Raw genomic sequence first — 108,576 nt, forward strand, 5'->3', positions numbered from 1 at the left:
CTCGGGTGGTCGCCACCCGGTTACCCCGTGGGGCAAGCCCACGAAGGGCAAGCGTACGCGCTCGAACAAGTCGACCGACAAGTTCATCATGCGCTCGCGGCACCAGAAGAAGAAGTAAGAGAGGAAGTCTCGAATGACTCGTTCAGTATGGAAAGGTCCGTTCGTTGACGGTTATCTTCTCAAGAAGGCTGAGAAGGTCCGCGAAGGCGGTCGTAACGAAGTGATCAAGATTTGGAGCCGCCGCTCCACGATCCTTCCGCAGTTTGTCGGCCTCACCTTCGGCGTCTACAACGGCAGCAAGCACGTTCCGGTCAGCGTCAATGAAGACATGGTCGGTCACAAGTTTGGCGAATTCTCTCCGACCCGGACCTACTACGGTCATGGCGCGGACAAGAAGGCAAAGAGGAAGTAACAATGGGCAAGGCAAAAGCCGAACGCCGGCTGAAGGATAATGAGGCGCAGGCAGTTGCGCGCACGATCCGCGTCAGCCCCCAGAAGCTCAACCTGGTTGCCGCGATGATCCGCGGCAAGAAGGTCGACCGCGCTCTGGCCGAACTGGAGTTCTCCCGCAAGCGCATCGCAGAAACGGTCAAGAAGACCCTTGAATCTGCCATCGCAAACGCAGAGAACAACCACGATCTCGACGTCGATTCGCTCGTCGTTGCAGAAGCTTACGTTGGCAAGTCGATCGTCATGAAGCGCTTCCACGCTCGTGGTCGCGGCCGTGCATCGCGTGTCGAAAAGCCGTTCTCTCACTTGACGATTGTCGTTCGTGAAGTGGAAGCCAAAGGGGAGGCCGCATAATGGGCCAGAAGATTAATCCAATCGGGTTCCGTCTTGGCATCAACCGGACCTGGGATAGCCGCTGGTTCGCGGACAACGCCGAATACGGCCAGCTTCTTCATGAAGACCTGAAGATCCGCGCCTACCTGATGGAAGAACTGAAGGCTGCCGGCATCGCCAAGGTGGTGATCGAGCGTCCGCACAAGAAGTGCCGCGTCACGATCCACTCGGCTCGTCCGGGCCTCATCATCGGCAAGAAGGGCGCCGACATCGAAAAGCTCCGCAAGAAGCTTTCCGAGATGACCAACTCCGAAACGCACCTCAACATCGTTGAAGTACGCAAGCCGGAAGTTGACGCAACGCTCGTTGCCCAGTCGATCGCCCAGCAGCTCGAGCGCCGCGTGGCTTTCCGCCGTGCGATGAAGCGCGCTGTTCAGTCGGCCATGCGTCTTGGCGCCGAAGGCATCAAGATCACCTGCGCCGGTCGTCTCGGTGGCGCCGAAATCGCTCGTACCGAATGGTACCGCGAAGGTCGCGTTCCGCTGCACACGTTGCGCGCGGACATTGACTACGGCACGGCTGAAGCGGAAACCGCCTTCGGTATCTGCGGCATCAAGGTCTGGATCTTCAAGGGCGAAATCCTTGAGCACGATCCGATGGCTTCTGAGCGTCGCGCGATCGAAAGTGACAACCAGGGCCCGTCCGGCCGTGATCGCGACCGCGATCGTGACCGCCGTCGTGAAAACGCGTAACATTCGCGTTTGGCAGCCAATATCGGAGAAGTAAAAAAATGTTGCAGCCAAAGCGTACGAAGTATCGCAAGCAGTTCAAGGGCCGCATCAAGGGCGTAGCCAAGGGCGGTTCTGATCTTGCCTTCGGTGAATTCGGCCTGAAGGCTCAAGAGCCGAACCGCGTCAATGCGCGCGAGATCGAAGCGGCCCGCCGCGCGATCACGCGTCACATGAAGCGCGCCGGCCGCGTCTGGATCCGTGTGTTCCCCGACGTTCCCGTAACCGCCAAGCCGACGGAAGTCCGCATGGGTAAGGGCAAGGGTTCGGTCGAATACTGGGCATGCAAGGTCAAGCCTGGCCGGATGATGTTTGAGATCGATGGTGTCAGCGAAGAACTTGCCCGTGAGGCACTTCGTCTTGGCGCTGCCAAGCTCTCTGTCAAGACGCGCTTCGTGCAGCGTATCGCAGAGTAAGGAGTGAACTCATGAAAGCCGTAGAAGTTCGCGCTCTGAGCGCCGATCAACTCAACGAAGAGCTTGCCAAGCTGAAGAAGGAGCAGTTCAACCTGCGCTTCCAGAAGGCAACCGGCCAGCTCGAGAAGTCTTCGCGTATCAACGAAGTCCGCAAGGACATCGCACGCGTCAAAACCATTGCCCGCCAGAAGGCGGCAGAAGCCAAGGCCTAAGGACCAGAAAATATGCCGAAACGCATTCTGCAGGGCACTGTTGTCAGCGACAAGAACGACAAGACTGTCGTCGTCCGGGTCGAGCGCCGTTTTGCGCACCCGATCCTCCAGAAGACCGTCCGTCGCTCGAAGAAGTACAAGGCGCACGACGAAAACAACCAGTACAAGGTTGGTGACGTTGTTTCCATTGAGGAATGCGCGCCGATCTCGAAGGATAAGCGCTGGACGGTCGTCGCCGCCCACGCTTGATTTCTGCAGGTTTTGACCTGAAGACCCTTGCGTCTTGGGCAAATACCTGTATGAAGCACGCAATTGAAGCAGGGGAACGCTCGATTCCGGGCGTTCTTTTGCTTTGAGATGAGCACTATAAGCCGGGCGAGGGGGTTTCGACCCAACCGGCCTGGTAACAACAAGAAGGCGACCTGACATGATTCAGATGCAAACAAACCTCGACGTGGCGGATAATTCCGGCGCACGTCGTGTCATGTGCATCAAGGTGCTGGGCGGCTCCAAGCGCAAGTATGCGTCGGTCGGCGACATCATTGTCGTTTCGATCAAGGAAGCCATTCCGCGCGGCCGCGTAAAGAAGGGTGATGTCATGAAGGCTGTTGTCGTTCGCACTGCGAAGGACATCCGCCGTCCGGATGGCTCGGTCATCCGCTTTGACACCAACGCAGCCGTTCTTATCGATAACAAGAAAGAGCCGATCGGCACCCGTATCTTCGGACCGGTTCCGCGCGAACTTCGCGCCAAGAACCACATGAAGATCATCTCGCTGGCTCCAGAAGTACTCTAAGGGAGCGTTGAGAGATGCAAAAGATTCGCAAAGGCGACAAAGTCGTCGTTCTCACCGGTAAGGACAAGGGCCGTACCGGCGAAGTCGTCCAGGTCATGCCGAAGGAAGACCGGGCTGTTGTGCGTGGCGTCAACATGGTGAAGCGTCACCAGCGCCAGACCCAGAGCCAGGAAGCCGGCATCATCAACAAGGAAGCCTCGATCCATCTTTCGAACATCGCGATTGCCGATCCGAAGGACGGCAAGCCGACCCGCGTCGGTTTCAAGATCGACGGTGACAAGAAGGTCCGCGTGGCCAAGCGTTCGGGAGTAGTGATCGATGGCTAAGTCCGCTTATGAGCCCCGGCTCAAGAAGGAATATGTCGAGCGTATTCGTGCGGCTATGCAGGAGAAGTTCTCCTACGCCAACGAAATGCAGATCCCGCGTCTCGACAAGATCGTCATCAACATGGGTGTTGGCGAATCGACGGGCGACAGCAAGAAGCCGTCCGTTGCCGCTGCCGACCTCGCTGCAATTGCTGGCCAGAAGCCGGTAATCACCCGCGCTCGCAACTCCATCGCAGGCTTCAAGCTTCGCGAAGGCATGCCGATTGGTGCCAAGGTTACCCTGCGCGGCGTTCGGATGTTTGAGTTCCTGGATCGCCTCGTGAACATTGCGCTTCCGCGCGTTCGCGACTTCCGTGGCCTCAATCCGAAGTCTTTTGACGGACGTGGCAACTTCGCCATGGGCGTCAAGGAACACATTGTGTTCCCTGAGATCAACTACGACAAGGTTGATCAGATGTGGGGCATGGACATCATCGTTTGCACGACGGCAACTAACGACGACGAAGCTCGCGCTCTGCTCACAGAGTTCAACTTCCCGTTCCGTCAGTAATCCGTAACGACAAGCGTAAAGAAGGATAACTGTAATGGCGAAAACGAGCGCAGTTGAAAAGAACAAGCGCCGCCGCAAACTGGTTGCCGGGCAAGCTTCGAAGCGTGCCGCGCTGAAGGCAATCATCATGAACCAGTCTCTGCCGATCGAAGAGCGGTTCAAGGCAACCATCAAGCTGGCAGCTCTGCCGCGTGATGGATCCAAGACCCGCATTCGCAACCGCTGCGAAGTCACCGGCCGTCCGCGCGCCTACTATCGTAAACTTCGTATGTCGCGTATTGCGCTTCGCGAACTGGGCAATCTCGGCAAGGTGCCGGGCATCGTCAAGTCGAGCTGGTAAGGAGACGGGCACATGGCAATGACTGATCCGCTGGGCGATATGCTCACCCGTATCCGTAACGGCGCGGCTCGCCGCAAGTCGAGCGTTTCCACGCCGGCTTCGAAGCTCCGCGCACGTGTTCTGGATGTCCTTCAGGCTGAAGGCTACATCCGTGGGTACTCTGAAGTCGTATTTGGCAACGGCAAGGCCGAGCTGAACATCGAACTGAAGTACTACGAAGGCGCTTCCGTAATCCGTGAGATCGGACGCGTTTCCAAGCCGGGCCGCCGAGTTTATGTCTCGGTTAAGTCCATTCCGCAGGTCGCGAACGGCCTCGGCATCACCATCCTTTCGACCCCGAAGGGCGTGATGGCCGATCATCAGGCACGCGAACAGAATGTTGGTGGCGAGATCCTTTGCTCCGTCTTCTAAGGAAGGTGTAGCAGAGTTCTCCATAGCGAACAGACAGGTATAAAAATGTCTCGTATCGGTAAGAAGCCCGTTCAGGTTCCGGCAGGCGTCACGGCAAGCGTTGATGGCCAGAAGGTAACGGCGAAGGGCCCGAAGGGCGAACTGTTCTTCGTTGCAAACGACGAAGTCTCGGTAAAGCTCGAAGAAAACGCGGTTGTCGTACAGCCGCTCAGCCAGAGCAAGGATGCTCGTTCGAAGTGGGGCATGTCCCGCACGATGATCGAGAACATCTTCAAGGGCGTCAAGGACGGTTACGAGCGCAAGCTCGAAATCAACGGCGTTGGTTATCGTGCGTCGATGCAGGGCAAGAACCTGCAGCTCGCGCTCGGTTTCAGCCACGACGTCGTCTACCAGACGCCGGAAGGCATCACGATTGCTGTTCCGAAGCCGACCGAAATCATCGTGTCCGGCATCAACAAGCAGCAGGTCGGCCAGGTTGCCGCGGAAATCCGCGAATACCGTGGCCCCGAGCCCTACAAGGGCAAGGGCGTCAAGTATGCCGAAGAGCGGATTGTCCGCAAAGAAGGCAAGAAGAAGTAAGGATCACGCGAAATGGCTAGCAGGAAAGATACTCTTGTGCGTCGCGCCAACCGCGTGCGCCGTCAAATCAAGGCGGTCGCCAATGGCCGCCCGCGCCTGTCGGTTCATCGCTCGTCGAAGAACATCTACGTACAGGTCATCGACGACGTGGCCGGCAAGACGCTTGCGTCTGCCTCCACGCTCGATACCGATCTGCGTTCGTCTTTGAAGACGGGCGCTGACACGGCAGCAGCTGCTGCCGTCGGCAAGCTCATCGCTGAGCGGGCCGTAAAGGCTGGCGTCAAGGACGTTGTCTTTGATCGTGGCGCCTTCATCTATCACGGCCGCATCAAGGCTTTGGCCGATGCCGCACGTGAAGGTGGTCTGAACTTCTGATCGGTTGCCAGGCGGGCTTTGTGCCCGCCCGGCACTCTCATAGGTTTCCGGTCGCATCCGATCCATCGGACGGGGGCGACTTTTGTCAATCTGCCGATTGCACCCGGAAAAGAAAAAGGAAAAGGACAATGGCACAGGAAAGAAAGGGTTCTCGCGAAGATCGCCAGAACCGCGAAGAGCGCGACAGCGAATTTGTCGACAAGCTCGTAGCAATCAACCGCGTCGCCAAGGTGGTGAAGGGCGGTCGTCGTTTCGGTTTCGCCGCTCTCGTCGTCGTTGGCGACCAGAAGGGCCGCGTTGGCTTCGGCCATGGCAAGGCACGCGAAGTGCCGGAAGCCATCCGCAAGGCCACGGAAGCTGCCAAGCGCGACCTGATCTTCGTCCCGCTGCGTGGTGGTCGCACCCTGCATCACGACGTTCATGGCCGTCACGGCGCCGGCAAGGTGCTGCTGCGTTCGGCCAAGCCCGGTACCGGTATCATCGCCGGTGGTCCGATGCGCGCCGTCTTCGAAACGCTCGGCGTTCATGACGTCGTTGCCAAGTCGACCGGTTCGTCGAACCCCTACAACATGGTTCGTGCAACCTTCGACGCCCTCAAGAACCAGATGCACCCGAAGGACATCGCAGCTCAGCGCGGCATCAAGTATGCAACGCTCCAGGCTCGTCGTGTTTCCTCCGGCGCTGCTTCCGAAGAATAAGGGAGCTGACAGATGGCTAAGAAAGAAGTTGCCAAGAAGACGGTTACCGTCGAACAGATCGGTAGCCCCATTCGCCGTCCGGCCGTACAGCGTCAGACGCTTATCGGCCTGGGTCTCAACAAGATGCACCGGGTTCGCACGCTGGAAGACACTCCGTCTGTTCGCGGCATGATCCGGACCGTCCAGCACCTCGTTCGCGTCGTCGACGAGAAGTGAGGGGGATACGCTCATGAAACTGAATGAAATCAAGGACAACGAAGGCTCGACCCACAGCCGCAAGCGTCTCGGCCGTGGTATCGGCTCGGGCTCCGGCAAGACCGCCGGCCGCGGTGTCAAGGGTCAGAAGGCTCGTTCGGGCGTTGCCATCAACGGCTTCGAAGGCGGCCAGATGCCGATCTACCGTCGTCTGCCGAAGCGCGGCTTCAACAACATCTTCGCTTCGGAGTTTGTTGTCGTGTCGCTCGGCCGTATCCAGACGGCAATCGACGCCAAGAAGCTCGACGCTTCCAAGACCGTCGATGCGGCTGCCCTCAAGGCTGCTGGCGTCATCCGTCGCGAAAAGGACGGCGTTCGCGTTCTCGCTGACGGCGAACTGAAGGCGAAGGTCTCGATCGAAGTTGCTGGCGCTTCCAAGTCGGCAATCGAAAAGATCGAAAAGGCCGGCGGTTCGGTCAAGCTGCTCGCAGCTGCTGCTGAATAATATTATTGATGAACCGCCCGGGGTGCTTCACTCCGGGCGGTTTTGCTCCCATATGTGAGCCTCACGTCCGCAGCCGGCGAATCGCTTGCCGCAAGCGGACATAGCGGAAACCACGGTGAGGCATCCGATTGCAGACACAATCGCCTCGCGTCCGGTTTTCAATACGAAAAGTTACTCCTTCCGGAACGGACCGGGTGTTCCCGCTGATTCCGAGATTTGGTACGCGGAGAATTGCATGGCTTCTGCAGCGGAACAGCTCGCCTCGAACCTGAATTTCTCGACTTTCGCCAAGGCGGAAGATCTGAAGAAACGTCTTTGGTTCACGCTTGGTGCGCTTCTGGTTTACCGTCTTGGCACCTATATTCCGCTGCCCGGTCTTAACCCGGACGCGTTTGCCCAGGCATTCCGCGGCCAGAGCGGCGGCATTCTTGGTCTCTTCAACATGTTTTCGGGCGGTGCAGTTGAGCGCATGGCGATCTTCGCGCTCGGCATCATGCCCTATATCTCTGCCTCGATCATCGTTCAGCTGATGACCTCGGTCGTTCCGGCGCTGGAACAGCTGAAGAAGGAAGGCGAGCAGGGCCGCAAGATCATCAACCAGTACACCCGTTACGGCACGGTGCTTCTGGGCACGGCGCAGGCTTATGCCATCGCCGTCGGCCTTGAGAGTGGCAACGGCCTCGTGAACGATCCGGGTTGGTTCTTCCGCATTTCGACCGTCATTTCGCTGCTCGGCGGCACCATGTTCCTGATGTGGCTCGGTGAGCAGATCACCTCGCGCGGTATCGGCAACGGCATTTCGCTGATCATCTTTGCAGGCATCGTCGCGCATCTGCCGACGGCTCTTGCCGGTACGCTTGAACTAGGCCGCACCGGCGCGCTTTCGACGCCTCTCATTCTCGCGATCATCGTTATGGTCGTCGGCGTCATCGCGCTTATCGTCTTCGTCGAGCGGGCGCAGCGCCGGCTTCTGATCCAGTATCCGAAGCGCCAGGTCGGCAACCGCATGTTCCAGGGCGACACCTCGCACCTGCCGCTGAAGCTCAACACTTCGGGCGTTATTCCGGCAATCTTCGCGTCCTCGCTGCTGCTGTTGCCGGCAACGCTCGCGGGCTTTGCCAACACGGCGACGCTGCCGGGCTGGGCGACCACCATCGTTGGCTCGCTTGGTCACGGCAAGCCGCTCTACATGGTCCTCTACGGTGCGATGATTGCGTTCTTCGCCTTCTTCTACACGGCAATCGTCTTCAATCCGAAGGATACGGCCGACAATCTCAAGAAGCACGGCGGCTTCATTCCGGGCATCCGTCCGGGCGAGCGCACCGCAGAGTACATCGATTACGTTCTGACGCGCATTACGGTCATCGGCGCGGCGTACCTGATATTCGTCTGCATTCTGCCGGAAGTTCTGATTTCGCAGACCGGTGTGCCGTTCTACCTTGGTGGTACGTCGCTTTTGATTGTTGTCAGCGTGACCCTTGATACGGTAGCACAGATCCAGGGCCACCTCATCGCACAGCAATATGAGGGGCTGATCAAGAAGTCGAAGCTGCGCGGAGGAAAGAGGGGACGATGAGACTGATTTTTTTGGGACCGCCGGGCGCTGGCAAGGGGACTCAGGCCAAGCTTCTGACGGAGAGATACGGCATTCCGCAGCTTTCCACAGGTGATATGCTGCGGGCCGCCGTTGCCCAGGCGACCGAGGTTGGCAAGCGTGCCAAGGCGGTCATGGATGCCGGTCAGCTGGTGTCCGACGAGATCGTCAATGAAATCGTGTCGGACCGCATCGACCAGGCGGACTGTGCGAAGGGTTTCATTCTCGATGGCTACCCGCGTACCGTTCCGCAGGCGATAGCACTCGGCAAGATGCTCGAGGGCAAGGGTCTGAAGCTCGATGCGGTCATCGAGCTGAAGGTCGACGAGGCAGCCCTTGTAAAGCGGATGGAGAATCGCGTAGCGGAAACCATCGCTGCGGGAGGCACGGTTCGTTCTGACGACAATCCGGAAGCCTTCAAGCGTCGACTGACGGAGTACCGGGAAAAGACGGCACCGCTCTCCGAGCACTACGCCGGTACCGGTCAGCTGAGAACGGTCGATGGTATGGCGGATGTGACCGCCGTCACCGCAGAGATCGAGAAGATTCTGGCTTAGACACTGGTCTTTGCCGAAAAGGAACTGCCGGGGAGTTGACTTTTCCGGCCGATTCCGCCAAAGACAGCGCCAACTCGCGACATGGGAGCGATCGGCGCGGTCTTCAAAGAAAATGAAGTCCGAGTACGGTCGTTTTTGACGTGTCTCGAACCTCAATCAACGTGCGGCTCTTCGAGGTCGCGTAACGAAGCACCTATTGCCGGATGGCAACTGGAACGCAAGGAGAATAGACGTGGCACGTATCGCTGGCGTCAACATCCCGACGGCAAAGCGCGTAGTTATTGCGCTGACCTACATTCACGGGATCGGCCCGAAATTCGCACAGGAAATCATCGAAAAGGTCGGTATCCCGGCTGATCGTCGCGTGCATCAGCTGACGGACGCTGAAGTCCTGCAGATCCGCGAAACGATCGACCGCGACTACCAGGTCGAAGGTGACCTGCGTCGTGAGACCTCGATGAACATCAAGCGCCTGATGGACCTCGGCTGCTACCGCGGCCTGCGTCACCGTCGTGGCCTGCCGGTTCGCGGTCAGCGCACCCACACCAACGCCCGTACCCGCAAGGGTCCGGCGAAGGCGATTGCCGGTAAGAAGAAGTAATTTCCCGAAAAGGGAGATTGGGAGGCTGGCGTCAAGCGCCGGCCTCCTTTTGCAGTTTGGAAGGGCGCTTGCCTGACCGCTGTCCGGTCCTTTGACCGGTGATAAGTCCGCGGAGTGGATTTCCGCTCGGCGGGGAAATGAAGATGCAGGGCAGGGGACGATAAATCCTTTTCCCGGTGGAGCCGCTGGAATTACGGCGGTGCAGAGATCTAAGAAAGGGATCCTATGGCCAAGGAAGCCACCCGCGTTCGCCGCCGCGAACGCAAGAACATCACGTCTGGCGTCGCGCACGTCAATTCGTCGTTCAACAACACCATGATCACCATCACCGACGCACAGGGCAACGCGATTGCCTGGTCGTCTGCCGGTGCCAAGGGTTTCAAGGGTTCGCGTAAGTCGACCCCGTTTGCCGCACAGATCGCCGCTGAAGATTGCGCCAAGAAGGCTCAGGAACACGGCATGAAGTCGCTTGAAGTCGAAGTTTGCGGTCCGGGTTCCGGCCGTGAATCCGCTCTTCGCGCGCTGCAGGCTGCGGGCTTCATGATCACCTCGATCCGCGATGTGACCCCGATACCGCACAACGGCTGCCGTCCGCGCAAGAAGCGCCGCGTCTGATCATATGCATTCAACATGCCGGTGAGGGCGTATCCGCGCTCTCCCGGTCTTCGGGGCTCGGTTGTCACGATTGAATGGTGGCAACGAACGGAAGGCAGAAAACATGATCCAGAAGAATTGGCAGGAACTGATCAAGCCGAACAAGGTGGAGTTCGTCTCCTCCGGCCGCACCAAGGCAACGCTGGTTGCGGAACCGCTTGAACGCGGCTTCGGTCTGACGCTCGGCAACGCGCTTCGCCGCGTGCTTTTGTCGTCGCTGCGCGGTGCTGCAGTCACCGCAGTGCAGATCGACGGCGTCCTGCACGAGTTCTCCTCTATCCCGGGCGTCCGGGAAGATGTGACGGACATCGTGCTCAACATCAAGGAAATCGCCATCAAGATGGATGGCGACGACGCAAAACGCATGGTCGTGCGCAAGCAGGGTCCGGGCGTTGTTACCGCCGGTGACATCCAGACGGTTGGCGATATCGAAATCCTCAACCCGAACCATGTGATCTGCACCCTCGACGAGGGCGCGGAAATCCGCATGGAGTTCACCGTCAACAACGGCAAGGGCTACGTACCGGCCGATCGCAACCGTTCGGAAGATGCTCCGATCGGCCTGATCCCGGTCGACAGCCTGTACTCGCCGGTCAAGAAAGTGTCCTACAAGGTGGAAAACACCCGCGAAGGCCAGGTTCTTGACTATGACAAGCTGACGATGTCCATCGAGACGGACGGTTCCGTCACCGGTGAAGATGCGATCGCTTTTGCGGCCCGCATCCTTCAGGACCAGCTGTCGGTCTTCGTCAACTTCGACGAGCCGCAGAAGGAAGCAGAGGAAGAGGCAGTCACCGAACTCGCCTTCAACCCGGCGCTTCTCAAGAAGGTCGACGAACTGGAACTTTCGGTCCGTTCGGCCAACTGCCTGAAGAACGACAACATCGTCTACATCGGCGACCTCATTCAGAAGACCGAAGCAGAAATGCTCCGCACACCGAATTTTGGTCGCAAGTCGCTGAACGAAATCAAGGAAGTTCTCGCTTCCATGGGCCTGCACCTCGGCATGGAAGTGCCGTCCTGGCCGCCAGAGAACATCGAAGATCTCGCCAAGCGTTACGAAGACCAATACTAACCATTGACTGCGGGCGAATGCCTGCAAGTGAAGGAGAATAGCCATGCGCCACGGTAAAGCCGGCCGCAAGCTGAATAGAACCGCCAGCCACCGCAAGGCGATGTTTGCCAACATGGCAGCTTCGCTGATCGAACACGAGCAGATCGTTACGACCCTGCCGAAGGCCAAGGAAATCCGCCCGATCGTCGAAAAGCTCGTCACGCTCGGCAAGCGCGGTGACCTGCACGCTCGCCGTCAGGCGATCTCGCAGATCCGCGACGCCGCTGTCGTTTCGAAGCTGTTCGACACGATCGCATCGCGCTACGCCACCCGCAACGGCGGCTACCTGCGCATCATGAAGGCTGGCTTCCGTCACGGCGACAATGCCGCGCTCGCCGTCATCGAATTCGTTGACCGCGACGTTTCGGCCAAGGGCGCGAAGGACCTCGCCCGCGTTGCCGCCGAAGCTGAAGCTGCTGAAGCAGCCTGAGCCGATCGAAGGCAGTGAAATCAAAGCGGCCGGGTGGCAATCACCCGGCCGCTTTTTTATGGGTTGCCCGCATCTTTGCATTGCTGAGTTTGGATATTGAACGGCCGAGCACGTTCTAAGCCGACGCATAAATATTTTGTTGGCAGCCCGAGCCGCGCATTCATCGCGCCTTTGAGCGCGAGTATGTTCACGTTGGCGAACATGTAGCGGCGCGATGAAGAAGCTCGGCGCCGGCCCTGTTCAGCATCCAATCCGGCAGCGCCTTGCAGAATAGGGCTTCGGCGGCACCGGCTTCCGTTCTGCATCGAAACAGAAGCGGCAAAGCACGCGCGAAGAGCCCGGCAAATTTCGCTTGGCGCTCTTCGTCTGAAAACAACTCGTTTTCTAGATTGAGAAGCTTCACGCACAACTCAGCTTCGCTGGGGGAAAGAACACTTTCAAGCCGGAAGCGGATGTCCCCGTGATACTCCTTAGGTCGTGCAACGGTCGATATCGATCGGAACACGACAGAGCAATTCAAATAGAACTGGTTCCCGAACTGAGACTTCTGGACGTTGACGATCAAAATGGTCTCGGGGCTCTCAAGGTACCAGCTCCTCGCGTTCTTCCGGAAGCCATGTGGCTTCAAAGAATCTGCGACTGCATCCACTATTGGGTTGTTGCTGGACATGTACGCCTCCAGATTGAATGAGCAGCGGAGGACATGGGTAACACAACCGGCTTCGTCCGCGACAGTCTGGCGAGTGTGCTCGCCAACATCGGCATCACGACGCAAAGCTGACGGGGCAATGCGGAGATGGGCTCGCCCCCAATCAGCCAGAGTGCCGTCCGTATCTTAGACCTTTCCCGGGATCGCTCTCGCCGGTGCGCCGGTCGTCTGGCGCTTGCGCCTGAGATAAGGCCTGCGCACCAGACGCCAGAGGAGCAGCACGGTGACCAGGCCCAGATAGAGCATCTGTTCGGGGCCCACGACCTTGACCGACATGGAAAAATGCAAAGCGCCGGCGGCAGCGATCACATAGGCAAGTCGGTGCAGCGTATTCCATCGTGGGCCGAGCCTGCGGATCGACCAGTTGTTGGAGGTCAGCGCCAGCGGGATCAGCATCACGAGGGCTGCCATGCCGATGGTGATGAACGGGCGGCGGGCGATGTCGGCGAGGATGCCCGAGAAATTTAGCCGCTGATCGAGCAGCATGTAAGCGAGGAAGTGCATCAGCACGTAGTAGAAGGCGAGTAGCCCGAGTGCCCGGCGGTAGCGCAGCCAATTGATTCCGAGAAGGTCGCGGATTGGTGTGATCGCCAGGGTCGCGACGAGGAAGCGAAGCGCCCAGATACCAAGCAGATGTTCGAACTCCTTGACCGGGTTGCCGGGCAGTTGACCCGTGGCGCCGAGGTAGAAGGCGTAGGCTGCCGGCAACAGGCCGAATCCGTAGAGCGCCCAGACCGAGGCCGAGTGAAAACGTTTCGGCAATGCGGGGAGGCGGACGCTCGTCAATAGTTCGCCCTCAGATCCATGCCGGCATAGAGGCCAGCGACCTCATCGGCGTAGCCGTTGAAGGGCAGGGTGTCTCGCCGGTTGGAGCCGAAGAAGCCCCCGCCGCCGATGCGGTTCTCCGTCGCCTGGCTCCAACGCGGATGGTCGACCGCCGGGTTGACGTTGGCGTAGAAGCCGTACTCGTTGGGGGCTGAGAGGTTCCAGGTCGAGGGTGGTTGCGTTTCCGTCAACGAAATGCGCACGATCGATTTGATCCCCTTGAAGCCATACTTCCAGGGCGTGACCAGCCGGATCGGCGCGCCGTTCTGATTGGGAAGCGTCTTGCCGTAAACGCCGACGGAAAGAAGCGTAAGTGGGTGGCGCGCCTCATCGAGTCGCAAGCCCTCCCGGTAGGGCCAGGGCAACGGCTGGAAGAAGCCGGACTGACCGGACATTTCGGCCGGTCGCACGACGGTCTCGAACGAGACATACTTGGCGCTGCCAAGAGGCTCCACCTTGTCGAGCAGGGTCGAAAGCTGAAAGCCGGTCCAGGGGATTACCATCGACCATGCCTCGACGCAGCGCATGCGATAGACGCGCTCCTCTATGGGGAACTTCAGCAGTTCCTCAAGCCCGAATTCCTTCGGCTTGCCGACGAGACCATCAACTTTCACGGTCCAGGGAGTCGGCTTGAAGCTGCTCGAGTTGGCGGCCGGATCGCCTTTGCCGGTCCCGAATTCATAGAAGTTGTTGTAGCCCGTGACGTCGGCCTCCGGTGTCAGATCCTCATCGACGACGTATTTGCTTTTCGGTGCGCTCAACGCCGCCGCCAACCCCGTGCCACTGCTTGCAAGAAGGGCGCCGCCGGCAGCCGCACCAAGGAAGGCGCGTCGATTGATGAAGATGCTTTCCGGCGTGATTTCGGAAGAAACGATTCGTGGCGGACGGTAGGATGGCATGGTCTTATCCGTGAGTGATTTATGAGCCCTGTCTTGTACGAACTCACCAGACTTTCGATCACCGTGAAAGGGGTGCGGAACCACGTTTTCGTGCGTAGCGCGTGAAGCCGGCAGCTTTGCGTATCCTGCGCCAACATTTGCCTTTTTTCCCGCGAAATCCTATCTGAACGTAGCCGTGACGAATAGGAGAATGCTTCACATGATCGTTGGTCAAAGAGCGCTTGTCGCGCTCGTCATTGCCGTTTCTCTTGCCTGTCCGGCATTGGCTGAGGAGGCCAAGACGGTTCCCCAGTCGCGCACCGAAATGCAGCTTTCCTTCGCGCCGCTCGTCAAGCAGACCGCAAATGCAGTCGTCAACGTCTACGCCGAACGTGTCGTCGAGCGCCGCTCGATTTTTTCCGGTGATCCCTTCTTCGAGGAGTTCTTTGGCCAGCGCATGCCGAACCGCTCGGAAAAGCAATCCTCGCTCGGCTCCGGCGTGATCGTCGGCAAGAACGGGATCGTCGTGACCAACAACCACGTCATCGAGGGCGCCGACGACATCAAGGTGGCGTTGGCGGACGGCCGCGAGTTTCCCTGCAAGATCGTGCTCAAGGATGACCGACTCGATCTGGCCGTGCTGAAGATCCAGTCGGAAGGTCCGTTCGAGATCGTCCCGCTCGGCGATTCCGATGCGGTCGAAGTCGGCGATCTTGTTCTGGCGATCGGCAATCCCTTCGGCGTCGGCCAGACGGTGACGAGCGGCATCGTCTCTGCGCTCGCGCGCAACCAGGTTTCATCAGGCGATTTCGGCTTCTTCATCCAGACGGATGCGGCGATCAATCCGGGTAATTCCGGTGGCGGCCTGATCGACATGGACGGCGAGCTCATCGGCATCAACACCGCCATCTTCTCCAAGGGCGGCGGCTCGAACGGCGTCGGTTTTGCCATCCCCGCCAATCTGGTGAAGGTCTTCGTTGCGTCGGCCGAAGGCGGCAACGGCGCCTTCGTGCGTCCCTTCATCGGCGCCAGCTTCGAGCCGGTGACCTCGGAAGTGGCCGAGGCCCTTGGCCTCAATCGCGCCCGTGGCGCGCTGGTGACCGCCGTCGTGGCGGGTGGCCCAGCCGAACAGGCCGGCATCAAGCCCGGCCAGGTGATCACCGCCGTCAACGGTATCGACGTCGAACATCCGGATGCGCTCGGCTACCGCCTGACGACGGTTGGCATCGGCCACGAAGCGCGTGTGACTGTGTCGGAAAACGGCAAGCCGCGTGATGTGACGCTCAAGCTCGATCGAGCGCCTGAGACCTCGCCACGTGACGAACGGCTGATCGAAGGCCGCAACCCCTTCGCCGGTGCGGTCGTTGCCAATCTGTCGCCACGTCTCGCTGACGAGTTGCGCATGTCGACTTCGCTCCAGGGCGTCGTCGTCATGCAGGTCAACCGCGGTTCGCCGGCCGCACGCATTGGCCTCGAGCCGAAGGACATCGTGCGTTCAGTCAACGGCACGTCGATCGACACGTCCAAGACCCTGGAGCATGTGATGGCCGACGATGCCTCCTTCTGGCGCGTCGAGATCGAGCGGGACGGCCAACTCATCCGTCAGTTCTTCCGATGAGCGATCTGTTTAGCGCACACGAACCACCTGAGATGGCATCCGCAAGGCCGCTTGCCGACCGGCTTCGTCCGCGGACGCTCGCAGAAGTCACCGGCCAGGAGCACCTGACCGGCGATGATGGCGTGCTGTCGCGCATGATCGCGTCAGGCTCCCTTGGCTCGATGATCTTCTGGGGGCCGCCCGGCACCGGTAAGACGACCGTCGCGCGTCTGCTTTCGGGGGAGGCGGGCCTCGCCTTCGAACAGATCTCGGCCATCTTTTCCGGTGTCGCCGATCTCAAGAAAGTGTTTGAGTCGGCGCGCGCCCGGCGCATGTCGGGCCGCCAGACCCTGCTTTTCGTCGACGAGATCCACCGCTTCAACCGTGCCCAGCAGGACAGCTTCCTGCCCGTGATGGAGGATGGCACCGTCATCCTCGTCGGCGCGACGACCGAGAACCCATCCTTCGAGCTCAACGCAGCTCTGTTGTCCCGCGCTCGCGTGCTGACGTTCAAGCCGCACGGTGAGGACAGTATCCAGGAGCTTCTCTCCCGTGCGGAGCAGGCGGAGGGCAAGCCGTTGCCGCTCGATGCCGACGCCCGCGCGAGTCTGATCCGCATGGCCGATGGCGACGGTCGGGCGGCGCTGACGCTGGCGGAAGAAGTCTGGCGCGCCGCGCGGCGCGATGAGATCTTCGACGTGGCAGCCCTCCAGAACATCGTCCAGCGCCGAGCGCCGGTCTACGACAAGGGCCAGGACGGTCACTACAACCTGATCTCGGCGCTGCACAAGTCGGTACGTGGTTCCGATCCGGATGCCGCGCTTTACTATCTCTGCCGCATGTTCGATGCAGGCGAGGACCCGCTTTATCTTGGGCGGCGGCTGGTGCGCATGGCGGTTGAAGATATTGGTCTTGCCGACCCTCAGGCACTGGTGATCTGCAATGCCGCCAAGGATGCCTACGACTATCTCGGCTCGCCGGAGGGTGAGTTGGCGCTCGCCGAAGCCTGCGTCTATCTGGCGACTGCACCGAAGTCGAATGGTGTCTACACCGCCTACAAGGCTGCGATGCGCTCTGCGAAGGAAAACGGCTCGCTGCTGCCGCCGAAGCATATCCTCAACGCACCGACCAAGCTGATGAAGGGCGAAGGCTACGGTGACGGATATCGCTACGATCACGACGAGCCGGACGCCTTTTCCGGCCAGGACTACTTTCCGGAAAAGATGGGGCGCCAGACGTACTATGATCCGCCGGAGCGTGGTTTCGAGCGAGAAATCCGCAAGCGCCTGGAATGGTGGGCGAAGCTTCGCCGGGAGCGCAGTGCTCCCTAGCGCAGATTCGGGAAAATGCGGGACGGCTGCGTTCGTATAATGTTTGGCCAAGAACACCCGGGTTTTCAGGGTTCAAGGATTGCCCCATTTGGTTTAGCTTTGCCGCCGGCGCAACGCTGATCTGCCGGTGGCTGCCTTGCTGTTGGTACTGGAGTGTGAGATAGAACCCGCATTGCAGACGGCTGCACGGATCGAACTTCGATACCGAACATCCGCGGGGACGGCCTCGCTCCAAATCTAGGAGTTTGACATGGCCTGGTTCCTTCTTCTGCTCGCCGGTATCCTCGAAATCGGCTGGGCAATCGGTCTCAAATATACGGATGGCTTCACGCGCGTCACGCCGACGATCCTCACTGTCGGATCGATGATTCTCAGCATCGCGTTGCTGGGGCTCGCGGTCCGCACTCTGCCGCTCGGCACGGCCTATGCGGTCTGGACGGGTATCGGCACGGTCGGTACCGTCATCCTCGGCATTTTCCTGTTTGCAGAGCCGGCGACAATTGTCCGCCTCGGCTGCATCGCGCTCATCGTCAGCGGCATTGCCGGTCTGAAGCTCGCCGCCTAACGCAGCGTAGCGCCCTGACGTAGCGTCAGGAGCTCAAAACGATAGTTGGAAAAAGAAGTGGGCTGCGCGTCTTCAAAAACGCGCAGCCCACGATCGCATTATAGCGATGTCGCGTTGTCTCTTAGCGCAGGGCGTCCAGAACCGCGGCTGTCGCCTGCATTTCCTGCCAGCGGTTTTCGCGCCGGCGGAAGGCTTCCTCGTCGGTTCCCCAGTGCTCAATCTGCCAGTCTTCGTCGACATGCGCGGCTGTCCAGGCCTCTTCGGCCGTCAGCCTGCCGGATGCGAAGGCAAGCGCCAGCAGGGCCGAGCCGGTCAGGCTCGTCACCGTGTGAATGCAGGTGAGACCGAGCGGCGTGGCGAAAGCGCGCAGGCCCTCGGCATAGGCCGAAAGGGCCTCCTCCGGCTGCTCCTGATGGATAACGCCTTCGGCCAGGATGAAGCGGGCACCCAGCGTCTGCTGTGCCCAGTCGAGCACCGGATTCCAGATCTCGTTCTGGCGTGCGACCAGGCCTTCCGGGCTGTCGGCGCGATAGCAGATCATGTCTGTCCCGGCAAAGCGCAGGATGTCGTCGAACACCGAGCGCTGGTCTTTCGCAACACCATCGAGCGCCGTGTTGACGATGCGGGTGATCGGCATCCGGGCGGGATCGATGACCTCGGCCTGTGCCTGCCATTCGGCGGCCAGCATATCGGCAAGCTTGCGCGTCGGTACGGCAAGCGGTTGCTTTGCCGGCGTGCGCACCGTGCGGCCGTCGAGCAGCACAGCGTGCGTGTCTCCCTCCGCCGCAGCGACGCTGACCTCCTTGTAGAAACGCTTCGGCAGAGGCTTCAGCATCTGGATCTGCGCGCGGCGGACTGGATCTTCGTGGCTCATCGCACCGCTGAGTTCGTCGCGAATATCAGGCATGATTGTGTTCCATCCATTCAATGATGTCGGCCGGTGTTCGGGCGACGAAATCGGCACCCGCCTCGATGAGATCGGGAACGGAGGCATAGCCCCAGGCAACGCCGATGGCGGCCGCTCCCGCGGCCTTGGCCATCTGCATGTCGTAGATCGCGTCGCCGATGACGACCGTATCCTTCGCATCGATGCCCGCTTCCGAACAGCACTCCGTCACCATCGCCGGGTGCGGCTTGGAAGGGCAGTCGTCGGCGGTGCGCGACACGAAGAAGATCCTGTCGAAACCGTGGGTTTCGGAGATGTGGGTGAGGCCGCGCCGCGATTTGCCGGTGACAGCCCCGATCAGCAGTTCGTTGCGCGACGAAAGCGTCTGCATCATGTTGGCGATGCCCGGAAACAAGAGCTCCTGGAAGCCGGCTTCGCTGCGCACGCCCGCAAAGATCGACTTGTAGTGCGCAGTCATCGCCAGTGCCACGTCGTCGACATGCTCTCGGCCAAGCAACCGGGCAATGGCGATATCGAGTGTCAGGCCGATGATGCCTTTAGTGGCAGAGATCTCCGGGCGCTCGCGATCGAACGCCTCGAAGGTGCGTGCCATCACCTCATGGATCAGGCCGCCGCTGTCGACCAGTGTACCGTCACAGTCGAAGAGCGCCAGTTTCATCAGTCTTCCTCGTTGGCGGTGTTTTCGTCGAAGCCGAGCAGGTTCCAGCTCTGCACCATATGCGGCGGCAGCGGTGCAGTGACCTGAAGACGACCGCCGTCGGGATGCGGAATGTCGATATGCCGAGCATGCAGGTGCAGACGGTTCTGCATGCCGCCGGGGAACGACCAGTTGATGTCCGCCTCGAAATACTTGGGATCACCGATGATCGGATGCCCGATATGGGCGGCATGCACACGCAGCTGATGGGTGCGGCCGGTATAGGGTTCCATCTCCAGCCAGGCAAGGTTCTGGCCGGCCTGTTCGACGACGCGATAGTAGGAGATCGCGTGGTCGGCGCCGTCGTCACCGTGTTTGCCAATGCGCATGCGGTCGCCGTCCGGCGTCTGCTCCTTGACGAGCCACGTGGAAATCCTGTCTTCGCGTTTGCGCGGCACGCCCTTTACCAATGCCCAATAGGTTTTCTTGGTGTCGCGCTCGCGGAAAGCGGCGGTCAGCTTCTGGGCGGCGCCGCGGGTACGGGCGATTACCAGCACGCCCGAGGTGTCACGGTCGAGCCGGTGCACCAGACGCGGCTTTTCGCCCTTCTGATTGGTCCAGGCTTCGAGCATCTTGTCGATATGCCTGTTGACGCCTGAGCCACCCTGCACAGCGAGACCGGCTGGCTTGTTGAGCACGATCACCTTGGCGTCTTCGTGCAACACCATGCGCGACAGCAACTCTCCGTCTGGCGAATTCCGAAGGTCGCGCCCGGCGATCGGGCCGGTCTTCGTTTCCTTGGAATCGACACCAAGCGGCGGAATGCGGATCGTCTGGCCCGGTTGAATGCGGGTATCGGACTTGGCGCGCGCGCCGTCGACCCGAATCTGCCCGGAGCGCAAGAGCTTCTGCAGCGGACCGAAACCGAGCCCCGGAAAATGTACCTTGAACCAGCGGTCGAGGCGCATGCCAGCCTCGTCACCGTCCACCTGTCTGTGTTCTATGCCTGCCATTGAACGAACCTGCTTCCTATTTTCGCAGCACCGCGCATTCGTCCGAAGCCCTCGCGCCGAACTGGACGCAAGGAAGACGCTTCAGGGGCGCAAAGGCTGCCGCAATCCTTGTCTGCTGCATGACAACGCCCTCGAAGCGAAAAACGGTTGAAGGCCAATGCAGCAATGCGCCGCGTTTCCTTCGGATACGCAGCGCCTGTAAGTGCAGCCTTTAGACTATTGCGCGCATCAGAGCCAGCCCGCTGAAGACCGCGAGGATCGAAAGCACGACGCTGGCGATGACATAGATCACCGAAAGCACGACATCGCCGCGCTGGGCAAGCGTGATAGCGTCCAGCGAAAAGGCGGAAAAGGTCGTATAGCCTCCCAGAACACCGGTGATCAGGAAGACGCGCATTTCAGGCGAGGCGCCGAACTTGCGCATGATGACCTCCGCCAACACGCCGATCAGGAACGAGCCGGTCACGTTGACCCAGAGTGTGCCCCACGGAAAACCGGCCCCGAGACGGCGGATCGCCCAAAGGCCGACCAGATAGCGTAGGATCGAGCCGACGGCGCCGCCCGCGCCGACGAGAAGGAGGTGGGTCATCACACGTTCCCGGTTGAGTATGGTTAGTCCAGCCGTTCGGCATGCCACTTCAGATGATCGTCCATGAAGGTGGAGATGAAGTAATAGGAGTGGTCGTAGCGCTCGTGCATGCGAAGCGTCAGATCGATCCCGGTGCCCTTGACCGCATCCTCGAATAGCCACGGGCGCAGGCCGTTTTCGAGAAAACTGTCCGCCTTGCCCTGGTCGATCAGGAATTCGGGGAAGCGCGCTCCGTCCTTGACGAGGGCGCAGGCATCGTATTGCCGCCAGGCGGCGCGGTCGGTTCCAAGGTACTTCTCAAAGGCGCCGATCGACCAATCGGCTGTCGAGGGCTCGACGATCGGGGCGAAGGCCGAGCAGCTCTTGAAGCGGTCCGGGTTCTTGAGCGCAATCGTCATCGCGCCGTGACCGCCCATCGAGTGACCGAAGATTCCCTGGCGGCTCATGTCCATGCGAAAGTGCTGGCTGACGAAGGCGGGCAGTTCCTCGCTGATGTAGCTGTACATCTGATAGTGCTCGGCCCAAGGCGTTTCGGTGGCGTCGACATAGAACCCGGCGCCTTTGCCCATCTGCCAGTTGGTCAGTTCGTCCGGGACGTCGGCGCCGCGCGGGCTCGTATCCGGGCAAACGATGATAAGCCCGAGCTCGGCGGCCATCCGCCGATACTCGCCTTTCTCCATGACGTTTGCATGCGTGCAGGTGAGGCCGGACAGGTACCAGAGCACCGGCCGTGGTTCCTTGATCGCCTGCGGCGGCACGAAGACGGCAAAGGTCATCTCGCCCTTGCAGGCCTCGGACTCGTGCGAAAAGACGCCCTGCATGCCGCCGAAAGCGGTGTTTTGCGAAAGGACTTTCATGGAATGCTCCCTGGATAGTGCTGCTCAGCCGGCAAGCTGTACGGCCGCATTGACGGCGGCGGCAACGAGCACGGTGTTGAAGAAGAACGAAACGATGGCGTGCATCAGGTTGATGCGCCGCATGGCCGTCGTGGTGATGGCGACATCGGAGGTCTGCGCGGTCATGCCGATGACGAAGGAAAAATAGAGGAAATCAAAGCCGCCGGGTTCAGGGGTCTCGGGAAAGTCCAGGCCGCGTGCCGGCTCCGGAGTCTGCGCATTCGCGGCCGGCACCCAGTATATGTGTGCATAGTGCATAGCCGCCATCATGTGGATCGTCGCCCAGCCGAGCACGACCGAGGCAAAGGCGAGGCCGAGCGCCAGCGCCGATCCCGTCTTCTCGCCGTTGAGGGCGAAGAACAAAGACACAAGCGAACTCGCAGCCGCCCCGAATGTCACAAGCAGGATGACGACCTCAGGCTCGTCGGTATTTCTGGCATGGGTCTTCAGGTGTCGGCCGGTCATCATCCGCAGTCGCCGCCAGCACATGACGAGGTAGACGCAGAAGAAGGTAATCGCAGCGCCTTCAAGTGCGAAGCGTCGCGCAATGAACCAGAGAACGGGCACGCTCGCGAGCGCGCAAAGAATGGCGGTGTAGAAGGGCCAGTGCCTGAGCTTCGTCGTCGTCGCTGTCATCCAGATGCCCCTGCGCTCCGCAGCGGAAGCGGCTGCCGCAACGTCACTTTTTCGCCTGCCGCGCGAGTCGGTCAAGCGTTTCGAGGAAGGCGGAGCGATCGCGCTGCGTGAAGGCGGCGTTGTAGCCCTTGCTTTCACCGGTTTCGCGCAGATGTTGGCCAAGGTCACGCATGGCAGAGGCCATGCCGATATTGCCCTTGTCGAAGATGCGTCCGGAAGGGCCGGTAACAAGCGCGCCGGCGGCAACGCAGCGCACAGCCAACGGCACATCGGCGGTGACGACGATATCGCCCTCATGCGCCCGCTCGGCGATCCAGTTGTCCGCCGCATCGAATCCCGCCGAGACGATGACGTTGTGCACCATCGGATCGCGCGAGGGGCGCAGGCCCGAATTGGCGACGAAGGTCACCTCGATCCGGTGGCGCTCGGCGACTTTCAGGATTTCCGCTTTCACCGGGCAGGCATCGGCGTCGACATAGATCATCTTGAATCAATTTCTCAACGGGGCTGAAAAGGCGCCGGAAATCAATCGACTCCGGCGCCGTTCTGAATCGAAATAAGAGCTCAGTAGAGTACGACCGAGCGAATGCTTTCGCCGGAGTGCATCAGTTCGAAGCCCCTGTTGATGTCCTCGAGCGGCATCGTGTGGGTGATCATCGGATCGATCTCGATCTTGCCCTCCATGTACCAGTCGACGATCTTCGGCACGTCGGTGCGGCCGCGGGCGCCGCCAAACGCCGTGCCCATCCAGCTGCGGCCGGTGACCAACTGGAACGGCCGGGTGGAGATCTCCTGGCCGGCGCCGGCAACGCCGATGACCACCGACTTGCCCCAGCCGCGGTGCGAGGCTTCAAGCGCCTGGCGCATCACCTTGGTGTTGCCGGTGCAGTCGAAGGTGTAGTCGGCGCCGCCGATCTGGTCGGCGCCGCGCTTGGTCATGTTGACGAGATAGGGCACGATATCGTCGCCGACTTCCTTCGGGTTGACGAAGTGGGTCATGCCGAAGCGCTCGCCCCAGGCCTTCTTGTCGTTGTTGAGGTCGACACCGATGATCATGTCGGCGCCGGCCAGACGCAGGCCCTGGATGACGTTGAGGCCGATGCCGCCGAGACCGAAGACGATCGCGGTTGCGCCCATCTCCACCTTGGCGGTGTTGATGACCGCGCCAATGCCGGTGGTGACGCCGCAGCCGATGTAGCAGATCTTGTCGAAGGGGGCGTCCGGGTTGACCTTGGCAACGGCGATTTCCGGCAGCACCGTGTAGTTGGCAAAGGTCGAGCAGCCCATGTAGTGGTGGATCTTGTCCTTGCCGATCGAGAAGCGCGAGGTGCCGTCCGGCATCAGGCCCTGACCTTGCGTCGAGCGGATGGCGGTGCAGAGATTCGTCTTGCGCGACAGGCACGACGGGCAGGAGCGGCATTCGGGCGTATAGAGCGGAATGACATGATCGCCCTTCTTCACCGAGGTGACGCCCGGACCGACGTCGACGACGATGCCGGCGCCTTCATGGCCGAGGATCGCCGGAAACAGGCCTTCCGGGTCGGCGCCCGACAGCGTGAAGTCGTCGGTGTGGCAGATGCCGGTGGCCCTGACCTCGATCAGCACTTCGCCGGCCCGCGGGCCTTCGAGCTGAACCGTCATGACTTCGAGCGGCTTGCCTGCCTGAACGGCAACGGCGGCGCGTACATCCATTTATTTTCTCCTTCGACTGAAATGAATTCGGGCCGCCAGGAGGGCGGCCCCAAGTGGAATCGCAATCGGTTATCGAATGTTCTGTTGAACGCGATTGAGTTCGATCTCAAGTGCGGCAATGGCCTTGCCGGTCTGTTCGTGCAGCTTCTTGACCAGTGCAAGCTGCTCGCGAAGGCCGTCGCTCTTGTCCTCGTCAGCATCGGCATCCGGCGCGCGACCGAGGCCGGCGATCAGCCAGGCCGGGGTAACGCCCAGCACACCGGCAAGCATGAAGAGCCGGTTGGTCCTCGGCTCGGCGCGATCACGTTCCCAGGCGGCGACCGTCTCTGTGCGAACGCCGAGCTGGTCTGCAAGATCCTTCGCGCTGAGATTGGCGGCGTCGCGGGCCCTCCAGATGCGTCCTCCCAGCGTGTCACCATCGCTGGTGTCGCGCAGGCGGGCAATCATCGTTTCGGTGGACAAGCGCATGGATATCTCCTTTGCCACGGTTACGTTCAAAGGTCCCGGGCCTCGGCGGCAGGACGCCGACTCTGAGGTCCGGGGCGGAAGATTGTCCTGAGCTTATAGGCATTTGGGCGGCGAGCGACCATCCCGAAGCGCCAAAAACACCGTCAATTGCGGCCAGGGCGCGGATAGTTCGCTCTCCGACGTATCCTCGGCGGTTGAAAATCATGGCTTAGGCTCTAATGTCCGGCGGCCAACCGGAGCTTGCCCCATGACCGACGCCCGAACCGCGGCTGCCGAACCAGCCGATACTGTGATGCAAGGCGTCGCCATCATGCTTTTTGCGATGGTCATCCTGCCCGGCATGGACGTAATCGCGAAATACATGGCTGTCCATGAGGGCATGTCGCCCGGCCAGGTGACCTTCTACCGATTCTTCTTCCAGTTGGTGGCGACGTTGCCAATGCTGCTTGGCGCCGGCGGCCTCAGGGCACTGAAGCCGAAGCGGCCGTGGGCCAATCTGCTGCGCGGCGTGCTCTTGGCGACCGCGGCCTTGTTCTTCTTCATTTCCGTGAAATACATGCCGCTGGCCGATACCTTCGCCATCTATTTCGTCGAGCCTTTCATCCTGACCTGCCTTTCCGCCGTGTTTCTCAAGGAGAGGGTTGGTTGGCGGCGCTGGCTCGCCATCGTTGTCGGCTTTGGCGGAGCGATGATCGTCATCCAGCCGAGCTTTGCAGCTTTTGGCCTGACAGCCCTGCTGCCGGTGGCCTGCGCCTTCGTCTTTGCCTGCTATCTGCTTCTCAATCGCGCGGTCGGCACCGGCGACTCGCCGCTGACGATGCAGACCATCGCCGGCATCGGCGGTACGTTGACGATGGCGCTGATAATATTGATCGGCAACGGCATGGGCAGTGCGGACTTCGTGCCGTCGCTGCCGAAGTCGCCGCTCGGCTGGGTGCTGGTGGTCATCCTCGGCGCACTTTCCGGCTACGGCCACCTGCTCGTCGTCAAGGCCTTCCGCGCGGCACCCGTCTCGTTGCTGGCGCCATTCCACTATTTCGAGATCGTCACCGCCACGGCGCTCGGCTATCTCATCTTCGGAGATTTTCCGTCACTCTCGAAATGGCTTGGCATCGCCATCATCGTCGGCTCGGGCCTGTTCATCATCTGGCGCGAACGGGTGGCCGGGCGGCGGGCGGCGAACTGAGCCGGCTCAGGCCGCGTCGGTCCGTGTCGGGCCGAACACCGTCTCGAAGGCTTCGCGCAGGCGAATATCGACATCCGGCATCATCACGGGCAGACCGAGATCGACGAGGCTGGTGACGCCATAGCCGCGAATGCCGCAGGGCACGATGCCGCCGAAATGGTCGAGGTCCGGATCGACGTTGAGGGCAAAGCCGTGGAAGCTCACCCATTTGCGCAGGCGGATGCCAATCGCGGCGATCTTGTCTTCCGACATCGAGCCGTCGGGCAGGACGGGCTTTTCCGGGCGCCGAACCCAGACGCCGACCCGATCTTCGCGACGCTCACCTCGCACGTTCATCGAATCGAGCGTGGAGATGACGACGCTTTCGAGTGCAGCGACGAAGGCACGCACATCCTGTTTCCGGCGCTTGAGATCGAGCATCACGTAAACGACGCGCTGGCCGGGGCCATGATAGGTGTATTCGCCACCGCGACCCGTCGCGAACACCGGAAAGCGATCCGGCATCACCAGGTCGGCAACATCGGCACTGGTGCCGGCCGTGTACAGCGGGGGATGTTCGACCAGCCAGACGAGTTCATCCGCGGCGCCGGCAGCGATCGCAGCCGCTTCCCGCTCCATCAATTCGACGGCCCGTGGATAATCCACCAGATCAGAAGCGATCCGCCAGCGAACCGGCGGTGATTCCGGGGGGGCGAACATGTCCTGGCTCAGATTTTCACGCTGCATTCGCTTGGCATTCCTGTTTTGTGAGAGCTTGTAAATGGGATGGCGCGCGACGAGAGTCCAGCGTTTCCAACGCTTCCCGAGGGAGCCGTTGAAATAGTTTCACTTCCCGTCAAATTTCTGTCGTCATCCCCTTGTGCCCCCAAAAGGCTTTTGCTACATGCAGCCCCGTCGACGCAGGTCGGCCCTACCACGATGCGGTCGTGGCGGAATTGGTAGACGCGCAGCGTTGAGGTCGCTGTGGGGCAACCCGTGGAAGTTCGAGTCTTCTCGACCGCACCAAAAAAACCCGGCTTCGGCCGGGTTTTTTGTTTTTAAATTCCATCGGAAAACAGCGCGCCTTCGCGGATTCCGCCTCGGACACATCCATTCGTCACCCAGGTCAAACTAATCGACAAACCGCGCAACGCGAAGGACATCATTCTGCTTGCGTGCCACGGGTCAGGGGGGGGCGCCATCTTGCCGTTGCGGAAGGCGACCTCGGCGCGCAGTTCGACACGGTTCATGGATCTGAGTCGCCAAACAACCTTCGAGCTCGGGCTCTCAAACGACAATATGTGCGCAACAAAACGTGCCATCGCTGCCGGGAAAGTCTGGCAACCGCTTCGAATCTGAGGGATTTCAGGTTTTCCACCGGCCTGTTCGAATTATCCGTTGCCGTGCTTGTGCACTGCGGGGGCTTTTGCTACATGCAGCCCCGCCGGCGCAAATCGGCCCTACCACGATGCGGTCGTGGCGGAATTGGTAGACGCGCAGCGTTGAGGTCGCTGTGGGGCAACCCGTGGAAGTTCGAGTCTTCTCGACCGCACCAAAAACCGGCTTCGGCCGGTTTTTTTGTTTTTTCACCTGCATTTAGCCTTGAGCCCACCGTGTGGCCCAGCTTTGGGCGATGCTGCGGCCCGCAAGCCTCAACGCATGTTCCGGCCGTAGGTCGGTTGCATAACGCGGCCCGCCACGGAAAATAGCAATGAGCGCTGCCACATTTCGCCTAGCAGGCGAAATGGCTTGGAATGTTGTTCGGTGCTAACATTTGACCGGTATTCCAGAACGAGGGGCGGGCTGGAGCCAATTTTCTGGGCGCGGCGGCGGTTGGGCGACCTGCACCAACCACGAAGCCGTGTTTGCTTGGGAGGTTCTCTTGGGTGGCGATCTCAAGGCTATTGCCGATGCAATCCTCAATAGCGCCGTCAGCGCCGCTGATGGCGTGCCCGGCGTCGTCGCGATTGCAACAGATAGACGTGGCGATATCTACACGGGCGCAGCCGGAAAGCGCATGTTGGGCGGCGATGCGGACATGACGGCCGACAGCGTCTTCGGGCTCTTCTCGATGACGAAAGCGATCACTTCCACTGCCTGCCTGCAACTGGTTGAAGAGGGCAGGCTCGATCTCGATGCACCAGCCAGACGATACGCTCCCGAGATTGGCAAGCTGCAGGTGATTGAGGGCTTTGATTCCTCCGGGAACCCGAAGCTCCGCCCACCCAAGCGGGATATCACGACGCGCATGCTGCTTTTGCATACGGCTGGCCTTGGATACGACTTCTTTAATGAGACCTACGCCAGGTTGGCCCGCCAACATGGGCAACCGAGCGTGATCACGAGCTCCTATGCATCCATCCAAACTCCATTGCTGTTCGACCCAGGCGACGACTGGGAATATGGAAGCAACCTGGATTGGGCCGGACAGGTGGTGGAGGGCATAGCCGGCAAGCGACTGGGCGAGGTGATGACGGAGCGAATCCTCCAACCGCTCGGCATGGGCGATACCGGTTTCGCATTGAACCCATCGATGGCCTCACGCGTGGTCACGCTGCATCAGAGAGGCGACGCAGGGCGTTTGCTGCCTTTGCCTGATTTCCGGTTCCCCCAGGAACCCGAGGTTCAAATGGGTGGGCATGGCCTCTACTCGACGGCTACCGATTACTCAAAATTCATTCGCATGTGGCTCAACGACGGGGTGGCACCCGGTGGCCGCGTGCTGAAAGCCGAAACCGTCGAAATGGCGGAAAAGAACGGCCTTGGGGAAAAGAAGATCAAAAAGCTTCCCGGGGTGATACCGAGCCTTTCGCACGACGCGGAATTTTTCCCCGGAATGCCGAAATCCTGGGGCCTTAGCTTCATGATCAACGATGAAGCCGCGCCAACAGGTCGACCGGCCGGCGCGCTGGCTTGGGCTGGGCTTGCAAACCTCTATTACTGGATAGACCGCCAAAATGGTCTCGGCGGCCTATGGGCGACGCAGATACTGCCCTTTGCCGACCCAGCCTCGATCGGAGGCTACCTTGATTTTGAGACGGCGGTTTATGCCAGTTCTAAAAGGTAACCGGCCCGCAACATGCGATCTCTCCCGCCAAGCCTGGGCCGCGCATGGTGCGCCCGCCCGGCTCGGCGTCCGTGGCGTCAGCTGTTACCCTGCGGTCCGCTCTGGTCCATACGGCGGCGGATAAGCTTGTAGCTGTGATCGGGCTGGACCTCATAGGTTTCGAAGACCATCTGCCCTTCATACATGAAACGGTTCTGAACCATCGTACCGGGGGCTGCCTGCGTCTTTCGTTTGCTGGCATTTTCGCCGTAGGTCAGGCTATCGGGCAGGGGCTCAAGGCTTTGCTGGGCGCTGTTGCAACCGACGAGGGCCAAAAGGCCGATGACTGCAAGATATGTTGGCTTCATTGTCCGATCCTTGGTGAACTGGGAATCATTGAACGCTGTTTGCGGGAGCTCCTAGGCGCGTGCCTGCTCCCTTGTCAGCTTTTCGAATTTCTTGATCGCCCGATCGCGCTTCAGCCGCGAGAGGCGTTGGGTCCAGAAAATACCATCGAGCTGGTCGATTTCGTGTTGCAGGCAAATGGCCATCAGCCCTTTGGCTTCTTCTTCGACCGTTTCGCCTGAAAGGGTTTGATAGCGAACGCGCACCGTCTGCGGTCGCTCGATGTCCTCCGAAACTCCAGGCATCGAAACACTGCCTTCCGCATGTCTCATGACTTCGACGGAGTTCCAGACGATCTCAGGATTGACGTAAACCCTGACGCCGCTCTCCCGGTCGAGCTCGATCACCGTCACCCTTTGAAGGACGCCGACGTGAGGAGCGGTGATGCCGATACCCGGCGCCGCTCGCATCGTGTCGAGAAGGTCGTCCGCAAGGCCCCCAAGCGCCGCATCAAAGCGGGTGACGGTTTCCGCCTTCTGGCTCAGCAACGGATTGGGAAAGCGGACAATGGGACGCGTCGCCATCAGAAATTCCTCGGCTGCAGCGTTCGCGGCCCCGTACGTCCCATTGAGGAGCGTAGGAGGCGGCGTAAAGCTTGGGCTGCTGTTTCGTTCGCTGAAATCGATTCCGGCTCCAGGGAACGAAGAGAAGTGCTAGCCGATCGCGCGATCGATGTCGACAGTGTCGCGATGCAGCCGGTTTTTCATGTATTTGCAACAGCTTGAATAAATCTGTTGTCGTCGCGCACAGGGTGGTATCTGTGCTGTGGACCTCGGCGAGGCTTTGCGCTAGCAGGGCTGTACATCCCCGCTTCCGCAGCACGGCCACGGAAGTGGGGGCACCAACCGTCAGTGACGCATTCTTTTCGGCCCGTACGGAGCACCGGAAAGCAGCAATCGTTTCGAGGGCGCCCATGAGCAATATCGGCGACGACGACAGCGGTATCGAAGACGTCAAGACCTTTGACGGCTCGGACATCTATGCCGACGACGGTTCGGTTCGTTCCGATTTCCTCATGCATGTCGGCGCCGCGATCGCCGATCGCGATACGATTTATCTGCGCCAGCATGTTGCCGGCCTGCATTCGTCGGAACTTGGCGACCTGCTTGAAGCGATCCAGCCGGACCAGCGCCTGGCGCTCGTTTCGCTGCTCGGCAAGGAGTTCGACCTTTCGGCCTTGACCGAGGTCGACGAGGCAATCCGTCTCGATATCGTCGAGCATCTGCCGAACGAGCAGATCGCCGAAGCCATCGGCGAAATGGACTCGGACGACGCGGTCTACATTCTCGAGGATCTCGACCAGGAGGACCAGGACGAGATCCTGGCGAAGCTGCCGTTCACCGAACGTGTCCGTCTTCGCCGCTCGCTCGATTATCCAGAGAGCACGGCCGGCCGGCGCATGCAGACCGAGTTCGTGGCGGTTCCGCCGTTCTGGACCGTCGGCCAGACGATCGACTACATGCGAGAAGACGAGGATCTGCCCGAGAGCTTCACGCAGATCTTCGTCATCGATCCCACCTTCAAGCTGCTTGGCGCCGTGGACCTCGATCGCGTGCTGCGCACCAAACGCTCGATCAAGGTCGATGCCATCATGCACGACACGAGCCACGCCATTCCCGCCGAAATGGACCAGGAAGAGGCAGCACAGCTCTTCGAGCAATACGACCTTCTCTCCGCCGCCGTCGTCGACGACAACGGCCGGCTCGTCGGCGTCCTTACCATCGATGACGTCGTCGACGTCATCCAGGAAGAGGCCGAGGAAGACCTCTTGCGCCTGAGCGGCGTCGGCGACGAAGAACTGTCGGACTCGGTTGCGGAGGCATCCCGTTCGCGCGTCCCCTGGCTGTTCATCAATTCGATGACGGCCTGCATCTCCGCTTCGGTCATCGGCCTCTTCGATGCGACGATCCAGCAGATCGTGGCGCTTGCCATTCTGATGCCGATCGTCGCTGGTATGGGCGGCAATGCCGGTTCGCAGACGATGACGATTACCGTGCGCGCGCTCGCGACGCGCGGCCTCGATATTCACAACGCCCCGCGCATCATCCGGCGCGAAGCAGGTGTAGGGCTGCTGAATGGTATGATCTTCGGCACGTTGATCGGCCTGCTCGCCGGTCTCTGGTTTCAGGACCCGAACATCGGCGGCATCATCGCCACCGCCATGCTGATCAACATGATGGCCGCAGCACTCGCCGGCATCCTCGTTCCGCTGTGCCTGGATCGCTTCGGCGCTGATCCGGCCGTCTCTTCCGCCGTCTTCGTGACGGCCATCACCGACGTCACGGGCTTCTTCAGTTTTCTCGGCATTGCCACTTGGTGGTTCCACGTCACGTAAGGTGAGCGCCTTGTTTGACTTTTACGTCAAGGTCAACGATAGTGTAGGTACATGACAGCGCGCGCGTCTTTTAAGATGCGCCAGGACCGCTGTAACACTTTGACCCGCTGCATAACTTTGACCTTAGATCGATACCGATTGTAGGCGCCATGCAGTAAATCGTGGAATGGCAGCGTGAATAAATACTATAGCATCACCGAATTGACGCGAGAATTCGGCATTTCCACCCGAACGCTGCGGTTCTATGAGGACGAAGGCCTCATTCATCCCGAACGCCGTGGACGCACTCGGCTGTTCAGGCCGGCGGATCGGCGGTTGATCCAGGAAATTCTGCGTGGCCGGCGCATCGGCTTCACGATTGCCGAGATTCGCGAAATCATCCAGGTCTACAAGGATCCGCCCGGCGAGATGGGCCAGCTTCGGCTGTTGATGAGCCGGGTCGAAGAAAAGCGCGAGGAGCTTCGCCAGAAGCGCAAGGATATCGAGGACACGCTGGCAGAGCTCGACAATGTCGAGGAGGCATGCCTGACGCGGCTAGCGGAGATCGGCGTCGGTACCTGAGCAGGTATTCTTAAAGGCGAAAGTTTCGAAGGGTAGCGTCCGCGCTGCCCTTTTTGGTTTTGGGCTTCGGGAGCTTTGGGTCAGATCCAGCGGCTGGTGTGCCGGCAATAACGCTCGAACTCGAAGCCGAAGCGCGACAGCAGATGCCGCTCTTCGTTGCGAATGGCAAAGAGGGTCGTCAGCATCACCGCTACGACTGCGGTGATGAAGAACCACGGATTGAGCGTCGCCAGGCCGAAGCCGACCATCATCAACGTGTAGCCGAGATAGATCGGGTTGCGTGTGAAGCGGAAGGGGCCGTAGGTGACGAGGCAGGTTGCCGACCGGTAAGGCATGACGGCCGTATGCCGGTCGAGCAAGGTCTTGACTGCCCAGAGATCCAGCCAGATGGCGACGATGATCAGCGTGCCGCCGCTGATCCAGGGAAACCAGCTATGTCCGTGTGCGACGGGGATGGGTGAATATCGCGCCAGAACGAGGGCCGCGAGCGTGGCGACGCCGTAGAGCAGGGCGGGCCACGGGAAGTTCAGCGGCTTGGCACGATAGGCGTTCATGTCCTAGTCCCCTGATTGCACGTCCATTGTGCACTGTCGCGCGATTCGCGCAATGCGTTCATCGCTGCTGACGTTGATCTCTCCCCTGTTCAGGCTGTCGAACAGGTTCTGTTGTACCAGAAGGTCGAGCGTACAGCCGCAGAAGGCCTCGCACGGCACGGCCGGGTTCCCCTGGTTGCAGGCTGCGACGCAATTACTGCGGTAGGCCTGCTTGGGATCCGGCAATGTCGGCGGTGAAATCAGCGAGAAGAGATAGACCAGTCCGATGAGCACGGGCTGGTGAATGAGGTATATGGCCAGACTGTGACGGCCGCCGAAGACCAAAGGCCTCATCCACAGCTTGCCCTTGGCACCTGTGGATGAACGGTTTGCGAGGGCCGAGACGAGGCGCGCGTGGAAGAGCTTGGCTGCGGCAAGGCCGAGCAGGAAAGGCCCAAGCCACGGCAGCAGCGGCACATAGTCGTTGGAGCGCGGCAGCGTTTCGGACAGCCCGACCCACCAGAGCCAGGGTGCATCGAAGGCCGGCGAGCGGAGGTAAAGGGGCGCGGCGATGGCCACAGCCGCGGCAAGCAGCGAGACGACGGCCGGCAGTTGCAGGAAAACAAGGCCAATCACGCTTGCGGCAGCGATCGCATGCAGGATGCCGAAGAAGATGAACGTGTTCGGGAACGCGAAATAGGTCGCAATGGTGATCAGCGCAGCCGCACCGGCGATTTTGGCAAAGCGTCGCATGAAAGCGTCGAGGCGAAGCTTCGGCCATTGCCCCAGTACAAGGCTGTAGCCGGCGAGAAACAGGAAACTGCTGGCGATGAGCCGGGCGAAGATCTTCCAGCCGCCTGTGCCGGCGGTTCCCGCCGCGACATAGCCGAAGAACTCAAGATCCCAGACGAAGTGATAGGTCGCCATGGCGAGCAATGCCACGCCGCGTGCGACGTCGATGAAGGCGAGCCGCCCCCGTGCGGCAGCTTGAGCCGGTATCTGTGTCGCCGGTGAAGTCACATTGCTGTCGGACATGGGCATTCGCCATCCTGTTGGCGTGAGGAAGAATGACATGCTTGGCTTGTGCCAAACACGCGTCGATTGCTGATGGTGGAATTGAGCAGGCCCGATCTGCTTCTGTTTGGCGCGACGGGTGTGCGTGCTGTCAGGGTGTTGCGTCCTGCAGCAGCGCTGCGCGCGCCTCCGAGAAGAACTGCCTGCGGGTCAGCACGAAGATGACGAAGACGGTAAGACCGACGAAGACATAGGGGCTGATGAACCAGCCGAGGTAACCGATCGACAGGAAAATCGCCCGAAGCCCGGCGTTGAAGTGCTTGGCGGCCAGCACGTTCATGCGGATCGCCCGTTCGGCCGCCTTTTCCGCCACCTGCGGGTCGCGCTGCATGTCGGCTGTCATCGGAATGCCGCCCATCAGGATCGAGCAATAGTTGAACAGCCGATAGGACCACCCGAACTTGAAGAAGGAGTATCCGAAGAGACAGGTAAGACCGCCGACCTTCAGTTCGAATGCCGTCCGGCCGCCATGGAAGACATAGGGCATATCCGCAAAGATCATTTGCGCCTGTTCGGTTGCGCCGAGCAGCGCGAAGCAGCCGCCGAGGGCGAAGATCGTCGTCGAGGCAAAGAAGGCGGTGCCGGCCTGCAGCCCCGCGATGATCTGCGTATCGATCATCTTCAGGTCGCGGTTGAGCGAATTGCGGATCCAACGGCCACGGTGCTCGTTCATGAGGCGGGTGAGACTCACCCGCTTGAAGCCGCGCGTGCCGTCGGTCGCCCAGCTGAAACCCGCCCAAAGCAGGATAAACACGACAAGCGCTATGTAATCTTCGAAGGTCATACACGTGTTTTTGGCATGGCTTTTGGAAATTGCAAGGTAGCCGCAGCGGCGCGGGAATCGACGGTGCGTCAACTACTGTGATGAAATTGCGGCGGAATTTCTCATGGCTCCGCCCTGTGGTTTGCGCGGTTTTCACCAGTTTACCGATCGGCGCGGCCGAGGCGTGACACCTTTCCGCCACATTCCCCCATTGCGCATTCACGCTTTCTTCAATATGCATGGCCCCAGACGCGAGCGCCCAATGTGCTGCTCGCGGCCGTTGAGAGTGTTTTCGGAGACATCATGGACAATACAATTCAGAAGTCTTGCTGGGGCGTAACTGCACGCGCCGTGGCTGGTTTCGCTGGCGTTCTTGTTCTTGCTTATCTTTTCGGCGGCCTTTGATATCTAGTATCTAGAAAAGTCCACTGATTGACGGCGCGGCTTCTGAAAAGCCGCGCCGTTTTTGATTCCAGGCACCAATCTCGACACCGCGGAGCCTTCGCGGGACGACAATGTCGCACGGATGGGATCGAATGTCGGTTGACCGCCTGACCGCCTGCTATGGGATCGCTTAGGCTTCGTTCCTATATTTGTTGCGGATTTCCTTAAATCGGGACCGATCTGAGGATAAAATCGTGCAGCAAATTTGAGGATAGCGCGCCGGTTCGCACAGGCCGTGAAGCGTGATATCGAGGCAATCGTGAATGCGGTGCTCAGGCGATCATGCCGGTGTACCGTGGGTCAGTCTCCGGGGCAGGCAGCTTATGTTTCTTTCCGTCTTCGACGTGTTCAAGATCGGTATCGGGCCTTCGAGCTCGCATACGATGGGGCCGATGTCGGCCGCAAACCGCTTTCTCGATCTCATTCTTTCCGATGACTGGCCGCGCCCGTCCCATGCGGCCGTTGCCGCGATCAAGGTCAGTCTGCACGGGTCGCTCGCCCATACCGGCATCGGCCATGGCACGGGCAGGGCGGTGATCCTTGGTCTCGTCGGCGAACGCCCCGATCTGGTCGATCCTGATCGCATGGATACCCTGATCGACGAGGTCGAGCGCAGCGGTCGCATAACGCCGCCGGGACATCCGTCCTACGAATTCCAGCCGAAGACGGATCTGGTCTTCGACAAGAAGGTGCCGCTGCCCGGCCATGCCAACGGCATGTCCTTCTCCGCGCTCGACCGCGACGGCCGGCTCTTGTTGAAGCGGATCTATTATTCGATCGGCGGCGGCTTCGTCGTGACCGACACGGAACTGGAGGCAATGCGTGCCTCGAAGAACAAGGCGGCAGGCGTCAAGGTGCCTTTCCCGTTCTCCTCGGCGCAGGAGATGCTGGACATGGCAGCCCGCTCCGGCATGACGATCGCTCAGATGAAGCGGGCCAATGAAGAAGCGACCATGTCGCCGGATGAGCTGAATGCCGGGCTCGACCGCATCTGGGGTGCGATGAGCAACTGTATCGACCGCGGCCTCAGCCAGGAGGGCATCATGCCCGGCGGCCTGAAGGTCCGCCGTCGTGCACGCTCAATCCACGACAAGCTGCAGGAAGAGTGGCGCTCAAACAAGACCAACCCGCTGCTCGCCAACGACTGGCTGAGCGTCTATGCCATGGCGGTCAATGAAGAGAATGCTGCCGGTGGCCGCGTCGTCACGTCGCCGACCAACGGTGCGGCGGGCGTCGTTCCCGCCACCATCCGCTATTACATGCATTTCCATGACGACGCCGATCAGGAAGGCATCCGCGACTATCTGCTGACGGCCGCCGCGATCGGTGGCATCATCAAGCACAACGCCTCGATTTCAGGCGCCGAGGTTGGCTGTCAGGGCGAAGTCGGCTCCGCGTCCGCCATGGCCGCCGCCGGCCTTGCCGCCGTCATGGGCGGTACGCCCGAGCAGATCGAAAATGCCGCAGAGATTGCACTCGAGCACCACCTCGGTATGACCTGTGATCCGGTCGCCGGCCTGGTTCAGGTGCCGTGCATCGAGCGCAACGCGCTGGGTGCGGTCAAGGCCGTGACTGCGGCGTCGCTGGCGCTGAAGGGCGACGGCAAGCACTTCGTGCCGCTCGATGCCTGCATCGAGACGATGCGCCAAACCGGCGTCGACATGAACGAGAAGTACAAGGAAACATCGACCGGCGGTCTCGCGGTCAACGTCGTCGAATGTTGAACCGTCACGGTGATTGTGGATGAACAGCGACTGGCCGCTTGACCGCAGCGGCCAGACGGGTGTTCAAAAAAGCCATGTCTCTGCATCTCATAAAGCTCTGCGTCGGAGCGGAATCGATCGAGGACCTGCGCGAATGGGTTTCGCGCAAGGCGATGGCCGCCATGGCCGCCGGCCTCGAACCCCATTCCTTCCACACGACCCGTATGGTGCCCAAGCGCGTGGAGGAACTGCTCAACGGCGGTTCGCTCTACTGGGTGATCAAGGGGACCGTGCAGGCGCGGCAGCCCCTGATCGGTATCGAAACCTTCACGGATGGCGAGGGTATCGGCCGCTGCAATCTGCTGCTTGGCCCCGAAGTGGTCGAGACGGAACTGCAGCCGCGGCGCGCTTTCCAGGGCTGGCGCTATCTCACCGACAAGGATGCACCGCGCGACCTGGCGTCGCTTTCCGGTGGCGGCGCCGAGATGCCGCTCGAACTGCGCCGCGAGCTGGCGGAACTCGGCCTTCTCTGATCTTCGATATGGATGCGGCCCATCGTGGGTCTTGTTGCGAGGCTGGCGCGCGCCCCGCTGCGGCGACATGACAACAGAAAAAAGGCGGCACAGGCCGCCTTTTGCAATTTCACGAACGTTCAAGTGATCCGCATCTTCAGGGGATGACGCCGGTTCGGCCCCGTCACGTGAAGATGAATGCCGGCCCGCGGCTGCGTCGATCGCCAGGCGCGCGCTCCGTGCGTCAGCAGCATCCCCACCAGATCGCGCGTCTTCGCCTTCGATCGGTTGAGCCCGAGATCGGCAATGCGCATGGCCGCCTCGTGCAGGGGATGCAGGTTGATGCGCGACGGCTTGGCGCGCCGTCCCGGCAGCGGGGTGACACCCGGAACGTTTTCGTTCATCGCCATGATTAACCTCGTTACGCTGTACAAATCCGAGGAAGGCGGCCGGAAAACAAACACATCCGGCCGCCAAAACTTTTTACCTTACTGCTGGCTTGCCCAGCAGGAAATGCCTTTCTTCTTCAATGCCTTGCAGGCGTTGACGGCTGCATCCTGGTCGTCGAAGCCGCCGAAACGGGCGCGGTAGACCTGGCCGAAGGCCACGGTGAAGGGTGTTGCGTTGCGCAGCGCCTTGCCGCCCTTGTCCTTGGCATTGCCAAGAAGGGTCATGGCCTGATCCTTGTCCGGCGTCGCGCCGATCTGGATTACCCAGCCTTGCGGCTGAGCCGGCATCGGTTCGGCCTTTGCAACCTCGACCGGCTCTGCCTTGGCAGCGGCGTCGGCCTTCTTCGGAACGGAGTTGGTAATCTGGGCGTCGACCATGCCGGCAGCAACAGGCTGGCGGAGCTTCAGGCTCTGTGCGTTGAGGGTGTTGGGAACGATCTTCGGAGAAAGAACGGGGTTGTCCGACGCGCGCTTGTTGCCGGCATAGGCCATCTGCACGCTGCTGGCGCTTTCGCCGTTGTAGCGGATGCCAGGAACCGGGCCGGTGTTGGGCAGATCGTGGCCGGTTGAAGCGGCCGCGACGACGGGCGTTTCGGCAACGGGAGCCGCCGCTGCAACCTGGGTTTCTTCGGCCGGAACGGGAGTAGGCTTGGTCTCGGCAATCAGATTGCCGTCGCCACGCCGCGATGCGGACGGCATGTACTTGGCGACGAGCCGGCGCATCTGCGCATCTCGGCTGGCGCCGGAGGTGCCGCCCATGACGACGGCGACGATGCTGCGACCTTCGAGCTGAGCCGAGGTCACGAGATTGAAGCCCGATGCGCGGGTGTAACCGGTCTTGATGCCATCCACGCCGCGAACATTGCCGAGCAGGCGGTTGTGATTGCCGATCGTCTGCTTGCCGAACTGGAAGCTGCGGGTGGAGAAGTAATCGTAATATTGCGGAAAATGCTGGCGTAGCGCGAGGCCGAGACGCGCCTGGTCACGCGCAGTCGTGCGCTGTTCCGGGTTCGGCAGACCGTTCGCATTGCGATAGGTCGTGCGCGTCATGCCGAGCGCTCGGGCCTTGTTCGTCATCATGCGGGCAAAGCGCGGCTCCGAACCGCCGAGATATTCACCCAACGCCGTAGACGCATCGTTGGCCGAGCGGGTGACGAGAGAGAGGATAGCCTGTTCGACGGTGATCGACTGTCCGGCGCGCACACCAAGCTTCGATGGCGGCTCGGCGGAAGCGTTTTTCGAGAAGGGGATGGGGGTGGACTTGGTGATCCGGCCGGCTTCGAGCGCTTCAAAGGTCAGATAGAGCGTCATCATCTTGGTGAGAGACGCAGGATAGCGCAGTTCGTCGGCGTCCTCGCCGTAGAGAATCTTGCCGGTCTTGGCATCGACGACGATGCCAGAATATTTCGGATTGGCGTAATTCGAGGCTGCGAAGGCCGGTGCTGCAAAGGCGGCCGATGCAATGGCGCCTGCAAGGACGACCCGTCCTACCATCTTTGAAAGAGCACCGAACGGGCGCTTCGCGAGATCAAGAAAACCGGATTGGGACACTACGCTACTCTTTATTCTCATGTCATGGGGTTGTCCGGACGCCGCCTCCGGGAACGACCGTTCTCGAGACAGTATCGGCATAGCGTTACCAATCGGTTTATGATGAATGATTGGTTTCCGGAATCGAACGCAATTGTACTAGGGCGATGCCGGTGTAGCGCAATGGCGCGGCGGGCTGCCTGCACCACACCAGTTGGACGAAATCAGGGCACGAGACGGTTTTTGACGAAGGTCGCGATCGCTTGGTCGATTTCGCGCCATTTCGGCAGCAGTTTTTTGGAGAATCGGTAGAGCACGACGAGATCCTTTCCGGCGTGGATGTCACGCTGGCAATCGGCGCTGGTCGAGATCGCTTTTGGGTCGGACTTGAGGCAGCGCACGACATAGGGTGCCGGAGTGGTCGTCTCGGCGGTAAGGAACACTTCGCCCGCATAGCTGGACGTCGCCTTGACGGCGTGCTCCGTCAGGCCGGCCGGACCGGCCGTGGGCGCGCCGTCAAAGACCTGGGAATAGATCGGCTCCAGCCGCCCGGACATGTCGCGCGACATCGTGCTTTGGGAAATCTGCAGGAAAACGAGGCTTTCGGGTGCGTCGACATTGTTGAAGAGCGCCCGGCTCTGGTCGCTATAACCTTCGAGGCCCGGCCAGGTCAGGTAGAGATCGACGCGCTCGACGATCGAGGTGGCGCGCTGAGCCTCGAAACGGATCATGTTGGCCGGCAGGCGCAAATGATCCTGGCCGATGAAGATGTCGAAAAGCTCGTTGCTGGCGGTGTGGCCGGCCAGGGCGAGATTTTCGCCGAACCAGCGCCCCGCCAAGGAGATGGCGGCGGTCAAAGCCGCGAGCACGACGACAGCTGCCGTCACCCGGTAAACGAAGCCGGTCGACAGTAGTGGCCGGAGCTCCGGCTCGTGAATGTCGTTTGAAGATCTGCTCATCGTTGGGCCGTCCCGTCGCGCTGGCCGGACCCCGGCGGTCCGTTGTTCGGCTCACGCATTCCTGCGCATCGTAGAATGGACGATGTCGCTTGTCCGACGCTGGTCGAGCATGGTTAATTTTCGATGAATTCCTCTTCAGGCTGAGGGATGGGTGTGTTTCTGGCAAAAAAACGGCCGGTTCCGAGGGACACGGAACCGGCCGAGGCTCGGTCAGGACGGGGATAGTATGACCGGAGCCCTGTAATGGTGGAGGCCGCTGCGAAAGGCGCGCCGCCTCCGATGTCTTTTATGCTTACTGCGTCCGTACACTTCCGACGGCCACCGTGCGGCCATCCTGGAGCTTGACCCAGCGACCGGAGTGATCGGTCGATTGGCGCTTGAGATAGGTGTATTCGGTGTCCGACCACAGCAGCACCTTGTTGCGCATGTTGTCGAGAATGAAATCTCCGCGGTCGGTGCGCACGGTCAGGACGGCATGGCCGTCACCATTTGGCTGCAGAACGACGGTGATCAAGAGATCCGACGGGGAGAAGCCGTTCTCGATCAGCTTGCGGCGCTTCAGCAGGACATAATCTTCGCAATCACCAACCGTGTCCGGATAGGACCACTTCTCCTCGACGCCATGGATTTCCATGTCGGTCATCGGGGTGATCGCCTGATTGACGTCGTAGTTGACCTCGAGAATCTTCTGCCAGCTTTCGCGCGTCAGCACCATCGGGCCGCGGTCCTTGCCGTTTGAGGTGCACTCCGATGGATAGATCTTGCAGAACTCGTAGTGACCGATCGGCGGGTTGGTTGCGCCGGTGACGACCATGTTGGCCGGAAGCGCCAGCGCCGTTTCGATCAGGCCGCCGGTGAAAAGGATCGCAACCGCGATCATCTTGGTGATTGTCTTGAGCATGATTGTCTCCCCGTTGTGGTTCGACAATGGCACAGACGTTTTTATCGCTCGCGAACTTACGAACTAAAAACAAGTACAAATGAAAGTCGTATAAGAATAAAACAAGAATATAATTTGATTTATATTTAAATCGAATTTGACTCAAATTTTATCGATTGTGACGCGGAGTGATCTGCCATTCTTGTTTTGTTGACCATGTAAATAATTGTAATCATTAAGTCTATGTCGGTCTACGGGTCGACAGGTGCGGCGGCTGCGGAAAAATCGCAGTCGAAAAACGTGGCCCGCGGGGTGGATATGGTCGATCTTGTCGGTACTTTTCGACTTGGAATATGCGTCTTGCCTTGAATTTGTTCGAAAAAATATTTGCAATCGTCGGGGCGCGCGGTCGGATCGAGATGTTCCGAAATGAGGCAGTCGCGGTGCGCGACGGCGATGTCGACCTGCCCGCCGGTGCCGGCGGCGCCGTCGACAGGTCCAGTTTAAAAGCCGAAGCTGGGTTTGCGCGGTGAGATGGGGCCAGTGATGGGCTGGCATGTCATTGCGTGTGCAGGGGGAGCGGCAGTCACGCGCAAGAAGTGGCGCGGCGCCTCAGAAGGTGGCGCGCGTTTGGGTTGGCAACGCAACGATCGGGTTGGGTGTAGGGCAGGCGAGGCGGCGCGGGCGCGCCCTCAGAGGAAATCCGTCAGCGCTTCGCGCGACTGCACGCCCGAGAATTCGATGGCGCAGCCTTCCTGGAAATGGCGCACGATCTTGCCTTTCATGTTGCCGAGCAGGACCGGGGTGCCGATCGGCGGGCGGTTCTCGATATCGACTGCAGCCCCGGAGAGCGAGAGGTCGATGATGCGACAAGGGAATTTCTCGCCGGTGTCGAGCGTCAGTTCTGTTGACGTCTTGCGCGGCGCAAGGCGGTCATGGCGCCGGTCTTCCGGCAGGCCGAGTTCATGTTTGTTGGCGATCCAGGTAAGCTGCGCAGCCAGCTTCTCGCGCTTGCGCTCGGTGGCGTTGAGCTGGATCACGAAGGCATCGTCGGCAATACGCGACACCGTTCCTTCGAGCCGACCGACGTGGTCGACATAGGCGATGATGCGCTCGCCCGCCCGCGGCCGTGCCGGGCAGGAAAACAGCACGTCGCCCGGTGACATGTCGACGGCGGTGCAATCAAATTCGTCGTGATTGGCGAGCATCAGCCGTCCAGCAAGGTTCACTGAAACGCGCTGAAATGCACCTTCGTGATGCGGCTTCGGCGCGGTATTCTGAGCGTGCTGGAACGAGAACATGGTGACTCTGCATGACGTATTTTGGCAGGCAGAGTTTAGAACGTTCGGGTTAATAGAATGTTCGTCCTGCGGTTGGTCCGTGTGGCCAACTCGGGACAGCCGTGGCGATCATGCGCGCCGTCCGCCCTCCAGAATGCGAAGATGTCTGACACGACGGGACTCTCCCAAAAGCCCTTTGCCAGTGCCGGATTCCGTGCGCGCGGAGACGTATTCCACCGGCGGTTCTTCGCGAAACACGGCGGTGCGATCGGGGTCGAGGATTTTCATGCCAGTGACGTCGAGGCCCTCCACGGATGTTGCATGCAACCAGTACGGGCGAGAAAGCGGCGAGAGCGCGCCAAGGATTCGGTCGCTTGCACCCTCGGTTGAGGCAAGCGGCAACAGCAGCATTTCGACCTCGACCTCGCGCCCATCGGCGGTGCGTCCCTTGGCGGATAGCATCACCGGCACCCGATGCGTCATCACCTGCCCGGCGACGCGCTGTGTCTTGGCTGCCTGCGCGTTCAGCCAGAGCATGCCGAATTGCCGCCCGCGCAGCTCAAGGCCGAAGAGTGCGCAGACATGGGTCCCTGCAAGCCGAAACGAGATACCGTTGCGATCATGCTCGAGAATGAACAGGTTGGGCAATAGTGCACGAATGTCCCCCGGCTCGAGTTCGTCCCGACGGGGGAGGTCTCGCTTGCCGCGAATGGTGTTCCAGTATCGGAAAAGCTCCGTGGTCGTCTCGCTGCGCATCTTGCGTTCATTCCATTTCTGCGGCCCGCCTGTGCCGGTCTGGCACATGTTTGGCCGATCATTGCGGTCTTGAGATCAACGGAGCGAAAAGCGTGCCAGCTCGAAATTAAGGTTAACGAATGGTTTCGATTGCACTCGAGCGCTGCGACTGGCACTGAGAGACATGACTTCACGAAGCGTTGGCTTCGGCACTTGAACTGGAGCTCGGATCTGAGCTTGGCGACCGTTCAGTTTTTACTGGACGGTCTTTTTTTGTTTGCTTATGGCTGGTCGCCCCAGTCCGGTCCGAATCCCGCGATGTCATGCCATCGCCTTGATCGAATGCGATCGAACGGACCAATCGATGGAGAAAGCAGCAACTATGGAACGAGATCAGACGGCAACGCCACCGGAGACGGACCGGGACAGCGCCGCCAATCCGTCACGTGAGCCTGCCTTCAATCTGCCGGCCGGGCTTACCGGCATTCTTTTGTTTCTGATCGCCATACATGCCTTGCGCACCTATGTTCTGCCGCCGGCGATCGATCAGGAGATCATCTTCAACTTCGCCTTTTTGCCTGCACGTTACGATCATCCCCTGGCCGAGCAGGGGCTCGCCTGGCTCTGGAGCCCCATCACCTATTCGTTCCTGCATGGCAGCTGGGAGCACCTGATCTTCAATATCTTCTGGATGGTCGCGTTCGGTGCGCCGGTCGTACGCCGCATTGGCATGGGACGTCTGGCCGTGTTCTGGGGCCTCTCGGCTGCGGCCGCAGTCGCGCTGCACACGGCATTTCACTGGGGCGAGATGATCGTCGTCGTCGGTGCCTCGGGCGTCGTTTCCGGTTTCATGGGTGCGGCGGCTCGCTTCGTCTTTTCGCCAAGCGGGCGAATAAGCCGGCAATTTGCCCATCTCAACCGGCGGCTGCCGATCAGTGAGGCGCTGGCAAATCGCTCTGTTGTGATATTCGCCGGGATCTGGTTCCTCACCAACTTTCTGATCGGGCTCGGCATGTTCACGCCAGGGGGGGCGGGCAGTATCGCCTGGGAAGCGCATATCGGCGGTTTCCTGTTCGGCTTCCTTCTCTTCGGCCTTTTCGACCCTCGCGACTGACGACGATCGAAAGATCGGCGGACGGCGCCGGTGAGCGCTTGATTTCCCCATGGCGCTGGCGCACCATTTGATACGGTCGCCGATTGTCGAAAGACTAGGCGGCCCGTGAAGGCCGGGTATAGAGAGCCCGTCCGCGTCTGAGGAGCACGCGGTCAGGCGATCATAAGCGGCCAGGGTACAGGTTCCATCGCCCGACCGTACCGCACGAGAGACGGCTGGACCTTCCCCTGCCGACCCGGTGTTGTCGCAACGGGAGATGTGCGCATGTCAGTAAAAGCAATACTCGATGAAAAGGGTCGCAACGTCGTAACGGTCGGCCCGCAGATGACAGTCCAGCAGGCTGCCATTCTCTTGCGTGACAATCATATCGGTGCGGTCATCATCGTCGATGCGGACGATCAGATCGCAGGCATCCTCACCGAGCGCGACATCGTCGCAGCGATCGCCAAGCAGGGAGCGACCTGCCTCGAAAGGTCGGTCGCGGCCGTCATGTGGCAGAATGTCTACTGTTGCACCGAGGAAATGTCCGTCCAGTCCCTGATGGAAATGATGAGCAAGCTCAGGGCCCGCCACCTGCCGGTCGAGAAAAATGGCCAGCTCGCCGGCATCGTATCTATCGGCGACGTGATCAAGCACCACATCCGCGCGATCGAGCACGAGACCGAGCAGATCAAGGCCTATATCGCCGGCTAAATGGGAGAAGGCGGCCTGCGCCGCCCTCCAATCCACCGCGGGTACTTTGCCCTGTTCGTGCGTAACGATCGGGCGGCAAGGTTCTTGTAGCGCGGCCCGATTGCGGTTCGCGACGCATTCCCCCGCTGTGGGACAATGACGCTGCGCGCAATCGCTGCACGGATAAGCCGCAGAAAATCGATGGAAGATCGCTCGTTAGCGCACGAGGGCGTCCTGCATCCGGCGGATCTCCACGAGCTTGGCCTTTGCTTCGTGGTAGCCCCGGTCGATCGCCTCACCTGCACGATGAAACTCCGATAGGCCGATATCGTTGAGCTTGGGATGCAATGCCAGGTCCGGAGGGTCGCCGGCAAGACGAGCACGGGAAATACGGTCCTGGATGATGTTGAAGGCCTGGACCATCACGCCGGTCATGCCGAGTCGGGAGTGAAGGGTTGTTTCCTTTTCCTGCGCCGGGGCATCCGGCGTTTCCATGCCGGCGCTGTGCTTGACGACTGCGGAGCGGCCATAGAGATCGTAGTTGAGGTTGACGGCGACGACGAGCTGCTGTTCGTGAGCGCGGCAGACGGAGACCGGGACCGGATTGACGAGCGCGCCGTCTATGAGCGTGCGTCCGTTCGCCTTGATAGGCTCGAAGATGCCGGGCAAGGCATAGGAGGCGCGGATCGCGGTGATGAGCGATCCTTTTTCGAGCCAAACCTCGTGCCCGCTATGCACTTCGGTCGCAACGGCAATGAACGGCCGGTCGAGGGTTTCAATGCTGAGCCCCTGCAGATGCTCCTGCATGCGCTTGGTCAGCCGCAGTCCGCCAAAGAGACCGCCGCCGCCGATGGCGAAGTCGAGCAGTCCTGCGATCCGCCGAACGGTGAGAGAACGGGCGAAGGTCTCCAGTTCGTCGAGCTTGCCGGCAAGATAGCAGCCACCGACGAGCGCGCCGATAGACGTGCCCGCAATCATGCCGACTTCGATGCCTTCTTCATCGAGCGCTCGTAGCACGCCGATATGGGCCCAGCCTCGGGCGGCGCCGCCCCCAAGGGCGATCGCGATCTTCGGTTTTTGCGGAAGTGCCGCCGGTTCTGGCGGTGTTGTCGAAATCGATGCCCCGTCCGGGCCGGAGAGATCGGTAATCTGGTTGCTACGCGTAAAAGTCCAGTTCAACATCCGGCACCTCCAACACCGCCGAATACTCCGCAGCGCGACACGTCGATAAAGATGTGCGAAGGTCGCTGTGGTAATTCACTACTGACTTAACTTCCAGAGATCGGATCCGATCCTGAAGAAACGCTATTTCCCGCGCGCGTCCTGGGGAGGCTCCGCCAAGCCGGCGCTGGTGCCGGCCTTGTCCTGATTCATCGCTGAAAGACTGGCACCGTTTTCTAGGTATATCACCGATCCCGTCGCCGATTGCGGCAGGACCGATAAACATTGGATACAGTTTGCAATACAGTTGGAAACGTTGCCGTTTCCTCGTCTCGCCGCATCCTTGCTCAAGGATTAGGCGCCAGCTTGGTTTCCAAAAGATAAATATAGCATGTAGCCGCGCCAAAAAGGTGCGCGATGCTTAATTTTTATCATAGATTTCGGCGGGGTCGAAGTGTCGGTGGTCGTCGGTGATCGCGACCACGGCCTTGCCGCTCCCGACGCCGACCGTGCGGTAGAAGCAGGACCGGCGGCCCGTGTGGCAGGTGGCGTCGTGACCGGCGACAGACACTTTCAACCAGATTGCATCCTGGTCGCAATCGGTACGGATCTCCCTGACCGTTTGCAGGTTGCCGGAGCTTTCGCCCTTCTTCCACAGGCTCTTGCGCGAACGGCTGTAATAGTGGGCGATACCCGTCTCGATCGTCAAGGCCAGGGCCTCGGCGTTCATATGGGCGACCATGAGGAGCTCACCGTCCCGCGCATCGGTGACGACGGCGGTGATCAACCCCTTCTCGTCGAAGCGCGGGGTGAAGGCCGGACCTGTTTCCAGTTCGGCCTTGTTGGAGGAGGGAGCGTCGAAGGTGAGCGTCATGGAAAGGCTCCGTCAGTCGGAGCCTTACTTGAAGCCCCTGATCATGGTCATGAACCGCGCCTGTTCGGCCGGTTCTGTCTGGAACGTACCCGTAAATGTGGTGGTCAGCGTTGTCGAGCCTTGCTTCTGCACGCCACGCATCGCCATGCACATATGCTCGGCTTCGATCATCACCGCGACGCCGCGCGGGGCGAGCGATTCGTCGATCGCCTTCGCGATCTGAGCCGTCATCGATTCCTGCGTCTGCAGCCGGCGGCCGTAGATGTCGACCACGCGGGCAATCTTCGACAGGCCGAGCACACGGCCATTCGGCAGGTAGGCGACATGCGCCTTACCGATGATCGGCACCATGTGATGCTCGCAATGCGAATAGAACGGGATGTCCTTGACGAGCACCATGTCATCGTAGCCGGCCACTTCCTCGAAGGTCCGGCCGAGCACGTCTTCGGCGGCGAGATCGTAGCCGCTGAAAAGTTCGCGATAGGATTTGGCAACGCGCGCTGGCGTGTCCAGGAGCCCTTCGCGTTCCGGGTCTTCACCGGCCCAGCGCAGGAGGACCCGCACGGCTTCCTCGGCCTCCTTCTGGGTCGGGCGGCCGCTCGCATCGTCGAGCACGGGAAAATTCTTCACTATGGCATCCATAATGGCCTCTTTGAGCAATACGGGATTGCTTGACGTTTTATCTTTCGGACAACTCGCCACTGGCCATTCGCCTAACCCTGCAGGCTTGGGTTCCGTTGGCGGGCTCCGGGGCTTTCCGGTCCTGGCTTAGCAGTGCACTGGACCTTCCGGCACGGTTTCCCAAACAACAGGCGACATTGTTCCTCTTGCGGAACTGTCGCCCCAACACGACATAGCATATAGTATGGTGCCACAGAGATGAAAGAGGCGGAGCGTGTCGCGTCGTGCTTTTTTCCTGCCTACCGGAGAAAATCATGCGTCGATCATTCAAAACCGCGAAAAATCAGTCGGATCGCGTCAAATGATGGATGACATCTACAATAGCCGTATTCTCGAATTTGCCGGCAATATTCCGCGCATCGGAACAATTGCCGACGCCGACGCGGACGCGACCGCGCATTCGAAGCTCTGCGGTTCGAAGGTGCACATCTGGCTGAAGATGGACGGAGACGTGGTCACCGACTTTGCCCATGAGGTGAAGGCCTGCGCGCTTGGCCAGGCCTCGTCCTCGATCATGGCGCGCCATGTCGTCGGCGCCGGCGCGGAAGAAATCCGCCAGGCGCGCGCGGACATGTTGGCCATGCTGAAGGCAGACGGCGAGGGGCCGTCCGGGCGCTTCGAGGACATGCGCTTCTTGCGCCCGGTGAAGGACTACAAGGCGCGCCACGCGTCGACGATGCTGACCTTTGATGCAGTCGTCGATGCCATCGAGCAGATCGAGGCCAAGCGACTGCTCGCGGCCGTCTGACATGTGCGGCGAACCGAATTGTCGGCATTCGCCGGATAACGCTGCGAAGCTGGCTGTGCGTGGCCGAAACTGGGATGGTCCGTTTCGCAAGACGCCGGGGCGGCTGATCGGGATGGCCCTGATCCGTGTCTATCAGCTCACGCTTTCGAGTTTCATCGGCAACTCGTGCCGGCACCTGCCGACCTGCTCGGAATACGGCTACGAGGCCATTGCCCGCCATGGTTTCTGGGCAGGAGGCTGGATGACGCTGTTTCGCGTGGCGCGCTGTGGCCCGGGCGGGACGCACGGCTTTGATCCGGTGCCGGAGCGGCTTGAGCCAGGCCTTGTATGGTACACGCCGTGGCGCTACTGGCGACTGCGGCCGAATGTTGGACAATAGCCATGCCCATGCCGATGGAATACCGCCAGGCCTCCGCGGATTTCGATCGCTTCATCCTCGATGCCCGTGATCTTGCCGGGCTGCAGACGACGAACCAGGCCTACACGATGGTGCAGGCGGTGCTGCAGACGTTTCGGCGGCGGCTGGAACTGGAGGATGCCATCCTGTTTGCAGATGTCTTGCCGCCGGTGCTGCGCGCCATCTTCGTTGCCGAGTGGGACCTCGAAGAGCCGAAGAGCCCGTTTTCGGGTCGCGTTGCTCTGACCCGCGAGGTGCAGGCGCTCCGACCTGATCACAATGTCTCGCCCGACAGCGCCATCGCCGATGTGGCTGCCGCCTTGCGTCGCAACGTCGACGAGGCAAAGCTTGACCGGGTTCTGGCCCGGTTGCCTGCGGGCGCCGCGGATTTCTGGCGCGCGTGAACGGGAGAAGAGATGAACAGTTACGTTGCCTTGCTCTACAGCATTGTTCTTGGTGCCGGGCGGCGCGTCGTGATGGCCGATCTCAGAGGGATGGCCGAGGGCCTCGGCTATCGTTCGCCGCGAACCCTCGTTGCGACAGGCAATCTCGTGTTCGAGGCCGGACAGTCAGCGACCCGCGACCTCGAGCCGCCGCTTGAGAAGGCCTTTGTCGAAACATTCGGTCGGCATGTCGATATCATTGTCCGCTCCGATGCCGGTTGGCTGAAGCTTGCATCATCCAATCCTTTTCACGACGAAGGCGAAGAGGATGCAACGCGCGTTCATGTCCGCGTAATGCGCGAACCGCTGACGGAAACGGCACTCGAAGGACTTCGGCGCTACTGTGTCGCTGGCGAGCGTCTGGCAATCGTCGATGGCGATCTCTGGGTGCATTTCAGCGGCAAGGCCAGCGAATCGAAACTGCTGGGTGCGATGACGACCAAGCGTTTGGGCATTGGGACGTTTCGCAATTGGAACACCGTGAAGGGGCTCGCCGAGATGCTGCGCGGCTAGGTTCTGTCGCAGCCTTCGCCTTTACTCACTTTCGAAAACCCTTTATCAGGCTACGGCGTGTTTCCCCGGGGCGCCTGCGGCTCGGGGCAGAACATGCAGCAATCCAAAGCACTACAGCGACCTATGCGCGTCTGACGGATGCGACGCTGTATCGTCAATTCACCGGTCGTTTCCGGTCAACCATACCACCCGCATTCGTTGGCGGGACTGGATAGGAGATCATGATGTCGAATCCTGTTTCCCTTACATTTCCTGATGGCTCTGTGCGCGAATATCCGTTCGGCACGACCGGCCGTGACGTGGCAGAATCGATTTCGAAGTCGCTCGCCAAGAAGGCCGTAGCGATTACACTCGACGACGAGCTGCGCGACCTGTCCGATCCGGTGACCAATGGCCGCCTTGAGATCGTCGTGCGCGACGACAAGCGTTCGCTCGAGCTCATCCGCCACGATGCCGCGCACGTGATGGCGGAGGCCGTGCAGGAACTGTGGCCGGGAACGCAGGTGACCATCGGCCCGGTCATCGACAATGGCTTCTACTACGACTTCGCCCGCAACGAGCCTTTCACGCCGGATGATCTGCCGCTGATCGAAAAGCGGATGAAGGAGATCATTGCCCGCAACAAGCCCTTCACCAAGGAAGTCTGGTCGCGCGAAAGGGCCCGTCAGGTCTTCGCCGACAAGGGCGAGGCCTACAAGGTCGAGCTCGTTGACGCGATCCCCGAGGGGCAGGATCTCAAGATCTACTACCAGGGCGACTGGTTCGATCTCTGCCGTGGCCCGCATATGGCCTCCACTGGCCAGATCGGCACCGCCTTCAAGCTGATGAAGGTGGCCGGCGCCTACTGGCGCGGCGACAGCAACAACGCGATGCTGACCCGCATCTATGGTACCGCCTGGCACACCCAGGAAGAGCTCGACCAGTACCTGCACGTGCTCGCCGAAGCCGAGAAGCGCGACCATCGTCGTCTCGGCCGCGAAATGGACCTGTTCCATTTCCAGGAAGAGGGTCCGGGCGTTGTCTTCTGGCATGGCAAGGGTTGGCGTATGTTCCAGACGCTGGTTGCCTATATGCGCCGGCGCCTCGCCAACACCTATCAGGAAGTCAACGCGCCGCAAGTGCTCGACAAGTCGCTCTGGGAAACCTCGGGCCACTGGGGCTGGTACCGCGACAACATGTTCAAGGTGACGGTTGCCGGCGATGAGACCGACGACGAACGCGTCTTCGCGCTGAAGCCGATGAACTGCCCGGGTCATATCCAGATCTTCAAGCACGGCCTGAAGTCCTATCGCGAACTTCCGGTTCGCCTTGCCGAGTTTGGTAACGTTCATCGCTATGAGCCATCGGGTGCGCTGCACGGCCTGATGCGCGTGCGCGGCTTTACCCAGGACGATGCCCACGTCTTCTGCACGGACGAGCAGATGGCGGCGGAATGCCTGCGCATCAACGATCTCATCCTGTCGGTCTACGAAGATTTCGGGTTTAACGAAGTGGTGGTCAAGCTCTCCACCCGTCCGGAAAAGCGCGTCGGTTCCGATGAACTCTGGGATCGCGCCGAAAGCGTGATGATGGACGTGCTGAAGACGATCGAGGCGCAGTCGGAAGGCCGCATCAAGACCGGCATCCTGCCGGGCGAGGGCGCTTTCTACGGCCCGAAGTTCGAATACACGCTGAAGGACGCGATCGGTCGCGAATGGCAGTGCGGCACGACGCAGGTCGACTTCAACCTGCCGGAGCGCTTCGGTGCCTTCTACATCGACAAGGAATCGGAAAAGCGCCAGCCTGTGATGATCCATCGCGCCATCTGCGGCTCGATGGAGCGCTTCCTCGGCATCCTGATCGAGAACTTCGCCGGCCACATGCCGCTCTGGGTATCGCCGCTGCAGGTGGTGGTCGCGACGATCACGTCTGAAGCGGACGACTACGGTCGCGAGGTTGCCGAGCTTCTGCGCGACGCCGGCCTCACCGTCGAGACCGACTTCCGCAACGAGAAGATCAACTACAAGGTCCGCGAACATTCGGTGACGAAGGTTCCGGTCATTGTCGTCTGCGGCAAGCGCGAAGCCGAGGAGCGTTCGGTCAACATCCGCCGTCTCGGGTCTCAGGCCCAGACCGCGATGTCGCTCGACGAGGCGATCGCCTCGCTTGCCTTGGAAGCGATGGCACCGGATCTCAAGCGCAGGGCTGAAAAGAAAGCCCGGGTTTAAAACCCCGGGTACTTGCTTTGTCAGCAAACTGTCATATTAGCGGAATATCCGGATAAGATTATATCCAGCGGAGATGTCCGTGCAGTTCAAAGAGCTGTCCTACGCCAACGAAAACGACCGGCGCCTGAAGCGCTGGTTCATTCGCTCCATCGAAGGCCTGTCGGGCCGCAACCGCTACGCAAAGCTTTACACGCGCTGGCGGTCCGACATTGTCGGCAAGAGCGATCGCGTCTTCGGCGAGATGTTGCAGCTCATCGATGTGAAGCTGCGAACTCAGGGCGAGTGGCCGCCGCGGCACTTGCCCGACACGCCGATCGTCATCATCGCCAATCACCCCTTCGGCATCGGCGACGGCATCGCCGTTTTGGCGCTCGCCGAACAACTGGGCCGCCCGTTTCGCGTGCTCATCAACAACGAATTGCTGAAGGTGCCGGAAATGGCGCCCTATTCCCTGCCGGTATCGTTCGAGGAGACGAAGGAGGCGCTGGCCGTCAACATGGCGACGCGCCACGAGGCGTTACGCCTGCTGAAGGAAGGCGTGACGATCGTTATCTTTCCCGCCGGCGGCGTCGCGACCGCGCCGAAAGGTTTCGGTCGCGCCGAGGACCTGCCGTGGAAGATCTTTCCGGCGAAACTGATCCAGGCCGCACGGGCGAGCGTGATCCCGGTCTATTTCGAAGGGCAGAACGGGCCCTTTTTCCATCTGGCGAGCAAGATTTCGCTGACGCTGCGATTGTCGCTGCTGATCCGCGAGTTTCGCCGTCTGTCCGGTACGACGATCGCAGCGCGTATTGGTCGCGTGCTGACGCCGGAGGACCTCGGCGCCTGTGGCGATCGCAAGGATTTGCTGGCCCGTATCTACGACGCCGTCTTCTCTATGGCACCGCCGCGTCGGCGATTCCTGAAACGAACCGGTTGACGTCGCGTCAGTTTCTTGACGTCGAGCAAGGCATCAGTCAGCCGCGTCGGAGATCGCACCCGGGTTGGAATTGGCGTCGTTGCCGCCGCTGCTGAGCAGCACTTCCACGTCCGTGTTAACGCCGGCCTTCACCGTGAAGTCGCGTTCGTAGATTTTGTCCTTGTAGCGCGCGACGGCGGAATAGCTGCCTTCCAGCAGAACCAGCGTCGGGAAGGCGCCGTTTTCTTCGTCCACCGTGTCGCCCGCGGAAGTCAGGATCGTCCATGCGGTGTTGGCAATCGCCTCGCCGCCGGGCTCGGAGACCAGCTTGAGCGTCAGCTTGGCGGCCCGGTGCTGGATCGTCGCTTCCGTCAACTTCCCGGCCTCGACCTGGATGTCGGCGGCCGTCGAGGCGTTGGTGGCACCGTAGCTCGAGGTCACGTGATAGGTTCCGGCGCCAAGCCGGATTACGGTGTTCGGCTTCACGTCCGACATGATGAGCGCCCGTTCGCCGTCGCTCTTGGTGTCGGCAGAATAGACGGAGAAGCTGAGTTCGGCCGGCGGTATGCGCACATCGCTGCCGGAGACGGCATTGAGCTTGATTCCGCCTGCATCCAGGACCAGAATCTGCTTTTCGAGCGTGCCTTCCTGGGGCACGCGGATCTTGCGTGTCGCGGAGGCGCGTCCGAAGGAAACATTGACGAAGTAATCACCCGGCACGACGTTGAACGCCGTCGACCCACCTTCCGACGTTGCAAGAAGTGGCAGCTTGCCGTCGCTTCCGGGGATCGGGCTGAACACGCGCCAGGTCAGGCCAGCCTCGACAGGGGCGCCTTTCTCGGTGAGCAATGCCTCGAGCTTGACATCCTTCAAGGTTCCGTCGGCAATCGGATCTGACGTCATCGGGCTGAAGCCGGTCAGCTTCGGCATCTTGCGAGGGCCGGCGATCGACGGAAAACTCTCGAAGGCCTGGGTCGCATCCTCAGCGAGCACGCTTCCTGCAGCAGCGCCGGCGATAAGGATCGCGAGCCCGGTTCTGAGGAAAATACGAGAGCATGCACGCATGAGAGCAGTTGACTTCCTGACTGAGTGACTCCACTTGGGACGCCGATATGGCATTTTCGTGGCTGCCGATGCTGCGGCAAATTAGTGGAATTCATCCGACATGAAAACCGAAATTAAGCTTGTTGATTATCTCGCGTCCCGTCGCTCGATCCCCGCGTTCCAGATGGGCGAACCTGGCCCCAGCAGGGCCGAGGTTGAGGAGATGCTGAAGCTCGCCTCTCGTGTTCCGGACCACGGCAAGCTCGCACCCTGGCGCTTTATCGTCTACCGCGGCGAGGAGAGGGCGCGCATCAGCGCCGAGCTGAAGACGATGGCGCTGGCAGCGAAGCCCGATCTCTCGGAAGAAATGATCAAGGTCGAGGAAACGCGGCTGACACGGGCACCAGTCGTGGTCGCCGTGGTCAGCACGGCCGCGCCGCATTTCAAGATTCCGGAATGGGAGCAATTGATGTCTGCCGGTGCCGTATGCCTCAACCTGCTGATGGCAGCAAACGCGCTTGGCTACGCCTCCAACTGGCTGACCGAATGGTTCGCCTTCGACGAGCGCGCCTATCCTTTGTTGGGCGTCAATCCGGGTGAGAAGCTGGCCGGTTTCATTCACATCGGCACTGCGATGGTGCCGCCGACGGAACGACCGCGGCCGGAGCTCGCCGAAATCGTCACCTGGGTTGGCGAGGGCGCCTGATGTTTTACGATACGGCCTCGAACCGTCACGGCTTGCCGCATGACCCCTTCAAGGCCATCGTTTCGCCGCGGCCGATCGGTTGGATCGGCACGCGCGGGGGCGACGGTTCGCACAACCTCGCGCCCTATTCTTTCTTCAACGCCATCAGCGATCGGCCGAAACTCGTGATGTTCTCATCGAGTGGCTACAAGGATTCGGTCCGCAACATCGAAGCGACGGGCGAGTTCACGGCGAGCTTCGCCAGCCGCAGTCTCGCCGAGGCCGTGAACAAGACGTCCATTCCCGCGCCGCACGGCGAGAGCGAATTCGAGATCGCCGGGCTCACGCCGGTCGATGGCACCTTGGTGAAGGCGCCTTTCGTCGGTGAGGCTTTTGCAGCACTCGAATGCCGAATGACGGAGATGTTTCAACCAAAGAGCCTGGATGGTGCAGTGTCCGACAACTACGTGGTCATCGGCCAGGTCGTCGGCATTCATATCCGCGAAGAAGCAATCCGTGACGGCCGCTTCGACATGGCGACGGTCAAGCCGCTCGCCCGCCTCGGCTACATGGACTATTGCGACGGCGGCGATGTCTTTCAGATGATCCGCCCGACACGCTGAGACCAGCGGTGTTGGCCGCGTGATCGCTCACGCGGTCTTTACAATGGTTGCCTGTTCGATCGAGTTGCAGACCACCGAGGCAAAGCCGTTGTCTCGGCTCAGTGAGTGCGCCCACCGTGCCGCGGCTTCGTCGGTGGTGGCAGGCAGCATCTCATAGGCGGGCACACCGGCTTCGGACGCCCTCAGGACGACATACGCTCTCCCGGCAAGGATCGGTGCGGCGACGCGCTGATGGGGAGCACTGGTCGGCTCAAGGCAGCCGACGGACCTTGCCAGCGCCGCACCATTGAAGATCAGGGCCCCCAGACGGGGCGACGAGCCTGTTAGCGGATGGGGCGATAAAAGGCCCTCCGGCGAGCCGCCATATTCCGCATGGATCCTGACGCGGTTGGGCGCAATGCCGCTGGCTGCTTCCGCAACCCGCAACATCACATCGAGCTGTTGTATGTCGGCGCGCCCGCGGCATCCGGAAAGCACGATGCCGTCGACATCGCTGTCGAGCAGCAAATTCAACGCCTCTTCGTCCAGCAGTCCCAGCGGTTCGACGCGCGCAAGAAGCGTAAAGCTGCGGCCTGCCAAACGGGCCATGCTGCGCAATACCTCGGTGTCGCAACCGATATCCATGATGACACCGGCGAACGCGTTGAATGCGCCGACATCCACAGCCGAAGCCGCACTATTGATGATCAACAGCGGCTTCATGGTTTGGGAGCGGTTAACAGACATGGTGAACCAATCTTAAACCTTTGCCGGCTAGGGTTTGAACATCGGTGGCATTGGCGTGGTCTAGTGGGGCGTAGGTGATCATACAAGCATTTCTTCGCTGGGTGGAAACGGCAAGAACGAGTGAACGCACCCGCGCCGCCAGTGCGCTCGGTCGCGCCTATGTCGATGCGCAATTGAACGGGCTGGATCGCCGCGCCGCCGAGATGGCGATGACATTCCTGCTCGACGATCCGTCGCCCAAAGTTCGACGCGCGCTCGCTGACGCGCTTTGCGGCTGCTCTTCCGTTCCACGCGCCATCATTCTCGGCCTTGCCGAGGACCAGCCTGAAATTGCCTATGTCGTCATTTCCCGCTCGCCGGTCTTGACCGACGAGGATCTGGTCGATCTCGCGGCAAGAGGCACGCTCGAGACGCGCGCGCTGATCGCGGCGCGTAGCTTCGTCTCCCGTGCCGTGTGCGCCGCAATCGCTGAAATCGGCGGTGAGGTAGAGGTCCTGATCCTCCTGGAAAACACCGGCGCCAACTTGTCGCGCCGGTCCCTGAAGCGCATTGCCGAGCGTCTTGGCTGTTCGGCGGCTATCCGCGATCTGCTGCTTGCGCGCCCCGACCTGCCAAGCGATGCCCGTCACGCGCTGGTGGAAGAAGTCGGCGCGGCCTTGGCTGCCTTCGGCCTGGTGCAGATGGCGATCGGCCAAGCCCGGGTCCAGCGGATCACGCGAGAAGCCTGCGACATCGCTGCCGTCGGCATGGCCGGCACGCTGGCGGTGGAGGAATTGCCTGGCCTCGTGGCGCATCTGCGCGAGACCGGCCGCCTGACGCCTGCCTTCCTGCTCCACGCGCTCGTGACTGGCCGCGCGGAATTTTTCTCGGCGGCGATCGTCGATCTCTCCGGCGTTTGCGAGAAGCGCGTGCGTTCCATCCTGTCCGGCGGCCGCGTTCATTCGATCCGCGCTCTGTTCGAGAGCGCCGGCCTCGGTCACGACGTCAGCGAGACCTTCGCTACGGCCGTGCTTCTCTGGCGCCAGGACACTGCAGCTGGAAGCGACAATGCTGCTTCTGTCTCAACGGCGCTGCTTGCGCGGCTGCGGAACGAGCGACCGTCATCGGTCAATACCGCGATGATCGACCTGCTCGAACGCCTGGCATTTGCCGAGGAACGGCAGTCGGCCCGCAATTATGCGGAACTTGCGGCGCGGCAGGCCGCCTGACCGCAGCGACAGCCAATTCTGTGGCGCGACGTTTCCACCCCATTCTACTGGTGGCCCGATGGCTGCGGCCTGCCGCCAATGAGGAACTGACGCATGAACGTGAGGACCGAAGCAACCGTTGCTGTGACCGGCATAGGCGGCTTTGTCGGGCGCCACGTCGCGCTCTTCCTGTTACGGCAGGGCTACGACGTACGCGGCACCGTTCGTGATCTCGCGCGTGCAGAAGAGATCGAGCGATCAATCCGCGCCGCCGGCGGCACGGAAGGGGCCAAACTGAGTTTTGCCGAAGCGGACCTTTTGGCGGAACCAGGCTGGGTCGATGCCTTCACCGGCGTTTCCTGTGTCATGCACACGGCATCGCCGTTCCCGGCGCGACTGCCGGCAAATGAGGTGGAACTGATCGATCCGGCGCGGGACGGCACGCTGCGCGTCCTGACTGCTGCCCGCGCGTCCGGCGTTCGCCGCGTCGTGCTGACCTCTTCGGTCGCCGCGGTCATCTACGGGGCCGGTCGCGCGCCATACACCGAGGACGACTGGACCGATCCACAATCACCGCTGGTGACGCCCTACTACCGCTCGAAGATTTTTGCCGAGCGCGCGGCTTGGGACTATGCGGCCGATAACGGCCCCGACTTGGTGGTCGTCAACCCTGGCATGGTGCTCGGGCCGCTCCTCGGCCGTGAGATCGGCACCTCCGTTGCCGTGGTCCGCAACCTTTTGAGAGGTGGTTACCCGGCTTTGCCGAAGTTCAGCGTACCCATCGCCGATGTCCGTGACGTCGCCGATGCCCATCTCCGGGCAATGACCGTTGCCGATGCGGTTGGCGAGCGGTTCCTGATTGCTGGAGAGACGTTGTCTCTTGCCGACATCGCGTCAGTCCTGCGCCGCAAGTTTCCGGCGCATGCCGCCAAGCTGCCGAAGTTCATTCTGCCAAACTGGCTGGCAGGCTTGGCTGCGCCCTTTGATACTGGCTTGCGCCTGATCGTCCGGGAATTGGGACACGATGCCCGCATTTCCAACGAGAAGGCGCGGCGCGTTCTGGGTTGGCAGCCGCGAACCGCAGAAGAGGCGGTCACGACCAGCGTCGAAAGCCTGATCGGCGCTGGTCTGGTATGAACATGCCGGCTGGAGCATCCCGCTCTAGTTGGTGAAGCGGCGAGCGACCCAGGAATAGCCGTCCTCGATGTAATGCACCGGCTTTGTAACAATGGTCTTGAGCTTTTCCCGATCCGGCATGGCGCCCGACAGGAAGGCCAATGTCCGTTTCGGCAGGTTCGGTTCCTGCTCCGGTTCCGCCACTTGCGAGGGCGGCATCTGGTTCTGTTGGGAGCCAGCCGGCGGAGGTGTGAGGTCGGCGAGGGCCGGGCCGGAGCGTTCGCAAACGGCGACGACGACCGGATAGTTGGCGTTCGAGAACTTCGGCAACTGCGCCTGCGAGTCGGTGTCGCACTGGGCGATCGACGGCCAACTGCCGTTGACCGTCGAGATGTACTGGCATTGGCTGACATCGTGGTCGCAGCCGAGAATGGTCATGACTATCAGCGCCGCTTGCATGGTGTTCCTGTCGTCGGTCCCTGGAGGTTGTGATGGATCAACCTATGCCTGTGCGATTCTCCCGGAATTAGGGCGGCTTTGGTGCTGACACGGAACAAATTGTTTCAGCCCGTTAGCCGGATTGATAGGGCGGCACCGAGCGCCTGCGTCATTTGACGTATTGGCTGGCGATGCAGGTGGCACTAACGTCCGCCAGCAATACTGAAATCGAGAAGGACGAAACAATTGCCTGCCGTAACCATAGCCCTGGAGCATCCACGCCAAGCTCAGGTCGCGCGTCTGCTGGAACTCTCCGACGCCTATGCCGCTTCGCTTTACCCCGCCGAAAGCAACCACATGGTCGACCTCTCGAGCCTGGAGCAGCCGGGGGTCTCCTTCTTCGTGGCGCGGCGTGACGACGATATCGTCGGTTGCTGCGCTCTGGTGGAAGCAGGCGACGGCACGGCGGAGATCAAGCGTATGTTCGTGGATTCGGAGGCGAGGGGGCTGAAGGTCGGTAAGCTGCTGTTGCAGGCGCTGGAGGCCCGGGCGGGTGAACTCGGCTACACGGCAATTCGCCTCGAAACCGGGATCTATCAGCCCGAGGCGATCGGACTTTACAAGGCGGCCGGCTACGTTGAGCGTCCGCCCTTTGGCGACTATGAGCCGGATCCGCTCAGCCTGTTCATGGAAAAAACCGTTCGCCAGGCGGCATGATCTCGCCACGCCGAGCGGTGCCGTGAGCCGAGAATCAAAGCGGCGGCCCAAGAGCCGCCGTTCTCGATTTTGATTGGGAGACGCGCAAGCAACTCACGCGCTCTTGCATCCACCGCCCAATCAGATGTCCAGGTTCTCGGCGAACACCGCGCGTTCCTGGATGAAGCGGAAGCGGGCGTCGGCCTTCGTTCCCATGAGATTGTCCACCGCCTCGCGCGTGCCCTCGAAATCGATCTCGTCGATCTCCACCTTGAGCAACGTGCGGAACTTCGGGTCCATCGTCGTTTCCTTGAGCTGCGCTGGCAGCATCTCGCCAAGACCTTTGAACCGGCCGATCTCGACCTTGCCGCGACCGGAGAACTCGGTGCGCATCAACTCTTCGCGGTGGGCGTCGTCGCGGGCATAGAGGGTCTTCGAGCCCTGGCTGATGCGGTAGAGCGGCGGTACGGCGAGATAGAGGTGGCCGCCGCGGATCAGTTCAGGCATCTCCTGATAGAAGAAGGTGATGAGCAGCGAGGCAATATGCGCGCCGTCGACGTCGGCGTCGGTCATGACGACGATGCGCTCGTAGCGCAAATCCTCTTCGCGGTACTTGCTGCGTGTGCCGCAGCCAAGTGCCTGAATGAGGTCGGTGATCTGCTGGTTGGCGCTGAGCTTTTCGCGGCCCGCGCTCGCGACGTTGAGGATCTTGCCTCGGAGCGGGAGGATCGCCTGGTTGGCGCGGTTGCGTGCCTGCTTCGCCGAGCCGCCTGCCGAATCCCCTTCGACGATGAAGAGTTCGGCGCCTTCTGCGGTGTTCTGAGAGCAATCGGCAAGCTTGCCCGGCAGGCGCAGCTTGCGCACCGCCGTCTTGCGGTTGACTTCCTTTTCCTTGCGCCGGCGTACGCGCTCTTCGGCGCGTTCGACCACCCAGTCAAGCAGCTTGGCAGCTTCTCCCGGATTGTCGGCAAGGTAATGGTCGAAGGGGTCGCGCAGCGCGTTTTCGACGATGCGCTGCGCCTCGACCGTGGCGAGCTTGTCCTTCGTCTGGCCGACGAATTCGGGTTCGCGGATGAAGACCGACAGCATGCCCGCCGCCGAAATCATCACGTCGTCGGTGGTGATGATCGCCGCCCGCTTGTTTTGCGTCAGCTCGGCGTAGTTCTTCAGGCCCTTGGTCAGCGCGATGCGGAAGCCCGCCTCATGCGTTCCGCCCTCGGGCGTCGGGATGGTATTGCAGTAGGAATGGACCTGCTGGTCGCCGCCATACCAGGTGACTGCCCATTCGAGCGAGCCGTGGCCGTTTGCCTTCTCCGACTTGCCGGCGAAGATTTCGCGGGTGACGGTGAACTCCTTGCCGAGGGTTGCGGCCAGATAGTCCTTCAGACCGCCCGGGAAGTGGAAGACCGCCTTGTCCGGGATCTCCGAGCCTTCTTGCAGGAGCGACGGATCGCAGGACCAGCGGATTTCGACGCCGCCGAAGAGATAGGCCTTCGAGCGCGCCATGCGGAACAACCGCCCGGGCTCGAAATGGGCGTGCGGCCCGAAGATATCCGGGTCCGGATGGAAGCGAACGCGCGTGCCGCGGCGGTTGTGCACGTCGCCAAGTTCTTCGAGCCCGCCCTGCGGAATGCCGCGGGAGAAGCGCTGGCGATAGAGCTTGCGGTTACGCGCGACCTCGACTTCGAGCGCATCGGAGAGCGCATTGACGACGGAAACACCCACGCCATGCAGACCGCCCGACGTCTCATATGCCTTGCCGTCGAACTTACCGCCGGCATGCAGCACGGTCATGACGACTTCGAGCGTCGACTTTCCCGGGAATTTCGGATGGTTCTCGACCGGGATGCCACGGCCGTTGTCGGTCACCGTCAGGAAGCCGTCCGCGTCGAGATTGACCTCGATGAAGTTCGCGTGGCCGGCGACCGCTTCGTCCATCGAGTTGTCGATGACTTCGGCAAAAAGATGGTGCAGCGCCTTCTCGTCGGTGCCGCCGATATACATGCCCGGGCGACGACGGACCGGCTCCAACCCCTCGAGCACCTCGATCGCCGAAGCATCATAGTCGCTTCCGTCGCTGCCTTTCGGGGCAGGGCGCGGTTCTTCACGCGCGACGGGTGCCGCTGGCACAGCTGGCTTGGCGCTCGGCTGTACGGGCTTAGGTTGCTCGGGCATTGAAAAGAGGTCGCTGTTGTCGTCCATGGGGCCGTTCGGATCGTTCCTGTCGTCTGGGGATGCCTGAGGCCATAGCAAGACCTCGGCTTTGCCGCCATCCCCCGGCGGTCGAATCACCTGAATTCTGCCAGACTCTCACAGGATACGCGAACAAAACGAGAATGCTGGCGCCGGCCGGGGCTAAATGCCGCCTTCATGGCCGTGTCTTCGAGCAAGTGTTGCTTTGGCGCCCGGGCAATGGCAAGGCTTTCGGCGAACGAGGGAGCCCATCATTGGCCGTGTCCACAATTGTTTTTCCGTTTCGTCGGCTTTTGCTGGCCGTTGCCTTCGTCTCCGCGGCTTCCGTCGCCCAGGCGCAGGCGCTGAAGCCCTTCAAGGACGAACTCTTCTCCTATGGCAGGGTGCTGCAGCAGAATGATGGCGGCGATGATCTGACCGTCGACTATCAGGAATTGCGCGACATCAACGAGCGCGACGAAATCCCGGAACGTCGCGTCAAGCGCGCCTATGTTTCGCTGGGCGTCAAGAGCGAGCAGGTCAACGAGACGCTCGACATTGGCGGCCGCTCGCTCGATGTCACCCGTGTCGGCCCGGACCGCGGCGCTGCTTTCACGGTGATCTTCATCCACGGACGCGGCGGCGATCGCCGGCTCGGCACCAACGATTTTTCCTTCGGCGGCAATTTCAACCGGCTGAAGAACCTCGCCGTCGCCAACGGCGGCGTCTACTACGCGCCGAGCGTCCGTTCCTTCGACACGGCAGGTGCTGCGGATATCGCCGGCCTGGTCAAGCAGGTCTCCGAGCGTTCGGGCGGTCGCCCCGTCGTGCTGGCCTGCGCATCGATGGGAAGTTTTATCTGCTGGGGCGTCTCACGCGATGCATCTGCCGTTGCAGCACTCGGCGGCATGATGGTGATGGGCGGTGTCAGCGACCCCGATTTCACGAAAAGCGCCGCCTACAAGGCCAAACTGCCCATGTTCTTCAGCCATGGCAGCCGCGACAGCGTCTACCCGGCGGAGAACCAGAAGGCGCTTTATCGCTCGTTGAAGGCTCAAGGCTACCCGACACGCTTCGTCCTCTTCGAAACGGGCTCGCACGGCACCCCAGTGCGGATGACCGATTGGCGCGATGCGTTGAACTGGATCGGTCGCCACTGACCTTCGTCCGCGCCGCCGACATTTGTTAACCAGCCCGACAGTTTCGCGCGAGATTGTGGCTCGTGTTTCCACTCTGGAAAGTTGAGGGCGTCATCATGCCCGGCAATTATGGCTGGGATGGAAATCATGGACGCGCGCACCGAGACACGGCACATTCCGCTGTGTGTGGATCTGGACGGTACTTTGTTGGCCGCCGATACGCTGTGGGAAGGCGCTGCGATCATTCTCCTGCGCAATCCGCTGATGCTCTTTCCCATGCTGTTCTGGCTCGCGAAGGGCAAGGCGCGGCTGAAGCATGAGGTAGCCTTGCGCTCCGGCCGCAAGGCTCAGGACTGGCCTTACCGGCAGGCGGTCATTGACCGGCTGGCCGCTGAAAAGAAGACGGGTCGCGAGCTCGTCCTCGTCACGGGTGCGGCGCCGTCGGTCGCCAGAGACGTTGCCGATCATGTCGGACTTTTTTCGTTGGTCATGCATTCGACCGATGCGCTCAACCTGACGAGCAGCCGCAAGCGCCAGGCGTTGGTGGATCGCTTCGGCGACGGCGCCTTCGACTATATGGGCAACAGCCGTGACGACATCGCCGTCTTCGAGGTGGCGCGTCGCGCGATCGTGGTCGCTCCGGATTCCGCTGCCGAAAAGTGGCGCCGCAATCATGACGCCGAACGGCTGGACACCGGCAAAGTGAGCATGCTTGCACCGCTGAAATCCATCCGGGTGCATCAATGGGCAAAGAACGTGCTCATCGGCGTGCCGATGATCCTCAATCACGAGGTGCTACACTTCGACGCGATCGTCAGCGTCATCATTGCCTTCTTCGCCTTCAGCTTCCTCGCCTCGGCGGTCTATGTCATCAACGATCTTTCGGACCTTTCCAATGACCGTCGCCACGCGAAGAAGCGCCACCGGCCGCTCGCAAGCGGTCAGATGTCGGTGCCGACAGCGCTCATTTTTGCCGGCTGCCTCGTGCTCGCATCTTTGTCGCTGACGTTGTTGCTGCCATGGAAATTTGCCGGTGTGCTGGCGTTCTATGCCTGCGCAACGACTGCCTATACCTTCGTGCTGAAGCGCAAGCTGCTGGTCGACGTGTTCACGCTCGCCGGCCTCTACACCACGCGCATTGTCGCCGGTGCGGCGGCCACGGGCACGGAACTGTCCTTCTGGCTCGTCTCCTTCGCCATCTTCTTCTTCCTCAGCCTCGCGCTGGTGAAGCGCTATGTCGAGCTGCACGAGTTCGACGACAAGGATGGCGGCAACGTTCCTGGTCGTGGTTACCTGGCCGTTGATTTCGAGATGGTAGGGCAGGCTGGCGTTGCCTCCGCCTTCACTTCGGCCCTGGTCCTTGCGCTCTACGTGCACAGCAAAGAATTGCAGGAAATGTACACCACGCCCTGGGCGTTGTGGCCGCTGTGCCCGCTGGTGCTCTATATGCTCTTGCGCATCTGGATGCTGGCGCGTCGCGGCATGCTGCATGAAGATCCTGTTGTCTTCATCATGCGTGACTGGCGCAGCCAATTGACCATGCTGGTCGGTGCGCTGTTGATCCTGTTTGGAGCCATCGGGCCGCAATGACATCGCAAGACCATGAAAGCTGGGGCCGCCTCGACAATCGCGCGCGGCCAGTCATTTCGCCTGACGACTATGAAGATCGCCTTGGGAATCTGGAGGCGCAGGGCTTTCTGCCCTTCGGCAACGGCCGCAGCTACGGCGACAGTTGCCACAATGACCGGGGCACACTGATCGAAAGCCGCAGGCATGGGCGCATTCTGGCATTCGATCCCGGCACCGGCATGATGACCTGCGAAGCCGGTGTGACGTTGCGCGAGGTGCTCGAACGCGCGATCGAACATCGCTTCTTCCTGCCGGTCACCCCCGGCACCGCCTTCGTGACCGTCGGCGGCGCGCTCGCCAACGACGTGCATGGCAAGAATCATCATGCGCGCGGCACCTTCGGCAATCACGTGACGGGCTTCACGCTTCTGCGCTCGAACGGGGATCGGCTGACCTGTTCGCCGGGGGAAAACTCTGAACTCTACGCCGCGACCATCGGCGGGATGGGGCTGACGGGTTTGATCCTGACCGTGGATCTCAGGCTGATGAAGGTGCCGTCGCCGCACGTGCAACAGCACGCGATCCGTTTCGACAATCTCGATCAATACTTCGCCCTCGTCGATCGCGTTGACGAGGAGCACGAGTATTCCGTTGCCTGGATCGATCAACTCGCGACCGGAGCCCGCACGGGCAGGGGCGTGTTGCTGGCCGGCGACCACGCCGACGGCGCCTGTGAGCTTCCCGATATCCCCAAGGGACTGAAGCTTTCGGTGCCGTTTGCGCCGCCCTTCAATCTTCTGAACCGGGCAACGCTCAAGGCCTTCAACGAGTATTACTTCCGCAAGGAAAAGCCTGGTGAAACCGTGACCACGGTTCCCTGGACGTCATATTTCTATCCGCTGGACGCGATCGGCGCGTGGAACAGGCTTTACGGACCGCGCGGTCTCTATCAGCACCAGAGTGTCTATCCTGCCGCGCGCGCGCCGGAGATCACCGCGCAACTCATGGAAACGGCGCGCAAGGCCGGTCATGCGTCGTTCCTGACGGTGTTGAAGCGCTTCGGCGACATCGGCTCGCGAGGTCTTCTGTCCTTTCCACGTCCCGGTTTTACTTTGACATTGGACTTCGCCAATCAAGGTGAACGGACAGTAAAGCTCTTGGATGCGCTCGATCGCATCGTGATCGAGGCGGGCGGTGCGATCAATCCGTACAAGGATGCGCGCATGAGCCCGCAAGCCTTTGAAAAATCATTCCCTTCCTGGAAAAAGCTTGAGGCGTTGCGCGATCCGGCACTGGTTTCCAACTTCTGGAAGCGCACGGCTCTGGCTTTGCCAGAATGAGAATGCAGACAATTTTATTCAAATAAACTTTCAAACTTCACGGAAAATCCGTCTCTTGCCCGTAAGTACATTTGCGGGACTGGGAGTAAAACAATGAAATATATTCCATTCATTCTCTTTACGGTGCTGACCAACGCTGCTGCTCAGCTGATGCTGAAGCAGGGCATGATGACGCTCGGACCGATTTCGATGACGGCCGAAACGGCGATCGTCCGACTGTTCCAGATCATCTTCAATCCTTGGGTCTTTGCCGGCCTCGCGACCTTCGTCATCTCGATGGCGTCGCATCTCTATGTGCTGTCCAAGGTCGAGCTTTCCTTTGCCTATCCGTTCCTGAGCCTCGCTTATGTCGCCGTCGCGATCTTCGCCTATTTCGTCTTTCGCGAAGACCTCAACGCCTGGCGCATCGCCGGCATCGCGCTGATCTGCGCAGGAACCGTTCTTATCGCCCAGTCGGGCATCTCATCCCATGCCGATGACAAGCAGGCTGACGCTGCAGGGGTGAGCACCGCAGAATTCGGGAGCAAGTCATGAAACACATCATCTTTGGTGGCGACGGCTTTGTTGGCCGTCACCTGGCGGAACGTCTCGTCAAGGACGGCGAGGAAGTCGTGATCGCCGATATCGTCAAGTCTGACCTGCCGCACTACGGCCGCGCCCGCTTCGTCCATTGCGACGTCACTGACCTGGAGGCCGTCCAGAAGGTCGGCATCGGTCCCGATGACATGATCTACAACATGGCGGCGAAGATGCTGTCGCCGTTGCAGATCCGTTCGAAGCGCTGGGAATTCTTCTGGCCCGTCAATTATTACGGTGCCGAAAACATCATGAAGGCGATGGATGCCGCCGGTGCGTCACGTCTGGTGCAGTTCACCACCGACATGATCTACGGCCATACGGTGCAATCGCCTCAGACCGAGACCCATCCGGCCAAGCCGCTCGGTGAATACGGCAAGTCGAAATGGGCGACGGAGCAACTTGCAGTCCAATGGCGCAAGCAGGGCATGAACATTTCGATCTTCCGCCCGCGCCTGATCATCGGCCCGGGTCGTCTGGGTATTCTCGAAAAGCTGTTCAAGCTGATCGACCTGAACCTGCCGGTGCCGATGATCGGTTCGGGCAAGGTGCCGTACCAGTTCATTTCGGTTTTTGATTGCGCAGAAGCCGCGCGCCTTGCCTGGAAGGGCGGTGTGCCGAACGAGGCCTACAATCTCGGCTCCGACAATCCGCCCTCGGTGCGCGAACTGCTTGGCAATCTGATCAAGCACGCCGGCTCGAAGTCGTTCCTGCTGCCGACACCTGCCTTCGCGGTCAAGCAGACGCTGGCCTTCTTCGACCTGATCAACAAGCCGATCATGGATCCGGAACAGTATCTGATCGCCGACGAGATGTGCGTGCGTGAAACAGGCAAGCTGAAGCGCGAACTCGGCTGGCGTGCGGAATACAACGATGGCGACATGCTGGTCGCCGCCTATGACGAATATCGGGCCAAGAAGATGGGCGCCGCAGTTCCTGCAGCTGTCGCCGTGCCGGCCGAATGAGGGGAGACACCATGCTGGACAGACCGAACCGTATCGCCGTTGCCGCCCCCTCGCTTGATGGCGGCGTTGCAAGGCCGGAACTGATCACCGTCGAACAGGCCAAGGCCATGTCGATCGGCGACATCACCACGGCTTTCAAGGAGCACCTGAACCCGGGCCAGTTGCACTTCATGAAGCTTCTCGGCTTCCACAAGGTGAAGATCGAGAGCGCCGAAGGCATGTTCTACGCCGACCAGAACGGCCGCAAGATCCTCGATTTCTTCGGCGGTTTCGGCTCGCTCGCCTTTGGCCACAATCATCCGCGTATCCTCGATGCGCGCCAGAAGTTCCAGGACGAAAAGCGTCACGAAATCGCAATCGCCTTCATGTCGCAATATGCGGCGGCGCTCGCCAGGAACATCGCGGCGTGCTCGCCAGGCGACCTCGACATGGTCTTCCTCGGTTCGTCGGGTTCGGAAGCGATGGAGGCCGCCGTCAAGCTGGCCGAACGCGCGGCCGGACCGAAGCGCCCGAAGGTCGTCTATGCCGAGAATTCCTTCCACGGCAAGACCAAGGGCGTGCTCGCCATCACCGACGGCCAGCTCTATCGCGCTGACTTCAAGGTTGCCGACAACACGGTGCGCGTTCCCTTCGCCGATATCGACGCTGTGGAGAATGCCTTCAAATCCGATCCGGAAATCGGCGTCATCGTGCTCGAAACCATCCAGGGTGGCGGCGGTATCATCCAGGCGCCCGCCGAATACTGGCAGAAGCTGCGCGCGCTCTGCGACAAGTACGGCGTGCTCTGGGTCGCCGACGAGGTACAGTGCGGTTACGGTCGCTCCGGCCGCTTCTATGCCTTCGAGCACTATGGCGTCGTGCCTGACGTGACCGCCCTTGCCAAGTCGCTCGGCGCCGGCAAGGCAGCCGTCGGCGCGATGATCGCGCGCCGCGAGGTCTACATGAAGGCCTATGGCACGCCGAAGACGGCGATGATCCACGCCATGGCGACGTTCGGAGGCATGGGTGAGGCTTGCGTGACGGCGATCGAGGGCATCAACGTGCTCTACGACGAGCATCTGATCGACCGTGCCGCCGACAGTGGCGACTACCTGCTTGAGCGCCTCCAGGCGCTGAAGGAAAAGTATCCGAAGATCATCAAGGACGTGCGCGGCAAGGGGCTGATGGTCGGCCTGGAGTTCCAGGACTTCAGCCAGACTCTGCCCATGGTGCTACGCCCTGTCGTCTCGATGCTCGACGACAAGCTCAAGGGTTCGCTCTCCGGCTTCATCGGCGCGCTGCTCCTGCGTGACTACGACGTGCTTGTCGCCTTCACCGAGTACAATCGCAACGTCATCCGCCTCGAGCCGCCGCTGATCTGCGAGCGCGCCCATGTCGACCAGTTCATCGCTGCGCTTGATGATCTGCTCGGCCGCGGCATCGTACGGATCGTCAAGGACTTCGTCGGCAGCCAGATCGGCTAAGCAACGAGCCTATCGTTTTATCAGGGGCAGGGGCGTTCAGCGCTTCTGCCCTTTGATGTTCATGTCGAACTCGACGACGTTGGAGTAGATCGGCGTTCCGACATCCATACCGTAAGGCGAACGGTGGATGTTGCCGCGGATGTTGAAGGCGATCGAGCCACGGTTCCAGTCAAGCAGCGTCACGGAAAAGCGTTCCTTTCGCGAGGTACCACGCGCAGTCAAGGTTCCCTCGACTGCTGCCGTATCCGGGCCCGTCTGCTTCACGGTCGTTGAACGGAAAGTGACGGTGCTGAAGTTCGCGGTGTCGAAGACGGCACTCGACTTCAGGAAATCCTCGATCCGCTTCTCTCCCGTCTTCACGCTCTCCGGATAGAGCGTGAACTCGACCGTCGAGTGGCCGACATCATTTCGGTCAATGCGGAAACTGCCGGAAAACTTGCCGAAGTCGCCGACGATTCCTCCGCCACCGCCCGCTTGTGCCACCGTAAAATGGATACGGGAGGCGGGCGTGATGCCGTAGTTTCCGGCCGCATCGGCAAGGTCCGGCGCGGCGCCGACAGCGAGCGATGGGCTGACGGACAGGGCCGCCATCAAGGCGAGGGCAATAACCCTGGGGGCTGGTTGCAAGCGCAGTGTCATGGTTTCTTCCTTCCAGCGATGACCGGATCCACGCCCGCGGTTTGGGAGCGTTTGTGGCGGCGTGATCCGGCTGGCAGCATGCGGACGAGGACGTCGTCCCGTCGTGCAAAGTGGTGATAGAGGGCGGCCAGTACGTGAAGCGTGACAAAGCTGAGGAGCAGATAGGCGAGCGCCATATGGACGAGCGTCCAGAAGTCCTCGGCCGGTGCCGATTTCGCCATCGGCAGATGCGGAATGACGACCCAGTTGAAATAGAAGCTTGGGATGTTCAGCGTCGAGGTGGATGCGACGGCCCAACCGGCGAGCGGGACTGCAAGAGCAAGCCCCATGAGTACGATGTGGGTGACGCTGCCTGCGCGTTGTTCGAGCGCGCTGAGGCCGTCGGGCGGTTGCGGGCGACGCTCGACAAGGTGCCAGAGGGCGCGGACTGCAGCCAGGCCAAGCGCGGTGAAACCCAGCGACTTGTGCCATTGGTACAGCGAAAACTGCAGCGCGGGGTCGATCTGAACGCGGCGCATGATGAAGCCGAGGGCAAGCAAGGCAAGGATGATCGCTGCAATCGTCCAATGAAGGATGATGGTGACCCAGCCGAACCCAGCCTTGTCGTTGCGCAACATGATCGTCTCCGTGGTCGCCAGCCCGGCGTCACATCTCGGTTACGGCGGTGAGACCCATGAGCCCGTGCTTTTATTCGCCGATAATACCGTAAAATTGCAGTGCGATCTTGTTGATGTCGGCAAGCTGTGGTCCACTTGCGGTGGAAGGGGACACGGAGGGGTTGTTCCCGGAAGCAGTTGGGCTGGCGTATATGACGAAGAAAAAAACGACACCAATGAGTCCGCATGAGCGGGAGGCTTATGAACAGGCCCGTACGGGCATCCGCCTTGGAACCGAAGGCAAATATGGCGAGGCGATCGATGCCTGGCGTCTGGCATCCGACATCGCCGATGCTCACCTCGCATCCACGGACATGTATTACTGGGTCAAGAGTGGTTACGGCGCGGCACTTTGTGATGCCGGGCAGTACCGCGAGAGCATTGCCGTCTCGCTGCTGTCGCGCGAGTGGACCTTGGAGCGGCGCCAGCCGCTCTCGTCGCTTTCGATCGCGCGCTCTTATCTCGCTCTTGGCGAAGGCGAGGCGGCTGCCCCCTATCTCCGCGAGGTTCACGGCCTGATCGGCGATGCGATCTTCGAGCAGTTCGACGAAGACGTGGAGGCGGACGTTCACGCAGCGATTGCCGGTCTGGAGAATGGCGAATCGCAACCGTCCGCAGGTCGACCAAAGTGACGCTGGGTTTCTAGGCTAGGGCCAGGACCATCTGCCAACCGGAGTCTACCGGCGTTCGCTGTCGCGAACGGTCAGGCGTTTTCTCGCCATGATTTCATCCCATGTGGTGTTTGCCTCTTTAGCGGGTGATTCGAAGCCGACCGTTCTGGTCACGGCTCTTTTTTAACATTTTGATTTTTATTTGGAGTTTCCAATGGGTGAAACCGTATTGCCGTCTGATGCCGAAATTACCCTCCGGCGCATTTCAGCCCTGACCGTCTGCGACGTCTGCGAGCTTAGCGAGACGCTATCCGACGAACAGCGCAATATGGTGGCGGACAACGGCACCTCGATTGCCGAGGCGCATTTTTCCGAGAATGCCTGGTTCCGCGCCGTTTATGCCGAGGAGACGCTGGTCGGCTTCATCATGCTGCATGAAGGATCCGACTGGGACGACGGCATCGATTGCCCCGGCGTCTATCTCTGGCGCTTCATGATTGCCCGCCCGTTCCAGGGCAAGGGCTTTGGCAAGCAGGCGATCGCCCTCGTCGTTCGCGACCTGAAGGCGCGCGGCCTTCGCGAACTCTACACGAGTTACGGACAGGGCCCCGCCAGTCCCGAAGGATTTTATCGTGGTCTCGGCTTTGAGCCGACCGGCGAGCATTATGATGACGAACTTGAAGCCGTGCTGAAGTTTTAGAACGGTGCAGGCATGGGCGCTGGTCTCATGTCTGCCGACCAGATTTTATGAGTAGGACTATGAGTAACAAAATGCACGAGGCCAATCGCCTCTCCTGGAATGCGGCGACGGTCGCGCACAACAGCCACAAGGGCGACCAGGCTGCCTTCTTTCGCGCAGGCGGCTCCACGCTCTATCCGGAAGAAATTGCCTTGCTCGGTGACGTGGCCGGGTTGGAGCTTCTTCATCTCCAATGCAACTCCGGCCAGGACAGCCTGAGCCTCGCGCGGCTTGGGGCGAAAGTCACCGGCGTCGATATCTCGGACGAGGCAATCGCCTTTGCAAAGCAACTTTCCGAAGAGAGCGGGATTGCGGCCAACTTCGAACGATCCGACCTGTTCGAATGGTTCGAGAGCGCACGGGCGGACGGACGGCGGTTCGACCAGGTCTTTGCATCCTACGGCACAATCTGCTGGCTGTCGGATCTCGGCATCTGGGCGCACGGTATTGCCGATGTGCTCAAGCCCGGCGGGCGCTTCGCCTTTATCGAGTTCCATCCCTTCGCGATGGTCTTCGACCCGAGCTGGAAGCCGCACTATGATTACGCCCCCAAGGAGCCGGTCGCCGAGGCTGGCATCGGCGACTATGTCGCGGACTCCGGCGCAGGGCTTGCGATCGGCGGCTATCAGCAGGGTGTCGTGGGCTTTACCAATCCGCACCCATCCTTCGAGTTCAACTGGGGCATTGCGGATGTGATCCAGGCGCTCATCGATGCCGGGCTCCGGATCGAGCGCCTGACGGAATATCCCTATTCCAACGGCTGGGTCGGTTTCGAAGGCATGCGCGATCTTGGTGGCCGGCGCATGGCGCCGCCTGCGACCATGCCCAGTCTGCCCCTGATGTATGCGATTGCAGCGTCGAAGCCGGAAGGGCAGCAGGGAGCAGGTGGCAAGGCGGCCGCTGGCGCCAAGCCGATCACCATTCGTCGCTGGTGCCCGGAAGAGGGCGAGCGACTGCTGGCAATCTGGCTCGCCGCGTCGCGCATTGGCCATCCGTTCCTCGGCGAGGCACGCCTTGTCGAGCAGCAGCAGGTGGTGCGGGACACCTATCTGCCGATGGCAGACAACTGGGTCGCCGAAATCGACGGCCAGGTCGTTGGCTTCATCGGGCTGATCGAGAACTTCATCGGCGGACTGTTCGTCGATCCGGACGTTTTGGGCGCCGGCATCGGTCGTGCGCTTGTCGGGGATGCTGCCGCCCGGCTCGGACAGCTGGATGTGAGCGTGTACGCCGACAACCGGGCGGCAGTCGCGTTCTATCTCCGCCTCGGTTTCGCCGAAACCGCACGCAAGGCAACCGACGACGAAGGGCTGCCGTTTGCCGTGGTCGAGATGACGCGCGGCGCATGAAATGTGTCTGTGGCGGGGCAGGCCACCAGCCCCGCCACCTGGAATAATCGTCGGCAGCGCTTTTATTTGCCGGCCGCATTTGCTACGCCGCTTCGGGAGAAAAGCACCCGGAGGAAACTGCATGACGCCCGATATCCGCCCGCTCGTCGCCGGCAACTGGAAGATGAACGGAACCCGCGCCTCGCTCGATCAGATCAAGGCGATGGCCGAAGGGGTCAAGGGCGAACTCTCCGCCAAGGTCGAAACGCTGATCTGCCCGCCGGCGACCCTGCTCTATGTAGCGACGGCGCTTTGCGACGATAGCCCGTTGCTGATCGGCGCGCAGGATTGCCATCAGAAGCAGTCGGGCGCCCATACGGGCGACGTTTCCGCCGAAATGATCGCGGATTGCTTCGGCACCCACGTCATTGTCGGGCATTCCGAGCGCCGCACCGATCATGCGGAAAGCGATGCGCTGGTGCGTGCGAAGACGGAAGCTGCACACGCCGCCGAACTCGTGGCCATCGTCTGCATCGGCGAGACCGGCGACGAACGCAAGTCCGGCAAGACCCTCGATGTCCTGAAGCGCCAGCTTGCCGAAAGCCTGCCGGATGCGGCGACGGCCGAAAACACCGTCATCGCCTACGAACCCGTCTGGGCGATCGGCACGGGCCTGACGCCGACGGCGGCCGATGTCGAGGAAGCACACGCTTTCATGCGCAAGGAACTCGTTTCGCGCTTTGCCGACGTGGGAGCCAAGATGCGTATCCTCTACGGCGGCTCGGTCAAGCCTTCCAATGCGAAGGAATTGATGGGCGTCGCCAATGTCGACGGCGCGTTGATCGGCGGCGCGAGCTTGAAAGCCGAAGACTTCCTCGCCATCTACCGGGCTTATGAAGAATTGACGGCCTGATCGCCCGGGTTACCGGGCAGGGGCTTGGAATGGCGTACGGCTTGGTATAAAGAGGCGGAAAATTGCGCCCGGCAAGGCCGAGTTTTGCGCATGGTTTGATTCGTGTGCCCCAAGGGCAGGACTGGAAGCTGATGCAGACCGTACTACTCGTCATCTATCTCATGGTCGTCGTCGCCCTGATCGGCGTCGTTCTCATTCAGCGTTCCGAAGGCGGCGGCCTCGGCATTGGTGGCGGCTCGGGCTTCATGTCCGCCCGCGGCACGGCCAATGCGCTGACCCGCACCACCGCGATCCTCGCCGCGCTCTTCTTCGTCCTGGCGCTCGCCATGGGTATCCTGGCGCGCTATCAGCCGCAGGCGACCGACATTCTCGACCGTATTCCGGGCACCAGCTCGAACGGCGGTGGCGTCCTCGATTCGCTTGGCGGCGGCAATACCCAGGCTCCGGCCGATGGTGCAACGCAGCAGCAGCCCGCAACGGCCCCGGCGACCGGCAACGGTGCGGCGACCGACAACGGCGTTCCCTCGACGGCGCCGGCAACGACGGGCGAAGCTCCGGCTGGCGGCGCTGCGACGCAGACGCCCGCCGCAGGTGCCAACGGCAATACGGGATCGCAAGTTCCCAGCGGCCAATAAGGTCGCGATCCAGAAGAACCCGCCGGCGGATGTTTCATCCGCCGGTTTTGTTTTGTTTGAAATCTGCCTCCACCCCAAGGCGAAAAGTTCTGGAACATGAATTTTTCGGTGGCGGAATCATTTGTTAAAAGGTATCCGGTGACTCCCATGGCGCGATATGTATTCATCACTGGCGGCGTGGTTTCCTCCCTCGGAAAAGGCATCGCTGCAGCGGCTCTTGGAGCACTACTGCAGGCGCGTGGCTACCGGGTGAGACTGCGCAAGCTCGACCCCTACCTCAACGTTGATCCGGGCACCATGAGCCCGACCCAGCACGGTGAGGTTTTCGTAACCGACGATGGCGCGGAGACCGATCTCGATCTCGGCCATTATGAACGCTTCACGGGGCGTTCGGCGACGAAGACCGACAACATCACCACCGGGCGGATCTACAAGAACATCATCGACAAGGAACGCCGCGGCGACTATCTCGGCGCGACCGTTCAGGTGATCCCGCACGTCACCAACGAGATCAAGAACTTCGTCACCGAAGGTAACGACGACTACGACTTTGTGCTCTGCGAAATCGGCGGCACGGTTGGCGACATCGAAGCGATGCCGTTCATGGAGGCTATCCGCCAGCTCGGCAATGATCTGCCGCGCGGCACTGCCGTCTATGTCCACCTGACGCTGATGCCCTATATCCCGGCAGCCGGCGAGCTGAAGACCAAGCCGACGCAGCATTCGGTCAAGGAACTGCAGGCGCTCGGTATCCATCCCGACATCCTGCTCGTTCGTGCCGATCGCGAAATTCCGGAAGCCGAGCGCCGCAAGCTCTCGCTGTTCTGCAACGTTCGCCAGTCGGCCGTCATCCAGGCGCTCGACGTCGCCTCGATCTACGATGTTCCGATCGCCTACCACAAGGAAGGCCTCGACAACGAAGTACTCGCAGCCTTCGGTATCGAGCCGGCGCCGAAGCCGCGCATGGACGCATGGGAACGCGTCGCCGATCGCATCCGCACGCCGGAAGGCGAAGTGACGATCGCGATCGTCGGCAAGTACACGGGCCTCAAGGACGCCTATAAGTCGTTGATCGAAGCGCTTTACCACGGTGGCATCGCCAATCGGGTGAAGGTCAAGCTCGAATGGATCGAATCGGAAGTCTTCGAGAAGGAAGACCCGGCACCCTACCTCGAGAAGGTTCACGGCATCCTCGTTCCCGGCGGCTTCGGTGAGCGCGGCTCCGAGGGCAAGATCAACGCGGCGCGCTTCGCCCGCGAGCGCAAGGTGCCTTACTTCGGTATCTGCTTCGGCATGCAGATGGCGGTCGTGGAAGCGGCCCGCAATCTCGCCGGCATCGAGAAGGCCTCGTCGACCGAATTCGGCCCGACGAAGGAGCCGGTCGTCGGCCTGATGACCGAGTGGGTGAAGGGTAACGAACTCGAGAAGCGTTCGGCCTCGGGCGACCTCGGCGGCACGATGCGCCTCGGCGCCTATCGCGCAGCGCTCAAGGGCAACACCAAGATTGCCGATATCTACGGCTCGACCGAGATTTCCGAGCGTCACCGCCACCGCTACGAGGTCAATGTCGACTACAAGGATCGGCTTGAAGCCTGCGGCCTCGTCTTCTCCGGCATGTCGCCGGACGGCATCCTGCCGGAAACGGTCGAGTATCCGGATCATCCGTGGTTCATCGGCGTTCAGTACCATCCGGAACTGAAGTCGCGCCCACTCGATCCGCATCCGCTGTTTGCAAGCTTCGTCGAAGCGGCACTGGAACAGTCCCGCCTCGTCTGAGCCGGGATTGCATCGATCAGGAAAGGCCGGTCTCGCGACCGGCCTTTTTCATGTGCGCTTATGTCCGTAACTGATGCCGCGGTCAGTCGGAGGTGTTGTCAGCGCGCCTCGACCGGTTTGCGCCATTGCGGCGCGCGCCAGATGGTGATGAAGCGCAAGACCCATTCGAGCGGGCCGTAGGCGAACCGGGCCATCCACCAGCGGCTGATGAAAAGCTGGGCGGTGTAGATACCAAGCGCGATCAGCACGGTTGTCAGCGGTGTGACCTGGCCGATGAGGCCAAATCCGTAGCCATGGAAGATCAAGGCAGCGATCAAGGACTGCATCAGGTAGTTGGAAAGCGCCATGCGGCCAGCAGGCGCCAGCGCGTCGCGCAATCGTTGGCCAGTTCTCGTGCCGAAAAACAGCATCATGCCGCCGACATAGGCGGCGGTCAGGAACGGGCCGGTGAGCAGTCCGATCGAGAGCCCGATGATGGCGACCGGCGAATCGATCATTTCGACGCTGGCATAGGCATAGACGATCGCGCCGGGTAGACCGATCCAAAGGCCCGCACGCAGCAGGCGTTGGAACAGCGCCTTGTTTTCCTCCGGCCGCGCCAGTGTCTTGTGGCGACCAGCGATGAGCCCGAGCACGAACATCGCAAGTGCCGAGGGCGCCTGCAGCAGACCCAGGATCACCCAGACGGACGAAAGCTCCATAAGGTGCTGGCCGATGATCGCCTGCCAGTCACCGCGGAAGGCAAGCACGGTTGCCTGGGCGGCGGCAAGGATGCCGGGCCGATCAAGCGGTGTCGGCTCCAGGGTGGCGACGATCCCGAGTGCGCCCCATACGACGGCGACGACGATCACCAGCCATTTCGCCAGGCGGAAGAGAGCGTCGTCGCCGCGGTTGCGCAGCATCAGGAGGACAATGCCGAGCACGGCATAGGTTGTGAGAATATCGCCATGAAAGAGCAGAACCGCATGGGCGGCGCCGATGAGCCAAAGGCCGGCCTGCCGGCGCAAGAGACGCGGCACGAAGGCTTCGCCGGATTTTTCCGCCGAGCGCATCTGCAGGGTGAAGCTGTAGCCGAACAGAAATGAGAACAGCAGGTAGAACTTCATCTCGAAGAACAGCGCGATCACAAGATGCACGGCGCGATCGGCAATGCCGTTGAAGGCAGGGTCCGCGAGTTCAAGTCCGTAGAAGGCGGAGGCGAAGGCCATGGTGTTGACGAGAAGGATTCCGAGCAGTGCGAAGCCGCGCAGTGCGTCGACATCATCGATGCGTTCTGGGGTAGTCATTCGAGTTCTCCGTGACGGCAGGCGCTGGAGGATCGCGCCGTATCCTGTTGAAACAGCTATCTTTTGCGGCAATGATCGTCTCGATCGCCGGCAGGCGCAGCAACGCCGTTCCACTCCGACGAGCATTCATGTTTAATAAATCGACTAATCTATCTAGTAATCGAAGTAACGAAACGTCAAGGGGCGCCTGTGGTTATTGCGCGGGCGTCGTTCAGTTGCTGCGATTGGGAACGATCAACTCTTGTGGGCGGCGTTGTGCCGGAGCCAGGCGATTTGCCGGCGGGCGCGCAGAAGGGCGGTCAGTGCCGCGCCGATCGAGATCAACAGCAGCGCGGCCCAGAGGATTTCCCCGTCGCCAAGCCAAAGACCTTCAAGGGCCGAGAGGACCGCAGCCAGCGTGATTGTGGCCATACGGTGCTGTTTGGCCATGGGGCCGGAGAAGTCACTCGGAGCGCCGTTGGCGCGGCCGAGTTCGCGCACATAGGCCGTCAGCACCGCGAAGGCGGCTGCGGCAAAGCCTAAGGCGGGAGCGCCAATCCCGTATCCGGCACCGACGAAGATGAAGATATCGGCGACACGATCCGGAAACTCGTTCCAGAACGGACCGTCGGCTTCGCCCTTGCCGCCCTCGACGGCGACCATGCCGTCGAAGAGGTTGCAGAGCAGACGCAACTGGCAGAAGAGGGCGGCAGCGATGAACAGAGCGACCCTTGACCCGTCCTGGGTTTCGCCCGTCAGCCAGAAGGCAAGCCCGGCAAAGGCGGCGGCCAGCATGCTTGCCTGCGAGATCCGGTTGGGCGTGATGTTCATGGACGCCAAGCGGCGCGCTATCGCCTGCGCCCAGCGGGTATTGCGGCTTGCGAGCGGCCTGCGGTCACCGGTCTCGGTCATGCCCAGGCTCTCCTCGGCTGATGGAATAGTTGTAGATGGCGGCGTAAGTGGTCGACACCGCGAGCGGCAGCGCGATCGTTCTCAGGACCTCCGGCGTGCCGCTCATCGTATGGATTGCGACGAGCACTGCTGATGAGCCGAGGCAGGCGAGGAGTGGCGGCAGGAACAATCGCTTAGCTCCACGGAACCGCTTGGAAAGCGCGTCGACCGTTGTCTTGAGGTAAAGGGTAAGGAGCGCCGAGAGCGTACCCTGGACGACGGCGGCAAGGAGCGGCTTGGGCATCGGGTGATGGCGATTGGCGAAAAGCGCCCAGCCGCCCATGGCGAAAAAAGCGAATGCCACGTGCACCACGCCGCTGCCCGCGAGCCACCTCAGCTTCGCAGTCATGTCAGCGACCACCAGTAGCGTGTCAGATGGAAGAAGATCGGCGCCGAGAAGACGACGGAATCCAGCCGGTCGATCAGTCCGCCATGGCCCTCGATCAGGTGACCCCAGTCCTTGACGCCGCGGTCCCGCTTGATTGCCGACATGACGAGCCCGCCGAAGAAGCCCATCATCGTGATGATGAAGGACATCAACGCCGCCTGGGCGGGCGTGAACGGGGTAATCCACCAGAGCGAGGCACCGATCAGCGTCGCGCTTGCGACGCCCCCGACAAAGCCCTCGACCGTCTTCGAGGGTGAAAGCGACGGTGCGATCTTGGTTCGCCCAAAGAGCTTGCCCCAGACATATTGCAGCACGTCGCTCGACTGGACGACGATGACCAGGAAGGCGATGAGTAGGACATTGCGTCCTTCGTAACCCGGGATTTGCAGCGTCAACAGCGCCGGCACATGCGAGGCGCAGAAGACGCAGATCATCAGCGCCCATTGTACCTCGGAGATCCGCAGCAGGAAGTCGCGCGTGTCGCCGCGCATGACCGCAACGATGGGCATCAGCAGAAAGGCATAGACCGGCACGAAGATCGAATAGATGCCGTACTGCTCAGCCCACAGCAGGAAATAGTTGATCGGTAATACGACGAAGAAGGCGGCGGCGATCGCCCAATGGTCACCGCGGCGCGTGTTGATGAGCGTGATGAATTCGCGGAGCGCTGCGAAGGAGCAGAAGGCGAAAAGCAGGAGCACGCCGACCCGACCGGCAACGAAGGCAATGGCGATCAGCACCACCATCGCCCACCACGCCTTGATGCGGGCGTTGAGGTTCTCGATCGCACCGTTCGATCCGTCAGGCGAAAGTCTCTGCTTGAGGACGTAGCCGATGCTCGACGCCAGCACGAGTATGCCGCCGACGCCGAGAAGCAATTTGAGCATATCCAGGCTTGCCGCGCTCATGCATGGTCTTCCATCGTGGAGGGGGCGAGCGAGAGCAGGGCGGTCTCGGCGCGGGCGATGAATTCGTCCTTGGTCTCGTGCGCCTTGAGGCGCATCGGTTCGCCGAAGGTTACCGTACAGATGAGCGGGATCGGCACGAATTCCCCCTTCGGCATCACGCGGTTGAGATTATTGATCCAGACGGGCACGAGCGCCACGTCAGGCCGCTTGCAGGCGAGGTGATAGAGTCCGCTCTTGAAGGGCAGGAGCCGCGCCTCGGTCTGGTTGCGCGTTCCTTCGGGAAAGACAATCAGCGAGGAGCCGTCGCCAAGGACAGTCGCCATCTGTTCGACCGGATCCTGGGTGCGGGCGGCCGGGTCGCGCTCGATCAGCACCGCATCGAACACGTCACGGCCGATGAAGGCCGAGAGCTTCGATTTCAGCCAGTATTCGGCTCCGGCAACCGGCCGCGCGCGTTCCCGAAGCCACGGCGGCAGCACCGCCCAGATCAAGACAAAGTCGCCATGGCTGGAATGATTGGCGAAGTAGATGCTTTGCCTTGGCGGCAGGCCGGTCTCATGCCAGATGGCGCGCGCCGCCGTCAGCGCGCGCGCAAACATCATGATGGCGATGGAAGCGAGTTTGGCCGTCAGATCGCGGATCATGCGAGTTCATGTCCAGATGATAAACGAGCCGGCGGGCCGATGCGCTTTGCACAGCGTGGCCATCGAGCCCGGATGCGTTTCATGCCTTGCAACAATAAGATCAAGCGGTGCCCCTCAGCCTGCCGCCCGACATAACTCCAGGCTGCAATCGACCAACTTTACGCGATTGCGTCCGCTTCTCAAGCGGTTGAAATCGCACACAGGGCGATAACGGACCAGGCGCTTCGGATATTCGCTCCCGCCGGGAAGTGATTGAATGTGAAAGGATGCGACGCCTCGCCACAGCCATCGACCAAAAAGTTATCATCGCCGACATTGACCGCCTGCAACCCAGCCGGTAGCTTCCGGTTGCAACAAGAGGAGCGTCGTCCAATGCGCCAGTAATGCCCGGTGAAAACCGAATTCGCCTCAACTTCGCTTGCGAAGGGGATGGACGATGGCATTGCTCGATCCGCATTGACGTGCAGACGCCGAGGCATTCCTTGGCTGCGACCTCTACTCTCCATCGTGAGCGGTCAGATTTGGACACAGTTTCCAGGGACCGAACATGCAAGATAAATCCAGTCTCGATATCATCGATCACAACCGCCAGGCCTGGGACAGGCAGGCAAGTCAGCATTGCGCGTGGTCGCAGCCGGTGACGCCGGACGTGATTGCCGACGCACGCACAGGAAAATGGCTGGCGCGGCTGACGCCCGGCGATCTGCCGAAGGGGTGGCTGCCTGACATCCGTGGCAAGAGGGTCCTGTGCCTGGCTTCGGCCGGCGGCCAGCAGGCGCCCATTCTGGCGGCGGCCGGCGCCGAGGTCACTGTCTTCGACATTTCCGAGGGCCAGCTCGCTCAAGACCGGCTTGTGGCTGAACGCGAGGGGCTGTCGCTGACGGTTGTGCAGGGCGACATGCGTGACCTATCGGTGTTTGCTGATGATGCCTTCGATATCGTCTTTCACCCGATCTCCAATCTCTATGTTCCGGATATCCAGCCTGTTTGGCGGGAATGCCACCGGGTGCTCAAGACGGGTGGACGGCTGCTTGCCAGCTTTTTCAACCCGGTGGTTTTCGTTGGTGACCGAGATCCGGGCTATGCCGAAAAGGGTCTCATTCGGCCGGTCTACCCGCTCCCCTTCGTCGAGGCCGAACATCTCGCCGCCGACGTGGTGCAGGCCAAGGTCGATCGAGGCGAGGCGCTCGTGTTCGGGCACAGCCTTGCCGCGCAGATCGACGGGCAATTGCGGGCTGGCTTCGTGCTCGCCGGTTTTCATGAAGATTGGCAGCCATCGCCACGTTTCCTGATCGACGGGTTCGTACCGACCTTCATCGCCACCTGCGCCATCAAAAGCGATCTCGGCCTCTGACGGAGGCGAGCCGAGGACGATGCGCGTCTTGTGGCGCGCATCGGACGAACAAAGCGACCACGGCGTTTGCGATGACCTGCGATTGCGTTTCAGGGCAAAACGGCATGTCACTCACCGTCCCTTGTTACCTCGTGTTACTGTTACGTACTCGCCAAATCGCTGGTTTCATTCTTTTCTGTCGGTCAGCGAAACCGGAAAGGGTCAATACCTATGCGCTTCATCGCTTCGTTGTTCGTACCGCTGGCGGTCGTGCTCGGGCTTGCGGGCTGTGCCTCCACGTCCTCCTCGACCAATACCACCTACGCACAGCCGCAAGTCTCCGCCCCCGGCCTCGGGGCTGGGAATACGGCCAACTCCACGGCTGCTCCGGGCTACTACTGAGGCAGTCCGGCACCTGCTGGCAAACATAACTCTGCGGCGGGCGCGGCCCCGGCGCGGAGGCTTTTGTTTGCGGCTTGTAATCGGGCGCCGGCGACCGATCGGCTCCATGGCCGTGACCCGGCTTGCATTCGCCCGCCAAAAGTTGCAAACAGCGGCGAACCATCAGGGAACACGCCATGAGCCTCTCCAAGCGCACCACCCGCCCGCTCGATCACCTCGTGCTGCCGGTGGATACGCTTACCCAGGCGCGGCGACGCCTTGGTGATCTCGGCTTCACGGTCGCCGAAGACGCGCGCCATCCCTTCGGCACCGAAAACGCCTGCGTCTTCTTTCCCGATGGCACCTATCTTGAACCTCTGGCTATAGCCTCCCGCGAGGAATGCGAAGCGGCCGCACTTGATGGCAACGCCTTTGTCGCTCGTGATCAGGCCTTTCGTTTCCGCCAGGGCCCCGAAGGTCTCTCGGCGCTGGTCTTCGGTACAGAGGACGCGGCGAGCGACCACATCCGCTTTCGTGCGCGTGGCATTTCGGGCGGCGACATGCTGGAGTTCTCCCGACCGATGCGGTTGCCGGATGGCCGTGAGGGGCTGGGCTCTTTCCGCCTGGCCTTCGCCGCCGATTTGCGCTCGCCGGACCTCTTCTTGTTCAACTGTCAGCGAGTTCGGGCTTTGCCTACCGACCGGGCGGCGCTGGAGCAGCATCAAAACGGCGTCGTCGGGATTTCCGAGGTGGTTCTGTCGGAAGCCAATCCGACCGATTTCCAGTACCTGCTTCAGGAGGCGATCGATGAGCGCGAGGTTGCCGCACACTCCTTCGGCATGGATGTCGCGACCACCAACGCCAAGATCTCCGTTTTGAACGCCGCCGGCATGGAGGCTTTCTTCGGTCGCTCGGTGCGGGGTGCCGAGCGCGGCCTTCGCGGGCGGGCGATCGTTTTCCGCGTCGCCGACCTCGAGGTGACGCGCGCACTCTTTGCTGAGAACGATATCGAATTTGCAGAAATGGGCGGACGCCTCATTGTTCCCGAAATGCCGGGGCAAGGGGTGATCTTCGCTTTTGGAGCTTGATGATGAAAACCAATGCCAGAGTAGTAGTCGGCAACGGCGCCCATGAGGTCGCCTTCGCGCAAACCGAGAAGCTGTCGCTGATCGCCGGCCCCTGCCAGATGGAGAGCCGCGAGCACGCCTTCATGATGGCAGGTGCGCTCTCCGAACTCTGCAAGAAGCTCGGTCTCGGCCTCGTCTACAAGTCCTCCTTCGACAAGGCAAACCGCACGTCGCTCTCCGGCAAGCGCGGCATCGGCCTCGACAAGGCGATGGAGATCTTTGCCGACCTCAAGAAGGAGTTCGGCTTTCCGGTCCTGACTGATGTCCACACCGAAGAGCAATGCGCTCTGGTCGCCCCGACAATCGACATCCTGCAGATCCCCGCCTTCCTGTCGCGCCAGACGGACCTCCTGGTCGCAGCCGCCAAGACCGGCCGCGCGATCAACGTGAAGAAGGGCCAGTTCCTGGCTCCTTGGGACATGAAGAACGTGCTGGCGAAGTTCACCGAGAGCGGCAACCCGAACGTCATGCTGTGCGAGCGCGGCGCGTCGTTCGGCTACAACACGCTCGTGTCCGACATGCGCTCGCTGCCGATCATGGCTTCGCTCGGCGCGCCCGTCGTTTTCGATGCGACCCATTCCGTGCAGCAGCCGGGCGGACAGGGCGGCTCGTCGGGCGGCCAGCGTGAATTCGTCGAGACCTTGGCACGCGCTGCCGTCGCGGTCGGTGTTGCCGGTGTGTTCGTCGAGACCCACGAAGATCCGGACAACGCGCCGTCGGACGGTCCGAACATGGTGCATCTGAAAGACATGCCGCGGCTGCTCGAAAAGCTGCTTGCCTTCGATGCGATCGCCAAGGGTTGAGCCATCAGCGACGCTCCGTGAAATTTTCATGAACCGCAATGGCGCGAACGGATTTGCATCTTGCGCGCCATTGAAATTTCGAGGCCTTGGCGTATGACAGGCCCCGACCATTCCACCGTCCTCAAGCAGGGAAGAGATCATGACTGCAATCATCGACATCATCGGCCGAGAAATTCTGGACAGCCGCGGCAACCCGACCGTCGAGGTCGACGTGTACCTGGAAGACGGAAGCTTCGGCCGTGCGGCGGTCCCGTCGGGCGCTTCGACGGGTGCGCATGAGGCTGTCGAGCTGCGCGATGGTGGTACGCGCTACCTCGGCAAGGGTGTCGAGCGCGCTGTCGAAGCCGTCAACGGCGAGATCTTCGAAGCGATCGGCGGTCTCGATGCCGAGAACCAGATCCAGATCGACAAGACCATGATCGAACTCGACGGCACGTCGAACAAGTCGCGCCTCGGCGCCAACGCCATCCTCGGCGTGTCGCTGGCCGTCGCCAAGGCTGCGGCCGAAGCTGCCGGCCTGCCGCTCTACCGTTATGTCGGCGGCCCGAACGCCCACGTGCTTCCGGTTCCGATGATGAACATCATCAACGGCGGCGCCCATGCCGACAACCCGATCGATTTCCAGGAGTTCATGATCGTTCCGGTTGGCGCCGACACGATGCGCGATGCGGTTCGCATGGGCTCGGAAGTCTTCCACACACTGAAGAAGCAGCTTGCAGCCGACGGTCACAACACCAATGTCGGCGACGAAGGCGGTTTCGCCCCGGGTCTCGCTTCTGCTCCGGCAGCGCTCGACTTCATCATGAAGTCGATCGAGAAGGCCGGCTACAAGCCGGGCGAAGACATGTTCATCGCGCTCGATTGCGCCGCAACCGAATTCTTCAAGGACGGCAAGTACGTGCTCGAAGGTGAAGGCCGCACGCTGGAGCCGGGCGCAATGGCTGAATACCTGGCGGAACTCGCTGCCAAGTACCCGATCTTCTCGATCGAAGACGGCATGGCCGAAGACGACTGGGACGGCTGGAAGGCCGTAACCGACCTTATCGGCAACAAGTGCCAGCTCGTCGGTGACGATCTGTTCGTCACCAACTCGGCACGCCTGCGCGACGGTATCAAGATGGGCGTTGCCAACTCGATCCTCGTCAAGGTCAACCAGATCGGCTCGCTCTCGGAGACGCTTGACGCCGTCGAGACCGCGCACAAGGCGCGCTACACCGCCGTCATGTCGCACCGCTCGGGCGAAACCGAAGACGCCACGATCGCCGATCTCGCGGTTGCCACCAACTGCGGCCAGATCAAGACCGGTTCGCTTGCCCGTTCGGACCGGCTCGCCAAGTACAACCAGCTGATCCGCATCGAAGAGCAGCTTGGCCTGCAGGCCAAGTACGCCGGCCGCTCGATCCTGCGCGGCTGATGCAGCTGCGCCGCGCGTCTTGTCAGACGCGCAAAGGTCGCTGTAACCGAACAGACGAAACCCGCTCACGTTTCCACGTGGGCGGGTTTCTGTTTTCCTGCCATTCATGGTCAACGGTCGGTTAATCAATCGCCGCTAGTCTCATTCCCGTAATGCGTATCAGGGCGTGAATGAATGTGGACACGGCATCATAAGAAACGGAAACTGGGCCGGCTGGTGATGCCGCTGATCGCGGTCGCCTTTCTCTCCTACTTCGGCTATCATTCGATCCACGGCGGCTATGGCTTGAAGGCGACGGAGCAGTTCGATCGCCAGATCGTCGAGCGGCAGACGCGGCTGGATAAGCTCACGAAGCAGCGGATGATCCTTGAAAAGGAGGTCCAGCTGATGAGTGATGGGTCGCTGGAACGGGACATGCTGGATGAAAAAGCTCGCCTCGCGCTCAACATGTCGCGAAGTGACGAGATTGTTATTTTTCACCGTCCCGAGAATTAACCTGAATTCAGTTAATTGAAATTTGTAAAGTAAATTCAATTGTTTGCGTGGAATGCGAGCCATGCAAATATGGCATTGCTGTGGCCGCTTTCTTTCCCTATGGTAACCGCAAAAGGCTAACCATTGGGAGGAACGAATGGCTCCGCGAAAATCCGCGTCCGTTTCCAGCCGCAAGAGTGCCGCAAAGCCGGCCAAGAAAGATTTCAACGGCGGAACCTTCGCCGAATTCTCCAAAGAAGAAGATCTGAACGCCTACCGCGAGATGCTGCTGATCCGGCGTTTCGAGGAAAAGGCCGGCCAGCTCTATGGCATGGGCTTCATCGGCGGCTTCTGTCACCTCTACATCGGCCAGGAAGCTGTTGTCGTCGGCATGCAGGCGGCGCTCAAGGAAGGTGACCAGGTCATCACCGGTTACCGTGACCACGGCCACATGCTGGCCTGCGGTATGAGCGCCCGTGGCGTCATGGCCGAACTCACCGGTCGCCGCGGCGGTCTTTCCAAGGGGAAGGGCGGCTCGATGCACATGTTCTCCAAGGAAAAGCACTTCTACGGCGGTCACGGTATCGTCGGCGCCCAGGTGTCGCTCGGCACCGGTCTTGCCTTCGCCAACCGCTACCGTGGCAATGACAATGTCTCCGTCGCCTATTTCGGTGATGGTGCGGCCAACCAGGGCCAGGTCTACGAAAGCTTCAACATGGCGCAGCTCTGGAAGCTGCCGGTGATCTACGTGATCGAGAACAACCGTTACGCCATGGGCACCGCCGTTTCCCGCGCCTCGGCGCAGACCGACTTCTCGCAGCGCGGCGTTTCCTTCAACATTCCCGGCTTCCAGGTCGACGGCATGGACGTTCGCGCCGTCAAGGCAGCGGCCGACGAGGCTGTCGCCCATTGCCGTGCGGGCAAGGGCCCGGTCATTCTGGAAATGCTGACCTACCGCTACCGCGGTCACTCGATGTCCGACCCGGCGAAATATCGCTCGAAGGACGAAGTGCAGAAGATGCGCTCGGAGCATGACCCGATCGAGCAGGTGAAGGCCCGCCTCATGGAAAAGGGCTGGGCGAGCGAAGACGAGCTCAAGCAGATCGACAAGGATGTCCGCGATATCGTTGCTGACAGCGCCGATTTCGCCCAGGCCGATCCGGAGCCGGATGCATCCGAGCTCTACACCGACATCCTGCTTTGATCCGGGGAGGGACAAACATGCCAGTAGAAATTCTTATGCCCGCCCTTTCCCCGACCATGGAGGAAGGCACGCTCTCGAAATGGCTGAAGAACGAGGGGGACAAGGTGTCCTCCGGCGACGTCATCGCCGAAATCGAGACCGACAAGGCGACGATGGAAGTCGAAGCCGTCGATGAAGGCACGATCGGCAAGCTCTTGATCGCTGCCGGCACCGAAGGCGTCAAGGTCAACACCCCGATCGCCGTGCTGCTGCAGGATGGCGAAGGTGCTGGCGATATCGCCGCTCCGAAGGCCGAAGCGCCGAAGGCAGCCGCTGCCGAGGCTCCGGTTGCATCCGCACCGGCGCCGGTTGCAGCCCAGCCGAAGGTTGAAGTTGCCGCCGATCCGGCGATCCCGGCCGGCACCGAAATGGTGACGATGACCGTTCGCGAAGCGCTTCGCGACGCCATGGCCGAAGAAATGCGCGCCAGCGACGACGTCTTCGTCATGGGCGAAGAAGTCGCCGAATACCAGGGCGCCTACAAGATCACGCAAGGCTTGCTGCAGGAATTCGGCTCGCGTCGTGTCATCGACACCCCGATCACCGAGCATGGCTTTGCCGGCGTCGGCGTCGGTGCTGCCATGACGGGCCTGCGCCCGATCGTCGAGTTCATGACCTTCAACTTCGCCATGCAGGCGATCGACCAGATCATCAACTCCGCCGCCAAGACGCTCTACATGTCCGGTGGCCAGATGGGCGCCCCGATCGTCTTCCGCGGCCCGAGCGGTGCTGCTGCCCGCGTGGCCGCCCAGCACTCGCAGTGCTATGCAGCCTGGTACAGCCATATCCCCGGCCTCAAGGTTGTCATGCCCTACACGGCTGCCGACGCCAAGGGTCTGCTCAAGGCCGCGATCCGCGACCCGAACCCGGTCATCTTCCTCGAAAACGAAATCCTCTACGGCCACTCCTTCGAAGTGCCGAAGCTCGATGATTTCGTGCTGCCGATCGGCAAGGCCCGGATCCACAAGGTCGGCAAGGACGCAACGATCGTCTCCTTCGGTATCGGCATGACCTATGCCGTCAAGGCGGTTGCCGAGCTCGAAGCGCAAGGCATCGACGTCGAACTGATCGACCTTCGCACCATCCGTCCGATGGACCTGCCGACGGTCATCGAATCGGTCAAGAAGACCGGCCGTCTCGTCACCGTCGAAGAAGGCTATCCGCAGTCGTCGGTCGGCACCGAGATCGCGACCCGTGTCATGCAGCAGGCCTTCGACTACCTTGACGCCCCGATCCTGACGATCGCCGGCAAGGATGTGCCGATGCCTTATGCAGCGAACCTCGAGAAGCTCGCGCTTCCGAACGTCGCCGAAGTCGTCGATGCGGTGAAAGCCGTTTGCTACAAGTAAGGGGAGGGTTCTTCGATGCCTATCAACATCACAATGCCGGCCCTCTCCCCGACGATGGAAGAAGGCAATCTGGCCAAGTGGCTGGTCAAGGAAGGCGATAAGGTCAAGTCCGGCGACGTGATTGCCGAGATCGAGACTGACAAGGCGACGATGGAAGTCGAAGCGGTCGACGAAGGCACCGTTGCCAAGATCGTCGTTCCCGCCGGCACCGATGGCGTCAAGGTCAACGCGCTGATCGCCGTTCTCGCCGCCGATGGCGAGGACGTCGCCGCGGCCGCCAAGGGCGGCAATGGTGCTGCCGCACCGGCTCCCGCTGCCAAGGCGGAAGCACCGGCAGCGCCAAGCGCACCCGCAGCGGCCGCCCCGGCTCCGGTGGCAGCCCAGCCGGCGAAGTCCGAAGGCACCCGCGTTTTCTCGTCGCCGCTTGCCCGTCGCCTCGCAGAGGACGCCGGCATCGACCTGTCGGCAATCGCCGGCACCGGTCCGCATGGCCGCGTCGTCAAGAAGGACGTCGAATCCGCCGTTGCCGGCGGTACGGCCAAGCCCGCCGCAGCTCCTGCTGCCAGCGCTGCGGCTCCTGCCGCCGCACCGCTTGCCAAGGGCATGTCGGAAGATGCCGTTCTCAAGCTGTTCGAGCCGGGCTCCTACGAGCTCGTGCCGCATGACGGCATGCGCAAGACGATTGCCAAGCGCCTCGTCGAATCCAAGCAGACGATCCCGCACTTCTACGTGTCGGTCGATTGCGAACTCGACGCTCTCCTCGCGCTCCGCGCCCAGCTCAATGCCGCTGCCCCTGAGAAGGACGGCAAGCCGGTCTACAAGCTCTCCGTCAACGACATGGTCATCAAGGCCCTGGCGCTGGCGCTGCGCGACGTTCCGAACGCGAACGTTTCCTGGACCGAGAGCAACATGGTCAAGCACAAGCACGCCGACGTCGGCGTTGCCGTGTCGATCCCGGGTGGCCTGATCACACCGATCATCCGCCAGGCGGAGCTGAAGAGCCTGTCGGCCATCTCCAACGAGATGAAGGACCTCGGCCAGCGCGCCAAGGACCGCAAGCTGAAGCCCGAGGAATACCAGGGCGGCACTACGGCGGTCTCCAACATGGGCATGATGGGCGTCAAGAACTTCGCCGCCGTCGTCAACCCGCCGCACGCAACGATCCTCGCGGTCGGTGCAGGCGAGGAGCGCGTCGTCGTCAAGAACAAGCAAATGGTCATCGCCAATGTCATGACTGTCACGCTCTCTACCGACCACCGTTGCGTCGATGGTGCGCTCGGCGCCGAGCTGCTCGGAGCCTTCAAGCGCTACATCGAAAACCCGATGGGCATGCTGGTCTGAGTTGGATAAGGACCGGCCTCCGGGCCGGTCCGTTCCTTGTCGAGCAGTCGAAGGCGGGCCCGGACGATGAAAACAGTTCTCTGCTACGGCGACAGTCTGACCTGGGGCTACGATGCCACCGACGGCGGCCGCCACGCGCTTGCCGATCGCTGGCCGAGTGTGCTGCAAAAGGCGCTGGGCGCAGACGTCCAGGTTATCGCCGAGGGGCTGAACGGCCGCACGACCGCCTACGACGATCACCTTGCCGATTGCGACCGCAACGGCGCGAAGGTGCTGCCGACGGTGCTGCACAGTCACGCGCCGCTCGATCTCATCATTCTTCTTCTCGGCGCCAACGACATGAAGCCAGTCATTCACGGAACCGCATTCGGCGCCGTGAAAGGGATCGAGCGTCTCGTCAATCTGGTGCGTCGGCATGACTGGCCCGTCGAAAGCGAGGATGGGCCGGAGATTTTGATCGTGTCGCCACCGGCGCTCTGCGAAACGGCCAATGCCGGGTTTGCTGCCATGTTTGCCGGCGGCATCGAGCAGTCGGCGATGCTGGCGCCGCTCTACCGTGATCTTGCCGATGAGCTCGATTGCGGCTTCTTCGATGCCGGATCGGTTGCGGTGACCACACCGCTCGATGGCGTGCATCTCGATGCCGAAAATACGCGTGCGATCGGCCGGGGTCTGGAACCGGTCGTGCGGATGATGCTTGGGGTCTGAGAGTGGCCGGCGGCGTCACCATTCGTCCGGCGGAAAGACGCGAGGCGGCTGAACTTGCCATCCTCGTCGACATCGCCGCGCATGGTTTTGCCTCCTGGCTCTGGTACGGCGCCGTCCAGCGTGGGGTGACGGATACGGCCTTTGAGCGCGGCCGCAACAAGCTGCGTGAGGAAGCCGGGCCGGGGAACTGGCGGGATGCCTTGGTTGCCGAGATTGACGATGAGGTGGCCGGCCTGTCGGTCGGTTACTCGGTCGGTCCGGGCGTTCTGGAGATCGTAGCGAAGCATCCAGTTCTCGAACCGCTGCTGGCGCTGCAAAGGCAGATTGTCGGTCACTGGTTCGTCGAAAGCCTCGGCGTCTATCGCCATCAGCGTCGCCGCGGCATCGGTGGAGCGCTCCTGGCAAGGGAATTCAAGCGCGCCGGTTCGGCGCCGGTGAGCCTGATCACCGAAAGCCACAACGACAGGGCGCAGGCGCTATACAGGGCAAACGGTTTCGGCGAGGCAGCGCGCGCCGAGGCGGTTCCGCTCTTTGAGGAAAGCAAGAAACACGACTGGGTGCTTTTCACCCGCAAGGTCGCTTGAGACAAAGGCAGGAAACACATGGCTGAGAATTACGACGTCATCGTCATCGGTTCGGGTCCGGGAGGCTATATCGCCGCCATTCGTGCGGCACAGCTGGGTCTCAAGACCGCGGTTGTCGAGCGCGAACATCTGGCCGGCATCTGCTCCAACTGGGGCTGCATCCCGACCAAGGCGCTGCTGCGTTCGGCCGAGGTTCTGCACTACGCCCAGCATCCGGGTGCCTATGGCGTGAAGATCGAAGGCACGGTGACGCCGGACCTGAAGGCGATCGTTGCCCGTTCTCGCGGCATTGCCGAGCGCATGAACGGCGGCGTCGGCTTCCTGATGAAGAAGAACAAGGTCGATGTGATCTGGGGCGAAGCCAAGCTCACGAAGCCCGGCGAGATCGTTGTCGGCAAGTCGACCAAGCCTGTCGTCCAGCCGCAGGCGCCGTTGCCGAAGAACACCAAGGGCGAAGGCACCTACACCGCCAAGCACATCATCATCGCGACCGGTGCCCGTCCGCGCGCACTGCCCGGCATCGAGCCCGATGGCAAGCTGATCTGGACCTATTTCGAGGCGATGAAGCCGGAGGAAATGCCAAAGTCGCTGCTGGTCATGGGCTCGGGCGCGATCGGTATCGAGTTTGCCTCGTTCTACCGCACCATGGGTGTCGACGTGACCGTCGTTGAAGTCATGCCGACCGTCATGCCGGTCGAAGACGCCGAAATCTCGGGCGTCGCCAAGAAGCAGTTCGAGAAGCAGGGCATGAAGATCCATCTTCAGGCCAAGGTGACGAAGGTCGAAAAGGCCGCCAACTCGATCACCGCCCATGTCGAGATGAAGGACGGCAAGGTCGAGAAGATCACTGCCGATCGCATGATCTCGGCCGTCGGCGTCCAGGGCAACATCGAGAACCTCGGCCTCGAAACGCTCGGGGTTAAGACCGACCGTGGCTGCATCGTCATCGACGGCTACGGCAAGACCAATGTTCCCGGCGTCTACGCGATCGGCGACGTTGCCGGCCCCCCGATGCTCGCTCACAAGGCCGAGCACGAGGCCGTCATCTGCGTCGAGAAGATTGCCGGCCTGCCGAACGTCCACCCGATGGACAAGCTGAAGATTCCGGGCTGCACCTATTGCCACCCGCAGGTCGCTTCCGTCGGTCTTACCGAAGCCAAGGCCAAGGAACTCGGCCGCGACATCCGCGTCGGTCGCTTCCCCTTCGTTGCCAATGGCAAGGCGATCGCGCTTGGCGAGGACCAGGGCCTGGTCAAGACGATCTTCGACAAGAAGACCGGTGAACTGCTCGGCGCCCACATGGTCGGCGCAGAAGTCACCGAGCTCATCCAGGGCTTTGTCGTCGCGATGAACCTCGAGACGACGGAAGAAGACCTGATGCACACGATCTTCCCGCATCCGACGATCTCGGAGACGATGAAGGAAAGCGTGCTCGACGCTTACGGCCGCGCGCTCAACGCCTGATAGTTTCGGCGCCCGAGCTTTTGGTGTAATTTTGGCATTGCTAATGGACTCATTTTCAGTGCAAGGAGGCCAAAATGAGCGTGAACGGCGTCGGTATTCTGGCTGCGATCATCGTCGGCGGGTTGGCCGGGTGGCTCGCGGAGAAGTTCATGGGCAGCAGCATGGGGCTGATCATGAACATATTGCTCGGCATCATCGGTGCGGTGGTGCTGAATTTTGTGCTGGCGGCCTTCGGCATGGCCTATGCCGGCTGGGTAGCCTACCTGGTCATCGGCTTTATCGGCGCTTGCCTGTTGATTGCCGCTGGTCGAGTCGTAAAACGATAGTCTGCCGGGCCATCTGTGCTTCCGTCGGGCACCAACTTAAGACGGCCTGACTTTTCCTGTCGGGCCGTCTATATAGAGCGAAAATGGGTCATCCGGCCTGATGCCGGTCCCGCCGCGACGAGGAAGACAGTATGGTAACGGTATTCGATGCCGTCTCTGACCGGGCGCAACGCGTCCGCCACCCGGAAAAGGCGCACAAGCCCGATACGGAAGTGATGCGCAAGCCGGAGTGGATCCGCGTCAAGGCGCCGATGTCCAAGGGCTACCAGGAGACGCGCGAGCTGGTGCGGTCGCACAAGCTGGTGACAGTGTGCGAGGAAGCCGGGTGCCCGAACATCGGCGAATGCTGGGACAAGAAGCACGCCACCTTCATGATCATGGGCGAGATCTGTACCCGCGCCTGCGCCTTCTGCAATGTCGCGACCGGCAAGCCGAATGCGCTCGACATGGAAGAGCCGGCCAACATCGCCAAGGCCGTCAAGCAGATGGGCCTCAGCCACGTTGTCATCACCTCCGTCGACCGTGACGATCTGGAAGACGGTGGTGCCGAACACTTCGAGAAGGTCATCTGGGCGATCCGCGAAGCGTCGCCGGCGACGACCATCGAGATCCTGACACCGGACTTCCTGAAGAAGCCGGGCGCTCTGGAGCGTGTCGTCGCCGCCAAGCCCGACGTCTTCAACCACAACATGGAAACGGTGCCGGGCAATTATCTGACGGTCCGCCCGGGCGCACGCTACTTCCATTCCGTGCGCCTGCTGCAGCGGGTCAAGGAACTCGATCCGACAATGTTCACCAAGTCCGGTATCATGGTCGGCCTCGGCGAAGAGCGCAACGAAGTGCTGCAACTGATGGACGACCTCAGGACCGCCGACGTCGACTTCCTGACGATCGGCCAGTATCTGCAGCCGACGCGCAAGCACCACAAGGTCGAGAAATTCGTGACGCCCGAGGAGTTCAAGTCCTACGAGACCGTCGCCTATACCAAGGGCTTCCTGATGGTTTCGTCGAGCCCGCTGACGCGCTCCTCGCACCATGCCGGTGACGACTTCGCCCGCCTCAGGGCGGCTCGGGAGAAGAAGCTGCAGGCCGCCGAGTAAGGCAGGCGGCGTTTTCGAGAACGATCTGCTCCGGCGCTTGCGCCGGAGTTTTGTTTTTGGGGAGGATATCGGAGCGGCAACTGGCCGTTCGCGCAAAGCTTGCATCCTCCGTCCCGATCGCCTAACGGCTGTTTCGGGAGGACGCGAGCCGATGCCGCGACACATCAGCAGCTGGGACGATGCGGCGTTGCAGCTCAGAGGCGCGCAGCGCATCCTTGTGATCGGCTGCTCCGGCAGCGGCAAGAGTACGCTTTCCCGTCACCTGTCTGGACGGCTCGACCTGCCGCATCTGTCAATGGACCGGGAATTCTTCTGGCTGCCGGGATGGCAACTGCGGCCGCGGCAGGAAATGCTTGCCCTGATCTCCAGGGCTGCGGCCGGCGAACGCTGGATCATGGATGGTACCAGTCCGAAGACGCTGCCGCTCCGCCTTCCGCGCACGCAAATGGTGATCTGGATGCGGCCGCCGCGCTGGGTTTCGCTTCGCGGTGTGCTCTGGCGCTGGTTCGCCTACTGGAAAAAGACCCGCCCGGATATGGCCGACGATTGTCCGGAGAAGGTCGATCTCGAATTCCTTCGCTACATCTGGAACTTCGAGAAAAGGGATGCGGTTGAGATCGAGACGCAGCTGGCCGGTCGCGCCGACCTGCCGGTTCTCGTGTTGAAATCGCACGCGGAAACGGCGTTACTACTTGCGAAGATAGAGTGGGGCGACTAGCTCTCGATCATGCCGCATTTCGAAACCAACCACGTCGTCAAGCATACCGCCGACCAGATGTTCGATCTCGTCGCCGATGTCGAGCGCTATCCCGAGTTCCTGCCGCTCTGCGAGGCACTGACGGTGCGCACGCGCAAGGAGCGCGACGGCAAGGTGCTGCTACTGGCCGACATGACCGTCGGCTACAAGGCGATCCGCGAGACCTTCACGACACAGGTGCTACTGAACAAGGCCGAGCGCGCGATCGACGTCAAATACATCGATGGGCCGTTCAAGTATCTCGACAACCGCTGGCGCTTCGAGCCCTCGGGCGAAGGGCAGTCGGCCGTGCATTTCTACATCGACTACGAGTTCAAGAGCCGCATCCTCGGTGCGCTGATGGGCTCGATGTTCGACCGCGCCTTCCGCATGTTCTCGGACGCCTTCGAAAAGCGCGCCGACAAGATCTATTCCGCCTGAGCGATTTCCCTGAGCATTTCGAGCGCGGTGCGGACGGTCTCAAGCCGAACGCTGCTGCGGCCGATATCGCCATAGCGCATCTCCCGGTGCAGCATCTGGCCGTTGCGCCCTGATGCCGCAAGGTGCACGAGACCAACGGGCTTCTCGGCCGAGCCGCCACTAGGGCCGGCAATGCCGGTGACGGCAACGGCGAAATCCGCTGCCGAATGCGAGACCGCACCACGCGCCATTTCGATTGCAGTGTCCCGCGAAACAGCGCCGTGGGCTGCAAGCGTCGTAGTCTCCACGCCGAGCATGGCGACCTTCGCTTCGTTGGAGTAGGTGACGAAGCCCCGATCGACGACCGCGGACGAACCGGAAATCTCGGTTAGCGCCCCGGCGATCAGGCCGCCGGTGCAGGATTCGGCGGTGGCGACCTTGAGGCCCCGTGCCGTGAACCTGGCGATGATTTCACCGGCCTTGACTTCGATATCGGCAGGCCACATCACGCAAGGTTCCCATAAACGACGGTGGCTGTGGCAATGGCGGCAATGCCTTCATCTCGGCCAACGAAGCCGAGGCGTTCGTTGGTCGTCGCCTTCACCGAGCAGCGGTCGAGCGAAATCCCCAGCATGTCAGCGAGGTTTTCGCGCATCGTCAAACGGTGCGGCCCTACCTTCGGTGCTTCCGCGATCAGGGAAACGTCCGCATTGGTGATGATGCCGCCACGCTCGCGCACGATCCGTGCAGCATGTTCGAGGAAGATCCGCGAAGGCGCGCCCTTCCATTGCGGGTCGGATGGCGGGAAATGGTCACCGATATCGCCGGCGCCACAGGTGGCAAGCAGCGCGTCGGTGAGCGCGTGCAGCGCCACATCGGCATCGGAATGACCCGAGAGCTTTTTCGAGTGTGGAATGAACACACCGCAGAGTGTCACGCCGTCGCCCTCGATCAACTGGTGCACGTCGTAACCGTTGCCCGTGCGCACATCGGGCAGGGCGGTGCGCTTGAGTTTCTCGTCGGCCATGGCGATATCCCTTTTCAGCGTAAGCTTGACATTGTCGACCGTGCCCTCGACGAGGACGACTTTGAGGCCGGCCCATTCGGCGATCGAGGCATCGTCTGTAAAGTCAGTGCGGCCGCTCTTGGATGCATCCCGGTGAGCAGCAAGAATGGCCGGAAGATCAAATGTCTGCGGTGTCTGCGCGCCGTAGAGACCGTCGCGCGGCACCGTCTCCAGCACGACGCCATCCTTGCCCGCGCGCTTCAGCGTGTCGGCGACGGCGACCGCCGGCAACACGGCTTTGACCTCGCCGTCGAGCGCGGCGGCGCAGCGCGAAAGCAGTGCGTGATCGGCAAAGGGACGGACCGCATCGTGGATCATCACATAGCCGGCGCCGGTTTCAGCCAGGGCCTCGAGGCCGGCGAGCACGGAGATCTGCCGGGTCGCGCCACCATGCACGATGATTACATCGCCGGCCACAGCGCGTTTGCGTGCAGCATCGAACAAAGCCTCGTCGTCCGGGTGGATGACGACGACGATCGGGCCAGCGCCCGGCCATGTCGCGAAAGTGTCAAGCGTATGGGCGATAACGGGGCGGCCGCCGATGGTTCGATACTGCTTCGGGCCTTCGGCGGATTGCCCGGCGCGTTCGCCGCGTCCGGCCGCAACGATCACCACGCCGCACTTAAGCTGTTCTTGAGGCTGCATCTTCTGTATGAGGTCCCGCATTCGCCGATCTTCGCGGTGATGTACCGCGAAGGGTCGCGCTTTGCCAGCAGTTCTCGTTTCTTCCGGCCACCGTGGCGCGTCTTGAAAGACGCGCGGCGCTGTAAGCCGGGAAATTTGCGCAAGGCGCCGAAATCGCTTGGCAAGCCCGAGAACAATGTCTAAAAATAGTGCAGGAACAACATGTGCCTGAAAGATATGCATTTGCCAATTCCGGCTCTTTCGTCTCCGCTCCGGATCGGGACTATCGAACTCCGCAATCGCGTTGCGCTCGCCCCCATGTCCGGCGTTACCGACCTGCCGTTCCGGCGGCTTGCATGGCGTTATGGCGCAGGCTTCGTCGTGACCGAGATGGTTGCAAGCCGTGAGCTGGTCGGAAATGCCCAGGAATCCTGGGTGCGTCTCAAGAACTCGGGCATCAAGCCGCACATCGTCCAGTTGGCCGGCCGTGAGGCCCATTGGATGGCGGAGGCCGCCAAGATCGCTGCAGACAATGGCGCCGATATCATCGACATCAACATGGGTTGCCCGGCCAAGAAGGTGACGGGTGGCTACTCCGGCTCGGCGCTCATGCGCGATCCCGATCACGCCCTGTCGCTGGTGGAGGCGACGGTGAATGCCGTTGATGTGCCGGTGACATTGAAGATGCGGCTCGGCTGGGACGAAAACTCGATCAACGCGCCGCTGATTGCCAAGCGCGCTGAGGACGCCGGGGTAAAGGCGATCACCGTGCATGGCCGCACGCGCATGCAGTTTTACAACGGCAAGGCGGATTGGGATGCCATTCGCCGGGTCCGCGAGGTCATTACAGTCCCGCTGGTCGCCAATGGCGATGTGGAGACGATTGCTGACGCGGAAGAGATTCTTCGGCGGTCGGGCGCTGACGCCGTCATGGCCGGGCGGTCATCGCAGGGCCGACCTTGGCACATCGGCCTTCTCGCCGGCGCTGTCGAGCACCCGTCGCAGCCGGAAATCGCCGATATCTTTGCGGAGCACTACGAAATGATGCTCGAATTCTATGGCGTCGACGTCGCCGTGCGGCACGCGCGCAAACATGTCGCCTGGTACCTTGATCGCTTTGCTCCCGACATCGCAGGTACGGAAAAGGCGGCGATCCTGACATCGACCGATGCGCGGTTCGTCTGCGACAAGGCACGCGCCGTGATACTCGACGCGGCGCCGGCCAAGCTCGTTGGCGAGGCGGTCGCAGAAGGGATTGCCGCATGACCGAGAAACCGAGCATTCCCGATGCAGCCGCCAACAGTCTGTCGATGTCAGTTCTGAACGCCATTCAGAACCCCGTGATTTTGGTCGATGCCAATGGTTTGGTGGCGTTTGCCAACTGGGAAGCCGAATCGTTTTTCGGCGCCAGCGCCAACCATCTGGCGCGGCACAACATCAGCGCCTTCATCCCCTTCGGCAGTCCGCTGCTGACCCTGATCGAGCAGGTGCGCGAGCGCAAAGCGCCGGTGAATGAGTACCGCGTCGACCTGAGTTCGCCGCGTCTCGGCGCCGACAAGCTTGTTGATCTCTATGTCGCCCCGGTTCTTTCCGAGCCCGGTGCGGTCGTCGTCGTCTTTCAGGAGCGCTCGATGGCCGACAAGATCGACAGGCAACTGACCCATCGCGGCGCTGCCCGTTCGGTGACGGGGCTTGCCTCGATGCTGGCGCACGAAATCAAGAACCCGCTGTCGGGCATCCGCGGCGCAGCCCAACTGCTGGAAACCTCCGTCAATGACGAAGACAGGGCACTGACACGGCTGATCTGTGATGAGACCGACCGCATTGTCTCGCTGGTCGATCGCATGGAGGTGTTTTCCGACGAGCGCCCGGTGGATCGTGTGCCGCTAAACATCCATTCGGTGCTCGACCATGTGAAGGCGATCGCCAAGGCAGGCTTTGCTCGACACATCAAGTTCGCAGAGAACTACGATCCGTCCCTGCCGCCCGTTTATGCCAACCGCGACCAACTGGTTCAGGTGTTCCTGAACCTGATCAAGAATGCGGCCGAAGCGATCGGCGACCGCAGCGATGGCGAAATCGTGCTGACGACGGCCTATAGGCCGGGCATCCGCCTGTCGGTCGCCGGGACGCGCGAGAAAATCTCGTTGCCGCTGGAGTTCTGCGTGCACGACAATGGGCCGGGCGTCCCGTCCGACCTGCTGCCGCTGCTCTTCGATCCTTTCATCACCACAAAGACCAATGGTTCCGGCCTGGGGCTCGCGCTGGTCGCCAAGATCATCGGTGCCCACGGCGGCATCGTCGAATGCGACAGCCAGCAGAACCGCACGACTTTCCGTGTCCTGATGCCGGCCTCCAAAGGCCAGGCAGCGGATGAAGACGACATGCCGATGACAAAAGGAAACCTTGCATGACGGGTGCCACGATCCTCGTTGCGGATGACGATGCCGCCATTCGTACCGTGCTGAACCAGGCGCTGAGCCGCGCCGGCTACGATGTCCGCATCACCTCCAATGCAGCGACGCTGTGGCGCTGGATCGCAGCGGGCGACGGCGACCTCGTCGTGACCGATGTTGTCATGCCCGATGAGAATGCCTTCGATCTCCTGCCGCGCATCAAGAAGGCGCGCCCCGATCTGCCCGTGCTGGTCATGAGCGCCCAAAACACCTTCATGACGGCGATCAAGGCTTCGGAGAAGGGCGCCTACGACTATCTGCCCAAACCCTTCGACTTGACCGAATTGATCGGCATCATCGGTCGGGCGCTGTCGGAGCCCAAGCGCCGACCGGCCAAGCTCGACGACGACACCCAGGACGGTATGCCTTTGGTTGGCCGTTCGGCGGCGATGCAGGAAATCTACCGGGTGCTGGCGCGCCTGATGCAGACGGATCTGACCCTGATGATCACCGGCGAGTCCGGTACCGGCAAGGAACTCGTCGCCCGCGCGCTGCACGATTATGGCAAACGTCGCAACGGCCCGTTCGTCGCGATCAACATGGCGGCGATCCCGCGCGACCTGATCGAATCGGAGCTTTTCGGCCACGAGAAGGGCGCCTTCACTGGCGCCCAGGTGCGTTCGACCGGTCGTTTTGAGCAGGCCGAGGGCGGCACGCTGTTCCTCGATGAAATCGGCGACATGCCGATGGACGCTCAGACCCGTCTCCTGCGCGTGCTGCAACAGGGCGAGTACACGACCGTTGGCGGTCGTACGCCGATCCGTTCGGACGTGCGCATCGTGGCGGCGACCAACAAGGACCTGAAGCAATCGATCAATCAGGGCCTGTTCCGCGAAGACCTCTATTATCGCCTCAACGTCGTGCCGCTGCGTCTGCCCCCGCTGCGTGACCGCGCGGAGGATATTCCCGATCTGGTTCGCCACTTTGTCCAGCAGGCCGAAAAGGAAGGGCTGGACGTCAAGCGCTTCGATCATGAAGCGCTGGAACTGATGAAGGCTCATGCCTGGCCCGGCAATGTGCGCGAATTGGAAAACCTGGTGCGGCGCCTCACGGCACTTTATCCACAGGACGTGATCACGCGCGAGATCATCGAAAACGAGTTGCGTTCCGAGATACCGGACAGCCCGATTGAAAAGACCGCGGTGCGGCCCGGATCGCTCACCATTTCGCAGGCTGTCGAAGAAAACATGCGCCAGTATTTTGCAAGCTTCGGCGAAGCTTTGCCTCCGGCCGGCCTATATGATCGCGTGCTTGCCGAAATGGAGTATCCGTTGATCCTTGCGGCGCTTACCGCAACCCGTGGTAACCAGATCAAGGCGGCCGATTTGCTCGGCCTCAACCGTAACACGCTGCGCAAGAAAATCCGCGAACTCGGCGTTTCGGTCTATCGCAGCTCGCGCAGCGCTTGACTTGGTCACAGCCACCGTTGCATTTTCGCCACAATGCGTTGCTTGAACGTGTGACGATCGCCGAATCGCGTGTCGTCGCCGTCTCGTTCAATCGATTTGACCCAATTGATTGACTGGGGCCGCAACGCAGCAGCCCATTTGGGCGGTGAGGTCAACCTTTGACCAGAGAATGCTAGCAAGTGATGCCGTCGCCGTTAGGCGCCGGTTGGGGGAACGCTTTTGATGGTGGACGCAATGGCCTTGCCGCTGGGCACAGATGAGGGACTCGCGGCGCAGGACCGGCGCGCGTCCTTTGCCCTGCCGGGGCTGATGCTGGCAACCGGCGCCTTGATCTGCGCCACCGTATCGCTGCTCGTCCTTCTCGGATTGACGCCGATACGCCTCGAGAGAAATGTCGTCATCGCCTGCGCTGCGATCAACAGCCTGTTCGTCGTCGGCCTCATCTACCTGATCGCTCGCGAAATCCTGCGGCTGCTGCGCGCCCGTAGCAAAGGCCGCGCCGCTGCACGCCTGCACGTGCGCATCGTTGCCCTGTTTTCGATCGTGGCGATCACGCCTGCGGTTCTTGTGGCGATCTTTGCCAGCATCACACTCGACGTCGGCCTCGATCGGTGGTTTTCGCTGCGAACCCAGGCGATCGTCCGCTCCTCGATCAACGTCGCCCAGGCCTATGTGCTCGAGAATGCCAGCTATCTGCAGGGCCAGACCGTGTCGATGGCGAACGACCTCGAACGCAACCGCCAGCTCTACAGCCTTGACCGCACCGGTTTCACCGAACTGATGACCCGTCAGGCGCGTGGCCGCGGCATGCTTGGCGCCTTCCTGGTTCGTGCTGACGGCAGCGCTATTATTCAGGCCAACATTTCCACGGACCGTCCGCTGCCCTCCATTCCGCCGGACGCGCTGAAGAGCTCGGTATCCGGTCAGCCGACACTGATACCGCCGGGGGTCACCAACCTTGTCGGAGCGGTTATCCCGCTCGACGACATCCCGGGCACCTATCTCTACACGGTTCGCAATGTCGATCCGGAAGTGATGCGCTCGCTGCGGCTGATGGAAGAGAACACGGCCGAGTACAAGATGCTTGAGGCCGGTCGAACCTTCACGCAGATCGCCTTCGGTGTTCTCTATATCGGGTTTGCGCTCATCGTTCTCCTGGCCGCGATCTGGACCGCCATCGCCGTTGCCGACCGGATCGTCCGGCCAATTCGCCAGTTGATCGGCGCTGCCGATAGCGTCGCTTCCGGCAATCTCGATGTTGTCGTGCCGGTCCGCGCCGTCGACGGCGACGTTGGTAACCTGTCGCGCACCTTCAACAAGATGGTTTCGGAGATCCGCAGTCAGCAGGAGCAGATCCTGGAGGCAAAGGACGAAGTCGATCATCGTCGCCGCTTCATCGAGGCCGTGCTCTCCGGCGTGACGGCGGCGGTCATCGGTGTCGGGCGCGATCGACAGATCACCATTGCCAACTCGTTTTCCGAAGAGTTCCTGAAGAAGGCGGCCCCTGAGCTTCTCGGCGCGGACCTGCGCACGGTGGCGCCGGAGGTCGAAGAGGTTCTGGTGGAGGCCGAAAGCCGCCATCGCAACGACTACCGCAAGCAGATCAACATCATGCGCGGCGGAACCGAGCGGACGCTGAACGTTCAGGTGACGCGCGAAGAGGGTGGCGAAGCGAACGAATCATATGTCATCACCATCGATGACATTACCGATCTCGTTATCGCCCAGCGCTCGACTGCCTGGGCCGATGTGGCGCGCCGCATTGCGCACGAGATCAAGAACCCGCTGACGCCGATCCAGCTCTCTGCCGAGCGGCTGAAGCGCCGTTACGGCAAGCAGATCAACCAGGACGACAAGGCTATCTTCGACCAGTGCACCGATACGATCGTGCGCCAGGTGGAAGATATCGGCCGCATGGTGGACGAGTTCTCGGCCTTTGCTCGCATGCCGAAGCCGACCAAGGAGAAAGCGGATCTCCGCGCGATCCTGAAGGATGCGATGTTCCTGCGCGAGATGGGCAACAATCACATCGATTTCGTGCGGGACCTCGGCGAAGAGCCGCTCGAGGGCCTGTTCGACGGGCGCATGCTCGGTCAGGCCTTCGGCAACATCGTCAAGAACGCGGTCGAGTCGATCGAGGCGGTGCCGGCCGATGCGGTGCGTGGCCATCCGAGGATCGTCGCGCGCGCACGAACCGACGTGGCAACGGGTCGCTTCGTTGTCGATATCATCGACAACGGCAAGGGCCTGCCGACGGAGAACCGGCACCGGATTCTGGAGCCATACATGACGATGCGCGAGAAGGGCACGGGCCTGGGGCTCGCCATCGTGAAGAAGATCATCGAGGACCATGGCGGACAATTGGAATTGCACGACGCGCCGGCCGATTTCGACGGCGGTGTCGGGGCGATGATCCGCGTGGTTCTGCCGCCTGCCGGAGAAACCGGGGGCGAAGACAGTTTGAAGGATAAGGGTGCGAGCGATGGCCGCTGATATTCTGGTTGTGGACGATGAGGAAGATATCCGCGAGATCGTGTCGGGTATCCTCTCTGACGAAGGGCACGAAACCCGCACCGCCTTCGACAGCGACAGTGCGCTGGCGGCGATCAGCGATCGTGTGCCGCGCCTGGTCTTCCTCGATATCTGGATGCAGGGAAGCCGGCTCGACGGACTGGCGCTGCTCGACGAGATCAAGGGACGCTATCCGGACCTCCCGGTGGTCATGATTTCAGGTCACGGCAACATCGAGACCGCAGTCAACGCCATCAAGCGTGGCGCCTACGATTTCATCGAGAAGCCCTTCAAGGCCGACCGATTGATCCTGATCGCCGAGCGGGCGCTGGAAAATTCGAAGCTCAAGCGTGAAGTCTCGGAGCTGAAGAAGAAGTCCGGCGATCCCGTCGAATTGATCGGGACGTCGGTTGCCGTGTCGCAGCTTCGCCAGACGATCGAGAAGGTCGCGCCGACCAACAGCCGCATCATGATCCAGGGTCCGTCCGGATCGGGCAAGGAACTGGTCGCGCGGATGATCCACCGCAAGTCGACCCGCTCTGCCGGACCCTTCGTGGCGCTGAACGCTGCGGCGATCACGCCTGACCGCATGGAAATCGCGCTTTTCGGCACCGAAGGCACGCCGGGTCAGCCGCGTCGCACAGGCGCTCTTGAGGAGGCCCATGGTGGTATGCTCTACCTCGACGAGATCGGCGAAATGCCGCGCGAGACGCAGAACAAGATCCTGCGCGTTCTCGTCGACCAGCAGTTCGAGCGCGTCGGTGGCACCAAGCGCGTCAAGGTCGATGTTCGCATCATTTCGTCGACCGCCTACAATCTCGAAAACATGATCTCCGAGGGCCTGTTCCGCGAAGACCTGTTCCATCGTCTCGCCGTCATTCCGGTTCGTGTGCCGGCGCTCGCCGAGCGGCGCGAGGATATTCCTTTCCTGGTCGACATGTTCATGCGCCAGGTCAGCGAACAGGCGGGTATCCGTCCGCGCAAGATCGGCGACGACGCACTGGCCGTACTCCAGGCCCATGATTGGCCCGGCAACATCCGCCAGCTTCGCAACAACATCGAACGCCTGATGATCCTTGCCCGCAGCGACGGTCCGGATACGCCGATTTCCGCAGACATGCTGCCGACGGAGGTGGGCGATACGCTGCCGAAGATCTCGGCCCAGGGCGACCAGCACATCATGACGCTACCGCTGCGCGAGGCTCGCGAAATGTTCGAGCGCGATTATCTGATCGCGCAGATCAACCGATTCGGCGGCAATATTTCGCGCACCGCGGAATTTGTCGGCATGGAGCGGTCTGCGCTGCATCGCAAGCTGAAGTCGCTGGGCGTCTGAGCCACTACATAATGGCCCTCACGTCCGCGCTCCCAGGTGAAGGAACGAAATGAAGGTAGTCATTTGTGGCGCGGGGCAGGTCGGATACGGCATCGCCGAACGACTGGCACAGGAAGATAACGACGTATCGGTCATCGACACGTCGGCGGCGTTGATTGCCAACATCACCGAAAGTCTGGATGTGCGCGGCTATGTCGGGCACGGCGCGCATCCGGATGTTCTTGCCAAGGCCGGCGCCGATCAAGCCGACATGCTGATTGCCGTCACACTCTCCGACGAGGTCAATATCGTCGCCTGCGAAGTGGCACATGCCATCTTCAACGTGCCGACGAAGGTCGCGCGCATCCGGGCGCAAAGCTATCTCGCGCCCGAGTATTCGAACCTGTTTTCGCGCGAGAACGTGCCGATCGACGTCACCATTTCGCCCGAAGTCGAGGTTGGGCGGCTCGTTCTGCGCCGTATTTCCTTTCCCGGCGCGATCGACGTCGTGCGTTTCGCCGACGATCGCATCGCCATGGTCGCCTTCGAGTGCAAGGAAGATTGCCCGGTCGTCGGAACGCCGCTGCAACAACTGAGCGAACTGTTCCCCGATCTGCTTGCGACAGTCACCGGCATCTTCCGCAACGGCAAGGTCATGGTGCCGCATTCGGATGACCAGTTGCAGGCTGGCGATATCGCCTATGTTGTCTGTGACCGGGAACACGCCCGCCGAACCTTGGCACTCTTCGGTCACGAGGAGCAGGAAGCGCGACGCATCATCATCTTCGGCGGCGGCAATGTCGGCTATTTCGTTGCCAAGGCCATCGAGGATCATCAGCCGCGGACCCGGGTGAAGCTGATCGAAAGCGATCGCGACAGGGCAGTGGTGATGGCGGACAAGCTGAGCAGCACCGTTGTACTCAACGGTTCGGCGATGGATCAGCGGATTCTGGCGCAAGCCGATGTTCAGGACGCCGATCTCGTGGTGGCGCTAACCAACAATGATCAGATCAACATCCTCGGCAGCATGATGGCGAAGCGGCTGGGCGCCAAGTCGACGCTCGTGCTCATCAACGAGCCGTCCTATCAGGACTTTGCCGGCACGGCCGGCGTCGACGCCTATATCAACCCGCGCGCAGTCACGATCTCGCGCGTGTTGCAGCACGTGCGGAAAGGGCGCATCCGCTCCGTCTACGCGGTGCAGAAGGGCATGGCCGAGGTGATCGAGGCGGAAGCGCTTGAAACCTCGCCGCTGGTCGGCAAGGCCTTGCGCGACCTCGAGCTTCCCGACGGCATCCGTATCGGTGCACTCTATCGCGACAAGGCGTTCATCCGCCCGGACGGTAATACGAAGATCAAGGCAAAGGACCGCGTCGTGCTCTTTGCCACCGCAAATGCCGTGCGGCATGTCGAACAGCTTTTCCGCGTCAGCATCCAGTACTTCTAGGACCGAGATCCATGCCGAGAATTGCCTATGTCAACGGTGCCTACGTGTCGCATGCCGATGCCGGCGTCCATATCGAGGACCGCGGTTATCAATTTGCGGACGGTGTCTATGAAGTCTGCGAGGTGCGCCACGGCTACATCGTTGACCTCAGCCGGCATCTCGACCGCCTGGACCGCTCGCTTCGTGAGTTGCGCATCGGCTGGCCGATGAGCAGGGCCGCTCTGGTTCATGTGATCCGGGAGGTCATCCGGCGCAACCGTGTTCGAAATGGCCTGTTCTACATGCAGGTGACGCGCGGCGTGGCGCGGCGCGACCATGTATTTCCTGCCGCCGAGACCATGCCGACGATCGTTGTGACGGCGAAACGCACCGATGCCGACGCCATCGCCAAAAAGGCGACGCATGGGATCGCGGCAATCACCGTGCCGGAAAACCGATGGGACCGGGTGGACATCAAGTCGGTCGGGTTGCTCCCCAACGTGCTCGCTCGCCAGAAGGCGAAGGAGGAAGGCGCGCAGGAGGCAATTTTCGTCGATGCCGACGGCACGGTGAAGGAGGGCGCCGCGACCAACGTCTGGATCGTCGATCGCGACGGGACCCTGCGTACCCGTCCGGCGGAGCACGGAATTTTAAAGGGAATCACCCGCACCACGCTGATGGATGTGGCAGGCCCGCTTGGGATCAGGATCGAGGAAAGAGCGTTCTCGGTGGAGGAAATGCTCGCAGCGCGAGAAGTCTTCATCACCGCCGCCACCAGCATCTGCTTTCCCGTCGTTTCAGTGGACGGCAGGCCGATCGGCAATGGTCATCCGGGAAGCATAGCACAGAATATTCGTGAAGCCTTTTTCGGCGTTGCGGAAAAGACATTGATTTGATACCAAACTTAAAGAGGTGTCGGGGAAGGTACTTGTGGCGCCTCTGATTGCAGATATCGACAAAAATGCACCGGCGCGAAACGCCGGCAAATAAGAAAGAAGCGGCGCGATGGCGGAACGTTCTCAAAACTTGCAGGATCTCTTTCTCAACACGGTCCGCAAGCAAAAGATCTCATTGACAATTTTCCTTATCAACGGTGTCAAGCTCACCGGCGTCGTGACATCTTTTGATAATTTCTGCGTCCTGTTGCGTCGCGATGGCCACTCGCAACTGGTCTATAAGCACGCGATCTCGACCATCATGCCCGGCCAGCCGCTGCAGATGTTCGAGAACGAAGAAGCCGCATCCTGACGGGACGTTAGGCACATTACCAAGCGGGATTCAAAATCGTCGTCGATCATTCCGGAACTCGAAAAGCTCCGCGACGACATGCGCGCGGTCGTCATCGTTCCGGTCTTGAAAAAGGCCGGAAGACAGTCCGCAGATATTCTCTCGACCACGACCACTCGGTCCGACGAAAGTCGCCTAGAAGAGGCGACCGGTCTGGCAATGGCGATCGATCTGGACGTGGTGCATGGCGCCATCGTTCCGGTGTCGCAGCCGAAGCCGGGCACGCTGCTCGGCAGCGGCAAGATCGAGGAAATCGGTCATATCCTCGTGGAGCTTGATGCCGGCCTGGTGATCGTCGATCACCCGTTGACGCCGGTGCAGCAGCGCAATCTCGAGAAGGAATGGAACGCCAAGGTCATCGACCGAACGGGCCTCATCCTGGAGATTTTCGGCCGTCGTGCCTCCACCAAGGAAGGCACGCTGCAGGTCGATCTTGCGCATCTCAACTACCAGAAAGGCCGCCTGGTTCGAAGCTGGACCCACCTTGAGCGCCAGCGCGGTGGTGGCGGCTTCATGGGTGGTCCGGGTGAAACCCAGATCGAAGCGGACCGGCGCTTGCTGCAGGACCGCATCGTCAAGCTCGAGCGCGAATTGGAGCAGGTCCGCCGGACCCGGCAGTTGCACCGTTCCAAGCGCAAGAAGGTACCGCATCCGATCGTCGCGCTCGTTGGCTATACCAACGCCGGCAAGTCCACGCTTTTCAATCGCATGACCGGGGCGGGCGTTCTCGCCGAGGACATGCTGTTTGCCACGCTCGATCCGACCCTTCGGCGCCTGAAGCTGCCGCATGGCCGCATGGTGATCCTCTCCGACACCGTCGGCTTCATTTCCGATCTGCCGACGCACTTGGTCGCCGCGTTCCGGGCAACGCTTGAAGAGGTTTTGGAAGCGGACCTGATCCTGCATGTGCGCGATCTCTCCGACCCGGACAACCAGGCGCAGGCAAGTGATGTGCTTCGCATTCTCGCCGATCTCGGCATCGATGAGAAGGAAGCCTCCGAACGGCTGATCGAGGTCTGGAACAAGATCGACCGTCTCGACCCCGAATCGCGTCAGGCGCTGCAGAGCAAGGCCGCGACGTCGGACAATACGGTCGCTGTCTCGGCGATCACGGGTGAGGGCGTCGACGAATTGCTCGCCGAAATCGGCCGACGCCTGTCGGGCGTTCTGACCGAATGCACCGTGGTTCTCGGTATCGACCAGTTGCAGCTTCTGCCCTGGATCTACCAGCATGCGATCGTCGATGGCCGCGAGGATCTGGAGGACGGGCGTGTGAGCCTCGATCTCCGGCTGACCGAAAACGAGGCCTCCGATCTCGAGCGTCGTCTTGGAAACGGACCGAAGCCCGCCGAGGAAGACTGGTAGGCTTTGGAGCTTGCCTCCGAGAGGCTGTCTGAAATCCTCGAAGAACGAGAGGGGCGTCGTTGAAGCGCCCCTCGTTTGTTTCAGCCCAACTGCCGCTCGATCGCCTTGGCTGCCTGCCAAAGCTCTTCCATCCGCTCCAGCGTCGCTCCATCCAGCGTCTCTCCGCCGGCCTCCAGCTCTCGTTCGATGTGAGCGAAACGGCGGCGGAACTTGGTGTTGGTGCCACGAAGGGCCATTTCGGGGTCAGTCCCGACGTGACGGCCGATGTTCACCACCGCAAAGATCAGGTCGCCCAGTTCGTCGCTGACTTTGGCGCGGTCCTTTTCGCGCAGCGCCTGGCGCAGTTCGCCGATCTCCTCCTCGATCTTATCGA

Annotated in this window: 123 protein-coding genes and 2 tRNA genes (2 of these 125 running past the window's edge); 84 read left to right on the forward strand and 41 right to left on the reverse strand. The window is 61.3% G+C overall.

The genetic code is table 11. The features are described 5' to 3' along the window. The 23 genes from rplB to rplQ all read left to right on the forward strand — a co-directional run. Nucleotides 1-118, forward strand: partial view of a 50S ribosomal protein L2 gene (rplB, locus tag PWG15_RS05660; RefSeq protein WP_057255572.1) — the 3' portion only. The gene continues 719 nt to the left of window position 1, outside the view; the window shows 118 of its 837 coding nt (coding positions 720-837); the start codon falls outside the window, past its left edge; it ends in the stop codon at nt 116-118. 15 nt (nt 119-133) lie between these two features. Continuing rightward, the gene (gene rpsS / locus PWG15_RS05665) at nt 134-412 is read left to right on the forward strand and encodes a 30S ribosomal protein S19 (protein WP_018239488.1); all 279 of its coding nucleotides are present in this window, start codon (nt 134-136) and stop codon (nt 410-412) included. 2 nt (nt 413-414) lie between these two features. Next, nucleotides 415-804, forward strand: coding sequence for a 50S ribosomal protein L22 (gene rplV, locus PWG15_RS05670; protein WP_034795534.1), 390 nt, complete (start codon nt 415-417; stop codon nt 802-804). Beyond that, nucleotides 804-1,535, forward strand: coding sequence for a 30S ribosomal protein S3 (gene rpsC, locus PWG15_RS05675; protein ID WP_275023492.1), 732 nt, complete (start codon nt 804-806; stop codon nt 1,533-1,535). Before rplV ends, rpsC begins: the two co-directional genes overlap by 1 nt. A 38-nt stretch (nt 1,536-1,573) precedes the next feature. Continuing rightward, nucleotides 1,574-1,987 carry a 50S ribosomal protein L16 gene (gene rplP / locus PWG15_RS05680; RefSeq protein WP_011975175.1) on the forward strand — a complete coding sequence of 138 codons (414 nt, stop codon included), beginning with the start codon at nt 1,574-1,576 and terminating at the stop codon, nt 1,985-1,987. A gap of 11 nt (nt 1,988-1,998) precedes the next feature. After that, complete coding sequence (gene rpmC / locus PWG15_RS05685; RefSeq protein WP_057255575.1) at nt 1,999-2,199, forward strand: 50S ribosomal protein L29; 201 nt, start codon at nt 1,999-2,001, stop codon at nt 2,197-2,199. Between the two features lie 12 nt (nt 2,200-2,211). Next, the gene (gene rpsQ / locus PWG15_RS05690; RefSeq protein WP_034795546.1) at nt 2,212-2,448 is read left to right on the forward strand and encodes a 30S ribosomal protein S17; all 237 of its coding nucleotides are present in this window, start codon (nt 2,212-2,214) and stop codon (nt 2,446-2,448) included. A gap of 178 nt (nt 2,449-2,626) precedes the next feature. Next, the gene (gene rplN / locus PWG15_RS05695) at nt 2,627-2,995 is read left to right on the forward strand and encodes a 50S ribosomal protein L14 (RefSeq protein WP_034795548.1); all 369 of its coding nucleotides are present in this window, start codon (nt 2,627-2,629) and stop codon (nt 2,993-2,995) included. Between the two features lie 14 nt (nt 2,996-3,009). Next, on the forward strand, nt 3,010-3,321 hold the full coding sequence (rplX, locus tag PWG15_RS05700) for a 50S ribosomal protein L24 (RefSeq protein WP_025426674.1): 312 nt from the start codon (nt 3,010-3,012) through the stop codon (nt 3,319-3,321). Continuing rightward, nucleotides 3,314-3,871 carry a 50S ribosomal protein L5 gene (gene rplE, locus PWG15_RS05705; RefSeq protein WP_077961503.1) on the forward strand — a complete coding sequence of 186 codons (558 nt, stop codon included), beginning with the start codon at nt 3,314-3,316 and terminating at the stop codon, nt 3,869-3,871. Before rplX ends, rplE begins: the two co-directional genes overlap by 8 nt. 34 nt (nt 3,872-3,905) lie before the next feature. Beyond that, nucleotides 3,906-4,211: a 30S ribosomal protein S14 gene (gene rpsN, locus PWG15_RS05710; protein WP_275023493.1), complete on the forward strand. Its 306-nt coding sequence runs from the start codon at nt 3,906-3,908 to the stop codon at nt 4,209-4,211. Nucleotides 4,212-4,223: 12 nt separating this feature from the next. Next, nucleotides 4,224-4,622 (forward strand): 30S ribosomal protein S8, encoded by a 399-nt coding sequence (rpsH, locus tag PWG15_RS05715; RefSeq protein ID WP_025426677.1) that lies wholly within the window; start codon nt 4,224-4,226, stop codon nt 4,620-4,622. A 45-nt stretch (nt 4,623-4,667) separates the two neighbouring features. Beyond that, nucleotides 4,668-5,201 (forward strand): 50S ribosomal protein L6, encoded by a 534-nt coding sequence (gene rplF / locus PWG15_RS05720; protein ID WP_043623391.1) that lies wholly within the window; start codon nt 4,668-4,670, stop codon nt 5,199-5,201. Nucleotides 5,202-5,213: 12 nt separating this feature from the next. Next, on the forward strand, nt 5,214-5,576 hold the full coding sequence (gene rplR, locus PWG15_RS05725; protein ID WP_043623388.1) for a 50S ribosomal protein L18: 363 nt from the start codon (nt 5,214-5,216) through the stop codon (nt 5,574-5,576). Between the two features lie 128 nt (nt 5,577-5,704). Then, complete coding sequence (rpsE, locus tag PWG15_RS05730; protein ID WP_275023494.1) at nt 5,705-6,274, forward strand: 30S ribosomal protein S5; 570 nt, start codon at nt 5,705-5,707, stop codon at nt 6,272-6,274. A 12-nt stretch (nt 6,275-6,286) separates the two neighbouring features. Next, a complete protein-coding gene (rpmD, locus tag PWG15_RS05735) occupies nt 6,287-6,490 on the forward strand; it encodes a 50S ribosomal protein L30 (protein ID WP_057255581.1) in 204 nt (67 codons plus the stop codon). A gap of 13 nt (nt 6,491-6,503) precedes the next feature. Continuing rightward, nucleotides 6,504-6,974, forward strand: coding sequence for a 50S ribosomal protein L15 (gene rplO / locus PWG15_RS05740; protein WP_057255582.1), 471 nt, complete (start codon nt 6,504-6,506; stop codon nt 6,972-6,974). Nucleotides 6,975-7,209: 235 nt separating this feature from the next. Beyond that, the gene (secY, locus tag PWG15_RS05745) at nt 7,210-8,550 is read left to right on the forward strand and encodes a preprotein translocase subunit SecY (protein ID WP_275023495.1); all 1,341 of its coding nucleotides are present in this window, start codon (nt 7,210-7,212) and stop codon (nt 8,548-8,550) included. Continuing rightward, on the forward strand, nt 8,547-9,125 hold the full coding sequence (locus PWG15_RS05750; protein ID WP_275023496.1) for an adenylate kinase: 579 nt from the start codon (nt 8,547-8,549) through the stop codon (nt 9,123-9,125). The genes secY and PWG15_RS05750 overlap by 4 nt, the downstream gene beginning before the upstream one ends. Before the next feature lie 232 nt (nt 9,126-9,357). Further along, nucleotides 9,358-9,726, forward strand: a complete 369-nt coding sequence (rpsM, locus tag PWG15_RS05755; RefSeq protein ID WP_034795586.1) for a 30S ribosomal protein S13 — start codon at nt 9,358-9,360, stop codon at nt 9,724-9,726. A gap of 225 nt (nt 9,727-9,951) precedes the next feature. Continuing rightward, complete coding sequence (gene rpsK / locus PWG15_RS05760) at nt 9,952-10,341, forward strand: 30S ribosomal protein S11 (protein ID WP_003536496.1); 390 nt, start codon at nt 9,952-9,954, stop codon at nt 10,339-10,341. 103 nt (nt 10,342-10,444) lie between these two features. Next, nucleotides 10,445-11,455 carry a DNA-directed RNA polymerase subunit alpha gene (locus PWG15_RS05765; RefSeq protein WP_034795592.1) on the forward strand — a complete coding sequence of 337 codons (1,011 nt, stop codon included), beginning with the start codon at nt 10,445-10,447 and terminating at the stop codon, nt 11,453-11,455. A gap of 43 nt (nt 11,456-11,498) precedes the next feature. Then, nucleotides 11,499-11,924 carry a 50S ribosomal protein L17 gene (gene rplQ / locus PWG15_RS05770; RefSeq protein WP_057255585.1) on the forward strand — a complete coding sequence of 142 codons (426 nt, stop codon included), beginning with the start codon at nt 11,499-11,501 and terminating at the stop codon, nt 11,922-11,924. A gap of 187 nt (nt 11,925-12,111) precedes the next feature. On the opposite strand, the gene PWG15_RS05775 is transcribed toward rplQ, so the two are convergent. The 3 genes from PWG15_RS05775 to msrP form a co-directional block, all read right to left on the reverse strand. Continuing rightward, nucleotides 12,112-12,594 (reverse strand): DUF4304 domain-containing protein, encoded by a 483-nt coding sequence (locus PWG15_RS05775; RefSeq protein ID WP_113541385.1) that lies wholly within the window; start codon nt 12,592-12,594, stop codon nt 12,112-12,114. Between the two features lie 165 nt (nt 12,595-12,759). Then, nucleotides 12,760-13,419 carry a protein-methionine-sulfoxide reductase heme-binding subunit MsrQ gene (msrQ, locus tag PWG15_RS05780; RefSeq protein WP_113541384.1) on the reverse strand — a complete coding sequence of 220 codons (660 nt, stop codon included), beginning with the start codon at nt 13,417-13,419 and terminating at the stop codon, nt 12,760-12,762. Then, nucleotides 13,416-14,357, reverse strand: a complete 942-nt coding sequence (gene msrP, locus PWG15_RS05785; RefSeq protein ID WP_113541383.1) for a protein-methionine-sulfoxide reductase catalytic subunit MsrP — start codon at nt 14,355-14,357, stop codon at nt 13,416-13,418. Before msrP ends, msrQ begins: the two co-directional genes overlap by 4 nt. Before the next feature lie 199 nt (nt 14,358-14,556). Between msrP and PWG15_RS05790 the strand changes: the two genes are divergently transcribed. From PWG15_RS05790 to sugE, 3 genes are all read left to right on the forward strand, one after another. Next, entirely contained in the window at nt 14,557-15,954 is a 1,398-nt protein-coding gene (locus tag PWG15_RS05790) for a DegQ family serine endoprotease (RefSeq protein ID WP_275023497.1), read from the forward strand. Continuing rightward, on the forward strand, nt 15,951-17,264 hold the full coding sequence (locus PWG15_RS05795; RefSeq protein ID WP_275023498.1) for a replication-associated recombination protein A: 1,314 nt from the start codon (nt 15,951-15,953) through the stop codon (nt 17,262-17,264). The genes PWG15_RS05790 and PWG15_RS05795 overlap by 4 nt, the downstream gene beginning before the upstream one ends. Before the next feature lie 250 nt (nt 17,265-17,514). Beyond that, a complete protein-coding gene (gene sugE / locus PWG15_RS05800; protein ID WP_275023499.1) occupies nt 17,515-17,829 on the forward strand; it encodes a quaternary ammonium compound efflux SMR transporter SugE in 315 nt (104 codons plus the stop codon). Between the two features lie 121 nt (nt 17,830-17,950). On the opposite strand, the gene PWG15_RS05805 is transcribed toward sugE, so the two are convergent. The 9 genes from PWG15_RS05805 to PWG15_RS05845 form a co-directional block, all read right to left on the reverse strand. Continuing rightward, nucleotides 17,951-18,736 (reverse strand): ATP12 family chaperone protein, encoded by a 786-nt coding sequence (locus PWG15_RS05805; protein WP_275023500.1) that lies wholly within the window; start codon nt 18,734-18,736, stop codon nt 17,951-17,953. Beyond that, on the reverse strand, nt 18,729-19,394 hold the full coding sequence (locus tag PWG15_RS05810) for an HAD-IA family hydrolase (protein WP_275023501.1): 666 nt from the start codon (nt 19,392-19,394) through the stop codon (nt 18,729-18,731). Before PWG15_RS05810 ends, PWG15_RS05805 begins: the two co-directional genes overlap by 8 nt. Beyond that, nucleotides 19,394-20,386, reverse strand: coding sequence for an RluA family pseudouridine synthase (locus tag PWG15_RS05815; RefSeq protein WP_275023502.1), 993 nt, complete (start codon nt 20,384-20,386; stop codon nt 19,394-19,396). Before PWG15_RS05815 ends, PWG15_RS05810 begins: the two co-directional genes overlap by 1 nt. 211 nt (nt 20,387-20,597) lie before the next feature. After that, a complete protein-coding gene (gene crcB / locus PWG15_RS05820; RefSeq protein WP_275023503.1) occupies nt 20,598-20,975 on the reverse strand; it encodes a fluoride efflux transporter CrcB in 378 nt (125 codons plus the stop codon). A 23-nt stretch (nt 20,976-20,998) separates the two neighbouring features. Then, nucleotides 20,999-21,832 (reverse strand): S-formylglutathione hydrolase, encoded by an 834-nt coding sequence (fghA, locus tag PWG15_RS05825; protein WP_275023504.1) that lies wholly within the window; start codon nt 21,830-21,832, stop codon nt 20,999-21,001. A gap of 24 nt (nt 21,833-21,856) precedes the next feature. Continuing rightward, nucleotides 21,857-22,507 (reverse strand): DUF1345 domain-containing protein, encoded by a 651-nt coding sequence (locus PWG15_RS05830; protein ID WP_275023505.1) that lies wholly within the window; start codon nt 22,505-22,507, stop codon nt 21,857-21,859. 43 nt (nt 22,508-22,550) lie between these two features. Next, nucleotides 22,551-22,991 carry a YaiI/YqxD family protein gene (locus PWG15_RS05835; RefSeq protein ID WP_275023506.1) on the reverse strand — a complete coding sequence of 147 codons (441 nt, stop codon included), beginning with the start codon at nt 22,989-22,991 and terminating at the stop codon, nt 22,551-22,553. An 80-nt stretch (nt 22,992-23,071) separates the two neighbouring features. Then, a complete protein-coding gene (locus tag PWG15_RS05840) occupies nt 23,072-24,199 on the reverse strand; it encodes an S-(hydroxymethyl)glutathione dehydrogenase/class III alcohol dehydrogenase (protein WP_275023507.1) in 1,128 nt (375 codons plus the stop codon). A 69-nt stretch (nt 24,200-24,268) separates the two neighbouring features. Then, on the reverse strand, nt 24,269-24,667 hold the full coding sequence (locus tag PWG15_RS05845; protein WP_275023508.1) for a helix-turn-helix domain-containing protein: 399 nt from the start codon (nt 24,665-24,667) through the stop codon (nt 24,269-24,271). 247 nt (nt 24,668-24,914) lie between these two features. Between PWG15_RS05845 and PWG15_RS05850 the strand changes: the two genes are divergently transcribed. Further along, nucleotides 24,915-25,853 carry a DMT family transporter gene (locus tag PWG15_RS05850; RefSeq protein WP_275023509.1) on the forward strand — a complete coding sequence of 313 codons (939 nt, stop codon included), beginning with the start codon at nt 24,915-24,917 and terminating at the stop codon, nt 25,851-25,853. A gap of 6 nt (nt 25,854-25,859) precedes the next feature. On the opposite strand, the gene lipB is transcribed toward PWG15_RS05850, so the two are convergent. Next, a complete protein-coding gene (lipB, locus tag PWG15_RS05855; RefSeq protein ID WP_275023510.1) occupies nt 25,860-26,579 on the reverse strand; it encodes a lipoyl(octanoyl) transferase LipB in 720 nt (239 codons plus the stop codon). A gap of 194 nt (nt 26,580-26,773) precedes the next feature. On the opposite strand from lipB, the gene PWG15_RS05860 reads away from it, so the two are divergent. From PWG15_RS05860 to PWG15_RS05870, 3 genes are all read left to right on the forward strand, one after another. Beyond that, a tRNA-Leu gene (locus PWG15_RS05860) sits at nt 26,774-26,858 on the forward strand. Between the two features lie 444 nt (nt 26,859-27,302). Next, nucleotides 27,303-27,387, forward strand: a tRNA-Leu gene (locus PWG15_RS05865). A gap of 327 nt (nt 27,388-27,714) precedes the next feature. Then, entirely contained in the window at nt 27,715-28,899 is a 1,185-nt protein-coding gene (locus tag PWG15_RS05870) for a methyl acetate hydrolase AcmB (protein ID WP_275024363.1), read from the forward strand. Nucleotides 28,900-28,976: 77 nt separating this feature from the next. On the opposite strand, the gene PWG15_RS05875 is transcribed toward PWG15_RS05870, so the two are convergent. Both PWG15_RS05875 and PWG15_RS05880 read right to left on the reverse strand, forming a co-directional pair. Further along, complete coding sequence (locus PWG15_RS05875) at nt 28,977-29,246, reverse strand: hypothetical protein (RefSeq protein ID WP_275023511.1); 270 nt, start codon at nt 29,244-29,246, stop codon at nt 28,977-28,979. Between the two features lie 51 nt (nt 29,247-29,297). Further along, a complete protein-coding gene (locus tag PWG15_RS05880) occupies nt 29,298-29,807 on the reverse strand; it encodes a peptide deformylase (protein ID WP_275023512.1) in 510 nt (169 codons plus the stop codon). A gap of 389 nt (nt 29,808-30,196) precedes the next feature. Here PWG15_RS05880 and mgtE point away from each other — a divergent pair, with 389 nt between their 5' ends. Together mgtE and PWG15_RS05890 are read left to right on the forward strand one after the other, a co-directional pair. Beyond that, nucleotides 30,197-31,618, forward strand: a complete 1,422-nt coding sequence (gene mgtE, locus PWG15_RS05885; protein WP_275023513.1) for a magnesium transporter — start codon at nt 30,197-30,199, stop codon at nt 31,616-31,618. A 174-nt stretch (nt 31,619-31,792) separates the two neighbouring features. Further along, nucleotides 31,793-32,179, forward strand: a complete 387-nt coding sequence (locus PWG15_RS05890) for a MerR family transcriptional regulator (protein WP_113537749.1) — start codon at nt 31,793-31,795, stop codon at nt 32,177-32,179. A gap of 80 nt (nt 32,180-32,259) precedes the next feature. On the opposite strand, the gene PWG15_RS05895 is transcribed toward PWG15_RS05890, so the two are convergent. The 3 genes from PWG15_RS05895 to PWG15_RS05905 all read right to left on the reverse strand — a co-directional run bounded on the left by PWG15_RS05895 (nt 32,260) and on the right by PWG15_RS05905 (nt 34,570). Continuing rightward, complete coding sequence (locus PWG15_RS05895; protein WP_275023514.1) at nt 32,260-32,733, reverse strand: methyltransferase family protein; 474 nt, start codon at nt 32,731-32,733, stop codon at nt 32,260-32,262. A gap of 3 nt (nt 32,734-32,736) precedes the next feature. Next, a complete protein-coding gene (locus PWG15_RS05900) occupies nt 32,737-33,747 on the reverse strand; it encodes a heparan-alpha-glucosaminide N-acetyltransferase (protein WP_275023515.1) in 1,011 nt (336 codons plus the stop codon). A 130-nt stretch (nt 33,748-33,877) separates the two neighbouring features. After that, nucleotides 33,878-34,570: a DUF599 domain-containing protein gene (locus PWG15_RS05905; protein ID WP_275023516.1), complete on the reverse strand. Its 693-nt coding sequence runs from the start codon at nt 34,568-34,570 to the stop codon at nt 33,878-33,880. A gap of 746 nt (nt 34,571-35,316) precedes the next feature. Here PWG15_RS05905 and PWG15_RS05910 point away from each other — a divergent pair. Together PWG15_RS05910 and PWG15_RS05915 are read left to right on the forward strand one after the other, a co-directional pair. After that, nucleotides 35,317-36,717, forward strand: a complete 1,401-nt coding sequence (locus tag PWG15_RS05910; protein ID WP_275023517.1) for an L-serine ammonia-lyase — start codon at nt 35,317-35,319, stop codon at nt 36,715-36,717. Nucleotides 36,718-36,791: 74 nt separating this feature from the next. Further along, the gene (locus PWG15_RS05915) at nt 36,792-37,229 is read left to right on the forward strand and encodes a DUF1489 family protein (protein WP_275023518.1); all 438 of its coding nucleotides are present in this window, start codon (nt 36,792-36,794) and stop codon (nt 37,227-37,229) included. A 119-nt stretch (nt 37,230-37,348) separates the two neighbouring features. Here PWG15_RS05915 and PWG15_RS05920 read toward each other — a convergent pair whose 3' ends face one another. The 4 genes from PWG15_RS05920 to PWG15_RS05935 form a co-directional block, all read right to left on the reverse strand. Further along, nucleotides 37,349-37,618: a hypothetical protein gene (locus PWG15_RS05920; RefSeq protein ID WP_058320548.1), complete on the reverse strand. Its 270-nt coding sequence runs from the start codon at nt 37,616-37,618 to the stop codon at nt 37,349-37,351. Nucleotides 37,619-37,696: 78 nt separating this feature from the next. Next, nucleotides 37,697-39,229: a D-alanyl-D-alanine carboxypeptidase gene (locus PWG15_RS05925; protein ID WP_275023519.1), complete on the reverse strand. Its 1,533-nt coding sequence runs from the start codon at nt 39,227-39,229 to the stop codon at nt 37,697-37,699. A 182-nt stretch (nt 39,230-39,411) separates the two neighbouring features. Continuing rightward, nucleotides 39,412-40,146: a hypothetical protein gene (locus tag PWG15_RS05930; RefSeq protein ID WP_275023520.1), complete on the reverse strand. Its 735-nt coding sequence runs from the start codon at nt 40,144-40,146 to the stop codon at nt 39,412-39,414. A 292-nt stretch (nt 40,147-40,438) separates the two neighbouring features. Next, the gene (locus PWG15_RS05935) at nt 40,439-41,047 is read right to left on the reverse strand and encodes a transglutaminase-like cysteine peptidase (protein WP_275023521.1); all 609 of its coding nucleotides are present in this window, start codon (nt 41,045-41,047) and stop codon (nt 40,439-40,441) included. A 332-nt stretch (nt 41,048-41,379) separates the two neighbouring features. Between PWG15_RS05935 and PWG15_RS05940 the strand changes: the two genes are divergently transcribed. Continuing rightward, nucleotides 41,380-41,559 carry a hypothetical protein gene (locus tag PWG15_RS05940; protein ID WP_275023522.1) on the forward strand — a complete coding sequence of 60 codons (180 nt, stop codon included), beginning with the start codon at nt 41,380-41,382 and terminating at the stop codon, nt 41,557-41,559. A gap of 159 nt (nt 41,560-41,718) precedes the next feature. Here the strand turns inward: PWG15_RS05940 and PWG15_RS05945 are convergent, their stop codons facing one another. Both PWG15_RS05945 and PWG15_RS05950 read right to left on the reverse strand, forming a co-directional pair. Then, nucleotides 41,719-42,327 (reverse strand): PilZ domain-containing protein, encoded by a 609-nt coding sequence (locus tag PWG15_RS05945; RefSeq protein ID WP_275023523.1) that lies wholly within the window; start codon nt 42,325-42,327, stop codon nt 41,719-41,721. Between the two features lie 108 nt (nt 42,328-42,435). Further along, complete coding sequence (locus PWG15_RS05950) at nt 42,436-43,062, reverse strand: PAS domain-containing protein (RefSeq protein ID WP_275023524.1); 627 nt, start codon at nt 43,060-43,062, stop codon at nt 42,436-42,438. Between the two features lie 361 nt (nt 43,063-43,423). On the opposite strand from PWG15_RS05950, the gene PWG15_RS05955 reads away from it, so the two are divergent. After that, entirely contained in the window at nt 43,424-44,155 is a 732-nt protein-coding gene (locus PWG15_RS05955; RefSeq protein WP_275023525.1) for a rhomboid family intramembrane serine protease, read from the forward strand. A 264-nt stretch (nt 44,156-44,419) separates the two neighbouring features. Continuing rightward, the gene (locus tag PWG15_RS05960; RefSeq protein ID WP_065376167.1) at nt 44,420-44,848 is read left to right on the forward strand and encodes a CBS domain-containing protein; all 429 of its coding nucleotides are present in this window, start codon (nt 44,420-44,422) and stop codon (nt 44,846-44,848) included. A gap of 195 nt (nt 44,849-45,043) precedes the next feature. On the opposite strand, the gene PWG15_RS05965 is transcribed toward PWG15_RS05960, so the two are convergent. The 3 genes from PWG15_RS05965 to folE form a co-directional block, all read right to left on the reverse strand. Continuing rightward, a complete protein-coding gene (locus tag PWG15_RS05965; RefSeq protein WP_275023526.1) occupies nt 45,044-46,009 on the reverse strand; it encodes a patatin-like phospholipase family protein in 966 nt (321 codons plus the stop codon). 400 nt (nt 46,010-46,409) lie between these two features. Then, the gene (gene hisI, locus PWG15_RS05970) at nt 46,410-46,862 is read right to left on the reverse strand and encodes a phosphoribosyl-AMP cyclohydrolase (RefSeq protein WP_275023527.1); all 453 of its coding nucleotides are present in this window, start codon (nt 46,860-46,862) and stop codon (nt 46,410-46,412) included. A 24-nt stretch (nt 46,863-46,886) separates the two neighbouring features. Next, complete coding sequence (folE, locus tag PWG15_RS05975) at nt 46,887-47,504, reverse strand: GTP cyclohydrolase I FolE (RefSeq protein WP_275023528.1); 618 nt, start codon at nt 47,502-47,504, stop codon at nt 46,887-46,889. A 340-nt stretch (nt 47,505-47,844) separates the two neighbouring features. On the opposite strand from folE, the gene PWG15_RS05980 reads away from it, so the two are divergent. The 6 genes from PWG15_RS05980 (at nt 47,845) to PWG15_RS06005 (ending at nt 52,770) form a co-directional block, all read left to right on the forward strand. Next, nucleotides 47,845-48,291: an iron-sulfur cluster assembly scaffold protein gene (locus tag PWG15_RS05980; protein ID WP_275023529.1), complete on the forward strand. Its 447-nt coding sequence runs from the start codon at nt 47,845-47,847 to the stop codon at nt 48,289-48,291. Nucleotide 48,292: 1 nt separating this feature from the next. Then, the gene (gene yidD / locus PWG15_RS05985) at nt 48,293-48,670 is read left to right on the forward strand and encodes a membrane protein insertion efficiency factor YidD (RefSeq protein WP_275023530.1); all 378 of its coding nucleotides are present in this window, start codon (nt 48,293-48,295) and stop codon (nt 48,668-48,670) included. Between the two features lie 2 nt (nt 48,671-48,672). Beyond that, entirely contained in the window at nt 48,673-49,092 is a 420-nt protein-coding gene (locus PWG15_RS05990) for a DUF2267 domain-containing protein (RefSeq protein WP_275023531.1), read from the forward strand. 12 nt (nt 49,093-49,104) lie between these two features. Beyond that, nucleotides 49,105-49,644, forward strand: coding sequence for a DUF1697 domain-containing protein (locus PWG15_RS05995; RefSeq protein ID WP_275023532.1), 540 nt, complete (start codon nt 49,105-49,107; stop codon nt 49,642-49,644). Nucleotides 49,645-49,868: 224 nt separating this feature from the next. Next, entirely contained in the window at nt 49,869-51,851 is a 1,983-nt protein-coding gene (thrS, locus tag PWG15_RS06000) for a threonine--tRNA ligase (protein ID WP_275023533.1), read from the forward strand. A gap of 79 nt (nt 51,852-51,930) precedes the next feature. Beyond that, entirely contained in the window at nt 51,931-52,770 is an 840-nt protein-coding gene (locus tag PWG15_RS06005; protein WP_275023534.1) for a lysophospholipid acyltransferase family protein, read from the forward strand. 33 nt (nt 52,771-52,803) lie between these two features. Here the strand turns inward: PWG15_RS06005 and PWG15_RS06010 are convergent, their stop codons facing one another. Further along, complete coding sequence (locus tag PWG15_RS06010) at nt 52,804-53,814, reverse strand: RgsD C-terminal domain-containing protein (RefSeq protein WP_275023535.1); 1,011 nt, start codon at nt 53,812-53,814, stop codon at nt 52,804-52,806. 100 nt (nt 53,815-53,914) lie between these two features. Here PWG15_RS06010 and PWG15_RS06015 point away from each other — a divergent pair, with 100 nt between their 5' ends. Beyond that, a complete protein-coding gene (locus PWG15_RS06015; protein WP_275023536.1) occupies nt 53,915-54,499 on the forward strand; it encodes a nitroreductase family protein in 585 nt (194 codons plus the stop codon). Continuing rightward, nucleotides 54,499-55,101, forward strand: coding sequence for a flavin reductase family protein (locus PWG15_RS06020; RefSeq protein ID WP_275023537.1), 603 nt, complete (start codon nt 54,499-54,501; stop codon nt 55,099-55,101). The genes PWG15_RS06015 and PWG15_RS06020 overlap by 1 nt, the downstream gene beginning before the upstream one ends. 27 nt (nt 55,102-55,128) lie before the next feature. Here the strand turns inward: PWG15_RS06020 and PWG15_RS06025 are convergent, their stop codons facing one another. After that, a complete protein-coding gene (locus PWG15_RS06025) occupies nt 55,129-55,803 on the reverse strand; it encodes an aldolase/citrate lyase/malate synthase family protein (RefSeq protein ID WP_275023538.1) in 675 nt (224 codons plus the stop codon). A gap of 98 nt (nt 55,804-55,901) precedes the next feature. On the opposite strand from PWG15_RS06025, the gene PWG15_RS06030 reads away from it, so the two are divergent. Then, complete coding sequence (locus PWG15_RS06030) at nt 55,902-57,035, forward strand: DUF2336 domain-containing protein (protein ID WP_275023539.1); 1,134 nt, start codon at nt 55,902-55,904, stop codon at nt 57,033-57,035. Between the two features lie 93 nt (nt 57,036-57,128). Beyond that, on the forward strand, nt 57,129-58,151 hold the full coding sequence (locus PWG15_RS06035) for an SDR family oxidoreductase (RefSeq protein ID WP_275023540.1): 1,023 nt from the start codon (nt 57,129-57,131) through the stop codon (nt 58,149-58,151). A 24-nt stretch (nt 58,152-58,175) separates the two neighbouring features. Here the strand turns inward: PWG15_RS06035 and PWG15_RS06040 are convergent, their stop codons facing one another. Next, nucleotides 58,176-58,589, reverse strand: coding sequence for a hypothetical protein (locus tag PWG15_RS06040; protein ID WP_275023541.1), 414 nt, complete (start codon nt 58,587-58,589; stop codon nt 58,176-58,178). A 225-nt stretch (nt 58,590-58,814) separates the two neighbouring features. Between PWG15_RS06040 and PWG15_RS06045 the strand changes: the two genes are divergently transcribed. Then, nucleotides 58,815-59,285, forward strand: coding sequence for a GNAT family N-acetyltransferase (locus tag PWG15_RS06045; protein ID WP_275023542.1), 471 nt, complete (start codon nt 58,815-58,817; stop codon nt 59,283-59,285). A 120-nt stretch (nt 59,286-59,405) separates the two neighbouring features. On the opposite strand, the gene parE is transcribed toward PWG15_RS06045, so the two are convergent. Then, a complete protein-coding gene (gene parE / locus PWG15_RS06050) occupies nt 59,406-61,466 on the reverse strand; it encodes a DNA topoisomerase IV subunit B (protein ID WP_275023543.1) in 2,061 nt (686 codons plus the stop codon). A 251-nt stretch (nt 61,467-61,717) separates the two neighbouring features. Between parE and PWG15_RS06055 the strand changes: the two genes are divergently transcribed. The 6 genes from PWG15_RS06055 to PWG15_RS06080 all read left to right on the forward strand — a co-directional run bounded on the left by PWG15_RS06055 (nt 61,718) and on the right by PWG15_RS06080 (nt 68,488). After that, nucleotides 61,718-62,596 (forward strand): alpha/beta hydrolase, encoded by an 879-nt coding sequence (locus PWG15_RS06055; RefSeq protein WP_425536739.1) that lies wholly within the window; start codon nt 61,718-61,720, stop codon nt 62,594-62,596. A gap of 126 nt (nt 62,597-62,722) precedes the next feature. Then, nucleotides 62,723-64,165, forward strand: a complete 1,443-nt coding sequence (locus PWG15_RS06060) for a UbiA family prenyltransferase (RefSeq protein ID WP_275023545.1) — start codon at nt 62,723-62,725, stop codon at nt 64,163-64,165. Beyond that, nucleotides 64,162-65,484, forward strand: a complete 1,323-nt coding sequence (locus PWG15_RS06065) for an FAD-binding oxidoreductase (RefSeq protein ID WP_275023546.1) — start codon at nt 64,162-64,164, stop codon at nt 65,482-65,484. Before PWG15_RS06060 ends, PWG15_RS06065 begins: the two co-directional genes overlap by 4 nt. Nucleotides 65,485-65,577: 93 nt before the next feature. Further along, nucleotides 65,578-66,018 (forward strand): EamA family transporter, encoded by a 441-nt coding sequence (locus PWG15_RS06070; protein ID WP_275023547.1) that lies wholly within the window; start codon nt 65,578-65,580, stop codon nt 66,016-66,018. Then, nucleotides 66,015-67,025, forward strand: a complete 1,011-nt coding sequence (locus tag PWG15_RS06075) for an NAD-dependent epimerase/dehydratase family protein (protein WP_275023548.1) — start codon at nt 66,015-66,017, stop codon at nt 67,023-67,025. Before PWG15_RS06070 ends, PWG15_RS06075 begins: the two co-directional genes overlap by 4 nt. Nucleotides 67,026-67,132: 107 nt before the next feature. Further along, the gene (locus PWG15_RS06080) at nt 67,133-68,488 is read left to right on the forward strand and encodes an aspartate aminotransferase family protein (RefSeq protein ID WP_425536749.1); all 1,356 of its coding nucleotides are present in this window, start codon (nt 67,133-67,135) and stop codon (nt 68,486-68,488) included. 36 nt (nt 68,489-68,524) lie between these two features. Here PWG15_RS06080 and PWG15_RS06085 read toward each other — a convergent pair whose 3' ends face one another. Together PWG15_RS06085 and PWG15_RS06090 are read right to left on the reverse strand one after the other, a co-directional pair. After that, a complete protein-coding gene (locus PWG15_RS06085) occupies nt 68,525-69,079 on the reverse strand; it encodes a YceI family protein (RefSeq protein ID WP_425536750.1) in 555 nt (184 codons plus the stop codon). Nucleotides 69,080-69,123: 44 nt separating this feature from the next. After that, nucleotides 69,124-69,744: a cytochrome b gene (locus tag PWG15_RS06090; protein WP_275023551.1), complete on the reverse strand. Its 621-nt coding sequence runs from the start codon at nt 69,742-69,744 to the stop codon at nt 69,124-69,126. Between the two features lie 191 nt (nt 69,745-69,935). Here PWG15_RS06090 and PWG15_RS06095 point away from each other — a divergent pair, with 191 nt between their 5' ends. From PWG15_RS06095 to PWG15_RS06125, 6 genes are all read left to right on the forward strand, one after another. Continuing rightward, a complete protein-coding gene (locus PWG15_RS06095) occupies nt 69,936-70,415 on the forward strand; it encodes a hypothetical protein (RefSeq protein WP_275023552.1) in 480 nt (159 codons plus the stop codon). A 193-nt stretch (nt 70,416-70,608) separates the two neighbouring features. Beyond that, nucleotides 70,609-71,094, forward strand: coding sequence for a GNAT family N-acetyltransferase (locus PWG15_RS06100; RefSeq protein ID WP_275023553.1), 486 nt, complete (start codon nt 70,609-70,611; stop codon nt 71,092-71,094). Nucleotides 71,095-71,153: 59 nt separating this feature from the next. Further along, the gene (locus PWG15_RS36450; RefSeq protein WP_342457049.1) at nt 71,154-72,482 is read left to right on the forward strand and encodes a GNAT family N-acetyltransferase; all 1,329 of its coding nucleotides are present in this window, start codon (nt 71,154-71,156) and stop codon (nt 72,480-72,482) included. 121 nt (nt 72,483-72,603) lie between these two features. After that, on the forward strand, nt 72,604-73,374 hold the full coding sequence (gene tpiA / locus PWG15_RS06115) for a triose-phosphate isomerase (RefSeq protein ID WP_275023554.1): 771 nt from the start codon (nt 72,604-72,606) through the stop codon (nt 73,372-73,374). A gap of 131 nt (nt 73,375-73,505) precedes the next feature. Then, nucleotides 73,506-74,009, forward strand: coding sequence for a preprotein translocase subunit SecG (secG, locus tag PWG15_RS06120; RefSeq protein ID WP_275023555.1), 504 nt, complete (start codon nt 73,506-73,508; stop codon nt 74,007-74,009). Nucleotides 74,010-74,147: 138 nt separating this feature from the next. Continuing rightward, nucleotides 74,148-75,785 carry a CTP synthase gene (locus tag PWG15_RS06125; RefSeq protein WP_275023556.1) on the forward strand — a complete coding sequence of 546 codons (1,638 nt, stop codon included), beginning with the start codon at nt 74,148-74,150 and terminating at the stop codon, nt 75,783-75,785. 98 nt (nt 75,786-75,883) lie between these two features. On the opposite strand, the gene PWG15_RS06130 is transcribed toward PWG15_RS06125, so the two are convergent. The 5 genes from PWG15_RS06130 to PWG15_RS06150 form a co-directional block, all read right to left on the reverse strand. Continuing rightward, nucleotides 75,884-77,071, reverse strand: a complete 1,188-nt coding sequence (locus tag PWG15_RS06130) for a DUF418 domain-containing protein (RefSeq protein ID WP_275023557.1) — start codon at nt 77,069-77,071, stop codon at nt 75,884-75,886. A gap of 234 nt (nt 77,072-77,305) precedes the next feature. Next, on the reverse strand, nt 77,306-77,962 hold the full coding sequence (locus PWG15_RS06135; protein WP_275023558.1) for a CDP-alcohol phosphatidyltransferase family protein: 657 nt from the start codon (nt 77,960-77,962) through the stop codon (nt 77,306-77,308). Then, a complete protein-coding gene (locus PWG15_RS06140; RefSeq protein ID WP_275023559.1) occupies nt 77,946-78,350 on the reverse strand; it encodes a hypothetical protein in 405 nt (134 codons plus the stop codon). Before PWG15_RS06140 ends, PWG15_RS06135 begins: the two co-directional genes overlap by 17 nt. Further along, a complete protein-coding gene (locus PWG15_RS06145) occupies nt 78,347-79,297 on the reverse strand; it encodes a phosphatidate cytidylyltransferase (protein WP_275023560.1) in 951 nt (316 codons plus the stop codon). The genes PWG15_RS06140 and PWG15_RS06145 overlap by 4 nt, the downstream gene beginning before the upstream one ends. Next, entirely contained in the window at nt 79,294-79,941 is a 648-nt protein-coding gene (locus PWG15_RS06150; RefSeq protein WP_425536740.1) for a lysophospholipid acyltransferase family protein, read from the reverse strand. The genes PWG15_RS06145 and PWG15_RS06150 overlap by 4 nt, the downstream gene beginning before the upstream one ends. Before the next feature lie 547 nt (nt 79,942-80,488). On the opposite strand from PWG15_RS06150, the gene PWG15_RS06155 reads away from it, so the two are divergent. The 15 genes from PWG15_RS06155 (at nt 80,489) to PWG15_RS06225 (ending at nt 94,765) form a co-directional block, all read left to right on the forward strand. Beyond that, nucleotides 80,489-81,295, forward strand: coding sequence for a class I SAM-dependent methyltransferase (locus PWG15_RS06155; protein ID WP_275023561.1), 807 nt, complete (start codon nt 80,489-80,491; stop codon nt 81,293-81,295). A gap of 557 nt (nt 81,296-81,852) precedes the next feature. Then, nucleotides 81,853-82,743: a VOC family protein gene (locus PWG15_RS06160; RefSeq protein ID WP_275023562.1), complete on the forward strand. Its 891-nt coding sequence runs from the start codon at nt 81,853-81,855 to the stop codon at nt 82,741-82,743. Further along, nucleotides 82,743-83,585 (forward strand): 3-deoxy-8-phosphooctulonate synthase, encoded by an 843-nt coding sequence (kdsA, locus tag PWG15_RS06165; protein ID WP_275023563.1) that lies wholly within the window; start codon nt 82,743-82,745, stop codon nt 83,583-83,585. Before PWG15_RS06160 ends, kdsA begins: the two co-directional genes overlap by 1 nt. 139 nt (nt 83,586-83,724) lie before the next feature. Further along, nucleotides 83,725-84,999 carry a phosphopyruvate hydratase gene (eno, locus tag PWG15_RS06170; protein WP_275023564.1) on the forward strand — a complete coding sequence of 425 codons (1,275 nt, stop codon included), beginning with the start codon at nt 83,725-83,727 and terminating at the stop codon, nt 84,997-84,999. 174 nt (nt 85,000-85,173) lie between these two features. After that, nucleotides 85,174-85,494 carry an FtsB family cell division protein gene (locus PWG15_RS06175; RefSeq protein WP_275023565.1) on the forward strand — a complete coding sequence of 107 codons (321 nt, stop codon included), beginning with the start codon at nt 85,174-85,176 and terminating at the stop codon, nt 85,492-85,494. Between the two features lie 136 nt (nt 85,495-85,630). After that, a complete protein-coding gene (gene pdhA / locus PWG15_RS06180; RefSeq protein ID WP_275023566.1) occupies nt 85,631-86,677 on the forward strand; it encodes a pyruvate dehydrogenase (acetyl-transferring) E1 component subunit alpha in 1,047 nt (348 codons plus the stop codon). A gap of 17 nt (nt 86,678-86,694) precedes the next feature. After that, nucleotides 86,695-88,065 carry a pyruvate dehydrogenase complex E1 component subunit beta gene (locus tag PWG15_RS06185; RefSeq protein WP_275023567.1) on the forward strand — a complete coding sequence of 457 codons (1,371 nt, stop codon included), beginning with the start codon at nt 86,695-86,697 and terminating at the stop codon, nt 88,063-88,065. Nucleotides 88,066-88,080: 15 nt separating this feature from the next. Next, nucleotides 88,081-89,406, forward strand: a complete 1,326-nt coding sequence (locus PWG15_RS06190) for a pyruvate dehydrogenase complex dihydrolipoamide acetyltransferase (protein WP_275023568.1) — start codon at nt 88,081-88,083, stop codon at nt 89,404-89,406. Between the two features lie 66 nt (nt 89,407-89,472). Then, nucleotides 89,473-90,114, forward strand: a complete 642-nt coding sequence (locus PWG15_RS06195; RefSeq protein ID WP_275023569.1) for an SGNH/GDSL hydrolase family protein — start codon at nt 89,473-89,475, stop codon at nt 90,112-90,114. Between the two features lie 2 nt (nt 90,115-90,116). Beyond that, entirely contained in the window at nt 90,117-90,698 is a 582-nt protein-coding gene (locus tag PWG15_RS06200) for a GNAT family N-acetyltransferase (protein ID WP_275023570.1), read from the forward strand. A gap of 18 nt (nt 90,699-90,716) precedes the next feature. After that, nucleotides 90,717-92,162, forward strand: coding sequence for a dihydrolipoyl dehydrogenase (lpdA, locus tag PWG15_RS06205; RefSeq protein ID WP_275023571.1), 1,446 nt, complete (start codon nt 90,717-90,719; stop codon nt 92,160-92,162). A gap of 74 nt (nt 92,163-92,236) precedes the next feature. Then, complete coding sequence (locus tag PWG15_RS06210) at nt 92,237-92,488, forward strand: GlsB/YeaQ/YmgE family stress response membrane protein (RefSeq protein ID WP_275023572.1); 252 nt, start codon at nt 92,237-92,239, stop codon at nt 92,486-92,488. Between the two features lie 131 nt (nt 92,489-92,619). Beyond that, the gene (gene lipA / locus PWG15_RS06215; RefSeq protein WP_275023573.1) at nt 92,620-93,588 is read left to right on the forward strand and encodes a lipoyl synthase; all 969 of its coding nucleotides are present in this window, start codon (nt 92,620-92,622) and stop codon (nt 93,586-93,588) included. 151 nt (nt 93,589-93,739) lie between these two features. Further along, nucleotides 93,740-94,306, forward strand: coding sequence for a P-loop NTPase family protein (locus PWG15_RS06220; RefSeq protein ID WP_275023574.1), 567 nt, complete (start codon nt 93,740-93,742; stop codon nt 94,304-94,306). Between the two features lie 9 nt (nt 94,307-94,315). Then, the gene (locus PWG15_RS06225) at nt 94,316-94,765 is read left to right on the forward strand and encodes a type II toxin-antitoxin system RatA family toxin (protein WP_275023575.1); all 450 of its coding nucleotides are present in this window, start codon (nt 94,316-94,318) and stop codon (nt 94,763-94,765) included. Here the strand turns inward: PWG15_RS06225 and PWG15_RS06230 are convergent. Together PWG15_RS06230 and PWG15_RS06235 are read right to left on the reverse strand one after the other, a co-directional pair. Next, nucleotides 94,753-95,250, reverse strand: a complete 498-nt coding sequence (locus PWG15_RS06230) for a CinA family protein (protein WP_275024366.1) — start codon at nt 95,248-95,250, stop codon at nt 94,753-94,755. The two genes, PWG15_RS06225 and PWG15_RS06230, sit on opposite strands and share 13 nt — an antisense overlap. After that, the gene (locus tag PWG15_RS06235) at nt 95,250-96,476 is read right to left on the reverse strand and encodes a bifunctional 2-C-methyl-D-erythritol 4-phosphate cytidylyltransferase/2-C-methyl-D-erythritol 2,4-cyclodiphosphate synthase (protein WP_275023576.1); all 1,227 of its coding nucleotides are present in this window, start codon (nt 96,474-96,476) and stop codon (nt 95,250-95,252) included. The genes PWG15_RS06230 and PWG15_RS06235 overlap by 1 nt, the downstream gene beginning before the upstream one ends. A gap of 180 nt (nt 96,477-96,656) precedes the next feature. On the opposite strand from PWG15_RS06235, the gene dusB reads away from it, so the two are divergent. From dusB to hflX, 9 genes are all read left to right on the forward strand, one after another. Then, entirely contained in the window at nt 96,657-97,700 is a 1,044-nt protein-coding gene (dusB, locus tag PWG15_RS06240; protein WP_275023577.1) for a tRNA dihydrouridine synthase DusB, read from the forward strand. Further along, nucleotides 97,697-98,848 carry a two-component system sensor histidine kinase NtrB gene (locus PWG15_RS06245; RefSeq protein WP_275023578.1) on the forward strand — a complete coding sequence of 384 codons (1,152 nt, stop codon included), beginning with the start codon at nt 97,697-97,699 and terminating at the stop codon, nt 98,846-98,848. Before dusB ends, PWG15_RS06245 begins: the two co-directional genes overlap by 4 nt. Continuing rightward, nucleotides 98,845-100,299 carry a nitrogen regulation protein NR(I) gene (gene ntrC / locus PWG15_RS06250; protein ID WP_275023579.1) on the forward strand — a complete coding sequence of 485 codons (1,455 nt, stop codon included), beginning with the start codon at nt 98,845-98,847 and terminating at the stop codon, nt 100,297-100,299. The genes PWG15_RS06245 and ntrC overlap by 4 nt, the downstream gene beginning before the upstream one ends. A gap of 222 nt (nt 100,300-100,521) precedes the next feature. Continuing rightward, nucleotides 100,522-102,792 carry a sensor histidine kinase NtrY-like gene (locus PWG15_RS06255; RefSeq protein ID WP_275023580.1) on the forward strand — a complete coding sequence of 757 codons (2,271 nt, stop codon included), beginning with the start codon at nt 100,522-100,524 and terminating at the stop codon, nt 102,790-102,792. Then, complete coding sequence (gene ntrX / locus PWG15_RS06260) at nt 102,782-104,146, forward strand: two-component system response regulator NtrX (protein ID WP_275023581.1); 1,365 nt, start codon at nt 102,782-102,784, stop codon at nt 104,144-104,146. The genes PWG15_RS06255 and ntrX overlap by 11 nt, the downstream gene beginning before the upstream one ends. Nucleotides 104,147-104,195: 49 nt before the next feature. Beyond that, nucleotides 104,196-105,572, forward strand: coding sequence for a Trk system potassium transporter TrkA (gene trkA, locus PWG15_RS06265; RefSeq protein WP_275023582.1), 1,377 nt, complete (start codon nt 104,196-104,198; stop codon nt 105,570-105,572). An 11-nt stretch (nt 105,573-105,583) separates the two neighbouring features. After that, nucleotides 105,584-106,447 carry a D-amino-acid transaminase gene (locus tag PWG15_RS06270; protein ID WP_275023583.1) on the forward strand — a complete coding sequence of 288 codons (864 nt, stop codon included), beginning with the start codon at nt 105,584-105,586 and terminating at the stop codon, nt 106,445-106,447. Nucleotides 106,448-106,556: 109 nt separating this feature from the next. Beyond that, nucleotides 106,557-106,799, forward strand: a complete 243-nt coding sequence (gene hfq / locus PWG15_RS06275) for an RNA chaperone Hfq (protein ID WP_003535434.1) — start codon at nt 106,557-106,559, stop codon at nt 106,797-106,799. Nucleotides 106,800-106,877: 78 nt separating this feature from the next. Next, nucleotides 106,878-108,203, forward strand: a complete 1,326-nt coding sequence (gene hflX / locus PWG15_RS06280) for a GTPase HflX (protein ID WP_275023584.1) — start codon at nt 106,878-106,880, stop codon at nt 108,201-108,203. A gap of 80 nt (nt 108,204-108,283) precedes the next feature. Here the strand turns inward: hflX and mazG are convergent, their stop codons facing one another. Then, nucleotides 108,284-108,576 carry the 3' end of a nucleoside triphosphate pyrophosphohydrolase gene (mazG, locus tag PWG15_RS06285; RefSeq protein ID WP_275023585.1) on the reverse strand. It continues 541 nt past the right edge of the window, so 293 of the gene's 834 nt are visible here — the last part of the coding sequence; its start codon lies beyond the right edge, outside the window — the gene reads right to left on this strand; the stop codon is at nt 108,284-108,286.

Origin of the sequence: Ensifer adhaerens, from assembly GCF_028993555.1 — a bacterium.
Taxonomy (GTDB): Bacteria; Pseudomonadota; Alphaproteobacteria; order Rhizobiales; family Rhizobiaceae; genus Ensifer; species Ensifer adhaerens_I.

What these genes read in the sequence shown, in the direction of transcription:
- mgtE (WP_275023513.1), top strand. Translation starts at nt 30,197, where the DNA reads ATGAGCAATATCGGCGACGACGACAGCGGTATCGAAGACGTCAAGACC.
- rpmC (WP_057255575.1), top strand. Translation starts at nt 1,999, where the DNA reads ATGAAAGCCGTAGAAGTTCGCGCTCTGAGCGCCGATCAACTCAACGAA.
- rplQ (WP_057255585.1), top strand. Translation starts at nt 11,499, where the DNA reads ATGCGCCACGGTAAAGCCGGCCGCAAGCTGAATAGAACCGCCAGCCAC.
- PWG15_RS06140 (WP_275023559.1), bottom strand. Translation starts at nt 78,350, where the DNA reads ATGACTGCGAAGCTGAGGTGGCTCGCGGGCAGCGGCGTGGTGCACGTG.
- msrP (WP_113541383.1), bottom strand. Translation starts at nt 14,357, where the DNA reads ATGCCATCCTACCGTCCGCCACGAATCGTTTCTTCCGAAATCACGCCG.
- PWG15_RS06135 (WP_275023558.1), bottom strand. Translation starts at nt 77,962, where the DNA reads ATGACCGAGACCGGTGACCGCAGGCCGCTCGCAAGCCGCAATACCCGC.
- PWG15_RS36450 (WP_342457049.1), top strand. Translation starts at nt 71,154, where the DNA reads ATGAGTAACAAAATGCACGAGGCCAATCGCCTCTCCTGGAATGCGGCG.
- PWG15_RS05940 (WP_275023522.1), top strand. Translation starts at nt 41,380, where the DNA reads ATGCGTCTTGCCTTGAATTTGTTCGAAAAAATATTTGCAATCGTCGGG.
- PWG15_RS05965 (WP_275023526.1), bottom strand. Translation starts at nt 46,009, where the DNA reads ATGTTGAACTGGACTTTTACGCGTAGCAACCAGATTACCGATCTCTCC.
- yidD (WP_275023530.1), top strand. Translation starts at nt 48,293, where the DNA reads ATGTGCGGCGAACCGAATTGTCGGCATTCGCCGGATAACGCTGCGAAG.
- PWG15_RS06090 (WP_275023551.1), bottom strand. Translation starts at nt 69,744, where the DNA reads ATGTTGCGCAACGACAAGGCTGGGTTCGGCTGGGTCACCATCATCCTT.
- PWG15_RS05765 (WP_034795592.1), top strand. Translation starts at nt 10,445, where the DNA reads ATGATCCAGAAGAATTGGCAGGAACTGATCAAGCCGAACAAGGTGGAG.
- PWG15_RS06025 (WP_275023538.1), bottom strand. Translation starts at nt 55,803, where the DNA reads ATGAAGCCGCTGTTGATCATCAATAGTGCGGCTTCGGCTGTGGATGTC.
- secG (WP_275023555.1), top strand. Translation starts at nt 73,506, where the DNA reads ATGCAGACCGTACTACTCGTCATCTATCTCATGGTCGTCGTCGCCCTG.
- PWG15_RS05930 (WP_275023520.1), bottom strand. Translation starts at nt 40,146, where the DNA reads ATGAGCAGATCTTCAAACGACATTCACGAGCCGGAGCTCCGGCCACTA.
- sugE (WP_275023499.1), top strand. Translation starts at nt 17,515, where the DNA reads ATGGCCTGGTTCCTTCTTCTGCTCGCCGGTATCCTCGAAATCGGCTGG.
- PWG15_RS05795 (WP_275023498.1), top strand. Translation starts at nt 15,951, where the DNA reads ATGAGCGATCTGTTTAGCGCACACGAACCACCTGAGATGGCATCCGCA.
- folE (WP_275023528.1), bottom strand. Translation starts at nt 47,504, where the DNA reads ATGGATGCCATAGTGAAGAATTTTCCCGTGCTCGACGATGCGAGCGGC.
- PWG15_RS06245 (WP_275023578.1), top strand. Translation starts at nt 97,697, where the DNA reads ATGACCGAGAAACCGAGCATTCCCGATGCAGCCGCCAACAGTCTGTCG.
- PWG15_RS06095 (WP_275023552.1), top strand. Translation starts at nt 69,936, where the DNA reads ATGACGAAGAAAAAAACGACACCAATGAGTCCGCATGAGCGGGAGGCT.
- PWG15_RS05910 (WP_275023517.1), top strand. Translation starts at nt 35,317, where the DNA reads ATGTTTCTTTCCGTCTTCGACGTGTTCAAGATCGGTATCGGGCCTTCG.
- rpsS (WP_018239488.1), top strand. Translation starts at nt 134, where the DNA reads ATGACTCGTTCAGTATGGAAAGGTCCGTTCGTTGACGGTTATCTTCTC.
- tpiA (WP_275023554.1), top strand. Translation starts at nt 72,604, where the DNA reads ATGACGCCCGATATCCGCCCGCTCGTCGCCGGCAACTGGAAGATGAAC.
- PWG15_RS06150 (WP_425536740.1), bottom strand. Translation starts at nt 79,941, where the DNA reads ATGATCCGCGATCTGACGGCCAAACTCGCTTCCATCGCCATCATGATG.
- rplF (WP_043623391.1), top strand. Translation starts at nt 4,668, where the DNA reads ATGTCTCGTATCGGTAAGAAGCCCGTTCAGGTTCCGGCAGGCGTCACG.
- PWG15_RS06035 (WP_275023540.1), top strand. Translation starts at nt 57,129, where the DNA reads ATGAACGTGAGGACCGAAGCAACCGTTGCTGTGACCGGCATAGGCGGC.
- PWG15_RS05980 (WP_275023529.1), top strand. Translation starts at nt 47,845, where the DNA reads ATGATGGATGACATCTACAATAGCCGTATTCTCGAATTTGCCGGCAAT.
- pdhA (WP_275023566.1), top strand. Translation starts at nt 85,631, where the DNA reads ATGGCTCCGCGAAAATCCGCGTCCGTTTCCAGCCGCAAGAGTGCCGCA.
- PWG15_RS06015 (WP_275023536.1), top strand. Translation starts at nt 53,915, where the DNA reads ATGAAAACCGAAATTAAGCTTGTTGATTATCTCGCGTCCCGTCGCTCG.
- PWG15_RS05900 (WP_275023515.1), bottom strand. Translation starts at nt 33,747, where the DNA reads ATGTCCGACAGCAATGTGACTTCACCGGCGACACAGATACCGGCTCAA.
- PWG15_RS06080 (WP_425536749.1), top strand. Translation starts at nt 67,133, where the DNA reads ATGTCGATCGGCGACATCACCACGGCTTTCAAGGAGCACCTGAACCCG.
- hfq (WP_003535434.1), top strand. Translation starts at nt 106,557, where the DNA reads ATGGCGGAACGTTCTCAAAACTTGCAGGATCTCTTTCTCAACACGGTC.
- PWG15_RS05995 (WP_275023532.1), top strand. Translation starts at nt 49,105, where the DNA reads ATGAACAGTTACGTTGCCTTGCTCTACAGCATTGTTCTTGGTGCCGGG.
- PWG15_RS06075 (WP_275023548.1), top strand. Translation starts at nt 66,015, where the DNA reads ATGAAACACATCATCTTTGGTGGCGACGGCTTTGTTGGCCGTCACCTG.
- PWG15_RS06155 (WP_275023561.1), top strand. Translation starts at nt 80,489, where the DNA reads ATGCAAGATAAATCCAGTCTCGATATCATCGATCACAACCGCCAGGCC.
- ntrC (WP_275023579.1), top strand. Translation starts at nt 98,845, where the DNA reads ATGACGGGTGCCACGATCCTCGTTGCGGATGACGATGCCGCCATTCGT.
- PWG15_RS06130 (WP_275023557.1), bottom strand. Translation starts at nt 77,071, where the DNA reads ATGACTACCCCAGAACGCATCGATGATGTCGACGCACTGCGCGGCTTC.
- ntrX (WP_275023581.1), top strand. Translation starts at nt 102,782, where the DNA reads ATGGCCGCTGATATTCTGGTTGTGGACGATGAGGAAGATATCCGCGAG.
- PWG15_RS06010 (WP_275023535.1), bottom strand. Translation starts at nt 53,814, where the DNA reads ATGCGTGCATGCTCTCGTATTTTCCTCAGAACCGGGCTCGCGATCCTT.
- rpsQ (WP_034795546.1), top strand. Translation starts at nt 2,212, where the DNA reads ATGCCGAAACGCATTCTGCAGGGCACTGTTGTCAGCGACAAGAACGAC.
- PWG15_RS06160 (WP_275023562.1), top strand. Translation starts at nt 81,853, where the DNA reads ATGAGCCTCTCCAAGCGCACCACCCGCCCGCTCGATCACCTCGTGCTG.
- PWG15_RS06225 (WP_275023575.1), top strand. Translation starts at nt 94,316, where the DNA reads ATGCCGCATTTCGAAACCAACCACGTCGTCAAGCATACCGCCGACCAG.
- rplO (WP_057255582.1), top strand. Translation starts at nt 6,504, where the DNA reads ATGAAACTGAATGAAATCAAGGACAACGAAGGCTCGACCCACAGCCGC.
- PWG15_RS05805 (WP_275023500.1), bottom strand. Translation starts at nt 18,736, where the DNA reads ATGCCTGATATTCGCGACGAACTCAGCGGTGCGATGAGCCACGAAGAT.
- PWG15_RS05750 (WP_275023496.1), top strand. Translation starts at nt 8,547, where the DNA reads ATGAGACTGATTTTTTTGGGACCGCCGGGCGCTGGCAAGGGGACTCAG.
- kdsA (WP_275023563.1), top strand. Translation starts at nt 82,743, where the DNA reads ATGATGAAAACCAATGCCAGAGTAGTAGTCGGCAACGGCGCCCATGAG.
- PWG15_RS05935 (WP_275023521.1), bottom strand. Translation starts at nt 41,047, where the DNA reads ATGCTCAAGACAATCACCAAGATGATCGCGGTTGCGATCCTTTTCACC.
- PWG15_RS05840 (WP_275023507.1), bottom strand. Translation starts at nt 24,199, where the DNA reads ATGGATGTACGCGCCGCCGTTGCCGTTCAGGCAGGCAAGCCGCTCGAA.
- rplE (WP_077961503.1), top strand. Translation starts at nt 3,314, where the DNA reads ATGGCTAAGTCCGCTTATGAGCCCCGGCTCAAGAAGGAATATGTCGAG.
- rpsK (WP_003536496.1), top strand. Translation starts at nt 9,952, where the DNA reads ATGGCCAAGGAAGCCACCCGCGTTCGCCGCCGCGAACGCAAGAACATC.
- secY (WP_275023495.1), top strand. Translation starts at nt 7,210, where the DNA reads ATGGCTTCTGCAGCGGAACAGCTCGCCTCGAACCTGAATTTCTCGACT.
- PWG15_RS05895 (WP_275023514.1), bottom strand. Translation starts at nt 32,733, where the DNA reads ATGAACGCCTATCGTGCCAAGCCGCTGAACTTCCCGTGGCCCGCCCTG.
- PWG15_RS05875 (WP_275023511.1), bottom strand. Translation starts at nt 29,246, where the DNA reads ATGAAGCCAACATATCTTGCAGTCATCGGCCTTTTGGCCCTCGTCGGT.
- PWG15_RS05845 (WP_275023508.1), bottom strand. Translation starts at nt 24,667, where the DNA reads ATGCGCTTGTCCACCGAAACGATGATTGCCCGCCTGCGCGACACCAGC.
- dusB (WP_275023577.1), top strand. Translation starts at nt 96,657, where the DNA reads ATGTGCCTGAAAGATATGCATTTGCCAATTCCGGCTCTTTCGTCTCCG.
- crcB (WP_275023503.1), bottom strand. Translation starts at nt 20,975, where the DNA reads ATGACCCACCTCCTTCTCGTCGGCGCGGGCGGCGCCGTCGGCTCGATC.
- PWG15_RS05955 (WP_275023525.1), top strand. Translation starts at nt 43,424, where the DNA reads ATGGAACGAGATCAGACGGCAACGCCACCGGAGACGGACCGGGACAGC.
- PWG15_RS06185 (WP_275023567.1), top strand. Translation starts at nt 86,695, where the DNA reads ATGCCAGTAGAAATTCTTATGCCCGCCCTTTCCCCGACCATGGAGGAA.
- hflX (WP_275023584.1), top strand. Translation starts at nt 106,878, where the DNA reads ATGCGCGCGGTCGTCATCGTTCCGGTCTTGAAAAAGGCCGGAAGACAG.
- lipB (WP_275023510.1), bottom strand. Translation starts at nt 26,579, where the DNA reads ATGCAGCGTGAAAATCTGAGCCAGGACATGTTCGCCCCCCCGGAATCA.
- rpsN (WP_275023493.1), top strand. Translation starts at nt 3,906, where the DNA reads ATGGCGAAAACGAGCGCAGTTGAAAAGAACAAGCGCCGCCGCAAACTG.
- PWG15_RS05815 (WP_275023502.1), bottom strand. Translation starts at nt 20,386, where the DNA reads ATGGCAGGCATAGAACACAGACAGGTGGACGGTGACGAGGCTGGCATG.
- PWG15_RS06255 (WP_275023580.1), top strand. Translation starts at nt 100,522, where the DNA reads ATGGTGGACGCAATGGCCTTGCCGCTGGGCACAGATGAGGGACTCGCG.
- PWG15_RS06020 (WP_275023537.1), top strand. Translation starts at nt 54,499, where the DNA reads ATGTTTTACGATACGGCCTCGAACCGTCACGGCTTGCCGCATGACCCC.
- PWG15_RS06210 (WP_275023572.1), top strand. Translation starts at nt 92,237, where the DNA reads ATGAGCGTGAACGGCGTCGGTATTCTGGCTGCGATCATCGTCGGCGGG.
- PWG15_RS05905 (WP_275023516.1), bottom strand. Translation starts at nt 34,570, where the DNA reads ATGACCTTCGAAGATTACATAGCGCTTGTCGTGTTTATCCTGCTTTGG.
- rpmD (WP_057255581.1), top strand. Translation starts at nt 6,287, where the DNA reads ATGGCTAAGAAAGAAGTTGCCAAGAAGACGGTTACCGTCGAACAGATC.
- PWG15_RS05830 (WP_275023505.1), bottom strand. Translation starts at nt 22,507, where the DNA reads ATGACAGCGACGACGACGAAGCTCAGGCACTGGCCCTTCTACACCGCC.
- PWG15_RS06230 (WP_275024366.1), bottom strand. Translation starts at nt 95,250, where the DNA reads ATGTGGCCTGCCGATATCGAAGTCAAGGCCGGTGAAATCATCGCCAGG.
- rplV (WP_034795534.1), top strand. Translation starts at nt 415, where the DNA reads ATGGGCAAGGCAAAAGCCGAACGCCGGCTGAAGGATAATGAGGCGCAG.
- PWG15_RS06060 (WP_275023545.1), top strand. Translation starts at nt 62,723, where the DNA reads ATGGACGCGCGCACCGAGACACGGCACATTCCGCTGTGTGTGGATCTG.
- PWG15_RS06190 (WP_275023568.1), top strand. Translation starts at nt 88,081, where the DNA reads ATGCCTATCAACATCACAATGCCGGCCCTCTCCCCGACGATGGAAGAA.
- rpsH (WP_025426677.1), top strand. Translation starts at nt 4,224, where the DNA reads ATGGCAATGACTGATCCGCTGGGCGATATGCTCACCCGTATCCGTAAC.
- PWG15_RS05990 (WP_275023531.1), top strand. Translation starts at nt 48,673, where the DNA reads ATGCCCATGCCGATGGAATACCGCCAGGCCTCCGCGGATTTCGATCGC.
- lipA (WP_275023573.1), top strand. Translation starts at nt 92,620, where the DNA reads ATGGTAACGGTATTCGATGCCGTCTCTGACCGGGCGCAACGCGTCCGC.
- PWG15_RS06100 (WP_275023553.1), top strand. Translation starts at nt 70,609, where the DNA reads ATGGGTGAAACCGTATTGCCGTCTGATGCCGAAATTACCCTCCGGCGC.
- PWG15_RS06175 (WP_275023565.1), top strand. Translation starts at nt 85,174, where the DNA reads ATGTGGACACGGCATCATAAGAAACGGAAACTGGGCCGGCTGGTGATG.
- rplX (WP_025426674.1), top strand. Translation starts at nt 3,010, where the DNA reads ATGCAAAAGATTCGCAAAGGCGACAAAGTCGTCGTTCTCACCGGTAAG.
- rpsC (WP_275023492.1), top strand. Translation starts at nt 804, where the DNA reads ATGGGCCAGAAGATTAATCCAATCGGGTTCCGTCTTGGCATCAACCGG.
- rplR (WP_043623388.1), top strand. Translation starts at nt 5,214, where the DNA reads ATGGCTAGCAGGAAAGATACTCTTGTGCGTCGCGCCAACCGCGTGCGC.
- PWG15_RS06195 (WP_275023569.1), top strand. Translation starts at nt 89,473, where the DNA reads ATGAAAACAGTTCTCTGCTACGGCGACAGTCTGACCTGGGGCTACGAT.
- trkA (WP_275023582.1), top strand. Translation starts at nt 104,196, where the DNA reads ATGAAGGTAGTCATTTGTGGCGCGGGGCAGGTCGGATACGGCATCGCC.
- rplP (WP_011975175.1), top strand. Translation starts at nt 1,574, where the DNA reads ATGTTGCAGCCAAAGCGTACGAAGTATCGCAAGCAGTTCAAGGGCCGC.
- PWG15_RS05880 (WP_275023512.1), bottom strand. Translation starts at nt 29,807, where the DNA reads ATGGCGACGCGTCCCATTGTCCGCTTTCCCAATCCGTTGCTGAGCCAG.
- PWG15_RS06220 (WP_275023574.1), top strand. Translation starts at nt 93,740, where the DNA reads ATGCCGCGACACATCAGCAGCTGGGACGATGCGGCGTTGCAGCTCAGA.
- parE (WP_275023543.1), bottom strand. Translation starts at nt 61,466, where the DNA reads ATGGACGACAACAGCGACCTCTTTTCAATGCCCGAGCAACCTAAGCCC.
- PWG15_RS06070 (WP_275023547.1), top strand. Translation starts at nt 65,578, where the DNA reads ATGAAATATATTCCATTCATTCTCTTTACGGTGCTGACCAACGCTGCT.
- PWG15_RS05960 (WP_065376167.1), top strand. Translation starts at nt 44,420, where the DNA reads ATGTCAGTAAAAGCAATACTCGATGAAAAGGGTCGCAACGTCGTAACG.
- PWG15_RS06270 (WP_275023583.1), top strand. Translation starts at nt 105,584, where the DNA reads ATGCCGAGAATTGCCTATGTCAACGGTGCCTACGTGTCGCATGCCGAT.
- PWG15_RS06065 (WP_275023546.1), top strand. Translation starts at nt 64,162, where the DNA reads ATGACATCGCAAGACCATGAAAGCTGGGGCCGCCTCGACAATCGCGCG.
- PWG15_RS05790 (WP_275023497.1), top strand. Translation starts at nt 14,557, where the DNA reads ATGATCGTTGGTCAAAGAGCGCTTGTCGCGCTCGTCATTGCCGTTTCT.
- PWG15_RS06085 (WP_425536750.1), bottom strand. Translation starts at nt 69,079, where the DNA reads ATGGCGGCCCTGTCCGTCAGCCCATCGCTCGCTGTCGGCGCCGCGCCG.
- PWG15_RS06040 (WP_275023541.1), bottom strand. Translation starts at nt 58,589, where the DNA reads ATGCAAGCGGCGCTGATAGTCATGACCATTCTCGGCTGCGACCACGAT.
- hisI (WP_275023527.1), bottom strand. Translation starts at nt 46,862, where the DNA reads ATGACGCTCACCTTCGACGCTCCCTCCTCCAACAAGGCCGAACTGGAA.
- fghA (WP_275023504.1), bottom strand. Translation starts at nt 21,832, where the DNA reads ATGAAAGTCCTTTCGCAAAACACCGCTTTCGGCGGCATGCAGGGCGTC.
- PWG15_RS06145 (WP_275023560.1), bottom strand. Translation starts at nt 79,297, where the DNA reads ATGAGCGCGGCAAGCCTGGATATGCTCAAATTGCTTCTCGGCGTCGGC.
- PWG15_RS06235 (WP_275023576.1), bottom strand. Translation starts at nt 96,476, where the DNA reads ATGCGGGACCTCATACAGAAGATGCAGCCTCAAGAACAGCTTAAGTGC.
- PWG15_RS05945 (WP_275023523.1), bottom strand. Translation starts at nt 42,327, where the DNA reads ATGTTCTCGTTCCAGCACGCTCAGAATACCGCGCCGAAGCCGCATCAC.
- PWG15_RS05950 (WP_275023524.1), bottom strand. Translation starts at nt 43,062, where the DNA reads ATGCGCAGCGAGACGACCACGGAGCTTTTCCGATACTGGAACACCATT.
- PWG15_RS05775 (WP_113541385.1), bottom strand. Translation starts at nt 12,594, where the DNA reads ATGTCCAGCAACAACCCAATAGTGGATGCAGTCGCAGATTCTTTGAAG.
- rplN (WP_034795548.1), top strand. Translation starts at nt 2,627, where the DNA reads ATGATTCAGATGCAAACAAACCTCGACGTGGCGGATAATTCCGGCGCA.
- lpdA (WP_275023571.1), top strand. Translation starts at nt 90,717, where the DNA reads ATGGCTGAGAATTACGACGTCATCGTCATCGGTTCGGGTCCGGGAGGC.
- PWG15_RS05915 (WP_275023518.1), top strand. Translation starts at nt 36,792, where the DNA reads ATGTCTCTGCATCTCATAAAGCTCTGCGTCGGAGCGGAATCGATCGAG.
- PWG15_RS05850 (WP_275023509.1), top strand. Translation starts at nt 24,915, where the DNA reads ATGACCGACGCCCGAACCGCGGCTGCCGAACCAGCCGATACTGTGATG.
- PWG15_RS05835 (WP_275023506.1), bottom strand. Translation starts at nt 22,991, where the DNA reads ATGATCTATGTCGACGCCGATGCCTGCCCGGTGAAAGCGGAAATCCTG.
- rpsE (WP_275023494.1), top strand. Translation starts at nt 5,705, where the DNA reads ATGGCACAGGAAAGAAAGGGTTCTCGCGAAGATCGCCAGAACCGCGAA.
- PWG15_RS05925 (WP_275023519.1), bottom strand. Translation starts at nt 39,229, where the DNA reads ATGAGAATAAAGAGTAGCGTAGTGTCCCAATCCGGTTTTCTTGATCTC.
- PWG15_RS05920 (WP_058320548.1), bottom strand. Translation starts at nt 37,618, where the DNA reads ATGGCGATGAACGAAAACGTTCCGGGTGTCACCCCGCTGCCGGGACGG.
- PWG15_RS05810 (WP_275023501.1), bottom strand. Translation starts at nt 19,394, where the DNA reads ATGAAACTGGCGCTCTTCGACTGTGACGGTACACTGGTCGACAGCGGC.
- eno (WP_275023564.1), top strand. Translation starts at nt 83,725, where the DNA reads ATGACTGCAATCATCGACATCATCGGCCGAGAAATTCTGGACAGCCGC.
- thrS (WP_275023533.1), top strand. Translation starts at nt 49,869, where the DNA reads ATGTCGAATCCTGTTTCCCTTACATTTCCTGATGGCTCTGTGCGCGAA.